This is a genomic window from Rubrimonas sp., from assembly GCF_036788415.1.
Lineage (GTDB): Bacteria > Pseudomonadota > Alphaproteobacteria > Rhodobacterales > Rhodobacteraceae > Rubrimonas.
Map to the genome: position 1 here is coordinate 1 of NZ_DAIQNN010000003.1, position 111,947 is coordinate 111,947.

The 111,947-nt window shown below is 70.2% G+C and carries 104 protein-coding genes and 2 tRNA genes; 50 read left to right on the plus strand and 56 right to left on the minus strand.

Features of this window, described 5'->3' with window-relative positions:
* The 16 genes from rpoB to V7Q31_RS01360 all read right to left on the minus strand — a co-directional run.
* A partial coding sequence (gene rpoB, locus V7Q31_RS01285; protein ID WP_333831854.1) for a DNA-directed RNA polymerase subunit beta occupies positions 1–2,839 on the minus strand: 2,839 nt, incomplete at its 3' end.
* Positions 2,840–3,087: 248 nt separating this feature from the next.
* Positions 3,088–3,474, minus strand: coding sequence for a 50S ribosomal protein L7/L12 (rplL, locus tag V7Q31_RS01290; RefSeq protein WP_333831855.1), 387 nt, complete (start codon positions 3,472–3,474; stop codon positions 3,088–3,090).
* A gap of 80 nt (positions 3,475–3,554) precedes the next feature.
* Positions 3,555–4,070, minus strand: a complete 516-nt coding sequence (rplJ, locus tag V7Q31_RS01295) for a 50S ribosomal protein L10 (RefSeq protein ID WP_333831856.1) — start codon at positions 4,068–4,070, stop codon at positions 3,555–3,557.
* Between the two features lie 275 nt (positions 4,071–4,345).
* Positions 4,346–5,062, minus strand: coding sequence for a 50S ribosomal protein L1 (gene rplA, locus V7Q31_RS01300; RefSeq protein WP_333831857.1), 717 nt, complete (start codon positions 5,060–5,062; stop codon positions 4,346–4,348).
* Positions 5,062–5,490, minus strand: coding sequence for a 50S ribosomal protein L11 (gene rplK / locus V7Q31_RS01305; protein WP_333831858.1), 429 nt, complete (start codon positions 5,488–5,490; stop codon positions 5,062–5,064). Before rplK ends, rplA begins: the two co-directional genes overlap by 1 nt.
* A gap of 102 nt (positions 5,491–5,592) precedes the next feature.
* The gene (nusG, locus tag V7Q31_RS01310) at positions 5,593–6,126 is read right to left on the minus strand and encodes a transcription termination/antitermination protein NusG (RefSeq protein WP_333831859.1); all 534 of its coding nucleotides are present in this window, start codon (positions 6,124–6,126) and stop codon (positions 5,593–5,595) included.
* Between the two features lie 162 nt (positions 6,127–6,288).
* The gene (gene secE, locus V7Q31_RS01315) at positions 6,289–6,486 is read right to left on the minus strand and encodes a preprotein translocase subunit SecE (protein WP_333831860.1); all 198 of its coding nucleotides are present in this window, start codon (positions 6,484–6,486) and stop codon (positions 6,289–6,291) included.
* Between the two features lie 31 nt (positions 6,487–6,517).
* A tRNA-Trp gene (locus V7Q31_RS01320) sits at positions 6,518–6,593 on the minus strand.
* A gap of 54 nt (positions 6,594–6,647) precedes the next feature.
* A complete protein-coding gene (locus V7Q31_RS01325; RefSeq protein WP_333831861.1) occupies positions 6,648–7,046 on the minus strand; it encodes a metallopeptidase family protein in 399 nt (132 codons plus the stop codon).
* A complete protein-coding gene (locus V7Q31_RS01330; RefSeq protein ID WP_333831862.1) occupies positions 7,046–8,302 on the minus strand; it encodes a patatin-like phospholipase family protein in 1,257 nt (418 codons plus the stop codon). Before V7Q31_RS01330 ends, V7Q31_RS01325 begins: the two co-directional genes overlap by 1 nt.
* A 57-nt stretch (positions 8,303–8,359) precedes the next feature.
* Entirely contained in the window at positions 8,360–9,703 is a 1,344-nt protein-coding gene (gene phnE, locus V7Q31_RS01335) for a phosphonate ABC transporter, permease protein PhnE (protein ID WP_333831863.1), read from the minus strand.
* Between the two features lie 3 nt (positions 9,704–9,706).
* Positions 9,707–10,582, minus strand: a complete 876-nt coding sequence (gene phnE, locus V7Q31_RS01340) for a phosphonate ABC transporter, permease protein PhnE (RefSeq protein WP_333831864.1) — start codon at positions 10,580–10,582, stop codon at positions 9,707–9,709.
* A 79-nt stretch (positions 10,583–10,661) separates the two neighbouring features.
* The gene (phnD, locus tag V7Q31_RS01345) at positions 10,662–11,558 is read right to left on the minus strand and encodes a phosphonate ABC transporter substrate-binding protein (protein WP_333831865.1); all 897 of its coding nucleotides are present in this window, start codon (positions 11,556–11,558) and stop codon (positions 10,662–10,664) included.
* Between the two features lie 65 nt (positions 11,559–11,623).
* Complete coding sequence (gene phnC, locus V7Q31_RS01350) at positions 11,624–12,430, minus strand: phosphonate ABC transporter ATP-binding protein (protein ID WP_333831956.1); 807 nt, start codon at positions 12,428–12,430, stop codon at positions 11,624–11,626.
* Positions 12,431–12,542: 112 nt separating this feature from the next.
* Positions 12,543–13,442 (minus strand): RNA polymerase sigma factor RpoH, encoded by a 900-nt coding sequence (gene rpoH, locus V7Q31_RS01355; protein ID WP_333831866.1) that lies wholly within the window; start codon positions 13,440–13,442, stop codon positions 12,543–12,545.
* A gap of 78 nt (positions 13,443–13,520) precedes the next feature.
* Entirely contained in the window at positions 13,521–14,492 is a 972-nt protein-coding gene (locus V7Q31_RS01360) for an RluA family pseudouridine synthase (protein ID WP_333831957.1), read from the minus strand.
* 79 nt (positions 14,493–14,571) lie between these two features.
* On the opposite strand from V7Q31_RS01360, the gene V7Q31_RS01365 reads away from it, so the two are divergent.
* Positions 14,572–14,955 (plus strand): DUF6476 family protein, encoded by a 384-nt coding sequence (locus V7Q31_RS01365; RefSeq protein ID WP_333831867.1) that lies wholly within the window; start codon positions 14,572–14,574, stop codon positions 14,953–14,955.
* A 160-nt stretch (positions 14,956–15,115) separates the two neighbouring features.
* Here V7Q31_RS01365 and V7Q31_RS01370 read toward each other — a convergent pair whose 3' ends face one another.
* The 7 genes from V7Q31_RS01370 to V7Q31_RS01400 all read right to left on the minus strand — a co-directional run bounded on the left by V7Q31_RS01370 (position 15,116) and on the right by V7Q31_RS01400 (position 22,393).
* The gene (locus V7Q31_RS01370) at positions 15,116–17,584 is read right to left on the minus strand and encodes an acyl-CoA synthetase (protein ID WP_333831868.1); all 2,469 of its coding nucleotides are present in this window, start codon (positions 17,582–17,584) and stop codon (positions 15,116–15,118) included.
* Positions 17,585–17,591: 7 nt separating this feature from the next.
* Entirely contained in the window at positions 17,592–18,764 is a 1,173-nt protein-coding gene (locus V7Q31_RS01375) for an acetyl-CoA acetyltransferase (RefSeq protein ID WP_333831869.1), read from the minus strand.
* Positions 18,765–18,833: 69 nt separating this feature from the next.
* Entirely contained in the window at positions 18,834–19,529 is a 696-nt protein-coding gene (dnaQ, locus tag V7Q31_RS01380) for a DNA polymerase III subunit epsilon (RefSeq protein ID WP_333831870.1), read from the minus strand.
* A complete protein-coding gene (gene coaE, locus V7Q31_RS01385; RefSeq protein ID WP_333831871.1) occupies positions 19,526–20,140 on the minus strand; it encodes a dephospho-CoA kinase in 615 nt (204 codons plus the stop codon). The genes dnaQ and coaE overlap by 4 nt, the downstream gene beginning before the upstream one ends.
* Positions 20,137–20,967 carry a shikimate dehydrogenase gene (locus V7Q31_RS01390; protein ID WP_333831872.1) on the minus strand — a complete coding sequence of 277 codons (831 nt, stop codon included), beginning with the start codon at positions 20,965–20,967 and terminating at the stop codon, positions 20,137–20,139. Before V7Q31_RS01390 ends, coaE begins: the two co-directional genes overlap by 4 nt.
* On the minus strand, positions 20,964–21,563 hold the full coding sequence (locus V7Q31_RS01395; RefSeq protein WP_333831873.1) for a Maf family protein: 600 nt from the start codon (positions 21,561–21,563) through the stop codon (positions 20,964–20,966). Before V7Q31_RS01395 ends, V7Q31_RS01390 begins: the two co-directional genes overlap by 4 nt.
* Positions 21,560–22,393 carry a pyruvate, water dikinase regulatory protein gene (locus V7Q31_RS01400; protein ID WP_333831874.1) on the minus strand — a complete coding sequence of 278 codons (834 nt, stop codon included), beginning with the start codon at positions 22,391–22,393 and terminating at the stop codon, positions 21,560–21,562. Before V7Q31_RS01400 ends, V7Q31_RS01395 begins: the two co-directional genes overlap by 4 nt.
* 316 nt (positions 22,394–22,709) lie before the next feature.
* Here V7Q31_RS01400 and hemE point away from each other — a divergent pair, with 316 nt between their 5' ends.
* From hemE to V7Q31_RS01440, 8 genes are all read left to right on the plus strand, one after another.
* The gene (gene hemE / locus V7Q31_RS01405) at positions 22,710–23,759 is read left to right on the plus strand and encodes a uroporphyrinogen decarboxylase (RefSeq protein WP_333831875.1); all 1,050 of its coding nucleotides are present in this window, start codon (positions 22,710–22,712) and stop codon (positions 23,757–23,759) included.
* Positions 23,756–24,193 (plus strand): protoporphyrinogen oxidase HemJ, encoded by a 438-nt coding sequence (hemJ, locus tag V7Q31_RS01410; protein WP_333831876.1) that lies wholly within the window; start codon positions 23,756–23,758, stop codon positions 24,191–24,193. The genes hemE and hemJ overlap by 4 nt, the downstream gene beginning before the upstream one ends.
* A 147-nt stretch (positions 24,194–24,340) precedes the next feature.
* Positions 24,341–25,612 (plus strand): transcription termination factor Rho, encoded by a 1,272-nt coding sequence (gene rho, locus V7Q31_RS01415; protein WP_333831877.1) that lies wholly within the window; start codon positions 24,341–24,343, stop codon positions 25,610–25,612.
* A 7-nt stretch (positions 25,613–25,619) separates the two neighbouring features.
* Positions 25,620–26,909 (plus strand): tRNA uridine-5-carboxymethylaminomethyl(34) synthesis GTPase MnmE, encoded by a 1,290-nt coding sequence (mnmE, locus tag V7Q31_RS01420; RefSeq protein ID WP_333831878.1) that lies wholly within the window; start codon positions 25,620–25,622, stop codon positions 26,907–26,909.
* 2 nt (positions 26,910–26,911) lie between these two features.
* On the plus strand, positions 26,912–28,825 hold the full coding sequence (gene mnmG, locus V7Q31_RS01425; RefSeq protein ID WP_333831879.1) for a tRNA uridine-5-carboxymethylaminomethyl(34) synthesis enzyme MnmG: 1,914 nt from the start codon (positions 26,912–26,914) through the stop codon (positions 28,823–28,825).
* Positions 28,806–29,453 carry a 16S rRNA (guanine(527)-N(7))-methyltransferase RsmG gene (gene rsmG, locus V7Q31_RS01430; protein ID WP_333831880.1) on the plus strand — a complete coding sequence of 216 codons (648 nt, stop codon included), beginning with the start codon at positions 28,806–28,808 and terminating at the stop codon, positions 29,451–29,453. The genes mnmG and rsmG overlap by 20 nt, the downstream gene beginning before the upstream one ends.
* Complete coding sequence (locus tag V7Q31_RS01435) at positions 29,443–30,240, plus strand: ParA family protein (protein ID WP_333831881.1); 798 nt, start codon at positions 29,443–29,445, stop codon at positions 30,238–30,240. Before rsmG ends, V7Q31_RS01435 begins: the two co-directional genes overlap by 11 nt.
* A gap of 25 nt (positions 30,241–30,265) precedes the next feature.
* Positions 30,266–31,135, plus strand: coding sequence for a ParB/RepB/Spo0J family partition protein (locus V7Q31_RS01440; protein ID WP_333831882.1), 870 nt, complete (start codon positions 30,266–30,268; stop codon positions 31,133–31,135).
* Here the strand turns inward: V7Q31_RS01440 and V7Q31_RS01445 are convergent, their stop codons facing one another.
* The 4 genes from V7Q31_RS01445 to V7Q31_RS01460 form a co-directional block, all read right to left on the minus strand.
* Entirely contained in the window at positions 31,136–32,152 is a 1,017-nt protein-coding gene (locus V7Q31_RS01445; RefSeq protein ID WP_333831883.1) for a DNA polymerase III subunit delta, read from the minus strand.
* A 7-nt stretch (positions 32,153–32,159) separates the two neighbouring features.
* Positions 32,160–32,672, minus strand: a complete 513-nt coding sequence (lptE, locus tag V7Q31_RS01450) for an LPS assembly lipoprotein LptE (RefSeq protein WP_333831884.1) — start codon at positions 32,670–32,672, stop codon at positions 32,160–32,162.
* A complete protein-coding gene (gene leuS, locus V7Q31_RS01455) occupies positions 32,669–35,284 on the minus strand; it encodes a leucine--tRNA ligase (RefSeq protein ID WP_333831885.1) in 2,616 nt (871 codons plus the stop codon). The genes lptE and leuS overlap by 4 nt, the downstream gene beginning before the upstream one ends.
* A 77-nt stretch (positions 35,285–35,361) precedes the next feature.
* Complete coding sequence (locus V7Q31_RS01460) at positions 35,362–35,904, minus strand: DUF3576 domain-containing protein (protein ID WP_333831886.1); 543 nt, start codon at positions 35,902–35,904, stop codon at positions 35,362–35,364.
* A gap of 84 nt (positions 35,905–35,988) precedes the next feature.
* Between V7Q31_RS01460 and V7Q31_RS01465 the strand changes: the two genes are divergently transcribed.
* The 3 genes from V7Q31_RS01465 (at position 35,989) to V7Q31_RS01475 (ending at position 39,014) form a co-directional block, all read left to right on the plus strand.
* Positions 35,989–37,113, plus strand: coding sequence for a porin (locus V7Q31_RS01465; RefSeq protein ID WP_333831887.1), 1,125 nt, complete (start codon positions 35,989–35,991; stop codon positions 37,111–37,113).
* A 118-nt stretch (positions 37,114–37,231) separates the two neighbouring features.
* Positions 37,232–38,260, plus strand: a complete 1,029-nt coding sequence (locus tag V7Q31_RS01470; protein ID WP_333831888.1) for a porin — start codon at positions 37,232–37,234, stop codon at positions 38,258–38,260.
* Between the two features lie 85 nt (positions 38,261–38,345).
* Positions 38,346–39,014: a YggS family pyridoxal phosphate-dependent enzyme gene (locus V7Q31_RS01475; RefSeq protein ID WP_333831889.1), complete on the plus strand. Its 669-nt coding sequence runs from the start codon at positions 38,346–38,348 to the stop codon at positions 39,012–39,014.
* Here V7Q31_RS01475 and V7Q31_RS01480 read toward each other — a convergent pair.
* From V7Q31_RS01480 to V7Q31_RS01520, 9 genes are all read right to left on the minus strand, one after another.
* The gene (locus tag V7Q31_RS01480; RefSeq protein WP_333831890.1) at positions 38,999–39,700 is read right to left on the minus strand and encodes an ABC transporter ATP-binding protein; all 702 of its coding nucleotides are present in this window, start codon (positions 39,698–39,700) and stop codon (positions 38,999–39,001) included. The genes V7Q31_RS01475 and V7Q31_RS01480 overlap by 16 nt on opposite strands.
* Positions 39,693–40,463 carry an ABC transporter ATP-binding protein gene (locus tag V7Q31_RS01485; RefSeq protein WP_333831891.1) on the minus strand — a complete coding sequence of 257 codons (771 nt, stop codon included), beginning with the start codon at positions 40,461–40,463 and terminating at the stop codon, positions 39,693–39,695. Before V7Q31_RS01485 ends, V7Q31_RS01480 begins: the two co-directional genes overlap by 8 nt.
* Entirely contained in the window at positions 40,460–42,307 is a 1,848-nt protein-coding gene (locus V7Q31_RS01490; RefSeq protein WP_333831892.1) for an ABC transporter permease, read from the minus strand. The genes V7Q31_RS01485 and V7Q31_RS01490 overlap by 4 nt, the downstream gene beginning before the upstream one ends.
* A gap of 190 nt (positions 42,308–42,497) precedes the next feature.
* Positions 42,498–43,697 carry an ABC transporter substrate-binding protein gene (locus V7Q31_RS01495; protein WP_333831893.1) on the minus strand — a complete coding sequence of 400 codons (1,200 nt, stop codon included), beginning with the start codon at positions 43,695–43,697 and terminating at the stop codon, positions 42,498–42,500.
* A gap of 64 nt (positions 43,698–43,761) precedes the next feature.
* Positions 43,762–44,346, minus strand: coding sequence for an amino acid synthesis family protein (locus tag V7Q31_RS01500; protein ID WP_333831894.1), 585 nt, complete (start codon positions 44,344–44,346; stop codon positions 43,762–43,764).
* On the minus strand, positions 44,339–45,181 hold the full coding sequence (locus tag V7Q31_RS01505) for a UPF0280 family protein (RefSeq protein ID WP_333831895.1): 843 nt from the start codon (positions 45,179–45,181) through the stop codon (positions 44,339–44,341). The genes V7Q31_RS01500 and V7Q31_RS01505 overlap by 8 nt, the downstream gene beginning before the upstream one ends.
* A complete protein-coding gene (locus V7Q31_RS01510) occupies positions 45,178–46,665 on the minus strand; it encodes a 6-hydroxynicotinate reductase (RefSeq protein ID WP_333831896.1) in 1,488 nt (495 codons plus the stop codon). Before V7Q31_RS01510 ends, V7Q31_RS01505 begins: the two co-directional genes overlap by 4 nt.
* A 2-nt stretch (positions 46,666–46,667) precedes the next feature.
* Positions 46,668–49,418 (minus strand): molybdopterin-dependent oxidoreductase, encoded by a 2,751-nt coding sequence (locus tag V7Q31_RS01515; RefSeq protein WP_333831897.1) that lies wholly within the window; start codon positions 49,416–49,418, stop codon positions 46,668–46,670.
* Positions 49,415–50,302: an FAD binding domain-containing protein gene (locus V7Q31_RS01520; protein ID WP_333831898.1), complete on the minus strand. Its 888-nt coding sequence runs from the start codon at positions 50,300–50,302 to the stop codon at positions 49,415–49,417. Before V7Q31_RS01520 ends, V7Q31_RS01515 begins: the two co-directional genes overlap by 4 nt.
* Positions 50,303–50,494: 192 nt before the next feature.
* Here V7Q31_RS01520 and V7Q31_RS01525 point away from each other — a divergent pair, with 192 nt between their 5' ends.
* Positions 50,495–50,926, plus strand: a complete 432-nt coding sequence (locus V7Q31_RS01525; RefSeq protein WP_333831899.1) for a MarR family winged helix-turn-helix transcriptional regulator — start codon at positions 50,495–50,497, stop codon at positions 50,924–50,926.
* On the opposite strand, the gene V7Q31_RS01530 is transcribed toward V7Q31_RS01525, so the two are convergent.
* The gene (locus V7Q31_RS01530) at positions 50,897–52,654 is read right to left on the minus strand and encodes a hydantoinase B/oxoprolinase family protein (protein ID WP_333831900.1); all 1,758 of its coding nucleotides are present in this window, start codon (positions 52,652–52,654) and stop codon (positions 50,897–50,899) included. The two genes, V7Q31_RS01525 and V7Q31_RS01530, sit on opposite strands and share 30 nt — an antisense overlap.
* On the minus strand, positions 52,651–54,705 hold the full coding sequence (locus V7Q31_RS01535) for a hydantoinase/oxoprolinase family protein (RefSeq protein ID WP_333831901.1): 2,055 nt from the start codon (positions 54,703–54,705) through the stop codon (positions 52,651–52,653). The genes V7Q31_RS01530 and V7Q31_RS01535 overlap by 4 nt, the downstream gene beginning before the upstream one ends.
* A 165-nt stretch (positions 54,706–54,870) precedes the next feature.
* Here V7Q31_RS01535 and V7Q31_RS01540 point away from each other — a divergent pair, with 165 nt between their 5' ends.
* From V7Q31_RS01540 to V7Q31_RS01595, 12 genes are all read left to right on the plus strand, one after another.
* Positions 54,871–55,773, plus strand: a complete 903-nt coding sequence (locus V7Q31_RS01540) for a DMT family transporter (protein ID WP_333831902.1) — start codon at positions 54,871–54,873, stop codon at positions 55,771–55,773.
* 83 nt (positions 55,774–55,856) lie between these two features.
* Entirely contained in the window at positions 55,857–56,666 is an 810-nt protein-coding gene (locus V7Q31_RS01545) for a transglutaminase-like domain-containing protein (protein WP_333831903.1), read from the plus strand.
* Between the two features lie 103 nt (positions 56,667–56,769).
* Positions 56,770–58,359 carry an ABC transporter substrate-binding protein gene (locus V7Q31_RS01550; protein WP_333831904.1) on the plus strand — a complete coding sequence of 530 codons (1,590 nt, stop codon included), beginning with the start codon at positions 56,770–56,772 and terminating at the stop codon, positions 58,357–58,359.
* 46 nt (positions 58,360–58,405) lie between these two features.
* Positions 58,406–59,473 (plus strand): ABC transporter permease, encoded by a 1,068-nt coding sequence (locus V7Q31_RS01555; protein WP_333831905.1) that lies wholly within the window; start codon positions 58,406–58,408, stop codon positions 59,471–59,473.
* Entirely contained in the window at positions 59,470–60,375 is a 906-nt protein-coding gene (gene nikC, locus V7Q31_RS01560) for a nickel transporter permease (RefSeq protein WP_333831906.1), read from the plus strand. Before V7Q31_RS01555 ends, nikC begins: the two co-directional genes overlap by 4 nt.
* Positions 60,372–61,205 carry an ABC transporter ATP-binding protein gene (locus V7Q31_RS01565; RefSeq protein ID WP_333831907.1) on the plus strand — a complete coding sequence of 278 codons (834 nt, stop codon included), beginning with the start codon at positions 60,372–60,374 and terminating at the stop codon, positions 61,203–61,205. Before nikC ends, V7Q31_RS01565 begins: the two co-directional genes overlap by 4 nt.
* A 4-nt stretch (positions 61,206–61,209) precedes the next feature.
* The gene (locus tag V7Q31_RS01570; protein WP_333831908.1) at positions 61,210–61,989 is read left to right on the plus strand and encodes an ABC transporter ATP-binding protein; all 780 of its coding nucleotides are present in this window, start codon (positions 61,210–61,212) and stop codon (positions 61,987–61,989) included.
* Between the two features lie 72 nt (positions 61,990–62,061).
* Entirely contained in the window at positions 62,062–63,561 is a 1,500-nt protein-coding gene (gene hisS / locus V7Q31_RS01575) for a histidine--tRNA ligase (RefSeq protein ID WP_333831909.1), read from the plus strand.
* A gap of 4 nt (positions 63,562–63,565) precedes the next feature.
* On the plus strand, positions 63,566–64,726 hold the full coding sequence (locus V7Q31_RS01580) for an ATP phosphoribosyltransferase regulatory subunit (RefSeq protein ID WP_333831910.1): 1,161 nt from the start codon (positions 63,566–63,568) through the stop codon (positions 64,724–64,726).
* On the plus strand, positions 64,720–65,430 hold the full coding sequence (hisG, locus tag V7Q31_RS01585) for an ATP phosphoribosyltransferase (protein ID WP_333831911.1): 711 nt from the start codon (positions 64,720–64,722) through the stop codon (positions 65,428–65,430). The genes V7Q31_RS01580 and hisG overlap by 7 nt, the downstream gene beginning before the upstream one ends.
* A gap of 9 nt (positions 65,431–65,439) precedes the next feature.
* Entirely contained in the window at positions 65,440–66,357 is a 918-nt protein-coding gene (locus tag V7Q31_RS01590) for a DMT family transporter (protein ID WP_333831912.1), read from the plus strand.
* 38 nt (positions 66,358–66,395) lie between these two features.
* A complete protein-coding gene (locus tag V7Q31_RS01595) occupies positions 66,396–66,974 on the plus strand; it encodes a septation protein A (protein WP_333831913.1) in 579 nt (192 codons plus the stop codon).
* A 6-nt stretch (positions 66,975–66,980) separates the two neighbouring features.
* Here the strand turns inward: V7Q31_RS01595 and msrA are convergent, their stop codons facing one another.
* The gene (gene msrA, locus V7Q31_RS01600) at positions 66,981–67,628 is read right to left on the minus strand and encodes a peptide-methionine (S)-S-oxide reductase MsrA (protein ID WP_333831914.1); all 648 of its coding nucleotides are present in this window, start codon (positions 67,626–67,628) and stop codon (positions 66,981–66,983) included.
* Between the two features lie 116 nt (positions 67,629–67,744).
* On the opposite strand from msrA, the gene V7Q31_RS01605 reads away from it, so the two are divergent.
* Positions 67,745–70,099 carry an ATP-dependent helicase gene (locus V7Q31_RS01605; protein WP_333831915.1) on the plus strand — a complete coding sequence of 785 codons (2,355 nt, stop codon included), beginning with the start codon at positions 67,745–67,747 and terminating at the stop codon, positions 70,097–70,099.
* Complete coding sequence (locus tag V7Q31_RS01610) at positions 70,099–70,587, plus strand: hypothetical protein (protein WP_333831916.1); 489 nt, start codon at positions 70,099–70,101, stop codon at positions 70,585–70,587. The genes V7Q31_RS01605 and V7Q31_RS01610 overlap by 1 nt, the downstream gene beginning before the upstream one ends.
* A 22-nt stretch (positions 70,588–70,609) precedes the next feature.
* On the opposite strand, the gene V7Q31_RS01615 is transcribed toward V7Q31_RS01610, so the two are convergent.
* The 5 genes from V7Q31_RS01615 to V7Q31_RS01635 all read right to left on the minus strand — a co-directional run bounded on the left by V7Q31_RS01615 (position 70,610) and on the right by V7Q31_RS01635 (position 74,453).
* A complete protein-coding gene (locus V7Q31_RS01615; protein ID WP_333831917.1) occupies positions 70,610–70,828 on the minus strand; it encodes a DUF1127 domain-containing protein in 219 nt (72 codons plus the stop codon).
* 220 nt (positions 70,829–71,048) lie between these two features.
* A complete protein-coding gene (locus V7Q31_RS01620) occupies positions 71,049–72,170 on the minus strand; it encodes a pyridoxal phosphate-dependent aminotransferase (protein ID WP_333831918.1) in 1,122 nt (373 codons plus the stop codon).
* A 68-nt stretch (positions 72,171–72,238) separates the two neighbouring features.
* Positions 72,239–73,348 (minus strand): PQQ-dependent sugar dehydrogenase, encoded by a 1,110-nt coding sequence (locus V7Q31_RS01625; RefSeq protein WP_333831919.1) that lies wholly within the window; start codon positions 73,346–73,348, stop codon positions 72,239–72,241.
* Between the two features lie 68 nt (positions 73,349–73,416).
* Positions 73,417–73,836 carry an acyl-CoA thioesterase gene (locus V7Q31_RS01630; RefSeq protein WP_333831920.1) on the minus strand — a complete coding sequence of 140 codons (420 nt, stop codon included), beginning with the start codon at positions 73,834–73,836 and terminating at the stop codon, positions 73,417–73,419.
* Positions 73,837–73,907: 71 nt separating this feature from the next.
* Positions 73,908–74,453: a YceD family protein gene (locus V7Q31_RS01635; RefSeq protein ID WP_333831921.1), complete on the minus strand. Its 546-nt coding sequence runs from the start codon at positions 74,451–74,453 to the stop codon at positions 73,908–73,910.
* A gap of 141 nt (positions 74,454–74,594) precedes the next feature.
* Between V7Q31_RS01635 and V7Q31_RS01640 the strand changes: the two genes are divergently transcribed.
* Positions 74,595–75,047 (plus strand): outer membrane protein assembly factor BamE, encoded by a 453-nt coding sequence (locus V7Q31_RS01640; protein WP_333831922.1) that lies wholly within the window; start codon positions 74,595–74,597, stop codon positions 75,045–75,047.
* Between the two features lie 5 nt (positions 75,048–75,052).
* On the opposite strand, the gene V7Q31_RS01645 is transcribed toward V7Q31_RS01640, so the two are convergent.
* The gene (locus V7Q31_RS01645; protein WP_333831923.1) at positions 75,053–76,279 is read right to left on the minus strand and encodes an MFS transporter; all 1,227 of its coding nucleotides are present in this window, start codon (positions 76,277–76,279) and stop codon (positions 75,053–75,055) included.
* Between the two features lie 124 nt (positions 76,280–76,403).
* Positions 76,404–76,769, minus strand: a complete 366-nt coding sequence (locus V7Q31_RS01650) for a hypothetical protein (protein WP_333831924.1) — start codon at positions 76,767–76,769, stop codon at positions 76,404–76,406.
* Positions 76,770–76,860: 91 nt separating this feature from the next.
* Between V7Q31_RS01650 and V7Q31_RS01655 the strand changes: the two genes are divergently transcribed.
* From V7Q31_RS01655 to V7Q31_RS01710, 12 genes are all read left to right on the plus strand, one after another.
* Positions 76,861–77,595, plus strand: a complete 735-nt coding sequence (locus V7Q31_RS01655; protein ID WP_333831925.1) for a cytochrome c biogenesis CcdA family protein — start codon at positions 76,861–76,863, stop codon at positions 77,593–77,595.
* Positions 77,596–77,633: 38 nt separating this feature from the next.
* Positions 77,634–78,215 carry a SoxW family protein gene (locus V7Q31_RS01660; RefSeq protein ID WP_333831926.1) on the plus strand — a complete coding sequence of 194 codons (582 nt, stop codon included), beginning with the start codon at positions 77,634–77,636 and terminating at the stop codon, positions 78,213–78,215.
* Positions 78,216–78,323: 108 nt separating this feature from the next.
* Positions 78,324–78,782 carry a sulfur oxidation c-type cytochrome SoxX gene (soxX, locus tag V7Q31_RS01665; RefSeq protein ID WP_333831927.1) on the plus strand — a complete coding sequence of 153 codons (459 nt, stop codon included), beginning with the start codon at positions 78,324–78,326 and terminating at the stop codon, positions 78,780–78,782.
* A 62-nt stretch (positions 78,783–78,844) separates the two neighbouring features.
* Positions 78,845–79,276: a thiosulfate oxidation carrier protein SoxY gene (gene soxY / locus V7Q31_RS01670; protein WP_333831928.1), complete on the plus strand. Its 432-nt coding sequence runs from the start codon at positions 78,845–78,847 to the stop codon at positions 79,274–79,276.
* Between the two features lie 30 nt (positions 79,277–79,306).
* Positions 79,307–79,636 carry a thiosulfate oxidation carrier complex protein SoxZ gene (gene soxZ, locus V7Q31_RS01675; RefSeq protein ID WP_333831929.1) on the plus strand — a complete coding sequence of 110 codons (330 nt, stop codon included), beginning with the start codon at positions 79,307–79,309 and terminating at the stop codon, positions 79,634–79,636.
* A gap of 44 nt (positions 79,637–79,680) precedes the next feature.
* The gene (soxA, locus tag V7Q31_RS01680; protein ID WP_333831930.1) at positions 79,681–80,535 is read left to right on the plus strand and encodes a sulfur oxidation c-type cytochrome SoxA; all 855 of its coding nucleotides are present in this window, start codon (positions 79,681–79,683) and stop codon (positions 80,533–80,535) included.
* Positions 80,536–80,719: 184 nt separating this feature from the next.
* Positions 80,720–82,402: a thiosulfohydrolase SoxB gene (gene soxB / locus V7Q31_RS01685; RefSeq protein WP_333831931.1), complete on the plus strand. Its 1,683-nt coding sequence runs from the start codon at positions 80,720–80,722 to the stop codon at positions 82,400–82,402.
* Between the two features lie 42 nt (positions 82,403–82,444).
* Entirely contained in the window at positions 82,445–83,752 is a 1,308-nt protein-coding gene (gene soxC, locus V7Q31_RS01690; protein WP_333831932.1) for a sulfite dehydrogenase, read from the plus strand.
* Positions 83,736–84,380: a c-type cytochrome gene (locus tag V7Q31_RS01695; RefSeq protein ID WP_333831933.1), complete on the plus strand. Its 645-nt coding sequence runs from the start codon at positions 83,736–83,738 to the stop codon at positions 84,378–84,380. Before soxC ends, V7Q31_RS01695 begins: the two co-directional genes overlap by 17 nt.
* A 78-nt stretch (positions 84,381–84,458) precedes the next feature.
* A complete protein-coding gene (locus tag V7Q31_RS01700; protein WP_333831934.1) occupies positions 84,459–85,154 on the plus strand; it encodes a c-type cytochrome in 696 nt (231 codons plus the stop codon).
* Between the two features lie 40 nt (positions 85,155–85,194).
* On the plus strand, positions 85,195–86,460 hold the full coding sequence (locus tag V7Q31_RS01705; protein WP_333831935.1) for an NAD(P)/FAD-dependent oxidoreductase: 1,266 nt from the start codon (positions 85,195–85,197) through the stop codon (positions 86,458–86,460).
* Positions 86,457–86,912, plus strand: a complete 456-nt coding sequence (locus V7Q31_RS01710) for a DUF302 domain-containing protein (protein WP_333831936.1) — start codon at positions 86,457–86,459, stop codon at positions 86,910–86,912. Before V7Q31_RS01705 ends, V7Q31_RS01710 begins: the two co-directional genes overlap by 4 nt.
* 40 nt (positions 86,913–86,952) lie before the next feature.
* Here the strand turns inward: V7Q31_RS01710 and V7Q31_RS01715 are convergent, their stop codons facing one another.
* Positions 86,953–88,014 (minus strand): YeeE/YedE family protein, encoded by a 1,062-nt coding sequence (locus V7Q31_RS01715; protein ID WP_333831937.1) that lies wholly within the window; start codon positions 88,012–88,014, stop codon positions 86,953–86,955.
* 130 nt (positions 88,015–88,144) lie between these two features.
* Positions 88,145–88,230: transfer RNA gene (locus V7Q31_RS01720), tRNA-Tyr, on the minus strand.
* A gap of 134 nt (positions 88,231–88,364) precedes the next feature.
* On the opposite strand from V7Q31_RS01720, the gene rlmB reads away from it, so the two are divergent.
* The 3 genes from rlmB to V7Q31_RS01735 all read left to right on the plus strand — a co-directional run bounded on the left by rlmB (position 88,365) and on the right by V7Q31_RS01735 (position 91,450).
* Positions 88,365–89,186: a 23S rRNA (guanosine(2251)-2'-O)-methyltransferase RlmB gene (rlmB, locus tag V7Q31_RS01725; RefSeq protein ID WP_333831938.1), complete on the plus strand. Its 822-nt coding sequence runs from the start codon at positions 88,365–88,367 to the stop codon at positions 89,184–89,186.
* Positions 89,187–89,566: 380 nt separating this feature from the next.
* The gene (locus V7Q31_RS01730; RefSeq protein ID WP_333831939.1) at positions 89,567–90,061 is read left to right on the plus strand and encodes a CoA-binding protein; all 495 of its coding nucleotides are present in this window, start codon (positions 89,567–89,569) and stop codon (positions 90,059–90,061) included.
* Between the two features lie 84 nt (positions 90,062–90,145).
* On the plus strand, positions 90,146–91,450 hold the full coding sequence (locus tag V7Q31_RS01735) for an O-acetylhomoserine aminocarboxypropyltransferase (RefSeq protein WP_333831940.1): 1,305 nt from the start codon (positions 90,146–90,148) through the stop codon (positions 91,448–91,450).
* A gap of 4 nt (positions 91,451–91,454) precedes the next feature.
* Here V7Q31_RS01735 and V7Q31_RS01740 read toward each other — a convergent pair whose 3' ends face one another.
* A complete protein-coding gene (locus V7Q31_RS01740) occupies positions 91,455–92,168 on the minus strand; it encodes an SIMPL domain-containing protein (RefSeq protein ID WP_333831941.1) in 714 nt (237 codons plus the stop codon).
* Between the two features lie 125 nt (positions 92,169–92,293).
* Between V7Q31_RS01740 and V7Q31_RS01745 the strand changes: the two genes are divergently transcribed.
* Entirely contained in the window at positions 92,294–93,937 is a 1,644-nt protein-coding gene (locus V7Q31_RS01745; protein ID WP_333831942.1) for a hypothetical protein, read from the plus strand.
* On the opposite strand, the gene V7Q31_RS01750 is transcribed toward V7Q31_RS01745, so the two are convergent.
* The 3 genes from V7Q31_RS01750 to V7Q31_RS01760 all read right to left on the minus strand — a co-directional run bounded on the left by V7Q31_RS01750 (position 93,918) and on the right by V7Q31_RS01760 (position 98,767).
* Positions 93,918–95,561 carry a molybdopterin-binding/glycosyltransferase family 2 protein gene (locus tag V7Q31_RS01750; RefSeq protein ID WP_333831943.1) on the minus strand — a complete coding sequence of 548 codons (1,644 nt, stop codon included), beginning with the start codon at positions 95,559–95,561 and terminating at the stop codon, positions 93,918–93,920. The two genes, V7Q31_RS01745 and V7Q31_RS01750, sit on opposite strands and share 20 nt — an antisense overlap.
* Before the next feature lie 21 nt (positions 95,562–95,582).
* A complete protein-coding gene (locus tag V7Q31_RS01755) occupies positions 95,583–96,644 on the minus strand; it encodes an XdhC family protein (protein ID WP_333831944.1) in 1,062 nt (353 codons plus the stop codon).
* A gap of 95 nt (positions 96,645–96,739) precedes the next feature.
* Positions 96,740–98,767 carry a mechanosensitive ion channel family protein gene (locus V7Q31_RS01760; RefSeq protein ID WP_333831945.1) on the minus strand — a complete coding sequence of 676 codons (2,028 nt, stop codon included), beginning with the start codon at positions 98,765–98,767 and terminating at the stop codon, positions 96,740–96,742.
* Positions 98,768–98,905: 138 nt separating this feature from the next.
* Between V7Q31_RS01760 and V7Q31_RS01765 the strand changes: the two genes are divergently transcribed.
* Together V7Q31_RS01765 and V7Q31_RS01770 are read left to right on the plus strand one after the other, a co-directional pair.
* The gene (locus V7Q31_RS01765; RefSeq protein ID WP_333831946.1) at positions 98,906–99,859 is read left to right on the plus strand and encodes an ABC transporter ATP-binding protein; all 954 of its coding nucleotides are present in this window, start codon (positions 98,906–98,908) and stop codon (positions 99,857–99,859) included.
* A gap of 73 nt (positions 99,860–99,932) precedes the next feature.
* Positions 99,933–100,316: a histidine triad nucleotide-binding protein gene (locus V7Q31_RS01770; RefSeq protein ID WP_333831947.1), complete on the plus strand. Its 384-nt coding sequence runs from the start codon at positions 99,933–99,935 to the stop codon at positions 100,314–100,316.
* 133 nt (positions 100,317–100,449) lie between these two features.
* Here V7Q31_RS01770 and V7Q31_RS01775 read toward each other — a convergent pair whose 3' ends face one another.
* Entirely contained in the window at positions 100,450–101,949 is a 1,500-nt protein-coding gene (locus V7Q31_RS01775; RefSeq protein ID WP_333831948.1) for a peroxidase family protein, read from the minus strand.
* Between the two features lie 177 nt (positions 101,950–102,126).
* Between V7Q31_RS01775 and V7Q31_RS01780 the strand changes: the two genes are divergently transcribed.
* Complete coding sequence (locus V7Q31_RS01780) at positions 102,127–102,756, plus strand: class I SAM-dependent methyltransferase (RefSeq protein ID WP_333831949.1); 630 nt, start codon at positions 102,127–102,129, stop codon at positions 102,754–102,756.
* A 16-nt stretch (positions 102,757–102,772) separates the two neighbouring features.
* Here V7Q31_RS01780 and V7Q31_RS01785 read toward each other — a convergent pair whose 3' ends face one another.
* A complete protein-coding gene (locus V7Q31_RS01785; RefSeq protein WP_333831950.1) occupies positions 102,773–103,105 on the minus strand; it encodes a hypothetical protein in 333 nt (110 codons plus the stop codon).
* Between the two features lie 123 nt (positions 103,106–103,228).
* Here V7Q31_RS01785 and V7Q31_RS01790 point away from each other — a divergent pair, with 123 nt between their 5' ends.
* On the plus strand, positions 103,229–105,091 hold the full coding sequence (locus V7Q31_RS01790; RefSeq protein ID WP_333831951.1) for a PHA/PHB synthase family protein: 1,863 nt from the start codon (positions 103,229–103,231) through the stop codon (positions 105,089–105,091).
* A 150-nt stretch (positions 105,092–105,241) separates the two neighbouring features.
* Positions 105,242–106,672, plus strand: a complete 1,431-nt coding sequence (locus V7Q31_RS01795; RefSeq protein WP_333831952.1) for an MATE family efflux transporter — start codon at positions 105,242–105,244, stop codon at positions 106,670–106,672.
* Positions 106,673–106,678: 6 nt separating this feature from the next.
* Here V7Q31_RS01795 and V7Q31_RS01800 read toward each other — a convergent pair whose 3' ends face one another.
* Positions 106,679–108,427 (minus strand): monovalent cation:proton antiporter-2 (CPA2) family protein, encoded by a 1,749-nt coding sequence (locus V7Q31_RS01800; protein ID WP_333831953.1) that lies wholly within the window; start codon positions 108,425–108,427, stop codon positions 106,679–106,681.
* An 82-nt stretch (positions 108,428–108,509) separates the two neighbouring features.
* Positions 108,510–109,043 carry an NUDIX hydrolase gene (locus tag V7Q31_RS01805; RefSeq protein WP_333831954.1) on the minus strand — a complete coding sequence of 178 codons (534 nt, stop codon included), beginning with the start codon at positions 109,041–109,043 and terminating at the stop codon, positions 108,510–108,512.
* 116 nt (positions 109,044–109,159) lie between these two features.
* Here V7Q31_RS01805 and carB point away from each other — a divergent pair.
* The coding region (carB, locus tag V7Q31_RS01810) for a carbamoyl-phosphate synthase large subunit (protein ID WP_333831955.1) at positions 109,160–111,947 on the plus strand (2,788 nt) is incomplete at its 3' end.

A 111,947-nucleotide genomic window follows, 5' to 3' on the forward strand; every position in this document is an offset into this window, starting at 1 on the left:
CGACGCCGTGGCGGTTGAAGACGCGCACTTCCACGACCGTGCCGAAATCGCCGGGCGCCATGCGCAGCGAGGTGTCGCGCACGTCCGAGGCCTTCTCGCCGAAGATGGCGCGGAGCAGCTTCTCCTCCGGCGTCATCGGGCTTTCGCCCTTTGGCGTGATCTTGCCGACGAGAATGTCGCCGGGCCCCACTTCGGCCCCGATATAGACGATGCCCGCCTCGTCGAGGTTGCGCAGCGCTTCCTCGCCGACATTGGGGATGTCGCGGGTGATCTCCTCCGGCCCGAGCTTGGTGTCGCGGGCCATGATCTCGTATTCCTCGATGTGGATCGAGGTGAACACGTCGTCCTTGACGATGCGCTCGGAGATCAGGATCGAGTCCTCGTAGTTGTAGCCGTTCCACGGCATGAACGCGACCAGCACGTTCTTGCCCAGAGCCAGTTCGCCCAGATCGGTGCTGGGGCCGTCGGCCAGAACGTCGCCCTTGTTCACCAGATCGTTCACCTTCACCAGCGGGCGCTGGTTGATGCAGGTGTTCTGGTTGGAGCGCTGGAACTTGCGCAGCCGGTAGATGTCCACCCCCGGATCGCCCGGCGCCAGATCGTCGGTGACGCGCACGACGATGCGCATGGCGTCGACCTGATCGACCACGCCGCCGCGGCGCGCGGCGATCGCCGCGCCGCTGTCGCGGGCCACGATCTCCTCGATGCCCGTGCCGACGAAGGGGGCTTCGGCCTTGACCAGCGGCACCGCCTGACGCTGCATGTTCGAGCCCATCAGCGCGCGGTTCGCGTCGTCGTTCTCGAGGAACGGGATCAGCGACGCCGCGACCGAGACGAGCTGCTTGGGGCTGACGTCGATGAAGTCGATCTGCTCGCGCGGGTTCATCATGAACTCGCCGCCCTTGCGGGTGCTGACGAGATCGTTGACGAAGCGCGCCTCGGCGTCGAGCTCGGCGTTGGCCTGGGCGATGACGTAGCGCATCTCCTCGGTCGCCGAGAGATAGATCACCTCGTCGGTCACGCGGCCCTCGACGACCTTGCGATAGGGCGTCTCGATGAAGCCGTACTTGTTGACCCGCGCGAATGACGCCAGCGAGTTGATCAGGCCGATGTTCGGGCCTTCCGGCGTCTCGATCGGGCACATGCGGCCGTAATGGGTCGGGTGCACGTCGCGCACCTCGAAGCCCGCCCGCTCGCGCGTCAGGCCGCCCGGCCCGAGCGCGGAGAGACGGCGCTTGTGCGTGACCTCCGACAGCGGGTTGGTCTGGTCCATGAACTGGCTGAGCTGGCTCGACCCGAAGAACTCGCGCACCGCCGCCGCCGCGGGCTTGGCGTTGATCAGGTCCTGCGGCATCACCGTGTCGATCTCGACCGACGACATGCGCTCCTTGATCGCGCGCTCCATGCGCAGCAGGCCGACGCGGTACTGGTTCTCCATCAGCTCGCCGACCGAGCGGACGCGGCGGTTGCCGAGATGGTCGATGTCGTCCACCTCGCCGCGGCCGTCGCGCAGATCGACCAGCGCCTTGACGACGGCGATGATGTCCTCCTTGCGCAGCGTGCGTTCGGTGTCGAGGGCGTCGAGTTCGAGGCGCATGTTCATCTTGACGCGGCCGACCGCCGAGAGGTCGTAGCGCTCCGGGTCGAAGAACAGCTCGCGGAAGAGCACGTCCGCCGCCTCCAGCGTCGGCGGCTCGCCGGGGCGCATCACGCGGTAGATCTCAAGCAGCGCGTCCTCGCGGGTGCGCGCCTTGTCGGCGGCCATGGTGGTGCGGACATAGGGGCCGACCGTCACATGGTCGATGTCGAGCGTCGGGATCTCGGTCACGCCCTTGTCGAGCAAGAGCTGTACCGACTTCTCGTCGAGCTCGTCGCCCGCCTCGATCCAGATCGAGCCGGTGGTCTCGTCGATCATGTCGACGGCGCAGAAGCGGCCGTAGATCGCCTCGAAGGGCTCGAGCGTCGCCGTCACCCCGTCATCGGCGAGCTTCTTGAGCTTGCGCGGCGTAAGCTTGTCGCCGGCCTTGGCGATGACTTCGCCGGTCGCCGCGTCCACGAGGTCGAAGGCGGGTTTCTGGCCCTTGAGACGTTCAGGGTCGAAGGGCGCGGCCCAGCCCTCGCCATGGCGCGCATAGGTCACGCGATTGAAGAACGTGTCGCAGATCGCCTCCTGGTCGAGGCCGAGCGCGTAGAGCAGCGTCGTGACCGGCAGCTTGCGGCGGCGGTCGATGCGCGCATAGACGATGTCCTTGGCGTCGAACTCGAAATCGAGCCAGGAGCCGCGATAGGGGATGATCCGGCAGGCGAAGAGCAGCTTGCCCGAGCTGTGCGTCTTGCCCTTGTCATGGTCGAAGAACACGCCGGGCGAGCGGTGCATCTGGCTGACGATCACGCGCTCGGTGCCGTTGACGACGAAGGTGCCGTAGCCGGTCATGAGCGGGATGTCGCCCATGTAGACGTCCTGCTCCTTGATGTCCTTGACCGAGCGGGCGCCGGTTTCCTCGTCGACCTCGAAAACGATCAGGCGCAGCGTCACCTTCAGCGGCGCGGCGTAGGTCATGTCGCGCTGCTGGCATTCCTCGATGTCGTATTTCGGCGGCTCGAGCTCGTAGCGCACGAACTCCAGCGTCGCCGTCTGGTTGAAGTCGCTGATCGGAAACACCGACTGGAAGACGCCCTGGATGCCTTCGCCCTTCGTCGGCTCCGGGGCGTCGCCGCTGTTGAGGAACAGGTCGTAGCTCGATTTCTGCACCTCGATGAGGTTCGGCATCTCCGCGACTTCGCGGATCTTGCCGAAGAACTTGCGAATGCGTTTGCTGCCGGAATGCGTCTGCGCCATGCTCTTCCTCGAAGCCTGCCGTCCTCGGCGCGCCGGGGCCTGCGCGCCTTGGACCCTGTCGGACGGTCGCCACCCAATGCCGAAGCATGGCGCGCCCTTTCGCCATGCGTCCCGGATGCTCGCGTCCACCGGGGGTCTCCGCGCCGGAGACCCCGAGACGACGCGAGCCGGCCCTGCGATCAACCCTTGGTTAACCGCAGAACCGGCTGCAAATCGTTAACGCGCCGTTAACGCGACGGCGCATCCGCTCACTTCAGCTCGACCTTGGCGCCGGCCTCTTCGAGCTTCTTCTTGATCTCCTCGGCCTCGGCCTTCGGAGCCTGCTCCTTCACGGCCTTGCCGCCGGCCTCGACGAGGTCCTTGGCTTCCTTGAGGCCGAGACCCGTGATCACGCGCACTTCCTTGATCACGTTGATCTTCTTTTCGCCGGCGTCGACGAGGATCACGTCGAATTCGGTCTTCTCCTCCTCGGCCTCGGCTGCGGCCGCGCCGCCGCCGACCGGACCGGCCATCATCACCGCGCCGCCGGCGGCGGGCTCGATGCCGTAGTCGTCCTTGAGGATCTTCTTCAGTTCGGCGGCCTCGAGCAGCGTGAGGTTCACGATCTCTTCGGCGAGTTTCTTCAGATCAGCCATTTTTTCGGTTCCGTCTCAGATAAGGGGTGATGGGTCCGGCGCGTGGCGAAGCCTTGCGCGGCCCACGGATCGCTGCGGCCTCAGGCGGCCTCCCGTTCCTCCAGCGTGGTGAGAATGCTGGCGATGTCGGAGGCGGGCGCCCCGATCGCGCTCGCAAGGTTGGACGCGGGCGCGCCGATGCAGGCCACGACGGAAGCGATGAGCTCCTCGCGCGACGGCATCGACGCCACCGCCTTCACGCCTTCCGGGTCGAGCACGGTGCTCCCCATGGCGCCGCCGAGAACGACGAACTTGCCGTTCACCTTCGCGTAGGCCTCGACGACCTTCGCGGCGGCGACAGGGTCCTCGGAATAGGCGAGAACGGTCTGTCCCTTGAGAAGGGGGGCCATGCCTGCGCAGGGCTTCCCTTCGAGAGCGATCTTGGCGAGCCTGTTCTTGGCGACGCGCACCTTGCCACCGACGTCACGCATCCGGTTGCGAAGGTCCGTCATCTCAGCGACCGTGATGCCCGCGTAGCCCGCGACCACGATGACGCCAGAGTCCTGAAAGACTTGGCCGAGTTCCTCGACCACAAGTTCCTTTTGGGCTCTGTCCACAGTCCTGCTCCAGTCAAAGGCGGGGGAACGCCCCCCGCCGGCTCGTCATGCCGCAGCCGGCGCACCGGCGGCGGCGCCTCGGGTCCCGTCCGGGTTCCCGACCAAGACCGCCCGAGGGCGCGCGCGCCCCTTGGCTGATCCAGCTCGATCCCCGTCTATGGCGGGGGATTAAGGCCGTCGGATGACGACCGCCCGCCGTCTCGGACAGGACGGCGACGGCCCGGAGGCCGCCGCCGCGTCCCGCGCCCCCCGGAGACCGGCGGGCGCGGGGAAACTCATTCGGCGGCCTGCGCGGCGTGCGGCGCCGTGGCGGTGGCCACGTCGACCTCGACGCCCGGACCCATGGTCGAGCTGAGCGAGATCTTCTTGAGATAGGTGCCCTTGGCCCCGGTCGGCTTCGCCTTCGCCACCGCGTCGACGATCGAGCGGATGTTCTCGGCGAGTTTGTCGGCGGGGAAGCTGGCCTTGCCGACGCCGGCGTGGATGATGCCCGCCTTCTCGACGCGGAACGTCACCTGGCCGCCCTTGGCCGCCTCGACGGCGCCTTTGACGTCCATCGTCACCGTGCCGATCTTGGGGTTCGGCATCAGCCCGCGCGGACCGAGGATCTTGCCCAGACGACCGACGATCGGCATCATGTCGGGCGTTGCGATGCAGCGGTCGAACTCGATCTTGCCACCCTGCACGATCTCCATCAGATCCTCGGCGCCGACGACGTCCGCGCCCGCCGAGCGCGCCTCGTCGGCCTTCGGGCCGCGGGCGAACACGCCGACGCGCACGGTCTTGCCGGTGCCGTTGGGCAGCGTGACCGAGCCGCGGACCATCTGGTCGGCGTGGCGCGGATCGACGCCGAGATTGAGCGACACCTCGACGGTCTCGTCGAACTTGGCCGAGGCCTTCTCCTGAACGAAGGCGATCGCCTTCTCCAGCGGGAGGGCGGCTTCGGGGCGGGCCTGACGCGCGGCCCGGATGCGCTTGCCTGGCCTGCTCATCAGCCCTTCACCTCGATCCCCATCGACCGGGCCGAGCCCAGGATGATCTGCATGGCCGCCTCGACGCTGTTGGCGTTGAGGTCCTTCATCTTCGCTTCGGCGATCTCGCGCACCTGCGCCTTGGTAACCGTGCCGGCGGTCCCCTTGCCTGGCGTCTTGGATCCCGATTTCAGCTTCGCCGCCTTCTTGAGGAAATACGACGCCGGCGGCGTCTTCATCTCGAAGGTGAAAGACTTGTCGGCGTAATAGGTGATGACGACCGGCGTCGGCGCGCCCGGCTCCATCTCCTGCGTCTTGGCGTTGAACTCCTTGCAGAAGCCCATGATGTTGATGCCGCGCTGACCCAGCGCCGGCCCGATGGGCGGCGAGGGGTTCGCCTTGCCCGCGGGCACCTGCAGCTTCAGCTGCCCGACGACCTTCTTGGCCATTCGTCACTCTCCATGCCAGCCCGCGGCGCGCGTCGCCCGGGCGTTCCAGTGGCCGTGGTCCGGGCTCGGCGGCGCGCCGCCTCCCCCTCCCACGCGATGCGCTCAGGAGGCCTTGGCGACCTGCGCGTACTCCAGTTCGACCGGCGTCGCGCGCCCGAAGATCGACACGGCGACCTTGACGCGGGCGTGCTCCTCGTCGACGTCCTCGACCTGGCCCGAGAAGCTCTCGAAGGGCCCGTCGATGACCTTGACGGTCTCGCCGATCTCGAAGGTGATCTGCGGGCGCGGTCGCTCCGCGCCTTCCTGCACCTGCCCGATGATGCGCTCGACTTCCGAATCGCGCAGCGGGATCGGCTTGCCCTGCGGCCCGAGGAACCCGGTGACGCGGTTGGTGCTGTTGATCAGGTGATAGACCTCGTCGGTGAGGTCGCATTTGATCAGGACGTAGCCGGGCATGAAGCGGCGCTCGGTGTTGATCTTCTGGCCGCGGCGGATCTCGACGACTTCCTCGGTCGGCACGAGGATGTCCTCGATCAGCGGTTCGAGATTGTTCTGGCGCGCGCCCTCGCGGATCGCCTGCGCGACCTTCTTCTCGAAGTTCGAGAGCACGCTCACCGTGTACCAGCGCATCGCCATGCCGCGTTTCGCCCCCGCCCCTCGCCTGTCCGGCGTCCCCAAAATGATCAGGCGCGCAGCCGACTCGGCACGCGCGCCCTTTTCACAACGGACAGGTTCCATAACGTCGCAGTGGGGGATGCGTCAACCCCGCGCGCGATCCGCCCGCCCGCCGCGACGGGCTCAGCCGCCGAGATTCAGGATCGCGTCGATGCCGAGGCTCAGAAGCTGATCCACGAGAAAGAAGAACGTCGCCGCAACCGCCGCCATCACGAAGACCATCACCGTGGTCAGCAGCGTCTCGCGCCGCTGCGGCCAGACGACCTTGGAGGCCTCCGCGCGCACCTGTTGGATGAACTGCGCGGGACTCACCCTCGCCATGGCCGCTTCCTTCTCTCGCCTGTCGCGGCGCTGGCAGGGGCGGAGGGACTCGAACCCCCGGCCCTCGGTTTTGGAGACCGATGCTCTACCAACTGAGCTACACCCCTAGCGCGCCACGCGTCGCATAAAATCTCTCCCCCTCGCGGTCAAGGGGCGCCGCCTCAGGCGGTCCAGTCGTCGATCGCGCGGATGTCGTCGTCGCTCAGGCCGAAATGGTGCCCGATCTCATGCGCGAGCACATGCGCCACCAGCGCGCCGAGCGCGACGTCGCCGCGCTCGGCCCATTCGTCGAGAATGGCGCGCCGGTAGAGCGTGACGACGTTCGGCGCGGGCGCGACGTCGTCGACGGAGCGCTCGGTGAGCGCGACGCCGTCGAACAGCCCTGTCAGCTCGAACGGGTCGTCGATGTCGAGTTCGTCGAGCGTGTCGTCGTCGGCCAGTTCCTCGACGCGGATCACGAGGTCGGGGCAGCGAGCGCGGAACGCCTCGGGCATGTCGGCGAACGCCATCCGCGCCAGCGCGTCGATGTCGGCGGCGGAGGGTGCTGCGAGGTCGCGCATCACTGCCCTCGAGCCGCGGCGAGGATCTCGGGCGGGGCGGCCGGCCAGTCCCGCAATTCGCGCTCGAGACGCCTGCGGCCGAGGATTTCGGGCGGCGCGGTCAGCCAGTCGATGCCGTCGAGCGCCTCCTGATAGGCGAAGTCGAACAGCGTCCGCATGTAGTCGCGGTCGAAGGTCGCGGTGTTGACCGGCTGAAAGCCCGGCGGCACGAAGATGAGCCGGAAGTCCGAGCCGACCGCCGATGTCGCGCGGTAGATCCGTTCGAGGTCTCCCTCGGTCTGGGCGCGGATCAGCGTGCTGAACGAACGTGACGCGATGGAGGCCAGCCGGGCGTCGACCGGGCGGTAGAGCGGCGCGAGCCCGTTGTTCTGGATCACATAGGTGGTGCGGCGCACCGGGAAGCCCGGGGTGCGCACGAGCACGTTCTCGATGCCGTTGGGGCCGACGAACACCGACCGCGTCACGCCGCCGTCGACATGGAACTCGGTGAAGCGCTCGCCATCCGCCTCGACCTCGATCCCCACCGGCGGGAACGCGCCGGGGATCGACGCCGAGGCGAGCATCACGTCGTGAAACAGTCCGACTTCGCCGGCGGCCGCAATGGCGCCCATGTCCCAGATCACCGGGCGAGCCGCGTCGATATTGGTCGTGGCGATCAGCAGCGACCGGCCCTTGGCGTATTCGCGGGCCACCGCATCGAGAAAGGGCTCGTCGATCAGGCGGCGGATGCTTTCGCGCAGCGGCTGGGTGTTGGCGACCCCGAGCGCGCCGCGCAGCACGCCGAAGAGCTGAAGGACCGCGACGTCCTCGCTCCCCAGTTCGGTGAAGATCATCCGCAGCGACGAGTCGTGATCGGAGCCGAGAAAGGCGAAGGGCGCGATCAGACCGCCGACGCTTACGCCGGTGACGAGGTCGAATTCCGGGCGCGTCCCCGTGCGCGACCAGCCGCTGAGCAGCCCGGCGGCGAAAGCGCCGTCGGGCCCGCCGCCGGAAAGCGCGAGAATGTTGCGTTCGAGTCCTTCGGGCGGACGGCCGGCGGCGATCCAGTCGTCGCGCAGGTCGCGCTCGACCCGCGCGCGCCCCGCCTCGACAGCGGTCGCATCGAGTTCGTCGCCCCACTCGCGCACATCGGGAAGCCCCGGAACGACGGCCCGGGCATAGACTTCGGCGGTCGGCGCGACCCGCATCGGCGCGAGGCTTTCGCAGGCGGACACGGCCAGGGCCGCGCAGAGGCAAAGGATGCGAAAGGGTGTCATGCGGTCTCCGGGGCAGTTCGCCGCACTCATGCCCGCCGCCGCGCCGAGGTCAAGCGCTCAGGCGGCCCCGCCCCGGATCAGCCGGTCGCGCAGCCAGCCCGACAGGCTGTCCATCACGATCACCAGCACGACGATCAGCAGAATGATGTAGAGCGTGTTCTCCCAGTCGCGCGCCGTGCGCATCGTCTCGACCAGCATCAGCCCGATGCCGCCGGCGCCCAGCGCCCCGATCACCGTAGCCGAGCGGACGTTCGATTCGAGGTAGTAGAGCGACTGCGACAGGAACACGGGCAGGATCTGCGGGATCACCCCGAAGCGGTAGATCTGCGCGCGGTTGGCGCCGGTGCTGTCCACCCCTTCGATCTGCCTGCCGTCGACATTCTCCAGCGCTTCGGAGAACAGCTTGCCGAGGCTGCCCGTGTCGGTGAAGGCGATGGCGAGCGAGCCGGTCAGCGGTCCCAGCCCGAAGGCGCGGATGAAGATCAGCGACCAGATCAGCGAATCGACCCCGCGCAGGAAGTCGAACACCCGCCGCACGAAGAACCGCAGCGCGCCGAAGGGCGTGAAGTTCGAGGCGGCGAGAAAGGCCAGCGGCAGCGCGACGAAAGCCGCCGTGATCGTGCCGAGCACCGCCATCAGGAACGTCTCGAACAGCGCGACCAGAATTTCGCCATGCTGCCAGTCGGGATTCGCCAGCCAGCCGTCCCAGGCATAACGCAGGTTCGAGCGCGCCGGGTCGAGCCGCGGTTCGGCGGTGACGAAGGACCACATCTCCCCGGCGCTGCGGCCGTGCAGCGGATGGTCGAAGGCGAACCAGAAATTCTCCCAGCCCCAGAAATAGCGGTGCACCTCGATCTTGGAGCGCGACACCTGCAGGCGGCGGTCGGTGGTGGGGCGGGCGTCGAACTTGATCTCGTTGCCGCTCACCCAGTCGGGGACGGGGCCGGGATAGTCGGCCTCGACGCCGTCCGCCGTCACGCGGATGTCGATCACGCCGTAATCGGGAATGGCGAAGCGCGCGGTCGGCCCTTCGATCTCCACGCGGTAGCCGTCGCCCAGATCGACGTCGAGCCGGTCGCCCTCGCGCCTCACCCAGTCGGGGAAAGCGCCTTCGGCGTAAGTCGCGGTGCGCTCGCCCTCGATGGAGACGCGCAGATCGCCGCGGCGCAGGTTCTCCTCGACATGGACCTTGTGGGCGATGCTGTCGAGCGCGAGCAGCCCCGCGCGCTCCGGCTGGGCGCGGGCGATCAGGCCCGAGACGTCGAAGGCGACCCACGTGTAGGCGAGATAGGCCAGCACCAGCAGCGGCGCGGCGATGGCGAGCCACATGCGCCGGCGGACCGCCGCCTGAACGGCGTCGGCGTGACGTGCGACGGACATGGGCAGCGCTGCGTCGGCCATGGCTCAGACCCTCGCTGCGGCGAGGCGCAGGCCCTCGCCAGTGGTCAGCCGCGCCCGCGCCCAGGAGGAGAACTGGTCGATGGCGACGATCGAGCCGAACAGCAGCAGAAACAGCGCCGCCGTCTCGTCGCCCGCCCCCTTGCCCCAGCCGATGGTGCGCGCCAGCTCCGACCCGATGCCGCCGGCGCCGACGAAGCCGAGAATGGCCGAGGCGCGGACGTTGATCTCGAGCCGCAGCAGGAAATAGCTCAGATAGTTGGGCGCCACCTGCGGCAGCACGCCGAAGCGCACGCGCTGCAGCCAGCTCGCGCCCACGGCCTTGAGGCCCTCGACCGGCTTCATGTCGATGTTCTCGTTGACTTCCGAGAACAACTTGCCGAGCGCGCCCGAGGTGTGGAACGCGACCGCGATCATCGCGGGCACCGGGCTCGCGCCGAGAATGAAGATCAGGAACAGCGCGATGATCAGCTCGGGAAATGCGCGCATCACGTCCATGACACGCCGCACGACCGGGATCAGCGGCGGCCAGACGTCGAGATTTCGCGTGCTCGACAGCGACAGGACCATCGCCAGCAGACCGCCCAGAATGGTCGCGACGAAGGCGATGTTGAGCGTCTCGATCAGCGCCGGAAGGTATCGCCACATGAGGGCGGCCATGCCGGACAGGCCGGCCTCCCATGCCTCCTGCACGATCTGCGAGGGATAATCGAAGAACAGCGCCAGCCCGCGCAGGAAGCCGCCGGAATTCAGGCTGTTGGCCTCGGAGTAGCCGGAAACGAGGATCGCGACGACGATCGCCAGCGTGGCGGCGGTGTAAAGCTGGCGGCGCCGCCGGTCGGCGAGGAGCTGTTCGCGCATGTCGAATACGGCGGCGGTCATGGCGCGATCATCCGGGGCGGCCTTTCATGGGAACGGCCCCGCCGCAGGGGCGGGGCCGCAAGATGGCGTGCGTCGCGGCTCAGTTGCCGGCGGCGCGGCGCACTTCGATGATGTTCTCGTAGGCGGCGTGGTTGATCGGCTTGAGGCCCTTCACTTCGCCCGCCATGAAGGTGTAGGCGCATTCGGGGTCCATGAAGCCAAGCGAGGCGAGATGGCCCGTCACGTCGATCTTGACGCGCTCGGGCAGCGACTTGCGCAGCACGATCGGGCCTTCGACGATCACCGGCGACTTCCAGATCTCGACGAGCTGGGTCATGTCGACGAGACCGGCGTCGGCGGCCTTGCGCAGGGCGCCCGAGTTGTAGCCGTCTTCCCACTCGCCGAGGCCGTCGGCCCAGGTCACGCTCGCCGGGAAGTCGCCGTTGTAGACGCCGACGATCGACTGCTCATGCCCGCCCGAGGACACCACGTCGGAGAAGTATTCGCCCGGTTTCGTCGAATAGCCGGCCTTGTTCAGCTCGTAAGCCGGGATCAGGTAGCCGGAAGTGGAGTTGGGGTCGCCGAGGGCGAACACCTTGCCCTTCATGTCCTCGAAGGAGGTGATGCCGCTGTCGGCGCGCGCGAAGGCGATGGCGTGATAGCCGAAGGAGCCGTCGACATTCACCTTGACCAGAACCGGCTCGGCCGCTTCGGGGTCGGTGAGATAGACCTTGGCGTAAGCCGACGGCCCAAGCCATGCCATGTCGATGTTGCCGCCGAGGATGCCCTCGATCACGCCGTTGTAGTCCGCCGGGGCGAACACCTTGGTCGGCACGCCGAGAAGCTCTTCGAGCTGCACGCGGATGCACTCGTTGGAGCGGAGGCGGTCGGAGGCGTTCTCGCCGCCGAGAATGCCGACGCGGAATTCGGTGATCTCCTGCGCGGAGGCGGCGCCGGCGATTGCCGCGACGGCGGCGGCGATCAGGGTGAGCTTCATGCGGGTCTCTCCTCGGGTTCCTCCGGACGCGGCGCGCCGGAGCGGGGCTGTCGGGAAACGGGGCGTCAGGTCGCGGCGGCGGCGACCAGCGGCGCTACGGGGCGCAGGCTGGTCGAGGTCGCGGCTTCGTTGAACTCGTCGCCGGCGCCGTAGATGTCGCGCGCGGCGGCGGGGGTCAGTTCGGCGGCGGTTCCGTCGAAGACGATCTCGCCGGCGCGCATGCCTATCACGCGGTCGCAATACTCCCGCGCGGTGTCGAGAGTGTGCAGGTTGCAGATCACCATGCGGCGGTCGCGCTCGTGGATCTCGCGCAGCGCGTCCATCACCAGCTTGGCGTTGAGCGGGTCGAGCGAGGCGATCGGCTCGTCGGCGAGGATCACCTTGGGGTCCTGCATCAGCGCCCGCGCGATCGCGACGCGCTGCTGCTGGCCCCCCGAAAGCGCTTCGGCGCGCTTGGCGGCCTGCTCGACGATCCCCAGACGGTCGAGGGCGGCGAGCCCGTCGGTCACGTCCTGCGGCGGAAAGACGTTGAACATGGTGGCGAGCGTCGAGCGGCCGTTGAGCCGACCGAGCATCACATTGGTGATGACGTCGAGGCGCGGCACGAGGTTGAACTGCTGGAAGATCATCGCGCAGTCGCGTCGCCAGCGCCGCAGCGCGGCCCCGCGCAGGGACAGCACGTCCGCGCCGTCCACAAGCAGCTGGCCGCCGCTGGCGTCCGTCAGACGGTTGACCATGCGCAGCAGCGTGGACTTGCCGGCGCCGGAGCGGCCGATCACGCCGACCATCTGCGGGCGGTCGAATCGCGCGCTGAAGCCGCGCACCGCAACGGAGTTTCCGAAGCGCTTCTCAAGCCCGTTGAACTGCATCAGCACGGATGGGGTCCCCCTTCGCCGCGGGAACACTATTCCGACGCGTTGACAGTTTTGCGACAGTTCCGTTTCGGTTTGCGCAAGTTCGGGAAGCGGCGAGCGCGCCCGACGGTCAGGCGACTTCGCGCACCATGCCCTGCTCGATGGCGAGCTCGCGCATCCGGCGCTGAAGCTTCTCGAAGGCGCGGGCCTCGATCTGGCGGATGCGCTCGCGGCTGACGCCATAGACTTCGGAGAGCTGCTCCAGCGTCACCGGCTCGTCCTTCAGCTTGCGCTCGGTCAGAATGTGGCGCTCGCGCTCGTTCAGCCCCGCCATCGCCTCGATCAGCATCTCGCGGCGCTGCGAGAGCTCTTGCTGTTCGGCGTAGTCGGCGGCGTGGTCGGCGTCGTCGTCGGTCAGCCAGTCCTGCCACTCCGCCGCGCCCTCGCCGTCCGCCGAGAGCGGCGCGTTGAGCGAGGCGTCGCCGCCGCCGCCCATCCGGCGGTTCATCGACACGACTTCCTCGGGCGCGACGCCCAGATCGCGGGCGATGCGTTCGAGATTCTCGGGGCGCAGATCGCCCTCCTCCAGCGCGCCGATGCGGTTCTTGGCCTTGCGCAGGTTGAAGAAGAGCTTCTTCTGCGCCGCCGTTGTGCCCATCTTCACGAGGCTCCAAGAGCGCAGGATATATTCCTGGATCGAGGCGCGGATCCACCACATCGCATAGGTGGCGAGCCGGAATCCCTTTTCGGGGTCGAAGCGCTTGACCGCCTGCATCAGCCCGACATTGGCCTCGGAGATCACCTCGGCGACCGGCAGCCCGTAGCCGCGATAGCCCATCGCGATCTTCGCCGCGAGGCGCAGATGCGAGGTCACCATGCGGTGCGCGGCGTCGGTGTCGCCATGATCTGCCCAGGCCTTGGCGAGCATGTACTCCTCGTCCGGCTCCAGCATCGGGAACTTGCGGATCTCGGAGAGATAGCGGCTGAGGCCCTGCTCCGGCGAGGGCGCCGGCAGATTGGCGTAGGTCATCGGCGATGTCCCCCGTTGCGCGCCTTCCGGCGACAGTTGCGAGTTTATCACCAAAAAATGCGACCGGAACAGGGCGGTTCAAAGGGCGCGCAGACAGGCGAGCAGCGCCGCCATGTCGTCGGGAACCGGGCTCTCGCAGCGGACCGGCGCGCCGGTGGCGGGGTGGACGAACCCGAGCGTGGCCGCGTGCAGCGCCTGCCGGGGGAAGTCGCGCGCGCAGGCCGGCGCGGGGCGCGGGCGGCCATAGACCGGATCGCCCACGAGAGGGTGGCCCAGCGCCGTCAGATGCACGCGGATCTGGTGCGTGCGCCCGGTCTCCAGCCGGCAGCGGATCAGCGACGCGACCGGGCGCTCCGCCGGGCCGAAGCGCTCCTCCACCCGCAGCCGGGTGACGGCGCGCCTCCCGCCCGCGACCACAGCCATGCGCTTCCGGTCGGCGCGGTGGCGCGCGATCGCGGCCTCGACGCGGATCCAGCCTTCCGGCTCGAAGCTGACCCCTTTCAGCCCGGCCAGTCGCGGCTCGGCGCGGTCGGGCGCGCCCCACACGACGGCGAGATAGCTGCGTTCGAGGTCGTGGGCGGCGAATTGCACGGCGAGGCCGGCATGGGCCGCGTCGGTTTTCGCGACGACGAGCAGCCCCGACGTGTCCTTGTCGATGCGGTGCACGATTCCCGGGCGCGCGACGCCCCCAACCCCCGACAGCGAGGCGCCGCAATGGTGCAGCAGCGCAGCGACCAGCGTGCCGCGCGTCGCGCCCGGCGCGGGGTGGACGACCATCCCCGCCGGCTTGTCCACGACGATCAGATGCGCGTCCTCGTGCGCGACCGACAGCGCGATCGCCTCGGGCGCGGGGGCCGCCGGGACAGGGGCCGGGGGGCGCAGCGTGAAACTCGCCCCCGGCTTGACTTTAAGAGCCGGATTCGTGACGAGATTTTCACTTTCGTCGGTTAACGCCCCTGCGAGGATCAACGCCGCGAGGCGCGAGCGGCTGATCCCTTCGGGACTGAGCGCGGCGTCGAGCCGGCCCGCGCGCAGGGCGACGAGGCGCATCGGCGCCGGGGCGGGGAACCCGGCTCCGGCTCCCGCGTCGCCGTCGTCGTCATCGTCCTCCGGCTCGGGAGCGTCGGCCATGCAGCCTCACCACGGAATGTTCGACGACGAGGACGATGACGCCAAGAAGGTCGAAGCGCCCGAGCCGATGCGGCTGAAGGCGCTGCGGATCATGGTGATGGCGCTGACCGGCGTGCTCATCGTCGGGGTCCTAGCGGTCGCGACGGTGCTTGTCATCCGCCTCGCCTCCCCGCCGCCCGCCCCGGCCCCCGCCGCCTTCTATCCCGCCGCTCTTCAGGCGGCGCGGCTGGGGCTGCCGCGCGACGAGACGATCACCGCGCTCGGCGCGTCGGGCGGCGCGCTGATGATCGCCACCATGGACGCGAAGGGCCGCGAGCGGCTGCGCGTGTTCGACGCGGTGAGCGGAGCGCAGCTGCGCGCCGTGCGCATCGAGCGGGAGTGAGCCGTCTGGCGGACACGGTTCATCGCATGGCGGCGCGGACAGGACCCTCAGCGCGCCATCATCGCCGCATGACCAACGCCAAACGCAGACATCGCCAAAAAAATTTTTCGAACGTTTCCGTCAGCTCGACTCGCGCTCCGAGCGCGGCCCGGTTTCCGCGTCAAGCTGGGGCCAGCACGGCTTCGAGCGTCATCAGGATGGGGTTCTCCCCGCGCAGCAACCGCCCGGAGGCGATGGCGCCTTCCAGATCGACCAGCGCGCCCTCGACATGGCTTTCGCCGCGCGGGTCGATCTCGGCGCGAGTGAGCAGGAGTTCGGTTGCGAAGGCGTCGGTGTCGCCCCGCCCGCCGGCGAAGCGTGCGCCGATCACGCTGCCGACGCCGCCATGCAGGCGCGCGCGCGCCCAGCCCTGCGCGGCGCACAGCGCCTCGAGCGCGCCGATCAGGTCCTGATTGGGGCGCAGACGCAGTGCGAGCGCGTCGGTCCGCTCGGGCGGCGCGCTCGGGACGGGCGTGAAAAGGGCGAAGCCGGTTTCGGGGTCGGGGCGCGCCTCGAAGCGCGCGCCGCGGAACCCGACGCCTTCGAGCGTCGTCGGCGCAGCGAGGCGGGTCTCTTCGGGCAAAATATGGCCGCAGGCGCGACGACCCTCGGCGTCTGTCCACAAGGCGTGCGCATGGAAGAAAGGAGCGCCCGCCTTCCACCCCGCCGTCAGCGCGCCGGCGAGGAGGCGGGCCGGCGTCTCGGGGCGCAGGGTCGGGCTGTAGAAGGCGGCGTGCACGGCTTCCGGCGACAGGGCGGGGGTCACATAGGCGAAAGGACCCAGCGCGCCGGCTGCGAAGCGCAGCGCGGCGCCCTCGAACCCCCGCGCCGCCAGCGCCTCGGCCAGTGCGTCGCAGAGCGAAGCGCCGGCGGGAAACGTCAACCGCAGCGGCGCCGTCGCGACCGCACAGGCCGCGACGCGCTCGGCGGGCGCGGGGCCGGGCTGGCGGACGCTGCGCATCGCCCAGGCGTCGGGGAGCAGGCCGCGCGCCGCCATCTCGTCGCGGATCATGCGCTTGGGCATCTTGCCGTAGCCAGATTTCGGCAGCGCCTCCCAGAAATGGACGCGGGCGGGGATCTTGTAGCGGGCGATCCGGCCGTCGAGCCAGGCGCGCAGGGCGTCCTCGGTCACGACCGCGCCGGGGCGGGCCACGCAGACGGCCACGCCGATCTCGCCCCATTTGGGGTCGGGGACGCCGAGCACGGCGGCTTCGACGATGTCGGGATGGGCGAGGATGCGCTCCTCGATCTCAAGCGGATAGATGTTGGAGCCGCCGGAGATGAACATGTCCGAAGCGCGGCCGGTGATGTGCAGGAAGCCCGCGGCGTCCATGTGGCCGAGATCGCCGGTGCGGAACCAGCCGTCGCGGAAGGACTTGGCGTTGGCCTCGGGGTTGTCGTGGTAGCCGGCGAACACGGCGGGGCCGATCACGCAGATCTCGCCGGTCTCGTCGGGCCCGAGCGCGCGCCCGTCCTCGGACTGGATCGAGATCTCGACGCCGGTGCGAGGGATGCCGCAACTGCCGACATGGGCGGCCGGGCCGTCCTCGGGGTCGTGCAGGCGCGGCGGCAGCACGGTGATGCAGCCGGTGACTTCGCCGAGGCCGAAATACTGCACGATCACGCGCCCGAGCCGGCGCAGGATGCGCTGCTGGTCGGCGCGATACATCGGCGCGCCGGCGTAGATCACATGGCGCAGCGAGGAGGCGTCGGCGGTCTCGGCGGCGGTCTCGGCGGCTGGGTCCTCGACCAGCATCTTCAGGATGGTTGGCACGGTGAACATGTTGGAGACGCGCCATTCGGCGATCAGCCGCCAGATCTCGGCGACGTCGAAGCGCTCGGAGATCGGCAGGACCGAGACGGCGCCGCGCGCGACCTGGGAGAGCATGTGCACGCCCGCGCCATGGCTGAGAGGCGCGATGACGAGCGAGGCGTCGGCCTCGGTCAGACCCGGCATCAGGTCGGCGAGGTGGTTGGTCACGATGAAGGCCATCTGGCCGTGCGTGAGGGTCGCGGCCTTGCTGCGCCCGGTGGTGCCGGAGGTGAAGAAGAACCAGCAGGGGTCGTCATAGGAAACTGGGGCGGGCGGCGCGGGCTCGCCGCGATGGCGGGCGATGAGGACGTCGAGCCCGTCCTCGCCTGCAGAGCCGATGCGAAGGACATTCGCGAGGCCCGGCGCATCAGCGCGCACGGCTTCGGCATGGGCGGGGAAGTCTGCGTGACAGAGGAAGATCCGCGCATCCGACATCTGCGCGAGATAGACGACCTCGCCGGGCGTCAGGCGGAAATTGGTCGGCGCGTAAACCCCGCCGGCGCGAAAGGTCGCGAACATGGCGACGGCCATCTCCGCGCAGTTCTTCGAATGCACCAGCACCCGCTCGCCGGGCTTCAGGCCGAGCGCGCGCAGACCGGCGGCCAGGGAGACGACCTGCGCCTCCAGTTCGGCCCAGCTCATCCGCAGCTCGCCATGGACGAGGGCGAGGTCGTCAGGCAGGCGGCGGGCGGTCTGAGTCAGCAGGCCGGAGAGGTTCATCACGCGCCAACTCGGGCGCGCTACGGCGCCGGGGCCGGCGAAAGCGGCGGCGGTCATCGGGCGGTCATTTCACGCGTTCGAGGATCGAGACGTAATTGGCGACGGCGACGCCGCCCATGTTGAACACGCCTGCGAGCCGCGCGGCGGGGATCTGCATCCCCTCGGCCTCGCCCATCAGCTGCATCGCCGCCATCACATGCATGGAGACGCCCGTCGCGCCGATGGGGTGGCCCTTGGCCTTGAGGCCGCCCGAAGGGTTGACCGGCAGGCGGCCGCCCTTCTCGGTCCAGCCCTCGCGCACGGCCCGCCAGCCTTCGCCGGGAGCGGTGAGGCCCATCGCCTCGTATTCGATCATCTCGGCGATGGTGAAGCAGTCGTGGCTCTCCACGAGGTCGAGATCGTCGAGGCCGATTCCGGCGCCGTCGAGCGCGCGGGCCCAGGCCTGCCGGGCGCCCTCGAAAGCGAGCGGGTCGCGACGCGACATCGGCATCGCGTCGTTGCGCTGGACGCGGGCCCGGAAGGCGACGGCGCGCGACAGGCGCTGCGCCGTCTCGGCGTCCGCCAGCACGATGGCGGCGGCGCCGTCGGAGATCATCGAGCAGTCGGTGCGGCGCAGGGGGCCGGCCACCAGCGGGTTCTTCTCGGACACCGCGTTGCAGAAGGCGAAGCCGAGGTCGCGGCGGACATGGGCGAGCGGGTTGGCGGCGCCGTTGGCGTGGTTCTTGGCCGCGATGCGGGCGAGTTCGGCGCTGCGGTCGCCGTGACGCTGGAAATAGCTGGCGGCCAGCTTCCCGAAGATGCCGGCGAAGCCGCCCTCCACCGCGTCCTCCTCGCGGCGGTAGCTGGCGGAGAGCAGGATGTCGCCGACTTCAGCAGTGGGCGTGGCGGTCATCTTCTCGGCGCCGATCGCGAGGGCGGTGCGGGCGCGGCCGCTCTCGATGGCGTCGAGGGCTGCGTGGAGCGCGGCGGAGCCGGTGGCGCAGGCGTTCTCGACATGCATGGCCGGCGCATGGGCCAGCGCCGGCAGGGCGACGGAGAGCAGCCCCGCCTCGAAGCCCTGCTTGGAGAAGCCGTTGTTGAGCACGCCGACGGTCGCATAGTCGATGTCGTTAGGGCAGAGGCCCGCATGGTCGAGCGCCTCCTGCGCGACCATGCCGATCAGCGCTTCGACATCGGGCGCGTCGAGCTTTCCAAAGGGCGTGTGGGCCCAGCCCACGATCGCGGCGCCATGCGGCATCACATGTGTCCTCCATGTCGCGGTCTGCGCCGCGTCCGCCGCCACAGAACCGCGCGGCGGGGCGGGGCGTCAACTGTCGCGGCGCAGCCAAAGGGCGTCGGAGCCGAGAGAGGCGACGAAGGCGGCATGCGCTTCGGCTTCCGTGTCGGTGAGCAGCGGCGCCAGCGGACGCGGGCGCGGCGGCGGGACATAAGCGCCGGACGCAGCGGACGCGCTGTCTCCGGTCGCGACGGACAGGCCGAAATCGGGCTGACGGCCGCCGATCAGCTCAAGATATACCTCCGCGAGCAGTTCGGCGTCGAGCAGCGCGCCGTGCTTCTCGCGAGCGGAGTTGTCGACGCCGAAACGACGGCAGAGCGCATCGAGGCTGGCGGGGGAGCCCGGAAACTTCCTCCGGGCGAGCGCCACCGTGTCGAAGGCGCGGCTCATCGGCCAGACCGGCTGGCCGAGGCGCGCGCGCTCGGCGTTGAGGAACTTCATGTCGAAGGCGGCGTTGTGGATCACCAACCGGGCCTCGGCGACGAAAGCCTCGAATTCGGCGGCGATCTCGGCGAAGAGGGGCTTGTCCGAGAGGAAGGCGGCGCTGAGGCCATGCACTGCCTCGGCCTCGGGCGGCATGTCGCGCTCGGGGTTGAGGTAGACATGGAATACGCGCCGCGTGGGCACGTGGTTGACCAGCTCGACTGCGCCGATCTCGACGATGCGGTGGCCGTCGGCCGGGTCGAGGCCGGTGGTTTCGGTGTCGAGGGCGATCTCGCGGGTCATCCGGCCTCCGTGCTGCGCTTCCAGCCGCCGCGCAGCTCCGCGACCACGTCGCGGACCTGCGCGCGCGCCGTCTCGAACCCTGCGCCGGTGTCGATGACGAAATCGGCGCGGGCGCGTTTCTCGGCGTCGGGCGTCTGGCGCGCGAGAATTGCCGCGAACGCCGCCGGCGTCATCCCCTCGCGCGCCAGCACGCGGGCGCGCTGGACTTCTGGCGGCGCGCTCGCGACGACGACGGCGTCGAAGGCGGTCTGGGCGCCGGTCTCGAACAGCAGAGGGATGTCGCAGAGCGCCATCTCCGCCTCGTCGGCGCGGGCGGCGACGAGAAAGGCCGAGCGGTCCTGCTCGACCAGCGGGTGGACCGCGGCTTCGATGCGGGGCAGCAGCGCAGGGTCGGCGAGGATGGCCGCGCGGAGGGCGTCGCGGTCCACGGCGCCGTCGCGGATCGCGCCGGGGGCGAGCGCGGAGACGGCGGGGACGGCGGGGCCGCCGCGCGCATAGAGCCGGCGCACGGCTTCGTCGGCGTCCCAGACGCGCGCGCCCTCCGCGGCGAACATCCGCGCAGTGGTCGACTTGCCCATGCCGATTGAGCCCGTGAGGCCGAGCGCGATCATGCCGACAGCACCGCCTGGCGCAGCGCCGCATCGACTTCCGGGGCGCGGCCGAACCACGCTTCGAAGCCGGGGCGGGCCTGATGGAGCAGCATCCCCAGCCCGTCCACAGTGCGAAGCCCGCATGCGGCGGCTTCGGCGAGGAAGGGCGTGACGAGCGGCGCGTAGACGATGTCGGTCGCGAGCGCGTGGGGAGCTGCGGCGGCGAGCGACAGCTCAAGCGGCGGCTGGCCCTGCATGCCGAGACTTGTGGTGTTGACGAGAAGCGCCGCGCCGTCGACCGCCGCCGCCGCCTGCGCCCAGTCCAGCGTCTCGACCGGACCGCCGAGCGCATCGGCGAGCGCATCGGCGCGGGCGCGCGTGCGGTTGACGAGGCGGACCGAAGGCGCGCCGGCGTCGATCAGCGCCGCGACGACGGCGCGCGCGGCGCCGCCCGCGCCGAGCACGAGCGCTGGGCCGGCGTCGGCGCGCCAGCCGGAGGCGCCGGCGCGGAGGTTCTCCAGAAAGCCGAAGCCGTCGGTGTTGTCGGCCTCCAGCGCGCCGTCGCGCAGGACGAGCGTGTTGGCCGCTCCGATGCGGCGGGCGCGGGGCGTCGCGACATCGGCGAGCGCCAGCGCCTCCTCCTTATGGGGCAGAGTGACGTTCGCGCCGCTGAACCCCAGAGCGCGCAGCCCGGCAAGCGCTTGCGGCAGAGCGCCGGGCGCGACGGCGAGCGGAACGTACCAGCCCGGCAGCCCGTAACGGCGCAGCCAGTGGCCATGCAGCGCGGGCGAGCGGGAATGGCCGATCGGCCAGCCGATCACGCCGGCGACGGGCGGCGGCGCGCTCATCGCGCGAGAACCCCCTGGGCGCGCAGACACTCCAGAACTTCGAGGAGCGGCAAGCCGAGAATGGTGAAATGGTCGCCCTCGACGCGGGCGAAGAGCTGCGCGCCGAGGCCTTCGATGCGGTAGCCGCCGACAGTGGACAGCACGTCGTCGCCGATCGCGTCGAGATAGGCGTCGAGACAGGCGTCGGAGAAGGGGCGCATGGTCAGCCGCGCGAGCCCGACGGCGCGCCAGAGCGGCGCGCCGTCGCGCGCGATCACCGCGGCGCTGACCAGCGTGTGGGTCGCGCCGCGCAGACGCGCGAGCTGGGCGCGCGCCTCGGAGCGGTCGCGCGGCTTGTCGAAGCGGACGCCGTCGAGATCGAGCACCTGGTCGGCGCCGAGGACGAGCGCGCCCGGCGCGCGGGCGCTGACGCGCAGCGCCTTCATCTCCGCCAGCGCGTCGGCGATGTCGCGCGAGGCGGCGCCTTCGGCGGCCATGGCGTCGCGAAGGCTCGCCTCGTCGACCCGGGCGGGGCGGGCCTCGATCGTCACGCCGGCGGCCGCCAGCATGCCGGCGCGGGCGGGAGAGGCCGAGGCGAGGATCAGCGTCGCCGTCACTCGGCGCTCCGTCCGCGCGACGCGGCGCGCAGGATCGCCATGACAGCCGCCGCGGTCTCCTCGATGGAGCGGCGGGTGACGTCGACCACTGGCGCGGCGCAGCGCGCGAAGAAAAGCCGCGCCTCCGCAATCTCGGCGCGCACCGCGTCGAGATCGGCGTAATCGGCGCGGGCGGGCCCGCCGATGCTCTGCAGACGCTCGGCGCGGATCTGGACGAGGCGGCTGGGGCTGATCGTCAACCCGATCAGCGGAACGCCGCGCCTGCGCGCCGCCTCGAAGGCGGGCGGCGGTTCGAGCCCCGGCACGAGCGGCAGATTGGCGGCCTTTACGCCGCGACAGGCGAGATAGATGCATGTGGGCGTCTTGGACGTGCGACTGACGCCGGCGAGGATCACGTCGGCTGCGGAGAAGCGCTCGCCGGCGGCCCCGTCGTCGTTGCGCATGGCGAAGTCGATGGCGGCGATCCGGCGCAGATAGGCTTCGCCCGTATCGTATTGCGCGCCCGGAACGTCGATCTGCGAGCGCCCGAAGCAGCGGCGCAGCGCCTGGGTCAGCGGATCGAGCAGATTGACCGCCTCCAGCCCGCGCGCTTCGGCGAACGCGCTCAAGCGCGCGGCGATGGCGGGATCGACGACCGTGAAGATGATCGGCCCCGGCGCGCGGTCGATGTCGTCGAGAACGGCGTCGAGATCGGCGAGTTTGCGGACGAACACATGGAGGCGCCGCTCCGGCTCCAGCGCGTCGAAGCGCGCGAGCGCGGCGGTCGCGGCGGCGCTGACCGTGTCGCCGGTGGCGTCGGAGACGAGATGGAGGATTTCGCGATGGGCCACGGGGCGGCTCCGGCGCCGAAACTCGAGCGGACGTCGTCTGCGGCTGTGGATAGCGGGGACGCCGGGGAAAGACCAGCGGGTTCGACGCAGGCCGGTTGACGACAGGGGGATCTGCGCTTCTGGGGGCGGGAACCGCCGCTCGGATGGGGATTGCGGGGATGGAACGTCAGGCGCGCGGGCCGACCGCCGCGCCGCAGGGTCGCAAGGCTGTGCGCAACTCTGTGAACCGCCGGCGCGCCGTGCTAATCCCCGCTTCCCACAGGCCTACTGGTCTAAATCATCCTTAAGAGACTCTTTACCTGTCTGGAAACGCCCCATGCCGAGCCATCCCACCCTGCTGAGAGCCCTGCGCGGCGAAACCTTGCCGCGCCCGCCGATCTGGCTGATGCGGCAGGCGGGGCGCTACCTTCCCGAATACCGCGCGACCCGCGCCGAAGCGGGGTCTTTCCTCGACCTGTGCTATTCGCCCGCATTGGCCACGGAAGTGACGCTGCAGCCGATCCGGCGCTACGGCTTCGATGCGGCGATCCTGTTCGCCGACATCCTGCTCGTTCCGCATGGGCTGGGGCGCAAGCTGTGGTTCGCCGAAGGCGAAGGCCCACGGCTGGAGCCATTGACCACGGCCGCCGATGTCGCCGCGCTGGCGGACGACGCGGCGATGCACGCCCATCTGGCGCCCGTCTATGAGACCGTGCGCCGTCTACGGGCCGCGTTGCCTGAGGAGACTGCGTTGATCGGCTTCGCCGGCGCGCCCTGGACCGTGGCGACCTACATGATCGCCGGGCGCGGCAAGGATGAGCAGGCCGGCGCGAAAGCGCTGATGCGCGAAGCTCCCGACGTCTTCGCGGCGCTGATGGGACGGTTGATCGACGCCACGACCGCCTATCTCGAAGCGCAGATCGACGCCGGCGCGCAGGTGGTCAAGCTGTTCGACAGCTGGGCCGGGGCGCTCGTCGACGACGCGGCGGCGTTCGAGGCCTGGATTCAGGAGCCGGCGCGCGAGATCCGGTCGCGGCTCGCGCGGACGCGGCCCGGCGTTCCGATCATCGCCTTTCCGCGGGGCGCCGGGGCGCGCTACGAGGCTTTCGCGAAGGCGGTGATGGCGGAGGGCGTCGCCATCGACTCCGAGACGCCTGCAGCCTGGGCGCGGGACCATTTGCAGCCGCATGTGGCCGTGCAGGGAAATCTCGATCCGGCGCTTCTGGTGCGCGGGGGGGAGGAGCTCGACGCGGCGGCTGAGGCGGTGCTCGACGCGCTCGGAGCCGGGCCGTTCATCTTCAATCTCGGCCATGGGATCACGCCGGACGCCGACCCGGACAACGTCGCGCGGCTTGTCCAGGTGGTGCGGGGCGAGGCGGGGCGATGAGCTATGAGTGGGCGATCGCCGTTCATCTGATGGCCTGGGCGAGCTGGATGGCGGGGCTGTTCTATCTTCCCCGGCTTTTCGTCTATCACGCCGAACGCGCGGCGCCGGGCTCGGAGATGTCGGAAACCTTCAAGATCATGGAGCGCAAGCTGTTGCGTTTCATCATGGCGCCTGCGGCGATCGCGACATGGGCCACGGGGCTTTACCTCGCGTTCTGGCTCGGCGTCGTTGACTGGGCGAGCGACGGCTGGATGCATGTGAAGCTGCTGCTTCTGGTGTTGATGACCGGCGCGCATCTGGCCATGGAGCGCTGGGCGGCGGAGTTCGCCCGCGACGGCAATCGACGCCGCGGGCGCTTCTATCGCTGGGCCAACGAGGCCCCGACGCTGCTCTTTATCGGCGTGATCATCATGGTCGTCGTCAAACCGTTCTGACGGCGAGACTGCTTTACGGTTTGACAAACCCGTGGCGCCAAGCGTAAGTGCGTCGCTAAGGTGCGGAATGCCTTCCGAACGCCTCTCCTCCCGTCATCCGCTGCGCCGACATTTCCTCGCCGCGCGGATTTTCCTTCGGAAATGTTCATGGACATCACCCAGCTGAAGCTCTCCGAGCTCAAGGCGAAGTCACCCACTGATCTTCTGATGTTTGCAGAAGAACTTGAGGTGGAGAACGCCAGCTCGATGCGGAAGCAGGATATGCTTTTCGCTATATTGAAAGAATTGGCGGAAAGAAATGTCGAGATCCAAGGCGGGGGGGTCTTGGAAGTATTGCAGGATGGATTCGGATTTCTGCGGTCTCCGGAAGCAAATTATCTTCCTGGACCTGATGATATCTACGTCTCTCCGTCGCAGATCAGACGGTTTGCGCTTCGGACTGGCGATACGGTCGATGGGCTGATCCGGGCGCCGAAGGATGGCGAACGCTATTTCGCCCTGGTCAAGGTGAGCGCGATCAACTTCGAGAATCCGGAGGCCGCCCGCCACAAGGTGCATTTCGACAACCTGACGCCGCTCTATCCAGATGAGCGTTTCACCATGGAGGTGGACGATCCGGCGCTGAAAGATCGGTCGTCTCGAATCATCGATCTGGTGGCGCCTTTCGGCAAGGGGCAGCGGGCGCTGATCGTGGCGCCGCCGCGCACGGGCAAGACGGTCCTGCTGCAGAACATCGCACACTCGATCGAGCGCAATCATCCCGAGTGCTACCTGATCGTGCTGCTGATCGACGAGCGGCCGGAGGAAGTCACCGACATGCAGCGGTCGGTGAAAGGCGAGGTGGTGTCCTCGACCTTCGACGAGCCCGCGACGCGGCATGTCGCCGTCTCGGAGATGGTGATCGAGAAGGCGAAGCGGTTGGTCGAACATGGCCGCGACGTCGTGATCCTGCTCGACTCGATCACCCGACTCGGACGCGCCTACAACACTGTCGTGCCCTCTTCGGGCAAAGTGCTGACGGGCGGCGTCGACGCCAACGCGCTGCAGCGGCCAAAGCGCTTCTTCGGCGCGGCGCGCAACATCGAGGAAGGCGGTTCGCTGACCATCATCGCCACTGCGCTGATCGACACGGGCAGCCGGATGGACGAGGTGATCTTCGAAGAGTTCAAGGGCACGGGCAATTCCGAACTGGTGCTCGACCGCAAGATCGCGGACAAGCGCGTCTTCCCCGCCATCGACATCCTGAAGTCCGGGACGCGCAAGGAAGAGTTGCTTGTCACCAAGGCGGACCTCACGAAGATGTTCGTGCTGCGGCGCATCCTGAATCCGATGGGCACGACCGATGCGATCGAGTTCCTTCTCGGAAAACTCAAGCAGACCAAGTCCAATCGCGAATTCTTCGATTCGATGAATACCTGAGTCCCGCATGGCGTCGACGATCTATGCGCTCTCCACGGCGCCTGGTCGGGCCGCTATCGCAGTGGTCAGGTTGTCGGGACCGGAGGCGCATCGCGCAGTCGCCGCTTTGATAGGGCGACCGGTCGTCGCCGACCGGCGGATGCGCAGAGCGACATTGCGCCACCCCCACACTGGCGAGACGCTCGACGATGCGCTCGTCGTCGCTTTCGCCGAAGGCGCGAGTTTTACGTCGGAGGCGATGGCGGAGCTGCACCTACACGGTGGGCGGGCCATCGCGAACAGCGTACTGGAAGCTCTGGCCGCTTACGACGGTCTGTCGGTCGCGGAGCCGGGGGCGTTTACGCGTCGGGCATTCGAGGCGGGGCGGCTCGATCTGTCTCAAGCGGAGGGTCTCGCCGACCTCATCGACGCCGAGACCGCAGCGCAGCATCGACAGGCGGTGCGGATGCTCGACGGCGCCTTGTCGCGCAAGGTGGCCGAATGGCGCGAGGCGATCCTGTCGGCGCTAGCATTGACCGAAGCCGTGATCGACTTCTCGGATGAGGAACTTCCCGGCGATCTGTATGACACTGCGTCATCGTCTATCGAGCGGCTCGCCGCCTCGCTCGACGAAGACCTTCGCGGCGCCTTCTCCGCACAGCGCGTGCGCGAAGGATTCGAGGTGGCGCTGGTCGGCCCTCCCAATGTCGGGAAATCGTCTCTCATGAATGCGATTGCGGGGCGGGAAGTTGCGTTGACATCCGAAGTTGCGGGGACGACGCGCGACGTCATCGAAGTACGTTGCGATCTGGGCGGAATCGCAGTGACGTTTCTCGACATGGCGGGCCTGCGGGAATCGGGCGACCCCGTCGAGCGTGCGGGGGTCGCTCGGGCGCGGGAGCGGGCGGCGCAGGCCGATCTGAGGATATTCGTCTCCGATCCCGACGTGGAGGCCGACGTGGCCTCGGCGCAGCCAGGAGATATCTTCGTCGTCAACAAGAGCGATCTCGGCGACAGGGGCTCGGCGCGCTTGCAGGTTTCCGCAAAGACGGGAGCGGGCGTCGCCGCGCTTCTCGGTCGGGTTCAAGTCGCGCTCGCGGCGCGCAGCCAAGGGGCCGGCGCCCTCACGCGCGCGCGGCATGTCGAGGCGGTGACGCGCGCCCGCGCGGCGCTGGCGCGCGCCGAGAGCAACGCAGACGACGCGATCCGCGCCGAGGAGTTGCGGCTTGCGGCGCGTCACCTTGGTCGGATCGTGGGCGCGGTTGACGTCGAGGACGTTCTCGGGGAGATCTTCTCCCGCTTCTGCCTCGGGAAATGAGAGTGTTTCACGTGAAACAGCGGGACGAGTTCGACATCATCGTCGTCGGCGGTGGGCATGCCGGCGCCGAGGCCGCCCATGCGGCTGCCCGACTCGGCGCGTCCTTCGGCGTGCGCGTCGGCCTGGTGACGCATCGTCGCGACCGGATTGGCGAGATGTCGTGCAATCCGGCGATCGGCGGCCTCGGCAAGGGGCATCTGGTGCGCGAAATCGATGCGCTCGACGGTCTCATGGGGCGGGCCGCGGATCGCGCTGGAATCCAGTTCCGCCTCCTCAACCGCAGCAAGGGACCCGCCGTGCAAGGTCCCCGCGCCCAGTGCGATCGCGGGCTCTACCGAGCCGCGATGCAGGAGTCCGTGGCGGCGACTGCGGGGCTTGCGGTGATCGAGGGCGCGGTCTCCGATCTGGTTCTCGAGGGTCCAGTCATCCGCGGCGTCGAGCTGACGGATGGCGCCCGCATTCCGTGCCGCGTTGTGGTGTTGACGACGGGGACTTTTCTCGGCGGCGTGATCCATATCGGCGCCGAGAAAATGGCGGGCGGCCGCTTCGGCGATCCGTCGGAGACAGCTTTGGGAGGGCGGTTGCGCGCGCTGGGTCTGCCGATCGGCAGGCTGAAGACGGGGACGCCGCCGCGCATCGACGGGCGTACGATCGATTGGGATCGCGTCGAACGGCAACCGGGCGACAGCGCGCCCGCGATGTTCTCGTTTCTCAGCGAGCGACCGCTCGCAGCGCAGATATGTTGCGGGCTGACGCAGACGACGGAACGCACGCATGACGTGATCAGGCGGAACCTGTCTCAGTCGGCGATGTATGCGGGCAGGATCGAGGGCGTCGGGCCCCGATACTGCCCCTCCGTCGAGGACAAGGTGAGCCGCTTCGCGGAAAAACCGTCGCACCAGGTTTTCCTCGAGCCGGAGGGCCTCGACGACCCCACAGTCTATCCGAATGGCCTGTCCACCTCGTTGCCCCGGAGCGTTCAGGAGGAGTATGTCGCCACCATCCCGGGCTTGGAGCGCGCAAGGATCACGCGCCATGGCTACGCGATTGAGTATGACTACGTCGACCCCCGCGTCCTGAGGCCCGATCTGTCGCTCGACGGTATCGAGGGCCTCTTCCTCGCAGGACAGATCAACGGGACCACGGGTTACGAAGAAGCCGCGGCGCAGGGGATCATGGCGGGGCTCAATGCAGCGCATCGCTGTCTGGGCCGCGCGCCAGTCACCTTCGGTCGGCAGGAGAGCTATATCGGCGTCATGATCGACGACCTCACCCTGCGGGGCGTCTGCGAGCCCTACCGGATGTTCACCTCGCGGGCCGAATACCGTCTCGCGCTCCGGGCCGATAATGCCGACCAGCGTCTGACCCCGCACGGGATCGCCCTGGGATGCGTTTCGAAGGAACGCGAGCGTGTTTTCGAAGCCAAGCTTGCCGCACTTGCGCGAGGCCGGGAGATGCTGTCCGCCCTCGTGGTCACCCCGACGGAAGCCGTGCGGGCGGGCCTCTCGATCACCGCAGATGGGGTGCGGCGCAGTGGTCTCGAGCTTCTGGAACGCGCGGATGTGCCGTTCGAGGCCCTGCTCGCGTTCGCCCCGGAGCTGGCTACGTTGCCGTCGCAGATCGCCGCGCAATTGAAGACCGATGCGCGCTATCGGGTCTACCTCGACCGGCAGGCGGAGGATGTCGAGGTCCTGCGGCGCGACAGCGCGATCGAGCTGCCCGCTGCGCTCGACTACCGTCGCATTCCGGGTCTCTCTCGCGAACTCAGCGAGAAACTGAGCGCGGCGCGCCCCGCGACACTCGCACAGGCGGCCCGAATCGACGGGATGACGCCGGCTGCTCTTCTCCTGTTGCGCAGTCACGCGGCGCGGGCGCATAGCGAGAGCTCGCCGAGACATGCGCGCGGTCATGGGTGACGCGACGCGTGAGGGCAGCGCGTGGGGACTCGCCGATGTTTCACGTGAAACACTGGAGCGTCTTGAGGCGTTCGAGGCGCTTGTCCGGAAATGGACGGCCGCCATCAATCTGATCGCCCCGGGTACGGTCGACGACATCAGGCGGCGGCATACCCTCGACAGCGCTCAACTCTTCGCTCTCGCCCCGGACCATGCCGGGTCGTGGGTCGATCTGGGGGCTGGCGGCGGCTTCCCCGGCATGGTGATCGCCATCCTTGCGGAGGGATCGGGTCGTCAGCTCGACTTCCGTCTCGTCGAGAGCGATGCGCGAAAATGCGCTTTTCTCGAAGCCGCGACTCGCGAATTGGGCGTGCGGGCGAGGGTGCTGAGGCGTCGCGTCGAGGGCAGCCCCTTCAGTCCCGCCGACGTTGTTTCGGCTCGCGCGCTGGCCCCGCTCGGGAAGCTTCTGACATTGGCGGCGCCGTGGCGCAATTCGGGCGGCGTTTTCCTCTTTCCCAAGGGGGCGCGAGTCGATGCCGAATTGACCGAGGCGCGCAGATGTTGGCATATGGACGTTGATCGGATCGCAAGTGCGACGGATCCGCAGGCGTGCGTTCTGCGCATCAGGGAGTGTCTTCGTGTCGGATGACAACGCCGCCCCGCGCGTGATCGCCCTCGCCAATCAAAAGGGCGGCGTCGGAAAGACCACGACGGCGATCAATCTCGGGACTGCGCTCGCGGCCGTCGGCAAACGCACCTTGGTGGTCGATCTGGACCCGCAAGGCAACGCGTCGACCGGTCTCGGCGTCGGGCCGCGTTCGCGGGAGCGATCGACCTACGATCTGATCACCGGGTCTGCATCGGCGTCGGATGTGATCCGCGCGACGGAGATTCCGAATCTCTGGATCGCCCCCGCCTCGCCGGACCTGTCCGGCGCCGATATCGATCTGATCGATGCGCGGGACCGCAATCTCCGCTTGCGCGCGGCCATCGATCCCGTCGGGTCGGAGTTCGAGTTCATCCTGATCGATTGTCCGCCGGCCCTCAATCTGTTGACTGTCAATGCGATGGTCGCGGCCGGTTCCGTTCTCGTCCCCCTCCAATGCGAGTTCTTCGCGCTGGAGGGGCTGTCGCAGCTGCTGCGCACCATTGAGATGATAAAAAAGTCTTTAAATCAAAAGCTTACGATTCAGGGCATCGTCCTGACAATGTACGACAAGCGCAACAATCTGTCTGCGCAGGTGGCCGAAGACGTGCGCGGCACGCTCGGGGACCTCGTCTATCAGACGGTCATCCCGCGCAACGTCCGACTGTCGGAAGCGCCGTCGCACGCGGTTCCGGCGCTCGTATACGATCAGAACTGCGCGGGCAGCCAAGCCTATATCCGTCTCGCCGGCGAGATGCTGCGCCGGGAAGGCGTCGCGCTGGCGGCATGAGGCGCACGCATCAGAGGACCATGAGATGAGCGAAACGCAGCGCCGGAAGGGACTCGGCCGAGGTCTCGCGGCCTTGATGGACGACGTGCGTGCGGATCCCGATCCGGGCTCAGCCGCGCCCGCCGCGACGGCCCCGATCGAACGCATCCGGCCAAACCCCAACCAACCCCGCAAACGTTTCGATGAAGAGGATCTCGACTCGCTCGCCGCGTCGATTCGCGCGCGCGGCGTTGTCCAGCCGCTGATCGTTCGTCCCGATCCAGCCGACCCGTCCTGCTTCCAGATCGTCGCTGGCGAACGCCGGTGGCGCGCCGCCCAGCGCGCCCAGTTGCACGAGCTTCCGGTCATCGTGCGCGAGATGACCGACTCCGATGTCCTGGAAGTCGCAATCGTCGAGAACATCCAACGCGCAGATCTCAATCCGATTGAGGAAGCCGCCGGCTTCGCGCAGCTCGTCGAGCGGTTCGGACACACTCAGGAGCAGCTCGGCGAAGCGCTTGGCAAGAGTCGGAGCTACATCGCCAACGCATTGAGATTGTTGACTCTTCCGGATGAGGTCATCGCCATGACCCGCGACGGTCGGCTCAGCGCCGGGCATGCCCGGGCGCTGATAACAGCCCCGGATCCCGTCGCGCTGGCCCGGGTCGTCGTCGCACGCGGCCTTTCCGTTCGCGAGACGGAGCGCCTCGCCAAGACGGCCGCGGCGCCCCGTCCGGCGCGGGCGGAGGCGACGGGGCGGCAGGACGCCGACACGCGCGCGCTCGAAGCGGATCTCACAGCGGCGACCGGATTGCGCGTCGCGATCCGGCATGGCGGGTCGGGCGGGGGAGAAGTGCGCATCGCCTATCGCGATCTCGACCAGCTCGACGGCATCTGCCAGTTGCTTAGCCGCTGATCAACGCTCGGGCGACAGCGCGATCTTGAGAAGCGTCCGCTCCATCAACGCGCGACGCGGGGCGCGGTCGCCGCTTCGCAATGCGGCGTCGAGCTCATGCAACGCGACGATCGCCGCTTCGATCTGCGCTGCCGACCAATGCCGCGCCGCGCGCGCGATGGCGTCGCGCCGGGGCCCGAAGACCGGCGGTCGGACGCGGTTGAGGACGCCGGCGTCCCCGCCCTCCACGGCGATCGCGTGCAGCAAGCGGAAGCGGCGCATCGTGGCGCCGACGATCTGCGCAGCGTCGACGCCGTGCGCTGCGAGACGCGCCGTCGCAGCGCGCAGCGCCTCGGGCCGGCGATCCGCGACGGCCGCCGCCGCCATCTCGGCGTCTTCAGCCGCGCGAGGCGGAGCGCAGGCCGCGACGTCGTCAGCCGAGAGCGGATCGAGGTCGTTCAGCTTGTAGAGCGCCAGACTCTCGACAAGCTGCGCCAAAGCGCCCGCGTCGAGTGTTCGCGCGACGTCCTCAAGCGCCGCGAGCCCTTCGGGCGACGCCGTGCATCCAGCCTTGCGCAGCGCCACGTCGAGCCCGGCGCGGTCGGGCGGATCGCCATGGCAGGCGAGGGCGGCCATGTCGCGCGACCCCTCGAACAGCCCCCGCAAGCGCCCTTTGGCGGCGAGCGCCGACGCCGTCACGATCAACCAGGCGTCCTCTGGCGAGGCCGCATCCGCAGCCCGCCCGACGGCCTCGGCGAGCGCATCGGTCGCATCGGCGATCCAGACGACGCGGCGGCCCGGAAAGAACCCGGTCGCGCGCAGCGCATCGTCCGCTATCGCGGGATCTGCGCGCACCGCCATCGCGTCGAGCGCGGTCACCCGCAGTTCCGCCTCCGCGTCTGGGCCGGCGAGCGCTTGGATCAGCGCCCGGCGTCGCTGCGCCACTTCCGCAGCGTCCGGGCCATGGATCAGAGCCGCCTTGATCCCCGCCGGGGGCCGCGCGCAGAACGCCGCCATCGCTCCGGCGCTCAGCTTCACCGCGCCCTCATTTCACCGAACTGCGCGAGAGTTGCGCTGCGATCTGCGCATAGACGCGTTCGGCGAGGTCTTCCGCGACTCTCCGCTCCGCGTCTCGGGCGGCTATCCGCGTCGCGTAAGGCGTCGCAAGCGCGCTGTAGGCCGACAATGCCCGCGCGACGCCCTCCGCGACGAGACTTCCGTCCGTCGTCTGTCGGAGCGCGAAAGCCGCCTCCCCCGACACATCGAACCGCGTCACCGCGTCGTCGCGCGTGATCGCCAGACCGCGCCGCTCGAAGTTCAACCGCGCTTCGAGCAGATAGGCCGGGTTCGGCGCCGCCGTCCCGAAGCGGCGTTCGAGCGTGCGCCGGAACGCGTAGCCCTCGCGCCCGTCTACGCCGGAGATCGCAACGGTCCCACGCAGATCGCCTAGGGCGCCGCCCGGTCGGTGCAGCGGTTCGAAGGCGCAAGCACTGATCGCAAGCGCGCCCGAGGCGGCGAGGAAGACGCACAGCGCCCCTCGGCGAGTCGGGGCGCTCACAGCACCACGTTGACGATCCGGCCGGGCACGACCACGACCTTGCGCGGCGTCGCGCCGCCGACGATCCGCGCCACGTCCGGCGCCGCCAGCGCCATCGCTTCGAGTGCGTCCGGCCCCGCATCGACCGGGGCTGTGATTTCGGCCCGACGCTTGCCGTTGACCTGTACGGCGATCACGATCTCGTCGCGCGCCAGAAGCCCGGGATCGGCGACGGGCCAGGGGGAGGCCACGACAGGGATCTCGCGCCCGAGCGCCGCCCACATTTCTTCAGAGAGATGGGGCGTCATCGGAGCGCTCAGCAGCGCCAGCGCCTCGAACGCCTCGCGCAGCGCCTCCGCCATATCGGGTTCGGTGCGCGCGTCGCCCTGCGCCGCCTTCGCGATCGCATTGACGAATTCGTAGAGGCGCGCGACTGCCTTGTTGAAGGCGAAGCCTTCGATGTCTTCGGTGACGCCCGCGATGGTGCGATGCGTCGCCTGTCGCAGCGCCGTCGCCGCTCCGCTCGCCGGTCCTGTCGCCGCCGCGCCCGTCGGCGCCATCGCCGGGAGCGCCGTCTGCAGCAGCCTCCAGACGCGCTGCACATGCCGCGCCGCGCCCTCGACGCCCGCCGCCGTCCACTCCACGTCGCGCTCGGGCGGGCTGTCGGACAGCATGAACCACCGCGCCACATCCGCCCCGTAGGTGGCGATGATCGCTTCGGGATCGACGACGTTCTTCTTGGATTTCGACATCTTGATCGACGGCCCGACGGTCACGGCCGCGCCGGTCGCCCGCTCGACGATCCGCCCATCGCGCAGCTCGACCTCATCGGGCGTCAGCCAGCCGCCGGACGCGCTCGCATAGGTCTCGTGGCAGACCATGCCTTGCGTGAACAGCGCGTCGAAGGGCTCGATCGCGCTTTGCGGCAGATGTCCCGTCCGCCGCATCGCCCGACACCAGAACCGCGCGTAGAGCAGATGCAGGATCGCGTGCTCCACCCCGCCGATATATTGATCGACATTCATCCAGTAGGCGATGTCCGGCGCGCTGGTCGGCGCGCCGGCGTGAGGCGCGGTGAACCGCGCGAAATACCAAGACGAGTCGGCGAACGTGTCCATCGTGTCCGTCTCGCGCCGCGCGGCGCCGCCGCAGCGCGGGCAGGAGGTCTTCGCCCATGTCGGATGATGCTCCAGCGCGTTGCCCTGCTTCTCGAAGCGCGCGTCCTCGGGCAGACGCACGGGCAACTCCGCCTTCGGCACGGGAACGACGCCGCAAGTCGGGCAGTGCGCCACCGGGATCGGGCAGCCCCAGAAGCGCTGGCGCGAGACGCCCCAGTCGCGCAGCCGGAAATTCACCCGCGCCTCGCCGCGTCCGTCCGCGCGCATGCGCCGGATCACCTCGGTCTTCGCCTCCTCGACCGTCATCCCGTCGAGGAACTGCGAGTTGATCAGCCGTCCCGGCCCCGTATAGGCCTCCGCCCCGCCGTCGTAGCCGCCGCTCTCCCCTGCCACCACCGGCGTCACCTCGAGCCCATAGCGCCGCGCGAAATCGAGGTCGCGCTGGTCATGCGCCGGGCAGCCGAAGATCGCCCCGGTGCCGTACTCCATCAGGATGAAGTTCGCGACGTAGACGGGCAGCGTTCGCCCCGGCTGGAAGGGATGACGCACCAGCAGCCCGGTGTCGTAGCCGACCTTTTCGGCCGCCTCGATCTCCGCCTCCGACGTGCCGAGGCTACGGCTCTGCGCGCAGAACGCCGCCAACGCCGGGTCGCGCGCTTCGAGCGCGCGCGCCAGCGGATGATCGACGGCCACAGCGCAGAAGCTCGCCCCGAACAGCGTGTCGGGCCGCGTCGTGTAGACTTCGACATGCTGCGGCAGATCGCCGGGTTCGACAATGTCGAAGCGGAACTGCAACCCTTCCGACCGACCGATCCAGTTGCGCTGCATGGCGCGCACCTTCTCCGGCCACTTCTCCAACCCGTCGATCGCCGAGAGCAGCTCCTCGGCGAAGTCGGAGATGCGGAAGAACCATTGCGTGAGCTCTCGCCGCTCCACCGGCGCGCCCGACCTCCACCCCTTGCCGTCGATCACCTGCTCGTTGGCGAGAACCGTATGATCGACCGGGTCCCAGTTGACAGTCGAAGCCTTGCGATAGACGAGCCCGGCTTCGAGCATGTCGAGAAACAGCGCCTGCTGCTGGCCGTAATACTCCGGCTCGCAGGTGGCGATTTCGCGCGACCAGTCGAGCGACAGCCCCATCATCTTCAACTGGGCGCGCATCGCCGCGATGTTCTCGCGCGTCCACTGCGCCGGATCGACGCCGCGCTCGATCGCGGCGTTCTCCGCGGGCAGGCCGAAGGCGTCCCAGCCCATCGGATGCAGGACGTTGAAGCCGCGCGCCCGCTTGTAGCGCGCGATCACGTCGCCCATCGCGTAGTTGCGGACATGTCCCATATGGATGCGCCCCGATGGATAAGGGAACATCTCAAGAACATAGTATTTCGGACGGCTTTCATCTCGCACCGCCCGGAACGCGCCCTGCGCCTCCCAGGCCGCGCGCCATTTCGGCTCGACTGCGCTGGCGTCGTAGCGACTCTGCGCAGTCGGTTGCGACGCGGATACGGTGCGCGACATCGGCGGGCTCCCTCGGACGACCGCCTCGCGTCATACGCAGCCGCGCCGCCGCATGCAACGTCGCCGGGGCCGCTCCTTCAGCCGCCCGCGCTCTCTTCTTCAAGGCGGAGCTGGCGCGCCCGCGTCAGGATCGCGTCCTCGACCTGCTCGGCGGTTTGCGCCGCGACCGGCGCCTGGACCCAAGCCCCCTGCGCATCGCGCGCCTGCCTGAAGACCGCGACGCGGAGCGAAGCCGGCGAGAGCTCGACATCGGTGACGAAAGCGGTGACTTTCACGCGCTCTTCCGCATTCCCCTCGACCACGCCCCAATCCGTCGCGATCACGCCCGAATACGGATCGGTCGAGGCGATCGGCAGAAAGGCCAGCGTGTCGATCGCCGCGCGCCAGATGTGACGATTGACCGGCGCGCCGATCAGCGCCTCGCCGCCGCCCGTCCCGAGGCGGACGTTCGAGTTGCGCACCTGTCCGCCCCCGAGCACTTCGGCGAGCGAGCCCTGCCTTTCGCCTTCAATGCGCGAGGCGCGCTCGTTCGGGCGTTCGGGAACCGGGCCGATTGCGGGGCCGCCATTGCAAGCGGCGAGAAGACCTGCGGCCGCGCCGGCGAGGGCGAACCGCCCCAACGAGCGACTGCGCCGCGCCCCTGCCGTCACTGTGTCGCTCGAACCACAATCCCTGCTCACACGCGTCTCCCCGGATGCGTTTGCTTGACCCGCAACAGGGCCGGTAATACGCCAGTTTCAGAAGCGCGGCAAACGGACCGGGCTTTCTGGACAGATCGTATCTGCGAGGGACGCAAAATGAAAAAACTTCTGCTGGGTTCGGCCGCGGCCGTCGCCCTCACCGCCACCGGCGCAGCTGCGCAGGAATGGTCCGCGAGCGTTGGCGGCTTCTTCACCGGCGCCGTCGCCTACATCGACGCCGACCAGGACGGCAACGATTTCGCGCTGAAGCGCGACTCGGAAATCATCTTCAACTTCCGCCTCGTCGCTGACAACGGCCTCACCTTCGGTTCCAAGTTCGAACTGGAAGTCGGCGACACCTCCTCGGACGGCTCGGCCGATTTCGACGAAGCGTCGGCCTGGGTTCAGGGCTCCTTCGGTCGCGTCGAAGTCGGCGAGTTCGACGGCGCCGCCGATGGCCCGATGGGGTCGGGCAACGTGGGCGCCGACTTCGTGCGCGCCGCCGACAACACCGGTCTGCTGTTCGACGATTACGAAGGCGAGGGCGGCACCAGCATCCGCTCGAACGGGGCCGACACCGGCGACTCGCTCAAGGTCGCTTACTTCACTCCGAGCTTCGCCGGCTTCACGGCCGCCATCTCGTGGTCGCCGAGCATCTCGCCGACCGGTAACGCCGCCGGCAACGGCATTGCGACCTCGCTCGACGCGGCGGACGAGCAGAACGCCATCGAGATCGGCGCCCAGTACAAGGGCGAGTTCTCGGGAATTGGCGTGCAGGTCGGCGGCGGCTGGGTGTCCGACACGGTCGCTGGCGCTGACGACGACACGTCCTTCGCCGGCGGGGCCAAGCTGAGCGCGTTCGGCTTCGACTTCGGCGTCAACTACGGCTACATCGAAGTTGACGAGTCCGATCATCTCGGCGTCGGCCTCGCCTACTCGACCGGCCCGTGGAAGATCGGCGCCGACTACGGCACCGTGCTCGACAGCGACAACGCGAACCGCGACGGCGACCAGGGCGTGGCGGCCGGCGTGAGCTACTCGCTCGCCCCCGGCGTTGTGACCGGCGGCACGATCGAGTGGGCCGATGACGGCGCGCCCGGCGGCGACGACTCCTACTCGGTCGGCCTCTGGCTCTCGCTGGCCTACTGATCGTCCAAGCGGACTTCAAATGTAGGGAGCGGCGAAAGCCGCTCCCTTTTTCGTTTTCGGTCTTCGAACTGTCGCGCAACCGCGGTATGAAAGCGCGTTTTTTAAACGGAGCTTTCGGATGGCCCACCTTCGCGCGCTCGCCCTCGGCCTCGCAGCGGTCGCCATCTGTCAGCCCGCCGTCGCCCAGGAGTGGAGCGCGCGGGTCGGCGGTTATTTCAAGGGGGGCGTCGGCTACATCGACGCCGACCAGAGCGGAAACGATCTCGGTCTCGTGCGCGAGGCCGAAATCCATTTCCGGTTCCAGTCCGCCGCAGACAATGGCCTGACATTCGGAACCTATTTCGAGCTCGACGTCGCGGATGCCAGCAGCGACGGCTCCAGCTCTTTCGACGAGGCGAACCTGTTCGTCTCCGGCGATTTCGGTCGCATCGAGATCGGCGAGCAGGACGGCGCTGGCGACCAGCTCACGCTGACGCCAGCCGGCTGCAGCGTGTCCTGCTCGGCGGAAGTCGACGGCTTCCTCTTCGACTGGTACTCGGACGATACGAACCTCAACCTGATCAACGATGGCGCCGACTCGAGCGACGACCTCAAGGTGACCTACCTGACCCCGACGCTCGGCGCAGGCGCCTTCACCGCCCGCGCGGGCATCTCCTGGGCGCCGACGACGGAGGACAATGGGGTCGCCACTTCGCTCGACGCGTCCAAGGAGGAGAACTTCATCGAACTCGGACTGCGCGGCGGCGTCGATCTCTCGGGTATCATCGGCCATGAGGCCGATCTCGGCTTCTCGGGCGCCTTCTTCGACGGCGACAGCTTCGACGACCCCAGCTATGTCTTCGCGTCCAACCTCTCGGCCCGTGGGGTCGGACTCGGCGCGCGCTATTCCTACCGCAACCCCAATGGCGAGGAGGAAGATTCGCTCTCGGTCGGCGCGCAGTACGAAGGCGGACCCTGGGGCTTCTTCGCCAATTACACGACGATTCTCGACAGCACGGTGCGCACCGAAGACGACTGGGGCGTGAACTTCGAAGTCGATTACCGCCTGGCGCCGGGCGTGACGGCGGCCGGCATCGTGGAATTCGGCGACGCGACCGGCGCAGGAGAGAGCGCGGCTGTCGGCGGCGTTCTCTATCTCAACTTCTGACGCTGGCGCTTTTCCTCGCGGCGCGCCCGGATTAGGTCTGGCGCACCGGGCGGTCGACCCGGCATGGCCAGTGGAGAGCCCCGCGATGTCCCTCGACGACGTGCGCGCCCGCATCGCGCAGGCCGAACGCGACGCCGGTCGCGCGCCGGGCTCGGTCACGCTGATCGCGGTGTCGAAAGTCCAGCCCGACGCGCGGGTCGACGCGGCGCTCGCCGCGGGCCATCGCGTGTTCGGCGAGAACCGCGTGCAGGAGGCGCTGGGCCGCTGGACGGCCCGGCGCGAGGCCCACCCCGATCTGCGCCTGCATCTGATCGGCCCGCTCCAGACCAACAAAGCGCGGGCCGCGGTGGAGTTCTTCGACGCGATCCATGTGCTCGACCGCCCGAAGCTCGCCGCGAAGCTCGCCGACGCCATCGCCGCAACGGGTCGCGCGCCGGAGCTGTTCGTCGAGGTCAACACCGGCGAGGAGCCGCAGAAGGCCGGCGTCCTCCCAGCCGAGGCCGACGCCTTCATCGAAGCGTGCCGGCGCGATTGCGGGCTGCCGCTCGCCGGCCTCATGGCGATCCCCCCCGCCGACGAACCGCCCTCGCCGCATTTCGCGTTGCTGGCGAAGATCGCGGCGCGCAACGGCCTGTCGGGCCTGTCGATGGGCATGAGCGCGGATTTCGAGGCCGCGATCATGCTCGGCGCGACGCATGTGCGGATCGGCTCGGCGGTGTTCGGCGAGCGCGTCGCGCCTCACACGGCCAGATAGCGCGCGCCGATCTCAGGGTCGGCTTCGAGATCGGCGAAGGCGCCCTCGAACTTCACCTCGCCCTTCTCCAGCACGCAGGCGCGGTCGGCCACCAGCCGGGCGAAATGCAGGTTCTGCTCGGACAGGAGCACGGTGAGCCCTTCGCCCTTCAGTTGCAGAATCACCCGCGCCATCTGCTCCACGATCACCGGCGCGATGCCCTCGGAGGGTTCGTCGAGCAGCACGAGGCTCGGATTGCCCATCAGCGTGCGCGCGATGGTCAGCATCTGCTGCTCGCCGCCAGAGAGCGCGCCGCCGGGATTGCGCCGCCGCTCGGCGAGGTTGGGGAACAGCGCGAAGAGCCGCTCGACAGTCCAGAACGGCGCGCCGTCGCGCGCCGGGCGCTCACCGACAGTCAGATTTTCCTGCACCGTCAATGTCTTGAAGATGCGCCTCTCCTCCGGCACATAGCCGAGCCCCGCCCGGCAGACGAGGTGCGGCGGCTGGCCCGTGATGTCGCGCCCGTCATAACGCACCGTCCCCGCGCGCGGGCGGACGAGCCCCATGATCGACTTCATCGTGGTGGTCTTGCCCGCCCCGTTGCGCCCCAGCAACGCCACCACCTCTCCCGCCCGCGCGCTGAGCGAGACGCCGCGCAGGATCTTCGCCGCGCCGTAGAAGCTGTCGATCCCGCGCACTTCAAGCATCGCGCGCCTCCGCGAAGACCGCCCCGCCCCCGAGATAGACTTCGCGCACCAGCGGGTCGGCCCTGATCTCGTCGGCGCGGCCTTCGGCGATCAGCCGGCCCCGGTTCAGCACCAGGATGCGGTGGGCGTGGGCGAACACCACGTCCATGTCGTGCTCGGTGAACAGGATCGACACGCCTTGCTCGGCGACGATCCCCGCCGCGAGCGCCATCAGCTCGATGCGCTCGCGCGGCGCCATGCCGGCGGTCGGCTCGTCCATCAGCAGCAGGCGCGGGCGATGGGCGAGCGCAATGGCGAGTTCCAGCCGCTTGAGGTCGCCATAGGCGAGCTCGCCGCAGGTCCGCTCGGCCTGGTCGAGCATCGCGACCCGGTCGAGCAGCGCCTCGGCTTCCGCGCGGTGGCGGCGGGTGGCGCGGCGGAACAGGTCGAACGTCTCGCGGCCTGCGCTGATCAGCGCCATCTGCACGTTCTCGACCACGGTCATCGAGGTGAAGGTGGCGGTGATCTGGAACGTCCGCCCGACCCCCATCCGCCAGATCTCGCGCGGGCGCCTGCCGAGAAGCTCCGCGCCGTCCAGCCGGACCGAGCCGCTGTCGGCCCTGATCTGGCCGTTGAGCATGTTGAAGCAGGTGGTCTTGCCGGCCCCGTTCGGCCCGATCAGCGCGAGCAGCTCGCCGCGGCCGAGCGCGAAGGAGACGTCCTCGACGGCGTGCACCCCGCCATAAGCCTTGCTGAGGCGGGAGATTTCCAGCAGCGCGCTCATCCCCGCCTCCGCGCGAACGCCCAGCGTTCGAGCCGACGCAGGCCGCCCGCCACCCCGTCGGGCGCCAGGATCACGATGCCGAGGATCGTCAGCCCGAAGATGAACCGCCAGTAGTCGAGCCGAAAGATCGCGTCCTCAAGCAGGATGAACACGGTCGCGCCGATGATCGGCCCCATCAGCGCCTGCACGCCGCCGAGCAGCACCATCAACAGCGCGTCGAAGGAGCGCGGGATCGCGAGTTCGTCGGGAAACACGCTGCCCTTTGAGAAGGCGTAGATCGCGCCCGCCAGCCCGCCGAGCGCCGCGGCGATCACGAAAGCGAGCCATTGGTGGCGCTTGAGGTCGATGCCGATGGCCTCGGCCCGCAGCGCGCTGTCGCGCCCGCCGCGCAGAACATAGCCGAAGGACGCGTGCGCCATCCGCCGCAGCGCCCAGACGCCGCCGAGGCACAGGACCAGCGCCATCAGGTAGAAATTGGTCCGGCCCGAGGCCCAGTCGGCGGGCCAGACGCCGAGAATGCCGTCATCGCCGCCAGTCACCTCATACCATTGATAGGCGACCGACCAGACGATCTGCGCCGCCGCGAGCGTCAGCATGGCGAAATAGACGCCCGAGCGCTTCACGCAGAACCAGCCCACAATCACCGCCGCCGCCGCCGCGGTCAGCGGCCCGAGGACGAGCGCGGGAACCATGCCGAGCCCGAGCAGCTTCACCCCCAGCGCGGCGGCGTAGGCCGACAGGCCGAACCACGCCGCATGGCCGAAGGAGGCCATGCCGCCGATCCCCATGATGAAGTGCAGGCTCGCGGCGAAGAGCGCGAAGATCAGCACGTCCTTGATGAGCAGCAGCCCGAAATCGCCCGCGACGAGCGGCGCGAGCGCGAGCGCCGCCACCGCGCCCCAGATCAGCGCGAGGCGCGGCCCGGTGGCGAGCTTCAGCGGCTCCTCGTTGAGCATCGGCGGGTGGTCGCCGGTCTCGGGGCGGCCCATCAGCCCGTAGGGGCGCAGGATCAGCACGACGCCCATCACGATGAAGGGCAGCACCAGCGTGATCTGCGGCAGGATCAGCAGCGCGAAGGCGTTGAGTTCGGAGATCAGCATCGCCGCCAGAAACGCGCCGGCCACACTGCCGAGCCCGCCGACCACCACCACCACGAACACGTCGGCGATGATCGTCAGGTCCATGTGCAGCGTCACCGCCTCGCGCGGGACTTGCAGCGCGCCGCCGAGGCCCGCGAGGAAGGCGCCGAGGAAGAACACGGAGCTGAACAGAAGCCGCTGGTTGACGCCGAGGGCGGCCACCATCTCGCGGTCCTCGGTGGCGGCGCGCACGAGCACGCCCCAGCGGGTGCGGTGGAAAAGCAGCCAGAGCAGGCCCATGATCGCGGGGCCGACGACGATCAGGAACAGGTCGTATTCGGGGATCGGCTCGCCCATGATCCGAACGGCGCCTGTCAGCCCCGGCGCGCGGGGCCCGAGCAGATCCTCGCCGCCCCAGATGTAGAGGGCGGCGTCCTGCACGATCAGCACCACGCCGAAAGTCGCCACCAGCTGGAACAGCTCCGGCGCCTGGTAGATGCGGCGCAGCACCAGCATCTCCATCGCGACGCCCAGCAGGCCGACGATGGTCGCCGCGCCCAGCACCGAGGCCCAGAAGCTGAGGCCCGAGAGCGGCGCGGAATTGACCAGCGAATAGGCCAGATAGGCGCCGAGCATGTAGAAGGAGCCATGCGCGAAGTTCACGATCCGCGTGACGCCGAAGATGATCGACAGGCCCGAGGCGACGAGGAACAGCGACGAGGCGGAGGCGAGGCCGGTCAGGAACTGGCCGAGATAGAAGCCCAAATGGCGGTCTCCTTGTCGGGCGGGGAGGCGGGGCGGGCGCGGGGAGGTCGGCCCCGCCGCGCCCGGGAGTCGGCTCGGGTCCGAACTCGTTGCCGTTGTTTTTATTGGCCTTTTCTTGGCAAAGATTCCGTGAATCGGTCAATGCCGGCAGGCGGGCCGCCCGCGCGGGGGCGGCCCGGCCTGGCTCGCCTCACTCGGCGGGGCGCAGCTTCGCCGCGTCCTCGTCGGAGGGCAGGTAGTCGGCGCCGTCGGCGTAGCGCCAGTCGACCATCACGCCCTTGCCGTCCTTCACCGCGAGCCGGCCGACCCAGGCGCCCATCGTCGCCTGATGGTCCGACGCGCGGAAGCGCACCGGCCCGACCGGCGTGTCGATGGTCAGGTCCTCCATCGCGGCGAGCAGGTCGTCGGTCTCGAGCGAGGCCGCCTTCTCGAGCACGGCGGCGACCGCCAGCAGGCTGTTGTAGCCGACGATCGAGCCGACTTTCGGCTCTTCGCCCCAGCGCGCCTTGTAGGCCTCGCGGAAGGGGTTGTGCTCGGGCGTGTCGATCTGCTCGGGCGGATAGCCGGTCACGAGCCAGCCTTCGGGCGCTTCCGCGCCCAGCGGGTCGAGATATTCCGGCTCGCCCGACAGGATGCTGACGACCTCGCGCCCCTCGAACAGCCCGCGCACAGTTCCTTCGCGGACGAACTTGGCGAGGTCGCCGCCGAAGGTGACGTTGTAGATCGCGTCGGGCTCCATGGCCTCGAGCGCGCGCACCACGGGGCCGGCGTCGATCTTGAACAGCACCGGCCACTGCTCGCCGACCCATTCCACATCGGGCTGGCGGGCGCCCAGCTCGCGCTTGAACGCCTCCACCGCCTCCTGCCCGTAGGCGTAGTTCGGCGCGACCGTCGCCCAGCGCTTGGCGCCGAGCTTGGCGGCTTCCTCGGCCAGCATCGCGGCCTGCATCGTCGTGTTGGGTCGCAGACGGTAGGTGTAGCGGTTGCCGCTCGACCAGGTGACCGCGTCGGCCAGCGGCTCGGCGGCGATGAACAGCACCTGCCGCTGCTTGGCGACGTCCGACACGGCGAGGCCGATGTTGGAGAGGAACGTGCCGAAGAGCAGCGTCACGTTTTCGCGCGAGATCAACTCTTCGGCGATCTTCACGGCGTCGCCGGGGCTCGCCGCGTCGTCGCGCCAGAGCACTTCGATGGGGCGCCCGTCGCGCACGCCGCCGGCGGCGTTGACCTGCTCGAGCGCCAGCTCCCACCCCTTCTTGTAAGGGTCGGTGAAGGCGGTCATGCGGGTGTAGCTGTTGATCTCGCCGACCCGGATCGGATCGGCCGCCAGAGCCGGGGAGCAGACCGCAAGGGCTGCCGCAAGGGCCAGGGTCGCGCGTCTCGTGAACATCGGTCTCACCTCTCTGTTGTCATGGTCGCAAGCCCCGCGCTCTGCCGGCGCGGTGGATGGTTGGTCAGCGCAGCCCGTCCTCGCCTGTCACCTGATCGACGGTCAGCCCGCCGACCCGCGCATGGGGCCGCCCGCCCATGGTCATCGCCAGAGCATAGACGATCTCGCGCGGGCGCGGCGCGTCGGGAATGCGGATCTCGATGGCGTCGAAATGGCTGCGCACATAGGCCGCCTCGCGGTGGCCTAGCGGCAGGTCGAGGCTGGCGCCGACGCCGCCGAGCTTCATCGCCGACGGCACGATGGCCTTCGCGCCGCCGAGCAGTTCGCGCATCGCGTAGCCGCCGGGGACATGCCAGAGCGCGCCGTGCTCGCTCTCGCCCTCGGCGCCGACGATGGCGCCCTTGCCGTAGCTCTCCACCGCCGAAGGCTCGCCGCCGAGCAGCGCGAGGAGGCGCTGCGACAGCTCCAGCCCGAGCGGTTTCAGATCGTCCATGAAGCCCGCGATGTCGGGCTCGAAGCGCCCGGCGAAGGGATTGGCGATCACCGCCGCCGCCCAGGCGCGCAGGATCGGGCGCGCGAGAGGGGCGCCGCCCTCGTGGCGGATTTCCTCGAGATGCGTCGCGATCTTGCGGATCGCCGGCTCAGGCATGGGCCACCTCTCTCACGCGCGCAGCGCCCACCAGCCGCGCCGCCCCCCGCAGACGCAACGCCGCGCCGAGGATCAGGCCGACGCGCAGCATCGCCTCGGCCCGCGCGGCGCCGCGCGCCAGCGCCGCCTCGGTCTCAGCCTGCGCGAGCGGCCCGACTGACGCAACCGCCAGCCGCGCGCCGAGGTCGCTGTCGTCGCGCAGGATGTTGGCGGGGATGCGGCGGATCGCGGGATGGCCCGGCAGATCGACCGCGTTGGCGATCAGCGTCGCCGCGGCGTCCGCCGCCGCCGCCGATCCCGCGAGCACCGTGACGGCGTCGGCGATCCCGAGCGACAGGCTGCGCCCGCCCTGTCCGCTGGTGGCGACGCCGCCAGCGCCGCTTTCCGCGTCGAGGGTCAGCGCGCCGTCAACCCGCCCGTCCTCCTGCGCCAGCGCGACGGTGAAGCGGGCGTCGCCGCTCAGATGCAGGGCGATGTCGCCGCCATTGTTGACATAGGCGCGCCGGAGGGGCCCAGTGGCGCGCATCGTCGCCAGAACTTCATCCGCCACGGCGCCGGCGACGGCGGCCATCGGCGTGACGAACTCGGCCGCGGCGTGCGGGGCGACCGCCGCGACCATGCGCCGGGCCACCGCGCCGGAGGGCGCGGGACCGTCTGGCGAGCGCAGGCGCGGAAGTTCGGCGACAAGCTCGCTCAGGATCGTCGCGAAGCGCGCCCGAGCGGCGTGGAGCGCAGTCTCGGCGGCGGGGCCCTCCGCCGCCACGATCAGGTCGATGGGGCCGTGCTGCAGGTGCAGCCGTCCATCCGCCAGACGCGCCGCCGTGGGTCCGCTCATCGCGGCGTCCCCCAGCCGTAATGGCGCGAATCGGTCGGCCAGGGCAGGTCGCGGTCGGGCGCCACGCTCCGCTCGGCCTCCGCGAGCACGTCCTCAAGGCTGCGCACGGCGCTCATGTGCCCGCCGAGCGCCGCGTAGTCCGACAGCCTCATGGTGAACTCGATGGGCGCGACGAGCGCGGGGGTGGGCACATAGCCGAAGGAGTTGGTGGGCATCCGCGTCACATCCACCATGAAGGTGATGCCGCCGCCCGGCCAGACATAGGCCGGCGCGCCGCCGCAGGAGACGTAAGTCAGCGTCTCGCGCACCGAGCGCGTCAGCCGCACCGGGTTCTCGGTGACGCCCGCGCGCAGCGACCCCCCGGCGCCGCCCATGAACAGGACCGAACAGAGCGCCGGCTCGCAATTCTCCTCGACCCGCTCGACCGAGGCGCGCACTGCCGCCGGCGTCTCGGCGGGGCGGGGGATGAGCGCGTCGTCCAGCGTGAAATAGCCGTGCTGCTCGCCGGTGGTGGAGACCATCAGCAGCCGCAGCCCCGGCCAGGCCTTCTTGGGGTCGAAGGGCTTGAGGATCGTCAGCGGGTCCTCGACATCCGTCCCGCCCCAGCCGGCGCCCGGATTGGCGACCTGGAAATAGCGCCCGGGCGTCGAGCGGCGGCCCTTGATGCGCAGACCGGTCGGGCGCATCCCCAGCAGCTTGCCGGCCTGATGCTCGGACAGCACGCCGGTGATGTGGTCGTCCACCACCACGACGTCGTCGAGATGGTCGGCCCATTGCCGCGCGAACATGCCGATGGCGGCTGAGCCGCAGCCCACCCGCATCCGCTCCTCGGCGTGGCCGTCGATGACGGGGGGGGTCCCCGCTTGCGCGATCAGCGTCGCGCCGCCGTCGATGGTCATCTCGACGGCCTCGCGGTTGCACAGCCGCATCAGCGCGTCGCAGGCGACGCGGCCCTCCTTCTTCGAGCCGCCGGTGAGGTGATGCACGCCGCCGAGCGCGAGCATCCGGCTGCCGTATTCGCCGGTGGTCACATGGCCGACCGCCTCGCCCTCGACGCGCACGGTCGCCTGTTCGGGGCCGAGGAAGCGGTCGGTGTCGATCTTCAGCTTGACGCCGCAATAGGAGTAGATGCCCTCGGTGACGACCGTCACCATGTCCACCCCGCGCACGTTCTGGCTGACGATGAAGGGGGCGGGCTTGTAGTCGGGATAGGTGGTGCCTGCGCCGACGGCGGTGACGAAGGGCCGGCGGCTCTCGACCAGATCGCCGTCCCAGTCGGGCCCGCCGGCGAAGGGGACGACGGCGGCGCCTTCGGCCTTGGCGTGTTCCAGCACCGTGAAGGGATCGACGCGGACGAGCTGGCCGCCCTCGTTGGCGTAGCGGTCGCAGGCGCCGGCGCGACCGTCGGAGATGTAGCACATCACCGGGCAGGCGTCGCAGCGGATCTTGCCGCCATCGGTCGCGACGGGAGCGGTGCGGACCATGCTCAGCCTCCCGCGGCTCGGATCGCCGCGAGCACGCGCTCGGGCGTCGCGGGGAGGCGGCGGAGTTCGGCGCCGGTCGCGTGGCGGATCGCGCAGAGCGCGGCGGGGGCGGTCGGGATCAGCGCGTGCTCGCCGAGCCCCTTGGCGCCGTAGGGGCCATGCGGGTCCGGCACTTCGACGATCAGCGTCTCGATGGGCGGCGCGTCGCCGAAAGTCGGGATGAGGTAGTCGTGCAGATTGTCGGTGCGGCCGGGGACGAACTCCTCCATCAGCGCCATGCCGAGGCCCTGCATGACGCCGCCCTGAATCTGGCCCTCCACGAGCACCGGGTTGATCGCGCGCCCCACGTCGTGGGCCGCCGTCACCTTGACCGGGTGGACGCGCCCGAGCGCGAGGTCCACGTCGAGTTCGACGATCTGGGCTGCGTAGCCGAACTGGGCGTAGGGGCGGCCCTGACCGTCCGCGTCGAGCGGGCCGGTCGGCGGGTCGTAGGTCTCGGCGACTTGCAGCAGATAGCCGTCCTGGTCCACGGGCAGCGCGGCGAGGTCGAGCTGGCGCAGCGCTCCGCCCTCCACCAGCCGGACTGCGCCGCCCTCCAGCACGATTTCCGCCGCGTCGGAGACGTTGCCGAGCCGCAGCAGCGCCGCCCGCAGCGCCGCGCCCGCCCGCCGCGCCGCCTCGCCCGTGACGAAGGTCTGGCGCGAGGCGGAGGTCTTGCCGGCATCGGGCGTCAGATCGGTGTCGGCGCCGATCAGATCGACGGCGGACAGCGGCGCGCCAAGGGCCTGCGCGAAGATCTGGGCGATCACGGTGTTGGCGCCCTGCCCGATGTCCACCGCCCCCTGATGCAGCGCCACCCGCCCGTCGCCCTTCAGGCCCGCGCGGATGGTCGAGGGGTTGGGGATCGAGGTGTTCCCGCAGCCATACCAGCCCGACGCGACGCCCACGCCGCGCCGCAAGGGCGCGCCGGTCGCCCCGCGCCCGGCGTTCAGCACTTCGGCCTCGGCCAGCGCGCGCGTCCAGTGCGGGGCCAGCGCGTCGAGACAGGCGGCGGCGCCGACGCCGCTCTCGAACACCTGCCCGGTGACAGTGGGCAGGCCGTCGCGCAGCGCGTTGAGCTGGCGGAAGGCGAGGCGGTCCATGCCCAGCCGCTCGGCCAGCGCGTCGAGCGCAGGCTCGAGCGCTGCGGCGGCCTGCGGCACGCCGAAGCCGCGGAAGGCGCCCGAGGGCGGGCAGTGACTGTGCACCGCTTCGGTGTCGGCGCGATAGTTCGGGACGACGTAGGGGCCGCTCGCATGGACCGGCACGCGGTTGGCGACGGTCGGCCCCCATGAGGCGTAGGCGCCGGTGTTGAACTCCGCATCGAAGGCGAGGCCGGTCAGCCGGCCTTCGGCGTCGGCGCCGACGCGCAAGGCGATGCGCGCGGGGTGGCGTTTGGTGCTGACGCGCATCGATTCGGGGCGCGTGAAGGTCATGCGGACCGGGCGGCGCAGCGCCCACGCCGCCAGCGCGACCAGCGGCTGCGCCGTGAGGTCGAGTTTGGAGCCGAAGCCGCCGCCGACTGCGGTGGGGATCACCCGCACGCTGTCGGGCGGCAGACCCAGGATCGCGGCGAGGCCGTCGCGGTTCATCATGGGGGCTTGCGTGCAGCAGGTCACCTCGACCCGGCCGCCGACGCGGCGCGCCCAGGCCGCTTCGGGCTCGATATAGGCGTGCTCGACGAAGCCCGTCTCGATCCTGCCCTCCACGACGACCGAAGCGGCGGCGAGCGCGGCTTCGGCGTCGCCGCGCGCGACATGGCCGCGGCACATCGCGTTGCCTGGGCGCTCGGGGTGGAGGGGCGGAGCGGCGCGCGCGGCGTCGATGTCGGTCGCGGCGGAGAGGGGCGTCCAGGCCACGGGGAAGCCGCCGAGGTCGAGCGCCGCCATCGACGCGGCCTCGCCCACGACCGCCGCCACCGCCTCGCCCTCGAAGCGCGCCTCGCCCTCCGCCAGAACCGGCTGGTCGATGAAGCCGGGGATCACGCCGAAGCGGTTGAGGCCGGGCACGTCCGCCGCCGTCAGCACGGCGACCACGCCCGGATGCGCGGCGCGCCAACCCTCCAGATCGCCGAAGGCGAAGCTTGCGTGTGGGTGCGGGCTGCGCACGGCGCGCAGGACGAGCGCGTCCCCCGGCGCGGCGTCGTCGCCGAAGATCTCGGCGCCGGTCACCTTGGCGCGACCGTCGAGCCGGGCGACCGACGCGCCGACGCCGCCCTCGAACACCGCCGCGCCGGGCTGGGCGTCCATCACCGCCTCGACGATCTTGCGGTAGCCGGTGCAGCGGCAGAGCACGCCGCCGAGCGCGTCCGACACCTCGCGCTCCGAGGGCCGGGGCGTCTCGCGCAGGAGCGCGACGGCGGAAACCATCGCGCCGGGGGTGCAGATGCCGCATTGCGCCGCCCCGTGGCGCAGGAAGGCGTCGGCGAGCGCCTGCGCCTGCGGGTCGCGCGCCGTGAGCCCGGCGACCGTCTCGATCTCGGCGCCTTCGCAGCGGCCGAGCGCGGTGGTGCAGGCGCAGACGGGCGCGCCGTCGAGCAGCACGGTGCAGGCGCCGCAATCGCCGGCGTTGCAGCCGACTTTCACGTCGCGCGCGCCGGCCAGCTCGCGCAGCGCCTCGGACAGCCGCATCTGGGGCGCGGCGCGCAGCGCAATCGCCTCGCCGTTGAGCGTGAAGGCGACAGTCGCGCCCGGATCGTCGAAGTCGAGGCTCATGCCGCCGCCGCCTCTCCCGCCGCCATCCCAAGCGCGCGCCGGACCAGTTCGAGCGCCGCGGCGCGCCGATAGGCGGCGCTCGCGCGGATGTCGTCGATGGGCGACAGCGGCGCGAGATGGGCGGGGTCGGGGATCGCCGCGAGCGCGCGCCCATCCCACGGCGCGCCGACGAGCGCCGCTTCGAGCGCGGGCAGGCGCTGCGCGACCGCCGAGCAGGCGCCGACAGCGACGCGCGCGGCGCCCACCCGCCCCTGCGCGTCGGGCGCGAGCAGCGCCGCCACCATCCCGATCGAGATCACCAGATGCACCCGGGCGCCGAGCTTGACGAAGGCGCTGCGCGCGGCCTCGGGCTGCGGCGGGATCAGCACGGCGGTCATCAGCTCGTCGGGCGCGCGCGCGGTCCGGCGCGGGCCGAGCAGAAAGTCGCCCAAGGGCAGCCGCCGCACTCCCCGCAGCGAGGCGAGCTCGACTTGCGCGTCGAGCGCGAGCAGGGGCGGAACCCCGTCCGCCGCGGGCGAAGCGTTGCAGAGATTGCCGCCGATGGTGCCCGCATTCTGGATTTGCGCGCCGCCCACCTCGCGCGCCGCCGCCCGGAGCGCGTCGAAGGCCGGGGGAAGGGCTCCTCGGGCGATCATGGTCCAGGTGGTCGCTGCGCCGATCCGCCAGCCCTCCGCCGTTTCCGATGCGCCCCGCAGCGCGTCGAGCCCGCTGACGTCGAGCGCCGCGAACGCCGCCGGGCCGTCGCGCAGGGAGGGGTAGACGTCAGTGCCGCCGGCGAGGATGCGCGGCGCGTCCCCGCTCGCGCCCCGATGCGCTTCTGCGGCGAGCAGCGCCAGCGCCGCGTCGAGGGCGCGGGGGCGGTGGAAGCGCGGCGTCGCGGTCATGGCCTGCGGCCTCTTCCTCTGGCGCTGATCGTTCCTGTGCAAACGATGCTTCGGTCCACGGCCCGGCTTGTCAAGCGGTTTCCGGCGATGGCGCGCGGCGCTTGCCGCCCCGCCCCGCATGTGCTTGATCGACGTGCGGGCTGCGCCGCGTTTTCGGGCAGCCGCGCGCATCGCCGCGAAGGGAGCCTCGATTTGGCGGGCGACGAGCCGGACCCCTACATCCTCGACGCGCAGGTGGGCTATGTGCTGCGCCGCGCGCATCAGCGCCACACCGCGCTGTTCGCCGCGCGGATGGAAGGAGGGCTGACGCCGACCCAGTTCGCGGCGCTGTCGCGCCTCGCGGAAGTCGGGCCGTGCTCGCAGAACCATCTCGGGCGGCTGACGGCGATGGACGTCGCCACCATCAAGGGCGTGGTGGACCGGCTGCGCGCGCGCGGCCTGGTGGCGTCCGAGCCCGACGCCGAGGACCGCCGCCGCAGCGTCATCGCGCTGACCGAGGAGGGGCGCGCGCTGATCGGCCCGGCGCAGGCGGCGGGGCGGGAGATCACCGAGGCGACCCTTGCGCCGCTGACCGCGCGCGAGCGCGCGACGCTGCTACGCCTGCTGCGGTGCATCGCCGACTGAGCCGCGGAGCGCCGCCGTCGCCGCCGCATCGACCGCGCCGTCGCGCAGCGCCACGCCGAACAGCGCCCGCGCCTGCTCCGGCGTGTAATAGCCGAGCCGCACGTCCTCGCGCACGGCGTCGGGGTCTCGCCGGAACGGGTCGCCATGCCCGCCGCCGCCCGGCGTGCCGACGCGCACCCGGTCGCCGGGGCCGAGCGGGATGTCCTGCGCCTTGGACAGATGCGGCGGCGTGAAGGCCCGCCCCCCCTGCACGATCTCCACCGTGTTCACCGCCCCGTCGCGCCCGCCGAGCGCGCCTTGCGGGCCGACGCGCCCGTGATCCATCACGAAGGAGGCGCGCGCCGAGCCGCGCCGCAGCTCGATCTCGTACTCCACCCCGAAGCCGCCGCGCCGCGCGCCCGCCCCGCCCGAGCCCTCGCGCAGCGCGTAGCGGCGATAGAGCACGGGGAATTGCTGTTCCATGATCTCGATGGGCGGCGCCTTGGAGATGCCGATGGTCGAGCAGCCATTGGTCAGCCCGTCCTCGCGCGCATTGCCGCCATAGCCGCCGCCGCTCAGCTGATACATCACGAAGCCGCGCCCGCGCTCGGGGTCGTGGCCGCCCAGCCCGAAATTGCCCGAAGTGCCGGCGGGCGCCGCCGTGACGATCTCGGGGAGGGCCGGGGCCAGCGCCGCGAACACGGCTTCGGCGATGCGCTGCGACACCTCCGCCGCGCAGCCCGAGACGGGGCGGGGGTAGCGCGCGTCGAGGAAGGTGTCCTCGATCCCCGTCACCTCCAGCGGTTCGAAGGCGCCCGCGCTGATCGGCACATGCGGGAAGATGTGGCGCATCGCCAGATAGACCGAGGAGAGCGTCGTCGCCCGCACCGAGTTCATCGGGCCGGCGCAGGGCGGGCTGGAGCCGGCGAAGTCGAAGACGAGCCCCTCGGCGGATTTCGAGACGGCGAGGCGGATCTCCAGCGGCGCGTCCACCACCCCGTCGCTGTCCACGATCGCGACGCCGCGCCAGACGCCCTCGGGGATGCCGTCGATCGCCGCGCGCATCTGCGCCGCCGCCCGCGCGCGCAGGGCGGCGACCGCCTCCTCCACCACGTCGTCGCCGTAACGGTCGAACAGCGCGTCGAGCCGCTGCGCGCCGATCTCCAGCGCCGCCGCCTGCGCCTTCACGTCGCCGATGCGCTGCTCGGCGACGCGGATGTTGGCGCAGATGATGGAATAGATCTCCGCATCCATCGCGCCGCGCTTGAACAGCTTGACGGGGGGCAGGCGCAGCCCCTCCTGCTCGACCGCCGTGGCGGAGGCCGAGAAGCCGCCGGGCACCGCGCCCCCGATGTCCGGCCAGTGGCCGGTGTTGGACAGCCAGCACCAGAGCTTTCCGCCGCGCCAGTAGGGCCGGGCGAAGCGCACGTCCATCAGATGCGTGCCGCCGAGATAGGGGTCGTTGACGATGTAGATGTCGCCGGGCTCGGGGGGCGCGGTGACGCCGGAGGCGATGCGCTCGATCAGCGTGCGCGTCGAGAACTGCATCACGCCGACGAACACCGGCAGCCCGCCCGCGCCCTGCGCGATGAGCGACCCGTCCTCGGCGGAATAGATGCCGTCGGAGCGGTCGTTGGCCTCGGCGATCACGGGCGAGAAGGCGGCGCGCGAGAAGGCGAGGTCCATCTCGTCGCAGATCTGCTGGAGCCTGGCCTCGATGACAGTCAGGGTGATGGGGTCGAGCGTCACGCCGCGCCTCCCAAAGTCAGGATCAGATTGCCGTCGCGGTCCTGCGCGGCGCGGTCGCCGGGCTCGACGACGGTGGTGGCGTCCATCTGCTCGACGATGGCGGGGCCGTCGAAGGCGGCGGCGAGCGGCAGGCGCTCGCGCGCATAGACCGGCGTCTCGCGCCAGCCGCTCTCGAACCAGACCCGGCGCGTCCCGGTCTGCGCCTCGGCGAGCGTCGCGGCGCGCCCGGCGGGGTCGATCAGCGTGGAGAGGTCGGCTTCGGGCCGCGCGCCGATCACCGAGGTCGCGAGGTTGACGAGGTTCACGGGGGCGTCGAGCGACAGGCCGAAGCGGCGCAGATAGGCGGCGTCGAACAGCGATTTCAGCGTCTCGCGGTCGGGGGCCGGGCTCTCCAGCGCGACGCGCAGCAGATGGGTCTGGCCGACGAACTGCATGTCGGCGCTGCGGATCACGCGGATCTCGGCCAGCGCGACCCGCTCCTGCGCGATCAGCCGCCGGCCCTCGGCCTCCTGCCCGGCGAGCACGTCGCGGACATGGCCCATGTCGAGCGCGTCGAGCGGGCGGTTGAGCGTGCTGACGAAATCGTGCCGCAGATCGGCGACTGCGCAGCCGAGCGCGTTGGTCAGGCCGGGGCGCGCGGGAACCAGCACGCGCGGCGCGCCCAGTTCCCGCGCGAGCGCCACGGCGTGCAGCGGGCCGGCGCCGCCGAAGGCGAAGAGCGCGAAGTCGCGCGGGTCCTCGCCGAGCGAGACCGAGACCATGCGGATCGCCCCCGCCATCACCGTGTTCGCGACGCGGATCACCGCCGCGGCCGCGCCTTCGGCGTCGAGCCCGAGCGGCTTTCCGAGCGTCTTGAGAAAGATCGCGCGCAAGCTCTCGAGCGAGACGGGCGCGTCCACCGCCAGCAGCCGGGCGGGGTTCATCCGGCCGAGCAGGAGATTCGCGTCGGAGATGGTGGGGAGCCTCCCGCCGCGGCCGTAGCAGATCGGGCCGGGATCGGCGCCCGCGCTGTCGGGGCCGACGCGCAGAAGCCCGGAGGCGTCGACCCGCGCGATCGAGCCGCCGCCCGCGCCCACTGTCCGCACGTCCACCATCGGGACATGGATCGGCATGGCGTATTCGATCTCGATCTCGTTGGAGACGGCGGGGGTCGCGTCGCGGATCAGGGCGACGTCGGTCGAGGTGCCGCCCATGTCGTAGGTGACGAGGTTGCGCAGCCCGGCGCGCCGCCCGGTCGCCGCCGCCGCCATGACCCCCGATGCAGGCCCGGACATCACGGTCTTGGCCGCCTCGCGCGCGACGAAGCGCGCGGAGACCATGCCGCCATTGCCGGTCATCACCTGCAGGTCGCGCCCGTAGCCGCGTGCGGCGAGCGCCGCGTTCAGCCGCGCGACATAGCGCTCCAGCAGGGGCTGCACCGAGGCGTTGACCGCCGCCGTCACGCCGCGCTCGAACTCGCGGCTTTCCGACAGAAGCTGATGGCCGAGCGTCACATGGCCGTTCGGCCAGAGCTCCGCCGCGATCTCGCCGGCGCGCAGCTCATGGGCGGGGTTGGCGTAGGCGTGAAGGAAATGGATGACGAGCGACTCGCAGCCCGCCGCGATCAGCTCGGCGATGCGGTCGCGCAAGCGTTCCTCGTCGAGCGGTGTCAGCACGCGGCCCTGCGCGTCCATCCGCTCGGGAACTTCGAGGCGAAGGTCGCGCGGGATCACCGGGCGGAACGTTCCCGTCATGCCGTATGGCCGGGGGCGCGTGCGGCGGCCCAGCTCCAGCACGTCGCGGAAGCCCTCGGTCGCGATCAGCCCGGTGCGCGCGAGGCGGCGCTCCAGCACGGCGTTGGTGGTGACGGTCGTGCCATGGGCCAGCAGGTCGAGCGCGGCGAGGTCGACTTGCGCCGCATCGAGCGCGGCGAGCACGCCTTCGGCCTGATTGGCCGGGGTGGTCGGGGTCTTGGCGAGGCGGACAGTCCCGGTCGCCGCATCCAGCAGCACCAGATCGGTGAAGGTGCCGCCGACGTCGACGCCCGCGACCAGCCCTGCGCTCTCCGCCATGCCGACCGCCCTCCACCTCGCCTCTCTCGTTAGCATACGAACGCCGGCGCAGCGATCAACCGGAATGCGCGCGCGCCGCCGGACACCCGAGATTGACAGACTCTGCGCGCCGCCGCATGAGCGGCTCAAGGCGCGCCGCCGTCGCGCCGCCGGGGAGGCCCTATCGTGGCGCTGAGCGACAATGCGCGCGGCGCGCTCTATATGAGCGTGAGCATGGGGGGCTTCGCGCTCAACGACGCGCTGATGAAGCTCGTCTCGTCCGAACTTCCGCTGATGCAGGCGATCCTTCTGCGCGGAATCGCGGCGTCGGCGCTGATCCTGCTGCTCGCCTGGCGCGCCGGGGCGCTCGCCTTCCGGCCCCGCCGCGCCGACGCGATCCCGCTCGCGATGCGGACCTTCGCCGAGATCGGCTCGACGCTGTGCTTTCTCACCGCGCTGTTCAACATGCCGCTCGCCAATGCGACGGCGATCCTGCAGGCCTCGCCGCTGGCCGTGGCGCTCGCGGCGGCGTGGCTGCTGGGCGAGCCGGTCGGGTGGCGGCGCTATCTGGCGATCAGCATCGGCTTTCTCGGCGTGCTCATCATCGTGCGCCCCGGCGCCGAGGGCTTCACGGCCTATTCTCTGCTCGCGCTGGCGGCGGTGGGCTTCATCGTGATCCGCGATCTGGCGACGCGCCGGCTGACGGCGGCGACGCCCAACCTTTACGCGACCGCCCTGACCTCGGTCGCCATCATGGCGGCGGGCGGCGTGGGCGCCGCCGCGCAGGACTGGGCCCCGCTGTCGCTGCGGGCGTCGGCCATCCTCGGGGCGGCTTCGGTCTTCCTGCTGATCGGCTACAATTTCGGCGTCAAGACCATGCGGGTCGGGGACGTGGCCGTGGTCACGCCATTCCGCTACTCGATCCTGCTCTGGGCGATGCTGCTCGGGTTTGTCCTGTTCGGCGACGTCCCCGACGCGCTCACGCTGCTCGGGGCCGCCATCGTGGCGGGGGCCGGCGCCTTCACGCTCTGGCGCGAACAGCGGGCGCGGCGACTGGCGCAGGCGCTTGCGCGCGCCGGACGCGATTGACCTGCTGGACATCGCCGTCGCGCAACCGCCACAATGGAGCCGCCGCCGGGGCTTCGCCCGGCCCGCCCGAAAGGCGCCGAGACATGCGGATCGCCATCGGTTGCGAACTCTCCTACGCGCTGCCCGCCGACACGCCGTTGATCGCGATGTTGACCGTGCATCACTCGCGCGCGCCGCAGCTGGAGCGGCCCGATTGGGTCGTCACGACGCCCGCCGTCCCGATCGAAAGCTATCGCGACGTGTTCGGCAACTGGTGCTGCCGTCTCGTCGCGCCCGCCGGCGCGTTCACTTTGGGCACCGACAGCGTGATCCGCGACCACGGCGCGCCAGACCCTGTGGACTGGAGCGCGGGACAGCACGAGGTCGCCGATCTCCCCGCCGAGACGCTGCAATTCCTGCTCGGCAGCCGCTATTGCGAGACCGACCGCCTGTCGGAGGAGGCGTGGCGGCTCTTCGCGGGAACGCCGCCCGGATGGGCGCGCGTGCAGGCGATCTGCGATTTCGTCCATAACCATGTGACCTTCGGCTACGAACACTCGCGCGCCACCCGCACCGCCGCCGAGACCTATGCGGAGGGGCGCGGCGTCTGCCGCGACTTCACCCATCTGGCCGTGACCTTCTGTCGCTGCATGAACATCCCGGCCCGCTACTGCACCGGCTATGTCAGCGACATCGGCCAACCCCCGCCCTACGGCCCGATGGATTTCGCCGCATGGATGGAGGTCTGGCTCGGCGGGCGCTGGCGCGTGTTCGATCCGCGCAACAACAGCCCGAGGATCGGGCGCATCCTCATCGCGCAGGGGCGCGACGCGGCGGACGTGCCGCTGACCCACACTTTCGGACCCAATGCGCTGACGGGTTTCCGCGTCTGGACGGACCAGATCCCGGACTGAGAACCCCCCGCTGGACAGCGCCGCCGCGCTGCTGTCAAAGTCATGCGCATCGAGGCGCGTCGGCGCCCATCCGCTCTGCATCGACAGACAGGGAGACCAGCAGATGACCAAATCCTTCGGCGCGCTCGCCGCGGCGTCGCTTCTCGCGATGGCCGCCGTCCACCCCGCAGCCTTCGCCGAGACCCCTCCCGACACGCTCGTGATCGCCGACAAGATCGACGACATCGTCTCCATCGACCCCGCCGAGGCGTTCGAGTTCTCGGGCACCGACATGCTCAACAACGTCTACGACACGCTGGTCGAGCTCGACCCGACGCAGCCCGGCGTGCTCGTCCCCGGCCTCGCCGAAAGCTGGTCGGTCGCGGAGGACGGCGTCACCTACACCTTCAGGATGCGCCCCGGCGTCACCTTCTCCTCGGGCAACCCGGTCCGCGCCGAGGACGCCGCCTTCTCGCTGCAGCGCGTGATCAAGCTCAACAAGACGCCGGCCTTCATCCTCACCCAGTTCGGCTTCACGCCCGAGAACGTCGAGGAGCGCATCCGCGCCGAGGGCGACACGGTGGTGATCGTCACCGGCGAGCCCTTCGCGCCGACATTCGTTTACAACTGCCTCACCGCCATCGTCGCCTCGATCGTCGACAAGGAGGTGGTGATGGCCAATGAGGTGAACGGCGATCTCGGCTACGAATATCTCAAGGGCGCGTCGGCCGGCACGGGCGCTTATGTGCTGCGCAGCTACAAGCCCGCCGACAGCTATGTGCTCGACGCCCGCGAAGGCCACTGGCGCGGCGACGCCAAGCTCAAGCGCGTGTTCCTGCGTCATGTGCCCGAGCCCTCCACCCAGCGCCTGCTGATCGAGAAGGGCGACATCGACATCGCGCGCACGCTGACGCCCATCGACGTGGACGGCCTCGCCGGCAACCCGGACGTCACCGTGACCTCCGACGTTGGCGGCTACATCCACTACATCGCGCTCAACCAGAAGCGCGAGCCGCTGAATAATCCCCTCGTGATCGACGCGATGCGCTGGCTGATCGACTATGAGGGGATGGCGAACAGCTTCCTGAAGGGCCAGCAGATGGTCCATCAGGCGTTCCTGCCGCGCGGCTATCTCGGCTCGATCGACGAGACGCCCTACAGCCTGAATGTCGAGAAGGCGAAGGCGCTGCTGGCGGAAGCCGGCGTCGGGCCGTTCACCACCTCGATCTCCGTGCGCAACAGCCAGGACCGCATGGAGATGGCGCAGTCGATCCAGAACACCTTCGCGCAGGCCGGCATCACGGTCGAGCTGAAAGTGGGCACCGGCGCCGAAGTGCTGGGCGACTACCGCGCGCGCAACCACGACATCACGCTGCAGGCCTGGGGGCCGGACTATCCCGACCCGCACACCAACGCGTCGACCTTCGCGGTCAACCCCGACAACAGCGACGAGGCGAAGCTGACCGGACAGCTGGCGTGGCGCACGGCCTACGAGCCGGGCGAGGTGATGGAGATGGCGCTCGCCGCCGTGGTCGAGCGCGACGCCGACAAGCGCGCGGCGATGTATCAGGAGATCCAGCGCCGCCACCGCGACGACTCGCCCTTCATCGCGATGTTCCAGTCGATCGACCAGACGGCGCTGCGGTCCAATGTCGAGGGCTTCTTCACCGGCGGCTCGACCGATCAGGCCACCTACTGGCTGGTCACGAAGTGAGCCATCGCGCGCCCGGAGACCGCTCCGGGCGCGCGACCTTCTCCCGATGAGCGACATCGCCGCTGCTCCCGCGCGCCGCCCGTCGCGTCTGCTGTCCCGCCTGCGCGGGCTGGCGGGCGTGATGCTGGCGCTCGCCGCCACATTCCTCGGCCTGCTGCTGGTGACCTTCGTCATCGGCCGGGTCGTGCCCATCGACCCGGTGCTCGCCATGATCGGCGAGCGCGCCACCACCGCGCAATATGAAGCCGCCCGCCTCGCGCTCGGCCTCGACGAGCCGATCTGGAGGCAGTTCCTGATCTATGTCGGCGACGCGCTGCGCGGCGATTTCGGAACGTCGCTGCTGACGCGCCAGCCGGTCGCGCAGGACATTCTGCGGGTGTTCCCCGCGACGCTGGAGCTCGCCACCATCGCCACGATCTTCGGCGTTCTGATCGGGGTGCCGGCGGGTGTTTTCGCCGCCTCCAGGCCCGGCGGGCTGGTCGATCAGGCGGTGCGGCTGATCGGGCTGATGGGCTATTCGATGCCTGTGTTCTGGCTGGGGCTGATGGGGCTCCTGCTGTTTTACGGCATTCTCGGCTGGGTGGGCGGGCCGGGCCGGCTCGACAGCGGCTTCGAGATGATGTTCGAGTTCGACGTCGAGCGCGTGACGGGGATGATCCTCCTCGACACCGCGCTCGCGGGGCGGTGGGACATCTTCCGGAACGCGCTCAGCCACATCGTGCTGCCGGCGGGCGTGCTCGGCTACTACTCGATGGCCTATATCAGCCGGATGACGCGCAGCTTCATGATCGCGGAGCTGAGTCAGGAATACGTCACCACCGCCCGCGTGAAGGGGATGCCGGAATGGCGGGTCGTGTGGGTCCATGCGCTGCGCAACGTGATGGTGCCGCTGATCACGGTCGTGGCGCTCTCCTACGCCAATCTGCTGGAGGGCTCGGTGCTGACCGAGACGGTCTTCGCCTGGCCCGGCCTCGGCCTCTACATCACCAACGCGCTGTTCTCCGCCGACATGGCCGCCGTGATGGGCGGCACCATCGTCGTCGGCGCGGTGTTCGTCTGCCTCAACATGCTGTCGGACGTGCTCTACCGCCTCGTCGATCCGAGGGCGCGATGAGCGATCTGACTGCATGGCTGCTCGACCCCGCCCCCGCCTCGCGGACGCAGGCGCGGCTGGGGCAGGCGTGGCTCGGCTGGCTGCGGCTGCGGCGCAACCCGCTGGCGATGCTCGGGCTCGCCATCGTGGTCGCGCTGCTGGCGATGGCGGCGATGGCCCCGTGGATCGCCACGCACGACCCGTTGGCGCAGGACCTGTCGCAGCGGCTGCTGCCGCCGGGCTCGGCGGGCCACTGGCTCGGCACCGACGAGTTCGGCCGCGACATCTGGAGCCGGATCGTGTTCGGCGCCCGCGTGACCTTGTATATCGTTGCGCTGGTGGTGGCGACTGCGCCCTTGTTCGGGCTGCTCGTCGGCGCGGTGTCGGGCTATTTCGGCGGCTGGGTCGATCAGGTGCTGATGCGCATCACCGACATCTTCCTCGCCTTTCCGCGCCTGATCCTCGCGCTGGCGCTGGTGGCGGCGCTGGGCCCCGGCATCGAGAACGCGGTGCTCGCCATCGCGCTCACCGCCTGGCCGCCCTACGCCCGCGTCGCCCGCGCCGAGACGCTGACGGTGCGCAGCGCGGACTACATCGCCGCCGTGCGGTTGCAGGGAGCGGGGTCGGGGCGGATCATCTGGGGGCATGTCATGCCGATGTGCCTGCCCTCGGTCATCATCCGCGTCACACTCGACATGGCGGGAGTGATCCTGACGGCGGCGGGGCTCGGGTTCCTCGGTTTGGGCGTGCAGCCGCCGCTGCCGGAATGGGGGCTGATGATCTCGTCGGGGCGGAAATTCCTGTTCGACCAGTGGTGGGTGGCGACGATGCCGGGCCTTGCGATCTTCATCGTCTCGCTCGGCTTCAACCTGCTCGGCGACGGCCTGCGCGACGTGCTCGACCCGCGGAACTCCGGCAAATGAGCGCGCTTCTGGAGGTGGAGGACCTCCGCGTCACCTTCGACACCGAAGCTGGGCCAGTCGAGGCGGTGCGGGGCGTCTCCTTCACGCTGGGGCGCGAGCGGCTGGCGATCGTGGGCGAGTCGGGCAGCGGCAAGACGATCACCGGCCGCTCGATCCTGCGGCTGGTGCGCCCGCCGGGGCGGGTGAGCGCCAAGCGCATGGCGCTCGACGGGGTCGAGTTGCTGGAGCTGTCGGAGCGGCGGATGCGCGCGCTGCGGGGCCAGCGCATCGCCATGGTCATGCAGGACCCGAAATTCTCGCTCAACCCGGTGATGAAGACCGGCGCGCAGCTGACCGAGGGGCTGCGCCTGCGCGACCGCATGGGCGCGCGCGACGCCCGCCGCCGCGCGCTCGAGATGCTGGAGGCGGTGCAGATCCGCGACCCCGAGCGCGTGATGGAGGCTTATCCGCACGAGCTGTCGGGGGGCATGGGCCAGCGCGTGATGATCGCGATGATGCTGATCCCCAATCCCGACCTGCTGATCGCCGACGAGCCGACATCGGCGCTCGACGTCACGGTGCAGACCGAAGTGCTGAACATCCTCGACAAACTGGTGCGCGAGCGCGGCATGGGGCTGATCTTCATCAGCCACGACTTGCCGCTGGTGGCGCAGTTCTGCGACCGGGTGCTGGTGATGTACAAGGGCCGCGTGGTGGAGGAGATCGCCGCCGACCGGCTGTCGGAGGCGCGGCACCCCTACACGCGCGGGCTGCTCGGCTGCCTGCCGCGCATCGGCGGCGCGCGCGGGCCGCTGCCCGTGCTCAAGCGCGATCCGGCATGGGAGATGTGAGCGCGTGCCCCTGATCGAGATCGACCGCCTCAGCGTCACTTTCCACCAGCAGGGCCGCGACGTGCGCGCGGTGCGCGACGTGTCGTTCGACGTCGAGGCGCGCGAGAGTTTCGGCCTCGTGGGCGAATCCGGCTCGGGCAAATCCACCATCCTGCGCGCGATCTGCGGGCTCGCGCCGATCTCGGAGGGCGCGATCCGCATCGGCGGCGTCCCCGTCAAATCGCCGCGCGATCGCGCCTTCGCGCGCCGGGTGCAGATGGTGTTTCAGGACCCCTACGCCTCGCTGCACCCCCGCCGCACGGTGGACGCCACTCTGCGCGAGCCGCTGGAGATCCACCGCATCGGCGAGCGCGACCGCCGCGTGACCGAGGCGCTGCGCGATGTGGGCCTCGATGCGAGCTTCCGCTTCCGCTTCCCGCACCAGCTGTCGGGCGGCCAGCGCCAGCGCGTCGCCATCGCCCGCGCGCTGATGCTGGAGCCCGAAATCCTGCTGCTCGACGAGCCGACCTCCGCGCTCGACGCCTCGGTGCAGGCCGAGGCGCTGAACCTGCTGGCGCGGCTGCGCGCGGAGCGGGGGCTGACTTTCCTGATGGTCAGCCATGATCTGGCGGTGATCGACCACATGTGCGACCGGCTGGCGGTGATGAAGGACGGCGCGGTGGTCGAGCGGCTCGACCGCGCGGCGCTGGCCTCGGGCGGGGCCGTCGAGCCCTACACCCGCGCGCTGTTCGCGGCCTCGGCCTACGCAGCCCGCGACGCGCTCCCGGAGCCGCAGCCCGCCTGACCTCCCCGCCGCCTTGCCCGCTTCCCCCCGATCCGCTATCGCCTGCGCGCATCGACAAGGGGCGCGCCGATCATGGCCAAGGACGACAGAAAGCCGCGCCGGCCGCGCGCCGAGACGCCGAGGGGGTTCCGCGACTGGTTCGGGCCGGACGTGCTGGCGCGCGACGCCATGCTCGGCGCGATCACCGAAGTCTATCGCCGCTACGGCTTCGACCCGCTGGAGAGCTCCGCCATCGAGACGGTCGAGGCGCTCGGCAAGTTCCTGCCCGACGTGGACCGCCCCAATGAGGGCGTCTTCGCCTTTCAGGACGACGACGAGACCTGGCTCGCACTGCGCTACGACCTGACCGCGCCGCTCGCCCGCGTCTACGCCCAGCACCAGCGCGACTTGCCGACCCCCTATCGCCGCTACGCCGTGGGCCCGGTCTGGCGCAACGAGAAGCCGGGGCCGGGGCGGTTCCGCCAGTTCACCCAATGCGACGCCGACACGGTGGGGGCCGCCAGCGTCGCCGCCGACGCGGAAATCTGCGCCATGTTGGCGGATGCGCTCGAGGCGGCGGGGATCGCGCGGGGCGACTATCTGATCCGCGTGAACAACCGCAAGGTGCTCAACGGCGTGCTGGAGGCCATCGGCCTCGGCGACCCGGAGGCCGACGCCCATGCGCGCGGCGTGGTCAGCCGTTCGGTGGACAAGCTCGACAAGCTGGGGCCGGAGGGCGTGCGGCTGCTGCTCGGCGAAGGCCGCAAGGACGAGAGCGGCGATTTCACGAAGGGCGCTGGGCTCGCTCCTGACCGGATCGAGCTGATCATGGGCTTTCTCGACGCCCGCCGCGACGACGCCGCCGCCACCTGCGCCGCGCTGCGCGACCTTGTCGGCCACACCGGCGTCGGCGCCGAGGGCGTCGCGGAGCTGGAGGAGATCGCCGCGCTGCTCGACGCGCAGAGCTACGGCCCCGAGCGCGTCGTGATCGACCCCTCGGTGGTGCGCGGCCTGGGCTATTACACCGGCCCGGTCTACGAGGCCGAGCTGACCTTCGAGATCCTCGACGACAAGGGCCGCAAGCGCCAGTTCGGCTCGGTGGCGGGCGGCGGGCGCTATGACGACCTCGTCAAGCGCTTCACCGGGCAGAGCACGCCCGCGACCGGCGTCTCGATCGGCGTGGATCGGCTCCTCGCAGCGCTGCGCGAGAAGGGCCGGCTGGCCGAGGCCGCGCAGGGGCCGGTGGTCGTCTGCGTGATGGACCGCGCCCGCATGGCGCAGGCGCAGACGATCTGCGCCGAACTGCGCCGCGAGGGAATTCGCGCGGAGGTGTTCCTCGGCGGCGGGAACATGGGCAGGCAGCTCAAATACGCCGACAAGCGCCAGAGCCCCGTCGCCGTGATCGAGGGCGAGGACGAGACGGCGCGGGGTGTGCTCCAGCTCAAGGACCTCCGCCTCGGCGCGCTGCTCGCCCAGAGCATCGAGAGCAACGAGGCGTGGAAGGCCCAGCCGGCGCAGCTCGAAATCCCCCGCGCCGAACTGGTGGCGCAGGTGCGCGCGATGCTCGCCCGCCGCTACGACGGCGCGGCCTGAGCCGATGGCCGCCGACCGCGCCTACATCGCCGGGGGCCGCGTCGGCGCGCCGCGCGCGGCGCTGGCGGGCCTGTGCGCGCGGATCATGGCGCTGTTCGAGGCGGCGGGCTGCATGCGGGTCGAGCCCGCGGCCCTTCACTCCGCCGACGCGCTGCTCGACGTCTATGGCGAGGATGTCCGCGCCCGCGCCTTCACGGTGGACGAGCCGGGCGGCGGCGCGCTGTTCCTGCGCCCCGACTTCACCGTGCCGGTCCTGCAACTCCACCTCTCCGCCCGCGCCGAGCCCGCCCGCTACAGCTATCTCGGCCCGGTCTGGCGGCGTCAGGCGCCGGGGTCCGCGCGCCCGACCGAATACCTTCAGGCGGGGCTGGAGATTTTCGGGGAGGAGGCCGCCGAGGCCGACGCGGAGATCTTCGCGCTGATCGCGCGCGCGCTGGCTGAGGGCGGCGTGGAGGCGCCCGAAATCGTGACCGGCGATCTGGGCGTCGCGGCGGCGATGCTGGATGCGGCGCCGATCCCCGACGCCCGCCGCGCCGCGCTCAAGCGCCACTTCTGGCGCCCGCACCGCTTCGCCGCGCTCCTGCGCCGCTTCTCTGCTCCCGCTCCCCCGCCGTCGCCCCGCCGCGCCGCGCTGCTGGCCGCCGCCGACGACCCCGCCGAGATCGCGGCCCTCGCCCATGCCGAGGGCGCGCTGGTCGGCGCGCGCGGGCTCGACGAGATCGCCGCGCGGGTCGAGGCGCTGGCCGAAGATTCGCGCGAGGCGCCGCTGCCGGCCGACCTCGCCCGCGCGCTCGACGCCGCCTTCGCGGTCGACGCCCCCGCCGCCGACGCCCATGCCCGACTTTCCGACCTCGCGCGCGGGGCGGGGCTCGACATCGGCCCGGCGCTCGACCGGTTCGCGCGCCGCCTCGACGCGCTGGCCGCGCGCGGCTTCGACGCGCACGCACTGCCCTTCCGCGCCTCCACGGCCCGGACGCTGGAATATTACGACGGCTTCGTCTTCGAGATGGCGGCGCCGGGCCGCCCAGACTTGCCGCCGCTCGCCGGCGGCGGGCGTTACGACGGCATCGCCGCCGCCCTCGGCGCCGATCATGCGGCGCCGGCGGTGGGCGGGATCGTGCGGCCCGAGGCGCTGATGGCGGCGGGAGGGGGGCGGCCATGCTGAAGCTCGGCCTGCCCTCCAAGGGCCGCCTGCAGGAGCAGAGCATCGAGGCCTTCGCCGAATTCGGCCTCGCCATCGAGCGGCAAGGCGCGGAGCGGGAATATTCCGGCCGCCTGAATGGCGCGCCCGACGTCGCCCTCACCCTGATGAGCGCGGGCGAGATCCCGGCGGCGCTGGCGGCGGGCGAGATCCATCTCGGCGTGACCGGCCTCGACCTGATCGCCGAGCGCATCCCCGACGCCGGCCTCCGGGCGCCGGTGCTGGCGAAGCTCGGCTTCGGTCACGCCGACCTGATCGTGGCCGTGCCGGCCTGCTGGGCCGATGTCGAGACCATGCACGACCTCGACGAGGTCGCGGCGCAGTTCCGCGCGCGCCACGGCCGCCCGATCCGCGTCGCGACCAAATACCACCAGCTCGCCCGGCGCTTCTTCGCGCAGAGCGGGGTGGCCGATTACCGCCTCGTGGACAGCCAGGGCGCGACCGAGGCGGGGCCGCGCAACCTGACCTGCGAGGCCATCGTCGACATCACCTCCTCCGGCGAGACCTTGCGCGCCAACCATCTGCGCATCCTCGAGGACGGTCTGATCCTGCGGTCCGAGGCGGTTCTGGCGCTGGCGCGCGGGGCCGGCTGGGACGAACGCAGCCGCCGCGCGCTGGGAGAATTGGGGCGGCGCATCGGCTTCGACGCCGAGACCTTCGGGCTCTGAGGGCGGCGCATGGGCGAGCTGATCGTCGGGCTCGCGGGCACGCAGGCGGGCGAGGCGCTTGCGCTGGCGCTCGCGCTGCTCTCCGCGCTCGCCCATGCGATCTTCGGCGCGATCAACAAGGGCTCGCGCGATCCGTATCTGACGCGCGGCGCGATCAACATCTGCTACGCGCTCGGCGCGCTTCCCTTCGCGCTGTTCGTGCTGCCCTGGCCGACGCCCGCGCTCTGGGGCGCGCTGGCGGGGGTCTATCTCATCCACATCGTCTATGAATGGCTTCAGGCGCGCTCCTACGAGATCGGCGGCTTCACGGTCGTCTATCCCATCGCGCGCGGCACCGGCCCGCTGATGACGACGTTGGCCGCATTGGTCGTGTTCGGCGAGCATTTCAGCGCCGGGCAATGGTCGGGGCTGCTGCTGCTCACCGGCGCGATCTACGGCCTCGCCTTCGCCAATGTCCGCGCGCTGGGGATCGAGGATCTGGCGGCGGCGCGCCGTCTGAAATCGGCCATCGGCACGGCGCTGCTGACGGGCTGCATGATCGCGCTCTACACGATCTGGGACGCCTGGGGCATACGGCTCGCCGAGAACCCCTTCACCTTCCTCGCCTGGTTCTTCGTGCTGGGCGGCGCGGGGTTCCCGCTGATCGCGGCGGCGCGCTGGCGCCGCCTCGCCCCCGCCGACCGGCCCGAACTGTCGGAGCTTGCGACGCGCGGCGTGTTCGGCGCGCTGATCGCCTATCTCAGCTTCGGCTCGGTGATGCTGGCAACGCGATTGGGGCATGTCGGCGAGGCGGCGGCGATCCGCGAGACGTCCATCGTCTTCGCGACCGCCATCGGCGTGCTGATCTTCCGCGAGCGCATCGACGCGGCGCGCCTCGGCCTGATCGGGTTGATCGCGCTGGGCGCCGTGCTGGTGAAGATCGGCTGAAGCGGCTATATCCCCGGCGTCGCCGCGAAAGGATGCTCATGAACCCGTTTGTGAAACTGGCGCTCGAGATCGGCCCGCTCGTCGTGTTCTTCGGCGCGTTCCAGCTGTTCAAGGGCGCGCCCGTGGAAGTCGGCGGCGTGTCCTATGACGCGGTCGTGGTGGCGACTGCGCTGTTCGTGCCCGCGATCCTCGCCTCGCTCGCCGCCTCCTGGGCGATGACGCGCAGCCTGCCCAAGATGGCGGTGTTGACGGCTGTCGTCGTTGTGATCTTCGGCGGGCTGACCATCGCGCTCAACGACGAGACCTTCATCAAGATGAAGCCGACGATCGTGAATGGCTTGTTCGCGCTGGCGCTGGGCGTCGGCCTGCTGCAGGGTCGCAGTTACCTGAAATATCTGATGGGCGAGGCGCTGCCGCTGAACGACGCCGGCTGGATGATCTTCACGAAACGCTGGGCGCTGTTCTTCGTGTTCCTCGCCGTGTTGAACGAGGCGATCTGGCGCACGCAGAGCACCGATTTCTGGGTCGCGTTCAAGACCTTCGGAAATCTGCCGCTGACACTTGCGTTCATGGCGAGCCAGTGGCCTATGCTGAAGCGGCACGGGTTGGGCGGTTGAACGCGCTCAGACCGCCGCGCCGACCGGGCAGGTGACGCCCGTCCCGCCGATGCCGCAATAGCCGCCGGGGTTCTTGGCGAGATATTGCTGGTGGTAGTCCTCGGCGTAGTAGAATTCAGGCGCGTCGAGGATTTCCGTCGTGATGGCGCCGTAGCCCGCCGCGCGCAGCCGGCTCTGGAACGCGTCGCGCGAGGCTTCGGCGGCGGCCTTCTGGACTGCGTCGCAGCAGTAGAGCCCCGAGCGATATTGCGTGCCCACGTCGTTTCCCTGCCGCATGCCCTGCGTGGGGTCGTGGCCCTCCCAGAACACCTTGAGCAGCGCGTCATAGGAAATCTGCGCCGGGACGAACACGATCAGCGCCACTTCGTTGTGGCCGGTCATGCCCGAGCACACTTCGCGATAGGTCGGGTTCGGCGTGTGACCGCCCGCATAGCCGACTGCGGTCACCCAGACGCCCGGCAGGCTCCAGAACATCCGCTCCACGCCCCAGAAGCAGCCCATCCCCACCATCGCCCGCGCATGGCCTTCGGGGAACGGACCCTTGAGCAGGCGGCCGTTGACGAAATGCGTCTGCGCCGTCGGGATCGGGTCGGGCCGGCCCTTCAGCGCCTTTTCGGGCGCGGGGATCTCGGCGGGCTTGCGGGTGAAGAACATCGGCGCCTCCTGACTGTCCAGCCACATATGCGGCGGCGGTCCCCCTGCGGCAAGGGCGGGAACTTTACGCGAACTTCCGCTTTCCCCGCACCGCCGCCCGCGCTATCCTGCGGCGCATGACGCATGGCTTCGAAGAGGCGGACGCCTTCGCGGCGTATGAAGGGCGCAAGCTGTCGGAGCTTGCTGCCCCGCGCCCGCGCGCGCCCTATCTGGATGGCCTCAACCCCGAGCAGCGCGCCGCCGTCGAGACCACCGAAGGCCCGGTGCTGGTGCTCGCCGGCGCCGGCACTGGCAAGACCCGCGCGCTGACCGCCCGCATCGCGCATCTGCTGGCGACGGGGCGCGCGCAGCCGAACGAGATCCTCGCCGTCACCTTCACCAACAAGGCCGCCCGCGAGATGCGCGCCCGCATCGGCGCGATGATCGGCGGCGCAGTGGAGGGGATGCCCTGGCTCGGCACGTTCCATGCGCTGTGCGTGAAGATGCTGCGCCGCCACGCCGAACTCGCCGGCCTCAAGCCCAGCTTCACCATCCTCGACACGGACGACCAGCTGCGCCTGCTGCGCCAGCTGATCCAGGCCGCCAATCTCGACGAAAAGCGCTGGCCGCCGCGCCTGCTCGCGAGCCTGATCGACCGCTGGAAGAACCGCGCCTGGACGCCCGACAGCCTGCCGCCCGAGGAAGGCGCGCAGTTCGGCGGCCATGGCGGCGCGCTCTATTCCGAATATCAGGCGCGGCTGCGCGTGCTGAACGCCGCCGATTTCGGCGACCTGCTGCTGCATTGCGTGCGCATCCTCCAGCGCGAGCCCGAGCTTCTCGCCCGCTACCGGCGCTGGTTCCGCCACATCCTCGTGGACGAGTATCAGGACACGAACGTCGCGCAGTATCTGTGGCTGCGGCTGCTCGCGGGCGAGCGCGGCAATGTCTGCTGCGTCGGCGACGACGATCAGTCGATCTATGGCTGGCGCGGCGCGGAGGTCGAGAACATCCTGCGCTTCGAGAAGGATTTTCCGGGCGCCGCCGTCATCCGGCTCGAACGCAACTACCGCTCGACCGGCCACATCCTCGCCGCCGCCTCCGGCGTGATCGCCGCCAACAAGGACCGGCTCGGCAAGACGCTCTGGACCGAGGACGAGATGGGCGAGCCGGTGCGCCTGATCGGCCATTGGGACGGCGACGAGGAAGCCCGCTGGATCGGCGAGGAGATCGAGCGCCAGCAGGCCGGCACGCGGGGCCTCGCGCCCCTCTCCCTCAACGACATGGCGATCCTCGTGCGCGCCTCGCACCAGATGCGCGCGCTGGAGGACCGCTTCCTGACCATCGGCCTGCCCTATCGCGTGATCGGCGGCCCGCGCTTCTTCGAGCGCGCCGAGATCCGCGACGCGATGGCCTATTTCCGCGTCGTCTGCTCGCCGGACGACGGGCTGGCCTTCGAGCGCATCGTCAACACCCCCAAGCGGGGCCTCGGAGACAAGGCGCTGCTCAAGCTGAACGCCCGCGCCCGGGCAGACGGGGTGGGGCTGCTGGAAGCCGCGCGCCGCGAGGTGGCCGATGGCGGCTTCACCGGCAAGACCCGCGCGGCGCTGGCGGAGCTGGTCGCGGGCTTCGATCGCTGGTCGGCGGAGAATGCGGCGGAGGGCTGCGACCATGTCGAGCTCGCCCAGACCATCCTCGACGAAAGCGGCTATACGGCGATGTGGCAGGCGGACAAGTCGGCCGACGCGCCGGGGCGGCTCGACAACCTCAAGGAGCTGGTGCGCGCGCTCGACGAGTTCGAGAATCTGCAGGGGTTCCTGGAGCACGTCTCGCTGGTGATGGACAACGCGCAGGACGACGCCGCCGAGAAAGTGTCGATCATGACGCTGCACGCGGCCAAGGGACTGGAGTTTCCGTCGGTGTTCCTGCCGGGCTGGGAGGACGGGCTGTTCCCCTCGCAGCGCGCGATGGACGAGAGCGGGCTCAAGGGGCTCGAGGAGGAGCGCCGCCTCGCCTATGTCGGCATGACGCGGGCGCGCGAGCGGCTGACGATCAGCTTCGCCGGCAACCGCCGCATCTACCATCAATGGCAGTCGCAGCTGCCCTCGCGCTTCATCGACGAACTGCCGCGCGCCCATGTCGAAGTTCTCACGCCGCCCGGCCTCGCCGGCGCCGGCCACGCGCCTGAACCCTTCGCCTCGACGCTGGAGAGCCGCGCGGCGCAGAGCTCGGTCTATTCCTCGCCCGGCTGGCGACGGATGCAGACGCAGGGCGCGGGCCGCACGCTGGCGAGCCCCGCCGAAGTCCGCCGCTCGGCTGTGGACGCCCACGCCGTCCCCGCGCATGAGGTCGGCGCGCGGGTGTTCCATCAGAAATTCGGATATGGGGTGGTCGAGGAGGTGGAGGGCGACAAGCTGACCGTCGTCTTCGAGAAGGCGGGAGAGAAGAAGGTCGTCGCCTCCTATGTGGCCGACGCCGACGAGGTCCCGTTCTGATGCGGGCTGCTGTCGCCCTGTGCGCGCTGCTGGTGGCGGGCGCCGCCGCCGCCCAGGCGCCCCTGCCGAGTTCCTCGGTCGCGCCGGAGGACCGCGAGCGCTTCCGCGTCTGCCGCGCCGCGATTTTCTACCAGCTCGGCGCGCCCCCGGGGGAAAACAATGTTCCGCACGCCGCCGCGCAGGCGCTGCTGGAGCAGATGAACCTGATCATGTTCGAGACCGTGCGCACCGCTCCGGCGGCGACGGTGGACGACGGCCGCAAGGCGCTGGAATTCGTCGAACAGTTCTTCCTGAGCTTCTCGCGCACGATCTCGGAGACGCGCGAGCGACTCGCCAACCCGGTGCGGCGCGAGGAGATCCTGCTCGATTGCATGCCGTGGATCTGGGGGATCGTGAAGGAGCGGATCGACTATCTGATCCTGTGGCGCGAACGCGTCATCGACGCGCCCCCCTACCCCAACCGTCTGGGCGAACAGCTCAAACGGTGAGGCGGGGCGCGTCGGTCGGCCGTCAGCGGCCGTAGACGCTCTGGCGCGCGATCTGGTCGATGTCCCAGCGCGAAAGGCCGAGATCGTCGAGTTCGCGGTCCGTCAGACCCGACAGCTCGCTGCGGGTGCGATGATAGGCGGCGCGGCGCGCAAGCGCGTCGCTCCACTCGCGGAACAGCGCCACGACGCCGTCGGCGAAGGTCGAAACCGACCGCGCGCGGGTCTGGGCGATGGTGGTCATTTGAAGCACTCCTGAACGCTGGCGCGGCGGGCCGGATCGCCCGTTGCGCTGTGTTGCGAAGATGCGCCTTCGGATGCGGCCCGACAACCACAGGCGGCGCAGACCGGCCATGCGCCGTTTGCAGGGCTTGTCGTAATTTTGTTAACGCGATTTCAGGGAGTTGGCTCTAACCCCCAGAGCGTTGCCGGTTTCTTTGCGTGCGTCGACTGCAGTCATGCGGTCAGGGTGCGTTGCGTCCCCGCCCCGCTTTCGCCGCCGCCAGCGCCTGCGGCAAGACGTCCGCGAACAGGTCGAGATCGGCCTCGGTCCCCACGCTGACCCGGATGCAACGATCCAGCGGCGCCACGCCCGGCATCCGGATGAACACGTCGCGCGCCACCACCTCGCGCAGCACCGCGCGCGCGAATTCGCCGTCGCCGCCGCAATCGATCGCGGCGAAATTCGTCGCGGAGGGGATCGCGGCCAGCCCGTTCTCCTCCGCGATCAGCGCCAGCCGCGACCGCCCGCGCGCAACCTGCGCGACCACCTCCGCGAGCCAGTCCTGAGCGCCGAGCGCCGCCAGAGCCCCGGCCTGCGCCACGCGCCCGACGCCGAAATGATTGCGCAGCTTGTCGAAGCCGCGCGCGATCTCTGGCGCCGAGAGCGCATAGCCCACGCGCAACCCTGCCAGCCCGTAGGCCTTGGAGAAAGTGCGGAAGCGGATCACGCCGGGGTCGTCGGCGGGAAATTCCGGCGCCGTCCCCTCGGGCGCGAAGTCCAGATACGCCTCGTCGAGAAAGAGCATGCAGTCTTCGGGCAAGGCCGCGCGCAGGTCGCATATGGCCTGCGCCGGCCAGACCGTGCCCATAGGGTTGTCGGGATTTGCGATGTAGACGATGCGCGCGCGCTCGGCCCGCGCGGCCGCCGCCAGCCCTTCCCAGTCCTCGCGGTCGTCGCGATAGGGGACCGAGACGCGCCGCGCGCCGAGCCCGTCCACATGGTAGCTGAAGGTCGGATAGCCGCCGAGCGACGTGACGACCGCGTCGCCATGCCCTGCGAACAGCCGCGCCGCGACGCCGAGCAGTCCGTCGATCCCCGATCCGACCGTGATCCGCTCCGGCGCCGCGCCCGTCAGCGCAGACAGCGCGTTTCGCAGCTCGAACGCCTCCGGGTCGCCATAGGCCCAGGCCTCATCCGCCGCGCGCGCCACCGCCGCGCGCACCGCCGGCGCCGGGCCGAACACGCTTTCGTTCGCCCCGAGCCGCGCAAGGAACGACCGCCCCCGCGCGCGTTCCTGCGTCTCGGGTCCGACGAAGGGGACAGTGGCGGGCAGGGCGGCGACGATGGGATTGAAAGGCGGCATGAGGGCGGCTCCGGCGGCTTCGCCTCCGGCTTGTCACGCCGCGCGCGCCCGATCAAGCCGAGGGGCCGTCAGTCGGCCGGGGCGACGCGGAAGATCGCGCCGTCGGCCTCGTCGGTCAGGAACCACAGCGCGCCGTCCGGGCCTGTGCGCACGTCGCGGATGCGGCCGAACTCCCCCTCGAACAGCCGCTCCTCGCGTCCGGTCGGGCCGTCCGGTCCCATCTCGACGCGGGCGAGCAGCTCCGCCCGCAGCCCGCCGGTGAACAGGTCGCCCCGCCAGTCGGGGAACAGCTCGCCGGCGTAGACAGTCAGCCCGGAGGGGGCGATGGAGGGGTCCCAGACGAAGAGCGGCTGCGCCATGCCCTCCTTCGCGGTCCCCTCGCCGATCTTCGCGCCGGAATAGTGTCGCCCGTAGCTGATGACCGGCCAGCCATGGTTCACGCCCGGCAGCGTCCGGTTGATCTCGTCGCCGCCGCGCGCGCCGTGCTCGACGCTCCAGAGCGTCCCATCTTCGTCGAGCGCCGCGCCCTGCGGGTTGCGGTGCCCCCAGGACCAGATTTCGGGCGGAGCCTCGCCGCCTTGCACAAACGGGTTGCCCTGCGGGATCGACCCGTCGGGGCGGATTCGGATCACCTTGCCGAGCCCGCTGCGCAGGTCTTGCGCGCCGGCGTCCCGGCCGCGATCGCCGAGGGTGACGAACAGCGCGCCGTCCGCCGCGACGACGATGCGCGAGCCGAAATGCCGCCCGCTCTGCAGGGTGGGGGTCTGCCGATAGATGACGGCGAGGTCCTCGAGCCCGTCGCCTTCCAGCCGCGCGCGCGCCACCGCCGTCCGCGCGCCGCCCTCGGCGGGTTCGGAATAGCTGAGAAACAGCGTCCCCGTCTGCGCGAAATCGCGCGCCAGCGCCACGTCGAGCAGGCCGCCCTGACCGGATTCCCAGACCTCGGGGGCGCCGGCGAGCGGGGCCGAGACGCGCCCGCCCTCGACGATCCTCAGCCGCCCGGGCCGTTCGGTCACGAGCAGCCGGCCATCGGGCAGGAAAGCCATCGCCCATGGGTGCTCCAGCCCCTCGGAGATCCTCTCGACCCGTACGGGGCCAGCGGAGCTGGGGAAGACCTGAGCCGTCGCCTGCTGCGCGACGGCTGTGAAAAGGCTAAGGGCTAGGGCTGCCCGTTGCATCGCGAACCTCCTGAAGAACGACGACGCCCTCGAGGTAGCCCCTACGGGGCCGGTCGCCAGGGGGGCCCTCAGTCCTCCGCGCCGACAGGGCGGGGGCGGCCTTCGTCGTCGATGGCGACGAAGGTGAAGACCGCGCCGGTCACCTGGTCGCGATGCTCGCTCTGGCGCTCGCGGCGAAAGGCCTGGACGTTCATGCGGATCGAGGTCCGCCCGATCTTGACGAGTTCGGCGTAGACCGTCACCTCGTCGCCGACCTTGACCGGGCGGTGAAAGGTCATCGCGTCCACGGCGACCGTGGCGACGCGCCCGCGGGCGATGCGCGCGGCGAGGTTGCCCGCGGCCATGTCCATCTGGCTCATCAGCCAGCCGCCGAAGATGTCGCCATTGGCGTTGGTGTCGGCGGGCATGGCGATCGTGCGGATGGCGGGCCGGCGGTCGGTCGCCATCTCGATGGCGCGCAGCTCGGGGTGTTCCTCGTCCTCGGCCATGCTCTCCCCCTCGCTGAGGCGCCGACGATGCGTCGCGACCGGCGGCGGCGCAATCCCCGGCGGCGGTCGCGTCAGTCGCGCTGCGGACGGGGGCGAAGCGCGGCCAGCCGGGCGAAGGGGCGTGCGGCCTCGTCGTCGAGCGGCTCGGTTCCGGCGGGGCCGTGGCGGCGGCCCTCGAACACCGCGCCGGGTTTGCGCGGATAGGGGTCGATGGCGAGCGCCGCCGTCTCCGCCGCCGCCTCGCCGACGTCGATGGCCTCGCCGAGCGGCTCGGTGACGTCGTCGGCCTCGTCCTCGTCGAGTTCGGCGATCCGGGCCTCCGGCAGATAGCGCCGCTCGAAGGGCTCCGACAGCGACGTCTCGATGCTCTCCAGCGTGATCACGCAAATCTGGCGCAGGGTCGCGGCGACCGTCCCGCGCAGCCGCCAGCCGCCCGGCGCCATCGGCTCGACCGTGGCCTCGACGCCGAGCGTCAGCAGGGCGGGCACGTTGAAGCGGCGGGCCAGCGCCGCGCATTCCTCGGCGCTCGCCTGCTCCGAGAGCGACGCCCCGCCGTCGGCGCGCAGACGCTCGACGGGGATGGGACGGGAGAATTCGGGCGGCGGCGGCGTGAACATCGGACATGCTCCCAGAACCGGCTCCAAGCGCCGGCGCGCGCGGCTCGCCGGAGCCGGCCGCCGTCGCTTGAACTTACATCACGCAACGCGTAGACGGGCAAGCGAGCGCAAACGTTCCTCAAGCCCGGAGACGCCCCGACGATGCGCCCGACAGCCCGTCTCGCCGTTCTGGCGCTGACCGCCCTGCTCGCCGCAGGCTGCGCGCCGACCTATTCAAGCCACGGCGTCGCGCCGCAGGCCGACCAGCTCGCCACCGTCGAGCCGGGGGTGGACACGCGCGGCTCGGTGCTGCGAAAGCTCGGCCGGCCCTCGACGATCGGGACTTTCGAGGACGACATCTGGATCTACGTCGCCAGCCGCGCCGAGCGGGTGGCGTTCTACGCGCCCGAAACCGTCGAGCGCAATGTGCTCGTGGTGCGCTTCGACGAGACGGGGCTCGTCGCGGAAGTCGGGCGCTACGGGCTGGAGGAGGGCGAGGAGGTCGCGCTCGCCACGCCGACCACGCCGACCTTCGGACGCGAGCTGACCTTCGTCCAGCAGGTCTTCTCCAATCTCGGGAATGTCGACGCGACCCAGATCGTCCGCGACCGCTGAGGCGATCAGCCGGCGCGCCGGCGGTCGAGCGCGAGCCAGATCAGCGCAGCGCCCGCCAGCGTCAGGAACGGCGCCATGGCGAGGTTGACGGCCTCCCAGCCGATCCCGTCCATCAGCGCACCCGAACTGAAGCTCGCGACGGCGACCAGCCCGAAGACAAGGAAGTCGTTGGCGCCCTGCACCTTGGAACGCTCCTCGGGCGCATGCGCGGCGGTGAGCATCGCCGTCGCCCCGATGAAACCGAAATTCCAGCCGATCCCGAGCAGGATCAGGGCGGCGTAGAACTGCGCGAGCTCCACGCCGGTCAGCGCGACTGCGGCGCAGCCGGCCAGCAGCGCGAGGCCCACGGCGATGATCCGCTCCGCGCCGAAGCGCGCGATCAGATGGCCGGTGAAGAAGGACGGCGCGAACATCGCCAGCACATGCGCCTGCACCACGCTCGCCGCGTCGTCGGGGTCGAAACCGCAGGCGACGATGGCGAGCGGCGTCGAGGTCATCACCATGTTCATCAGCGCGTAGGAGACCATGGCGCAGATGATGGCGACGGCGACGCGGGGCTGGCGCAGGATCTCGCCGAGCGGCCGTCCGGACCCGCCGTCGCGCCCGCGCGGCGGCGGCGGCGCGTCGAAGAACAGGAAGGCGAGCGCGCCGATGAGGTTGAGCGCCACGACCGCGGCGTAGGCGCCGGCGAAGGGCGCCGGCGCCAGCAGGTCGCGGGTCCATTTGGCGATCTCGGGTCCGAGGATCGCCGCGACCAGCCCGCCCGCCATCACGAAGGAGATCGCCTTGGCGCGGAACGCCGGCGCCGCGACGTCGGCCGCCGCGAAACGCAGCAACCCCTGCGTGCCCATATAGACCCCTGTCAGCGCGCCGCCGGCCACCAGCATCGCGAAGGAGCCCTGCGTCAGCGCATAAGCGCCGAGCGCCCCGCCCATCGCCCCGAACAGCGCGCCGATCAGGAAGCCGACGCGGCGTCCATGCCGGCCCATGATCGCCGAAATCATCGGCGCGGCGAACATCGAGACCAGCACGGTCACCGAAATCGGCAGCGTCGCCAGAGACTTGTCGTCGGCCAGCACCTGCCCCGACAGGCCGCCGAGGATGAACATCACGGGCATCTGCGCGCCGAGGATCGCCTGCGCCCAGATCAGCACGGCCACGTTGCGCCGCGCGATCCGGTGGGCGGCGGCGGGCGGCGGCGAAAGGTCGGCGGCGAGGGGCGCGTCGGTCATGCGCAGCGCATACGCCCCAGCGCCGGATGGCGCAATCGAGCCAGCGCCGGATGGCGCAATCGAGCCAGCGCCGGATGGCGCAATCGAGCCCGCGCCGGATGGCGGATGCGGGGGCGCGTCGGGGCTATCTGGCGGCGGCCTCGTCGGCCTCGCGCAACATCCGCCCGAGCAGGCCCCAGAAGAAATCCGCCCCCGGATAGCCCTCGATTCGCCCGATCTCGCGCCCGTCCGCGACGAGGATGAATGTCGGCGTGTAATGCGCGCGCCGGGCCATCTCGACCCCGGGCACCGGCTGGTCGCGGATGTCGAGCCGGCGCAGCGGCGCGCGGAGCCCTTCCTCCGATTCGGCGTAAACGCCGCCGACATCGGCGTTCCAGCGCGCGCACCACGGGCAGCCATGCTCCTCGAACATCAGCAATTCCATGGCGTTGACGGAAAAGCTGCAGCCGAGTGCGACAATTCCCCCTAGCAGCGCGCGGCGGAGATTCATTGACGACCTCTCAGTTTGCACATAGCGCAGACGTAATAAGCGCCTTGATCGAGCGCAATCGCGAAGGCGAATTCTAGGGGGAAACGGCCGGATGTTCGACGTCAGCGTATGGGGTGCGGCGTTTGCGGGCCTGCTGTCCTTTCTGTCGCCGTGCATCCTGCCGATCGTTCCGCCCTATCTGGCCTTTCTCGCGGGGCTCTCGCTCGACGACCTGACCGGCGAGGGGGTCGATCAGGCCGGCCGGCGCCGGGTCGTGCTGACCGCCTTCGCTTTCGCGCTTGGGCTGATCACGGTCTTCGTGGCGCTCGGCGCGAGCGCGACCTGGATCGGCGGCATGGTCCAGACCTACGCCGCGCAGCTGCGCTGGGTCGCGGGCGGGATCATCCTGCTGCTGGGGCTTCACTTCCTCGGCGTCGTCCGCATCCCGATCCTTTACCGGCAGGCGCGAATCGAGGTCGAGGCGCGGCCGTCCTCGCTGATCGGGGCCTATGTGGTCGGCATGGCCTTCGCCTTCGGCTGGACGCCCTGCGTCGGCCCGATCCTCGCGGCGATCCTGTTCACCGCCAGTCAGGAGGACTCGGTGCGCCAGGGCATGGGGCTGCTGCTCGCCTATGGCGTCGGCATGGCCGCGCCCTTCGTCGCCGCCGCCTGGTTCATCGACCCGTTCATCCGGCTGATGAAGAAGTTCCGCAAGCACATGGGCAAGGTCGAGAAGACCATGGGCGCATTCCTCGTGCTGACGGGGATCATCTTCATCACCGGGCAGATCAACGTGATCTCGGAATGGATGCTGAACATCGCGCCGGACATCGGCACACTTCAATGAGCGCCGCAGCCAGCGGGCGAATCGCAGGGAGGACGACCATGTTCGCAAGGTTCAGAGCCGGTTTCGCCGCCGCCGCAGTCGCGCTCGCCGCGCTCGCAGCGCCCGCCTCCGCCTTCGAGATCGGCGAGGACGGGCTGCACAAGGAGGCGTGGTTCGCGATCACCTTCAAGGACCTCGCCGAGGACGTCGCCGACGCCGCCGCGCAGGGCAAGCGCGTGGCGCTGGTGTTCGAGCAGCGGGGCTGCATCTACTGCGCCAAGCTGCACGAACAGGTGCTGTCGGACCCCGAAGTGGCCGACTACATCAAGGCCAACTTCATGGTCATCCAGATGAACCTGTTCGGCGACGAGCCCGTGACCGACTTCGACGGCGAGGAGCTGCCGGAGAAGGAGATGGCCCGCAAATGGCGCGTCGTCTTCACGCCGACGATCATGTTCCTGCCCGAGGAAGCGCCCGAGGGCGTCAGCGCGGTGGACGCGGCGGTGGCCAACATGCCCGGCGCCTTCGGCAAATGGACCACGCTGCACATGTTCGAATGGGTCGCCGGGAAGGGCTACGAATCGGACGAGCACTTCCAGAAATTCCATGCGCGCCGGCTTCAGGAGCGCGGGGCGCTATGACGCAGATCAAGGCGCGCGATCTGTCGCACGGCGCGCGCTTGTGAAACTTTCGCAATGCCTATAGCGTTTCACACCAGAGAAATGCAAAAAGTCGCAGGGGGAAATGGAATGAAGTTTCTTGCGTTGGCCGGCGGGGCGATTCTGGCGGCGTCGGCGGCCCTCGCGGCGCAGGAGATCGCGCCCGGAGACGTGCGGATCGACGACGGCGCCTACGCGCAGTCGCTGACCGGGGTCCCCGGCGATCCGGTCGCCGGGCGCGCGGCGGCGGCGGATCGCGGCAAGGGCAACTGCATGACCTGTCACCCGATCACCGACATGTCGGACCTGCCCTTCCATGGCGATCTGGCGCCGACGCTCGACGGGGTCGCGGACCGCTACAACGAAGCCGAACTGCGCGCGATCGTGATCAATTCGAAGGAAGTGTTCGGCGAGCAGACCTTCATGCCGGCGATGTACCGGATCGAGGGTCTCAATATCGTCGGCAAGAAATACGAAGGTCAGCCCATCCTGACTGCGCAGGAAGTCGAGGATGTGGTCGCCTATCTTCTGACGCTGAAGGAAGAGTGAGGCGCGCCTGTCGCGCGCCGCGCCGCAACGAAGCCCCTCGCAACGACGCAAGGAGACAGCACATGGACATGACTCGACGCGAATTCGGCGCCGTCGCCGCGGGGGCCGCGGCCTTCGCCGCCTTGGGCGCGCCCGCCTTCGCCGCCACGCAGGAGGCCATCATGGCCTTCACCGGCGGCGCCGAGCCCACTGTGGGCAAGGTCAAGCTCAACACCCCCGAGATCGCCGAGAACGGCAACACCGTCCCGGTCGAGTTCTCCGTCGACGCCGCGCCCGGCGCGGAAGTCGTGTCGGTGATGATCCTCGCCGCCGGCAACCCGGCGCCGGAAGTGGCCGCCTTCACCTTCACCGCGCTGAGCGGCAAGGCGCAGGCCTCCACGCGCATCCGCCTCGCCAAGACGATGGACGTCATCGCGGTCGCCAAGATGGCCGACGGCTCGTCCTTCATGGACAAGCGCGAAGTCAAGGTCACCATCGGCGGCTGCGGCGGCTGATCCCCTCATTCCCATTCGGAGACAGACAAGATGTCCAAGATTCGCCCGCGCGTGAAAGTCGCCAAAACGGCCAAGGCCGGCGAGATCGTCACGATCAAGTCGCTGATCAGCCATCCGATGGAATCGGGTCAGCGCAAGGACAGCAAGACCGGCGAGCTGATCCCGCGCCAGATCATCCACACCTTCGAGGCGTTCTACAACGGCGCCCCCGTCTTCACCGCCAACCTGCACGGCGCGGTGTCGGCCAACCCGTTCATCGAGTTCAGCGCGCTGATCAACGAGAGCGGGAGCTTCACCTTCAAGTGGCATGACGACGACGGCTCCGTCTATGAGGACACCGCCGAAGTCACGGTGGCCTGAGACGCGAGAAGCCAGGCGCCGCAAGCGTCGAGCGGGGAGGAAAGATGAAAACGACGATCAAGATCCTTGGTGCGGGCTGTGCGGCGCTCGCTCTGGTCGCCGGCGGCGCGTTCGCCGGCCCTGACGACGACGTCCTGTCCATCGACGGCGAGGTCATCGCCACGAAGGTCAAGGCGAAGGAAGGCAACCCGATCGGCGACACGCTGATTTCGGGCTGGCACTATCGCAACGACGAGACGCAAGCGTTGCAGATGGACGATTTCGACAACCCCGCCTTCGTGTATGTGCAGCTCGGCGAAGAGCTGTGGAACACGGCGGAGGGGGAGTCGGGCCAGTCCTGCGCCGATTGCCACGGCGACGCGACCGAGTCGATGAAGGGCCTGCGCGCCCGGATGCCGACCTGGAGCGAAGTCGGCCAGAAGCCCTGGGGCCTCGAGCAGTGGATCAACTGGTCCCGCATCGAGCACCAGAAGGCGTCCGAGCTGAAATGGGACAGCCAGGAGATGCTGGCGCTCAACGCCTACATCTCGGTGCAGTCCCGCGGGATGCCGGTCGAAGTCGACATTTCGGGCCCGCTCGAGGCGTGGTGGAAGAAGGGCGAGGAACTCTACTACACCCGCACCGGCCAGCTCGATTTCGCCTGCGCCAGCTGCCACGAAGACTATAACGGGATGTATCTCCGCTCGGACCATCTCAGCCAGGGTCACACCAACGGCTTCCCGCTCTACCGCCTGAAATGGCAGGGCCTCGGCTCGCTGCACCGCCGCCTGACCGGTTGCGTGCAGGACACCCGCGCCGAACCCTATCCGGTCGCCTCCGACGAGCTCACCGCGATCGAGCTCTATGTGGCGTGGCGCGGGCAGGGGCTGTCCGTCGAAGCGCCGGCGGTTCGCCAGTAGGACCGAAGGGTCCTGTGGCCGGCGCGCGCCGACACGGTGCCGCGCCGGTGAACATGAAAGTCGCCTGAGCCCTGCCGCGCGCGGCATGGGCGCTCATCCGCTGCTACGGCGCGGAGCGAATTCCTGCGCCCTGCGCGCGAAACGACACGGAAGCGCGCCCGGCGCGCGGGGGGAGACGAGACCGATGATTTCACGCCGCCACTTCATGCAAGCCACCGCCGCGGCGTCGGCGATCTTCGGCGCGGGCGCGCTGCCGCGGCTGGCGTCTGCGCAGGCGCTGACCGAGGATGCGCTGACCGCCTTCGAGACGTTCGGCAACGTTTCGCTGATCCACATCACCGACATCCACGGCCAGCTCAAGCCGATCTTCTTCCGCGAGCCCTCGATCAATCTCGGCGTGGGCGACGCCTTCGGCCGGCCGCCGCATCTGACGGGGACCGACTTTCTCGAGAAGTTCGGCATCGCGCCCGGCAGCGCCGACGCCTATGCGCTGAGTTCGGTCGATTTCGTCGAACTGGCGAAGCAATACGGCCGGATGGGCGGGCTCGACCGCGTCGCCACAGTCGTCAAGCGCATCCGCGCCGACCGCCCCGACGCGCTGCTGCTCGACGGCGGCGACACCTGGCATGGCAGCCTCACCTGCCTGCGCACCAACGGGCAGGACATGGTGGACGCCATGAACCTGCTGCGCCCCGATGCGATGACCTCGCACTGGGAGTTCACGCTGGGCGGCGAGCGGGTGAAGGAGATCGTCGAGAGCCTGCCTTTCCCCTTCCTCGGCGCCAACGTCTTCGACGCGGAATGGGACGAGCCCGCCTTCGAGCCGACCGCCTTCTTCGAGCGCGGCGGCGTGAAGGTCGCGGTGATCGGGCAGGCCTTCCCCTACATGCCGATCGCCAATCCCGGCTGGATGTTCCCCGAATTCTCCTTCGGCATCCGCGAGGAGCGCATGGCGCAGGTCGTCGAGGAGGCGCGCGCCGAAGGGGCGGAGCTGGTCGTGCTGCTGTCGCATAACGGCTTCGACACCGACTACATGATGGCGAGCCGCGTGCCGGGCATCGACGTGATCCTGACGGGCCACACCCATGACGCGCTGCCCGAGCCGATGATGGTCGGCAAGACGCTGGTGATCGCCTCGGGCTCGAACGGCAAGTTCGTCACCCGGCTCGACCTCGACGTGTCGGGCGGCGAGGTGAAGGGCTTCCGGCACAAGCTGATCCCGATCTTCTCCGACGTGATCGCGCCCGACCCCGAGATGGCGGCCAAGATCGACGAGATCCGCGCGCCCTACGAGGCGGAGCTGTCGGAGGTGATCGGCCGCACCGACTCGCTGCTCTACCGCCGCGGCAATTTCAACGGCACCTTCGACGACATGCTCTGCCAGGCGATGATCGAGGAGCGCGAGGCCGACATCGCGCTCTCGCCCGGCTTCCGCTGGGGGCCGTCGCTGCTGCCGGGTCAGGAGATCACCCGCGAGGACATCTACAACGGCACGGCGATGACCTATCCGGCGGTCTATCGCTCGACCATGTCGGGCGAGATGCTCAAGATCATCCTCGAGGACGTGGCGGACAACCTGTTCAACGTCGACCCCTACTACCAGCAGGGCGGCGACATGGTGCGCGTCGGCGGCATGGGCTACGCGATCGACGTCGCCAAGCCGATGGGCTCGCGCATCTCCGACATGACGCTGCTCAAGACGGGCGAGGCCATCGAGCCCGGCAAGGACTACGTGGTCGCCGGCTGGGCCTCGGTCAACGAAGGGACCGAAGGCCCGGCGATCTGGGATCTGACCGAAAGCTGGCTGAAGCGCGTCGGCACGGTGAGCCTCGAGCCCAACCAGTCCGTCAAGGTGACGGGCGCCTGATCCATGAAGCAAGACGATTTCACCTCTGGACGGAGGAGCATGATGACCGATCCGAACCGCCTCAGGGTTCCCGCCGCCCCGCGCAGCGCCGACCCCGCCGCCTCGCGCCGCGCCTTCCTGACCGGCTCGCTCGCCGCGGGCGGCGCGCTCGTCGCCGCCGCAGCCGCGCGCGCCAGCACGGGCGCCGGCGACCCCGCGATCCTCGAGATCCCGGACTGGACCCGCTACAACGGGTTCGGGGTGGACGAGTATCCCTACGGCGTGCCCTCGCCCTATGAGGCGCATGTGGTCCGGCGCAACGTGCCCTGGCTGACGGCGGAGTCGGTCTCCTCGATCAACTTCACGCCGATCCACGAGCTCGACGGCATCATCACGCCGAACGGCCTGTGCTTCGAGCGCCACCATGGCGGCGCCGCCGAGATCGACCCGGCGCAGCACCGGCTGATGATCAACGGGCTGGTGGACAAGCCGCTCGTCTTCACGATGGACGACCTCAAGCGCTTCCCGCGCGAGAACCACGTCTACTTCCTCGAATGCGCCGCCAACACCGGCATGGAGTGGCGCGGCGCCCAGCTCAACGGCGCGCAGTACACGCACGGCATGATCCACAACGTCATGTACACCGGCGTGAAGCTCAAGCATCTGCTCGACGAGGCCGGGGTCAAGACCAACGGCAAGTGGGTGATGCCCGAGGGCGCCGACAGCGCGGCCATGACCCGCTCGATCCCGATCGAGAAGGCGATGGACGACTGCCTCGTCGCCTTCAAGATGAACGGCGAGGCGCTGCGCACCGAGCAGGGCTATCCGGTCCGTCTCGTCGTGCCGGGCTGGGAAGGCAACATGTGGGTGAAGTGGCTGCGCCGCCTCGAAGTGGGCGACGAGCCGTGGCACCACCGCGAGGAAACCTCGAAATACACCGACATGCTGGCCGACGGCCGCTCGCGCCGCTTCACCTGGGAGATGGACGCGAAATCGGTCATCACCTCGCCGAGCCCGCAGGCCCCGATCCTGCACGGCAAGGGACCGCTGGTGATCACCGGGCTGGCCTGGTCGGGCCGTGGGACGATCCCGCGCGTCGACGTGACCATCGACGGCGGCAAGAACTGGACCGAGGCGCGCATGTCCGGGCCGAGCCTCGACAAGTCGATGCACCGCTTCTATCTCGACATCGTCTGGGACGGCTCGCCGCTTCTGCTTCAGTCGCGCGCGCATTGTTCGACCGGCTACGTGCAGCCGACCAAGAGCGAGCTGCGCGCGGTGCGCGGCGAGAATTCGATCTACCACAACAACGGCATCCAGACCTGGTATGTGAACGAGCAGGGAGTCGCGGAAAATGTCGAAATCTCTTGAGTTCGGCGCAGCGCTCGCCCTGATCGCTTCGACGGCCTTCGCCGGCCCGTTCGATCTCGGCCGCGAGGCGACGCCCGACGAGATCGCCGCGTGGGACATCGACGTGCGCCCCGACGGCCTCGGCCTGCCCGCGGGATCGGGGTCGGTCGAGGACGGCGAGGAGCTGTTCGCCGACTATTGCGCCTCCTGCCATGGCGATTTCGGCGAGGGCGTGGACCGCTGGCCGGTTCTGGCGGGCGGCGACGGCACGCTGACCAGCGACCGCCCGGTCAAGACCATCGGTTCGTTCTGGCCCTACGCCTCGACGATTTTCGACTACGTCAACCGCGCCATGCCCTTCGGCAACGCGCAGTCGCTGACGCCCGACGAGGTCTATGCGATCACGGCCTATCTGCTGAACCTGAACTACGTGGTCGAGGACGATTTCGTCCTCAGCAACGAGAACTTCGCCGAAGTCCGGTTGCCTAATGAAGAGAACTTCTTCATGGACGACCGGATCGAGACCGAGCATGCGCCGCGCAGCATCTGCATGCAGAACTGCAAGGACAGCGTCGAGATCACCGCCCGCGCGCTGGTGCTCGACGTGACGCCCGAGGGCGACGGCGAAGGACTCGCCGGGGTCGACTGAGCCTTGGGCGCCATTGCGGGCCAGGGCGGCGACAGACCGCCCGGCCCGATCCTCGAGACCGCGTTCAGGGAGGACGTTATGGGCTCGACGACCACAGTGCGCGCCGCCGCGCTGGCCGCTGCGGGCCTGCTCGCCGGCGCGGCGTCCGCTCAGCAGGGCGATGCCAAGCGCGGCGAATGGCTGTTCGGCTTCTGCGCCACCTGTCACGAGATCGGCGAGGATGCGCAGCCGCGCATCGGCCCGCCGCTGACGGGCGTTGTGAACCGCCCTGCCGCCGCGGTTGAAGACTTTCCCTATTCCGGCGACATGCGCCGCGCCGCCGCGCAGGGGCTCGTCTGGACCGACGACAAGCTCGACGCCTACATCGCCAATCCGCATGTTCTGGTCTCGCGCACGCCGATGACCTTTCCCGGTTTCCCCGAACCGCAGGACCGCGCCGACATCATCGCCTATCTCCACACGCACTCGCCCGACGCCCCGGAACTGGCGGCGCTGACCGGTTTCGAGAGCACCCCGCGCGACCTGCTGGAGCTCTCCGGCGACCCCGCCTATGGCGAGTACCTCGCCGCCGAATGCGTGACCTGCCATCAGGCGGACGGGGCCGACCGCGGCATTCCGGGCATCTTCGGCTGGTATGAAGAGGATTTCAAAGCGGCGCTGCACGCCTATCGTGTGAAGCTGCGCGAGAACGCCACGATGCAGACCATCGCGGGCGGGCTCGGCGACGAGGAGATCGCAGCGCTCGCCGCATGGTTCGGCAAGGGCGCGCCCTGAGCGGCCGACAAGAGCCGCCAACCCCCGGAGGAACTCATCAATGCGCGTGCTTGACAGAAGAGCCTTCCTCACCGCCTCCACCGCCCTCGCGGCGACCCTCGCCGCGCCCGCAGTGCTGGGCCAGGCGAAACCGAAGCTGGTCGTGATCGGCGGCGGCGCCGGCGGCGGCACCATCGCCCGCTATGTCGCCAAGGACAGCGGCGGCGCCGTGGACGTCACGCTGGTGGAGCCGAACCCCGTCTATCACACCTGCTTCTTCTCCAATCTCTATGTCGGCGGCTTCTTCGACTACGACGCCCTCGGCCACGGCTACGACGCCATGCAGGCCGCCGGCGTGGCGCTGGCGCAGGACTTCGCCGAAGCCGTGGACCGCGACGCGAAGACCGTCCGCCTGCGCTCGGGCGCCGTGCTCCCCTATGACCGGCTCGCCGTCGCCCCCGGCATCGACTTCAAATGGGACAGCGTGCCCGGCTACGGCCCCGACGCCGTCGAACGCATGCCGCATGGCTGGAAGGGCGGCGAGCAGGTGCGGCTGCTGAAGGCGCAAGTCGAGGCGATGCGGCAGGGCGGGCTGTTCGTGATGGTCGCGCCGCCCAACCCCTATCGCTGCCCGCCGGGGCCCTATGAGCGGATCTCGATGGTCGCGCATCTGCTGAAGCAGACCAACCCGACTGCGAAGATCGTCGTGCTCGACCCGAAGGAGAACTTCTCCAAGCAGGCGCTGTTCATGGAGGGCTGGGAGCGCCACTACCCCGGCATGATCGAATGGCTGCCCGCCTCGATCACCGAAGGCGTCAAGCGCGTCGATCCGGCCTCGATGCTGATCGAGACGGGGTTCGAGAACTACACGGCGGATGTCTGCACGGTCGTCCCCGCCCAGAAGGCCGGCGCCATCGCCGAGGCCGCCGGGCTGACCGATGAGAGCGGCTTCTGCCCGATCGACCCGGCCACCATGGCCAGCCGCATCGACCCGAACATCCATGTGGTCGGCGACGCCTGCATCGCCGGCGACATGCCGAAATCGGCCTTCTCGGCCAACAGCCAGGCGAAATCCGCGGCGATGGCGATCCGCGCCGCGCTGACCGGCGCGCGCGCCTTCCCGGCGCGCTACGCCAACACCTGCTGGTCGCTGATCGCGACCGAGGACGGCGTGAAAGTCGGCGCGCGCTACGAGCCGACGCCCGAAAAGATCGCCAGCGTGGACAACTTCATCAGTCAGACAGGGGAGGACGCAGCTTTGCGCAGGAACACCTATGAGGAAAGCCTCGGCTGGTACGCCGGGATCACGGCGGACATCTTCGGATGAGCGCGCGTCTTCTGATCGCGGGCGCTTTCGCGCTCGGGGCCTCGGCGGCGCTCGCCGATGACGGCCCCATCGTCACGTACCCGGTCGAGGGCGCGGCCTTCGAGGACGTGGCATTTCTCGTCGAGAACGCCATCGTCAATCGCGGGCTGGTCATCGACAGCGTCAGCCATGTCGGCGACATGCTCAACCGCACGGCCGCCGATGTCGGCGCGTCGGTCGAGCTCTACAAGGCGGCGAACGTCTATCTCTTCTGCTCGGCGACGCTGTCGCGCGAGATGATGGAGGCCGACATCCGCAACATCGGCCATTGCCCCTACGGCGTGATGGTGTTCGAGACCGCCGCCGAGCCCGGCGTCGTGCAGGTCGGCTACCGGAAATATCCCGATGGCGCGATGCAGAAGGTGCAGGGGCTGCTGGACGAGATCGCCCGCGAAGCCGCCGAAGTGGATTGACCTTGAGCTCGGCGCCGCCCCGATGGGGCGGCGCCGGCTTTCAGGCCGTCTGCGCCGCGGCGCGCGGGCGGTCGAGCACGGTGTCGGCGACCGCCGCGCCGACCCACATGCAGAACAGCGCGATCCAGTGCGTCATCGACAGGGCCGACGTGCCCGTCACGCCCGCGCCGATGGCGCAGCCGCCCGCCAGCATCGCGCCGAAGCCCATCAGCACGCCGCCGGTGAGGTGCCGCCGCATCGCCGGCGCCCCGTCGAAGCCTTCGAACTTGGCCTCCCCGCTGAGCAGCGCTGAGGCGAAGGCGCCGAGGAACACGCCCGCGATCAGCCCGACGCCGAAATCCGCCGCGCCGTCGCGCATCAGCAGCGCCATCAGCGTGTCGGCGGAGGGGCCCGAGAAGGTGAGGCTTTCGATGGGGGTCGGCTCGAAAGCCTGCATCGCGAGCTGGCTGGTCAGCAGCCAGCCCATGCCGACGGCGAAGCCAACGCCCGAGCCGAAGGTCAGCACGCGCAGCGACACCCGGTTGCGCCAGGCGATGAACAGCGCCAGCGCCGAGAAGGCCGCGCCGAGCGTCAGGCCGAAATAGGGGCCGCCGCCGACCAGCGCGGAGATCTCGACATTGGGGCCTCCGGTGGTCCAGACCGCCGCCAGCGTCTCGCGCAGCGGCGAGAGCACGCCGTGAAACGCCATCTGCGCGGTGACGGCGAAAACGAGCCCGGTCAGCAGCGCGCGCAGATTGCCGCCGGCGGCGAGCACGAGTTGCCGCCCCGAGCAGCCGCGCGCCATGATCATCCCAACGCCGAACATCAGTCCGCCGATCACCGCCCCGGACAGCGAGCCGACGCCGCTGACGACGCGCGACTGGTCGACCGTCGCAAGGCCCGTGAGCTGAAAGAGCTGCGTCCAGAACAGCGCGGTGGAGAAGCACAGCAGCCAGATCGCGACTTTCTCGCCCATCGCGCCGCGGGTGAACTCGACCGCCGCCGCGCGCAGGCAGAACTTGCTGCGCTGCGCCGAGACCCCGAACAGCACGCCCACGGTCACGCCGATGACCGCCGCCGCGCCCACTTCGCCGAACTGCTCAAGCGCCCATTCCAGATTCATCGCGCAGCCCCCCTAAGGACCGCGTCGAACGCGGCCGCATTATCCACATCCGCGAAACGCTAAACATGTCGCCGCGGCGCCGCTTTGATCTCGATCATGGCGCATGAAGCTAGGGTCGGGCCGGGAGCGGTGGTGGAGGGGGCAGGATTCGAACCTGCGTAGGGTTTCCCCGACGGATTTACAGTCCGTTGCATTTGACCGCTCTGCCACCCCTCCACGGGCCCGACCGAGCGCAGCGCGGTTTAGGGCCCGGGCAAGGCGGCGTCAACCCGCATGACGAGCCGCCCTCGGGCTCTGGCTTTTCCGCATTGGCGGAGCGATAGAGGGGAACGCCGCTCCTTGAGGCCCGCATGCGCGCTCCGACCCCCGCTCGCCCTGCATCCCGACCGCAGCGCTCTGGCGGGCGCCCTGCCGCGCCCTGGCGCGGCGAGGGGGCGGAGGAGGGCGGGCCGGTCTGGCTGTTCGGCATCCACGCCGTGCGCGACGCGCTCCTCAACCCCGCGCGCCGTCGCCGCCGTCTGATCGCGACGCGCAACGCGGCGGACCGCCTCGCCGAAGCGATCGCCGCCGCCGGGATCGCTCCGGAGATCGCCGATGCGCGCCGCTTTCCCGCGCCGCTCGACCCGGGTTCGGTGCATCAGGGCGCGGCGCTCGAGGCCGAACCGCTCGACTGGGGCGGTCTGGAGGCCCGCTGCGCCCCGGGCCCCGCGGATCCCGCGCCGCTCGTCCTGCTGCTCGACCGGGTGACCGATCCGCACAATGTAGGCGCCGTGCTGCGGTCGGCGGAGGTTTTCGGCGCGCGCGCCGTGATCGCGCCGCGCCGGCATGCGGCCCCGGAGACCGGCGCGCTCGCCAAGGCCGCCTCGGGGGCGCTCGAGCGGCAACCCTATCTGCGCGTCGCGAATCTGGCGCGGGCGATGGAGGCGCTGCGCGAGCTAGGCTATCTGGTGGTCGGGCTCGACGGAGCGGCGTCGCTGGAGATCGCGGACGCGGTCGCTGGCGCGCGGGGGCGCCCGCTCGCTTTGGCGCTCGGGGCCGAGGGGGCGGGGCTGCGGCAACTCACGCGCGAGACCTGCGACCATCTGGCGCGAATCGCCGCAGCCTCCGATTTCGCCTCGCTCAACGTTTCGAACGCGGCGGCGGTGGCGCTCTACGCCGCAGCCCGGCGCTGAAACCGCTTTCGCACGCTGCGCGTGCAATCGGCGCACGATGCGCGCGCGATCCGAGGCCCAGCGTGCAAACCCTTCGGATTGGCTCGCATTTTCAGCGGCTTGAATGGGGAGGGGCGGTCACCGGCGCCTCGGAGCCCATTCGAGGACGGGTTTTCGGCCCGATTTGTGGCGCGTCCCGTCGCACGCCGGCGCCGCCTTCGCGCAACATGCTAGAGACTTCTTTGGATTTCTGGCCTATCATCTCTACATGTGATTGGGGCGGGTTGCGCCTTCGCAGGCCGTCCACACCACTCACTGTCCCTCGTTCCGACTTCGCGCCCGCTTCCAGCGGGCGCCTTTTTTTGTCATCTGTGCCCCGACGCCGTCGAGGGGAGCGCGCGATGCGGCAGCCGAGCTATTCGCAGGCCCATATCAAGGCGGCGCTCCAGCGCACGCGGCGCATCGCCGCAGTGGGGGTCTCGGCGAATCCGGTTCGTCCGTCGCATTACGTCGCCCGTTACCTCGTGGCGAAGGGCTTTTCCGTGATCCCGGTCAATCCCGCCTATGTCGGACAGACGTTGTTCGGCGCTCCGGTGCGCGCGCGCCTCGCCGACATCCCCGAGTCGGACGGGCCGGTCGACATGGTCGACGTCTTCCGCCGCTCCGAGGAGGCCGGCGCCGTGGTCGACGAGGCGCTGAAGGTCCTGCTCCCGCGCGGGCTGCGGACGATCTGGATGCAGATCGGCGTGATCGACTGGGACGCCTGCGCGCGCGCCGAGGCCCAGGGCGTCACCGTGATCATGAACCACTGCCCCAAGATCGAGTATCAGCGCCTGTTCGAAGAATTGCGGATCGGCGGCTTCAACACCGGCAAGATCTCCTCGCGGCTGGACTGACCGCGGCCTCCGCGCCGCGCAGGATGACGGCTGTAAATCCCCTCCCCGTGCGATAAGGGGATGTGAAACAGGAGGAGGCTCGACATGACCGACCGCAGCTACGGCTTCGACACGCTCCAGATCCACGCCGGCGCCCGCCCCGACCCCGCGACCGGCGCGCGCCAGACCCCGATCTATCAGAACACCGCCTATGTGTTCCGCGACGCCGAGCACGCCGCCGCGCTCTTCAACCTTCAGGAACTGGGCTACATCTATTCGCGGCTGCTCAACCCCACGGTCGCTGTGCTGTCGGAGCGGGTCGCGACGCTCGAGGGCGGGGTCGGCGCGGTCGCCTGCGCCTCCGGTCACGCCGCTCAGGTGATGGCGCTGTTCCCGCTGATGGCGCCGGGCTGCAACTTCGTCGCCTCGACGCGGCTCTATGGCGGCTCGATCAACCAGTTCAATCACAGCTTCAAGCATTTCGGCTGGGAGGTGCGGTTCGTCGATTTCGAGAATCTCGCCGCGCTGGAAACGGCGATCGACGACAAGACGCGCGCGGTGTTCTGCGAGTCGATCGCCAATCCGGGCGGCTACGTCACCGATCTCGCCGCCGTCTCCGCCATTGCGAAGAAGGCCGGCCTGCCGCTGATCGTCGACAACACCTCGGCGACGCCGTATCTGTGCCGGCCCTTCGAGCATGGCGCCGACCTCGTGGTGCATTCCACGACCAAGTATCTGTGCGGCAACGCGACCTCCATGGGCGGGATGGTGGTGGACAAGGGGACGTTCGACTGGTCGGCCTCGGGCAAGTTCCCGGCGCTGTCCGAACCCAACGCCTCCTATCACGGCCTGAAGTTCCACGAGACCTTCGGCCATCTCGCCTTCACCTTCTTCGGCATCGCGGTCACGCTGCGCGATCTGGGGATGTGTCAGGCGCCGATGAACGCGTTCCAGACGCTGCTCGGCATCGAGACGCTTTCGCTGCGCATGGAGAAGCACTGCGCCAACGCGCTGAAGGTGGCGCAGTTTCTCGAAGCGCACCCGGCGGTGGCGTTCGTCACCTATGCGGGTCTGCCCTCCTCGCCCTACCACGCGCGCGTGAAGACCTACTGCCCCAAGGGCGCATCGGCGATCTTCACCTTCGGGCTGAAGGGCGGCTATGCGGCGGGGGTGAAGCTGGTGGACAGCGTCGAACTGTTCAGCCACCTCGCCAATCTCGGCGATTCGCGCTCGCTGATCATCCATTCGGCCTCGACCACCCATCGCCAGCTCACCCCCGAGCAGCAGCGCGCGGCGGGGGCGGGGCCTGAGGTGGTGCGGCTGTCCATCGGCATCGAGGACGCCGACGACCTGATCGCCGATCTCGACCGGGCGCTCGCCGCCACGGCGGGCGCGGTGGCAGCGGAATAGGGGCTCACTCCAGGGCGAAGACCGCCTCGACGGTCGCGCTCAGGCTCAGCGTGCCGGGCGCCACGGGCGTCCCCGCCGCGTCGGCGGAGGCGCGGTAAGCGACGGGCCGCGGTTCCGCGTAGTCGTGACCGAGACTGAGGGAGAGCATCGGCCCCAGCGTCTCGCCGGCGGCTTCGGCCATCAGCCTCGCGGTTGCGACCGCATCCGCGACGGCGGCGCGGCGGGCGGCGTCGCGCAGGGCCGCGCTGTCGGCGACGTCGAAGCGGATGGCGTCGACATCGGTCGCGCCGGCGGCCAGCGCCGCGTCGATCGCCGGCGCGAGGCCCGACAGCTCGCGCGCGGTGACCGACAGGCGGTGACGGGCGACATAGCCGACGAGCCGCGGCGCGCCCTCGCCCTTGTCGCGGGCATGCACCGGCGACAGGCTGATCTCGACGGTCCGCAGGTCGGCGTCGGGCAGACCGAGCGCGCGCAGCGCTGCGAGGATGTCGCGCATCCGCCGCGCCGCCTCGGCTGCGGCCTCTTCGGCGGTCGGCGCCTCGACCGTCGCTCCGAACACGGCCTGCGCGATGTCGGGCGCCGCGCGCGAAATTCCCTCTCCGGCGACGCGGAGCGTGCGGGGCGCCGCGTCGGCGCGCGCTTGCCCAGCGCTGGCGGCGAGCATCGCCGCGAGCCCGAGGGCGAGGGCTGCGGCGCGAGGACGGGGGGGAACGGGCATCGGGCGTCTCCACTTCAGGACGACGCGAGAAAGACCACGACATTGCGGCGGCGGCGCGGCGCTGGCGTCGAGGTGGCGCAACGGTTACTATACGGAGGATTTCCGGCTGCGGCGGGACGAGGCTCTTGACGCAAGTAGCGCCCAAGAACGAGGCGATCGCGCTCGGTTTCGGCGCGGACGATGTCTCCGTGCACGCGCGCAAGGGCGCTGGGCCATGGCGCTGCGTGGGCCGGGCGCGCTGGGACGGCGAGGGGTTCGACGCGCATGTCACGCGGCTTCGGGCGGCCGCGCTGCGGGCCTGCGGCGTCCCGGTCGCCGAGGCCGATGCGATGCCGCGCGCGGCGGTGTGGCTGCCCCGGGAGTTGGTTTTCTTCGACAGCATCCGCGTCGGCGCCGCGCAGGGGGCCGCCGCTGCGGCGCAGGCGGCGTTGCGGGCGCGTTTCGGGGCCGATCTCGCGGGGCTCGTCTGGGTCGTCGGCGCGACGGACGGCGCTGGTCTCGCGGGGCTCGCCGCCGTCGAGAAGCGCACCATCGCAGAGGCCCGGGCGCATGCGCGCCGCCTGGGTTTCGCTCCCGGCGCCGTGACGCTGCGCCCGGGAGGCCCCGAAGACCTCGCGGGCTTCGCGACGCCGCCGGTCTTCGCCGAGGGCAAGCCCGCCGTCGCGATGTCGGCGGCGGCGCTGTCGCGGCGGGGTCTCGCGGCGGTCGGCCTCGGGGCGGGCGCGCTGGCGCTCGCCGCGTTCGCTCTCTGGGCTGGGCTCGGCGCGACAGCTCCCTCCGCGCCGGATGGGGCGACGCAGACGGTGGACGAGGTGCGCGCAGCGCCCGGACCGGCTGCGCCCGCCGCGCCGTTCGTCGGGTCGCCGCCATCGGCGCCGGACGCGTCTGCGAGCGCGTCCATCTTGTCCGCGGCCCACGCTGCCGCGTCCCCTCCGGCGCTGGCGGAGGCCGCCGACGGAGCGACGGCGACCTCTCCGGGTCCAGCTTCGGCCCCGCCGGCGATCAAGGTCGCGCTGGCGCCTCTCGCCGTCGAGCCCGCGCCGCGCGACGACGCCCCGCCGATCGCGTCGGCGGCCCTGTCGGCGGCGCCGTACGCTCCCGCAGAGCCGTCGCCTTCGCTGCGAGCGCCGGACCCCGCTCCGCCCGACGCGCCGCCGCAGGCCGAGGCCCGAGGCGGGACGAACGAGGCGCCGTCGGCGATCGAACTCGCGCAACTCGGCGGCCCGCCCGGCCCGAACGCCCCCGCTGTCGCGCCGCGACCTGCCCTGCGCACCCAAGCTGCGGGCTCCCCCGCGGCCGCCGAGCCGGAACCCGCCGGCGATGCTGCGGTTGTGGCGGCGCTCCCCGAGCCGTCCGCCGAAGCGGCGCCCGCGCCGCCGCGTCCGCGCCCCGCCGCCATCGCCGAGCGGCCCCGAGTCGGGGTCGCGCTCGCCGACGCGCCGAAGCCGAAGCCGCGCCCGACGCCGCGCCTCGATGCGAAGACCGTGACGCGCGCCGCCGTCACCGTCGGCTCGCAGGGCCGCGCCAGCGGGTCGGCGGCGCGTCAGGCCACCTTGCGCAATGCGCTGCGCTTCGACGAGACGGCGCTGATCGGCGTGTTCGGCGGGCCTGAGGGGCGCGCCGCGCTGGTGCGACTCGCCACGGGCGAGATGCGAAAGGTCGCGATGGGCTCGCGCATCGACGGCTGGACGGTCTCGGAGATCGGCGACAACACCTTGCGGCTTCGCAAGGGCGCCGAAAGCCGCCGGCTCAGCCTGCCGTCGAACTGAGCGCGCGCGTCGCCGCCCGCCACGCCTCCCACGCCTCGGGCGTGTCGAGGTCGACCGCCGCGCCGCGCCCCGGCGTGGGCACGTTCTCGACGAGATCGGCGTGCGCCCGCAACAACTCGCGCGCGCCCTGATCGCCATCAATCCGCGCCAGCGTCTCGAAAAAGCGCCGCCCGAACAGCACCGGATGGCCGGGCGCGCCGTCCTCGGTGATGGCGCGGCAGATCGCGCGTCCGTCTTCCGGCGAGAAGGCGGCGATCAGCGCGTCGACATGGGCCGGCCCGACTTCGGGCATGTCGCCGAGCGCCACGACCAGCGCGTCCGCCTCGGCCGGGGCCGCCGCCAGCGCCGCGCGCAGCGACGAGGCCATGCCTTCGGCGGCCTGCGGATTCTCGACGATCGCCACGTCGAGACCGGCGAGCGCCGCCCGCCGCGCCGCGTCGTCGGGCCCGAGCACGACCAGCGTGGCGTCGGCGCGGCTCTCCAGCAGCGCCTGCGCGGCGCGGCGCAGGATCGGCGCGCCGTCGACCTCCTCGAGCAGCTTGTCGCGCCCGCGCATCCGCCGCGACGCCCCCGCCGCCAGCAGCGCCGCGACCACGAACGGTTTGCGCGAAGCGGGGGCCTCGCCGGCCCGCGGCGCGGGGCGCGAGGGGATCTCCTTGAGAAGCCCGCCGACCCCCATCGCAGCGATCTCGGCGTCGCCGACCGTCAGCCCCGCCGCCAGCCGCTCCAGCACCCAGTCCGCACCGTTCAACGCCGGAGAGCGGGCGCAGCCGGGAAGACCGATCACCGGACGCCCGCCGAGTTCGCCCAGAAACAGCAGATTCCCGGGATCGACCGGCATGCCGAAGCGGATCAGCCGTCCGCCCGCCGCCGCCACCGCCGCCGGCCCGACATCGGCCCGGTCCGACGTCGCCGAGCCGGTCAGGATCAACAGCGCGTCGGCCTGCGCCGGGGCGTCGCGCAGCGCCTGCGCCAGCGCGCCGGTCTCGTGCGCGACGCGGGCCTCGGCGACGTCGCGCAGGCCGAGCCCGCCGAGCCGCGCCCGCACCGCCGCCGCCCCCTTGTCGAGCAGCGCGGGCTTCATGCCCGGCGTGGCCGTGAGCGTCAGATGCGCCGCCCGCCAGCCAAACCGCGCGAGGCGCAGAGCCTCGACCCCCGCGAGCGCCGCCTCGGCCTGCGCCACGGCTTCGGCGGGGGCGGCGTAGGGGATGATCTTGACCGTGGCGAGCATCTGGCGCGGCGCGACGCGGGCGAGATCGGGCAGGGTCGCCAGCGTCACCGCCTCGTGCAGCGCGTTCACAGCGGCGATGCGCCCCGCGTCGAGGCGCAGCAGACCCGCCGCGCTTGCGAACAGATTGGCGCGCCCCGTGAAAGGGGCCGACAGCTCCACCCATTCCGCATCGCCCGCCAGAGCGGCGGCGATCCGCGCCGCCGCTTCGTCCTCGCCGATCTCGTGCGGCTCGGCGCGGGCCACGACCACCTCGCGCAGCCCCGCCGCGTCGAGCGCCGCGACGTCCTGCGCCGTCAGCCTGCGGCCTTTCTTGAGCGCGACGGACGGCAGCCGCAGCCCGTGCGCGAGGATCGCGCCCTGCGCCTGCGCCAGCGGGACGGGGCCGAATTTCACCGGGATCTCACCGAGCGCGCGTCAGGCGGCGGCGTCGCGGGCCCCGGCGGTCCCCGAGGACGAACCCGGTCGGGTCTCGGGCCGGCGCAGCCGCTCTGTGATCTGGCCGAGCGCCGAGAGCGCGATCTCGGCGGGCGATTTCGCGCCGATGTCGAGGCCGAGCGGCGCGTGGATGCGCGCGATCTCCGCATCCGCGAAGCCCGCCGCGCGGAGGCGCTCGACGCGGGCGGCGTGCGTCTTCCGGCTTCCCAGACACCCCAGATAGAAGGCGTCCGAGCGCAGCGCGCGCATGATGGCGGGGTCGTCGAGCTTGGGGTCGTGGGTCAGCGTCACGACGGCCGTGCGCGCGTCGAGCCCTGCCTCGTCGAGCCCGGCGTCGGGCCAGGCATGCGACAGGCGCGCGCCGGGAAAGCGCGCCTCGGCGGCGAAGGCGTCGCGCGGGTCGACGATGGTCACATCGTAGCCCAGCGCCTCGGCCATGACGCGCAAAGGCTGCGCGATGTGCACGGCGCCCACGATGACGAGCCGCAGCGGCGGGTTGTGGACGCCGACGAACCAGCGACCGTCCTCCAGCGCCGCGAAGCCCGACGCGTCGGCGTCCATCGCGCGGCGCACCTCATCGCCGAGCGGGCAGCCGGCGGCGCGGTCGACCAGAAGGCGGCTCCAGTCGTCGAGGCAGACGACATAGGCGATCTGGCGGCGCTTCGCGCGCGCCGCGGCGAGGTCGCGGATCGTCTGCTCCAGCGGCCCGTCGCCGACGCCGATCGGCTCGACGAGCACATGGATGGCGCCGCCGCAGGCGAGCCCCACCGCGAAGGCGTCCGCGTCGGCGACGCCGAACTCCAGCAGCCGGGGCCGCCCATCCTGCAGCGCCTCCAGCGCTTCGGCGGCGACCGCGCCCTCGACGCAGCCGCCCGAGACCGAGCCGGCGAGCTCCGCCTCGGACGAGATGGCGAGCTGGGCGCCCACGGGCCTCGGCGCCGAGCCCCAGGTCCGCACCACGGTCGCCAGCGCCGCGCGCTTGCCCGCGTCGATCCAGGCGAGGGCGGCTTCGGGGATTCGGTCGTGCTCGGCGGCGGTCATGGCGCGTCCTCCCGCAGCATATCAGGCAGATGACTATAAAAGCACCGCGCGCCGGCGCAACGGGGGCGCATGTCAGGCCAGTCGAGCGACGCGTCTCAGCTCCGCGCCGCCCCCGCCATCGCCTTGGCGATGTCCGTGGGATCGCCGCTGGCGGCGGCGGTCTCGAAGGTGATGCGCGGCGTCATCAGCTCGATCCCGTTCTCGGCGAAGGCCTTCTGCAGCGCCGCCATCGCCTTGCGCCGGACCATGAACTGCTGGCCCGGCTTGGTCGAGAACTTCACCCCGATCTCGAAGGAATGGCCCGAGATCGCGATCGCGCCCTGGCTCTTCATCGGCTCGAGGATCCGGTCGGCGATCTCGGGATCGGTGGCGAGGACTTCGCCCGCCTTCTTGACCAGCTTGCGGACCTTTTCGAGGTCGGTCTCCTGCGGCACGAGGAAGGTGAACTTCACCTTCACCCAGTCGCGGCTGTGGTTCTGGATCGTGCCCATCGAGGAGAACGGCACGGTGAAGACCGGCCCGCGCGGATGGCGCAGCCGCACCGAACGCAGCGAGATCGACTCGACCACGCCCTTGCTGCCGGAGGCCTCGATGTATTCGCCGATCCGGAAGGCGTCCTCGTAGAGGTAGAACACGCCGTTGATCACGTCGGCGACCAGCTTCTGCGCGCCGAAGCCGATGGCCAGCCCCAGAACCCCGGCGCCGGCGAGCAGCGGCGCGATGTTCACGCCGAGCGCGGACAAGGCGAAGATGCCCGTGAACGTCACGATGGCGGCCAAAGCCGCGCCGCGCAGGATCGGCGCGACGGTGTTCAGCCGCGAACCGGTGCTCCCGCCCTCTTCCTCGGGCGGCGCCGAGGGGTCGTGCGGGGTCTTCTCCGGCGCCCAGACGCCGATCAGGTCCGAGATCGCGTTCCAGAGCGCGAAGCCCAACAGCAGCGCGAAGGTCGCCTTCACCACGCCCGCCACGATCCCGCCGCCCCCGGACGCGAAGGGGTCGAGCCCCCAACTCTGGAGGATCAGGATCGCCGCGCCCAGCGCCAGCGCGCCCTTGCCGAGCGCGACGCCGCCGCGCAGCAGCGTGTGCGGCTTGTCGGGTTCGCGGGCGAGGATTTCGTCGCGCCATGCGCCGACTCCGGCGATGGCGAAGGGCGTCAGCGCTGCGATCACCAGCGAGTTGTTGATCGAGCCCGAGACGTCCGCGCCGCCGCGCAACCCCAGCGCCGTGCTCGCCGCGGCCAGCGCGTTGACGGCGGCGAGACCGACATAGCCGACATGCCACCATTGGGCGAGGAACGCCGAAATCGCGCCGGGCTTGCCCGCGAAGGCTTTGTCGATCAGCGCGGCGACGGGTCGGCGGACGGCGAGAAAGAACGTGGCCGTCATCGCCCCGCTCAGCAAAGCGAGCGTCGCGGCGGCGAGCGATCCCTGCCAGACGGCGCCGGACAGGTCGATCATGCCGCGCAGGAACAGGAAGACGCTGCCGATCACGAACAGGATCAGCGCCCAGCGCATCACGTGGCGGGCCTGCGCCTCGTCGAAGCCGGGCAGGCGGCGATGCGGCGCGCCCGGCGCCGCGAGCGCCTGCACGATGGCGAAGACGATCCGCTGGCGCATCGCGACCGCCAGCATCAGCGCGCCGATCGGGGCGGCGTGATAGGGCAGTAGCGCGTTGGTCGCCGCCGTGGCCACGAACCAGAAGATCGCGAGCGAGATCGCCCGCCCGACGCCCCACCGCGCCGTCAGCAGGAGCCGGCGCGAGAACGGCCCCGGCGTCTCGTTCGCCGGCGCGAAGGCGGCGCCGAGCCTGCGCAGCGCGTATTCGACCGCATAGGCCCCGGCCAGCGCCGCCGCGGCGAGGAGGATCGCCGTGAGAGGGTCCATGCCCGCCGCGTCCATCCGGTCCGCATAGGCGGCCAATGCGTCGGGGAACTGGTCGGCGCGGTCCACCGCGACGCCGAACGCCTCGCCGAACGCTTCGGGGTCGGGAACCATCTCCTCGGCGGGGGTCTCGGGCGCGACCACGACGGCGATCCCGGCGTCCGGAAGCGCCTCGAGGACTTGCGCGCGGACCGCCGGATCGAGGTCCGCCGGCAAGGTGATCGTGATCGCCCCGTCGCTCATCTTTCCCCCCTAACCCTGCGCCGGGCTCTGGAATTTCGGTAGCATGCGGCGCGGCTGCGCGCCACTCCGCCCGCGCGCGCCTTGACGTCGCCGTTGCGCGCGGTCAGCTTCCGCCGGCCTTGCGAGGGAGCGGCGAGCATGGAGCCCGGAAGCGGCGGCAACGCCATCGAGACGCGCGGCCTGCGCAAGCGCTACGGGCGCGACGGGACGGGCGGCGAGGCGCTCAAGGGCGTCGATCTCGACGTTCCGGCGGGGTCGATCTTCGGGCTGCTCGGTCCGAACGGGGCGGGAAAGTCGACCTTCATCAACATCCTCGCGGGCCTCGTCGTGAAGAGCGCGGGAACCGTGCGCATCTGGGGTTTCGATCAGGACGTGAACCCGCGCAACGCCCGCGCCGCCATCGGCGTCGTGCCGCAGGAGCTCAACATCGACCCGTTCTTCACGCCCCGCGAGGCGATGGAGTGGCAGGCGGGCCTTTACGGCGTGCCGAAATCGCGTCGCCGCACCATGGACATCCTCGGCCGCGTCGGCCTCGCCGACAAGGCCGACGCCTACGCCCGCACGCTCTCGGGCGGCATGAAGCGGCGGCTGCTCGTGGCCAAGGCGCTGGCGCACCGCCCGCCGGTGCTGGTGCTCGACGAGCCGACGGCGGGGGTGGACATCGAGCTGCGGCAGATGCTGTGGGCCTATGTGCGCGATCTGAACGCGCAGGGCGTCACGGTGATCCTGACCACGCATTACCTCGAAGAGGCGCAGGCGATGTGCGACCGCATCGCGATCCTGCATCGCGGCGCGCTGGTGGCCTGCGACGACACCTCGGCGCTGGTCGGTCGGCTCGACGCCAAGACGCTGGTGATCCGCCCGCGCGCGCCGCTTTCGGCGCCGCCGCCGGAGCTCGCCGACCTCGCGCCGTCGCTGCGGCCCGACGGCGCGCTCGCCATCGGCTACCGGCGCGGGCGGGCCGATCCGCTGACCCTGCTCGACCGGGTGCGCGCCGCCGGCGTCGCGGTAGAGGACGTGGCGACCGAGGAGCCCGACCTCGAAGACGTGTTCCTCGCGCTGACCCGCGGCGCGGAGGCGGCGGCGGGATGAGGCTTGGAAGCGGCCCCGCCCCGCGCTAAACCCGCAGCGCCGCAGGCCACAGCCGCGACGAGGGAGAGCGCGCATGAGCTACGCCTATGATCCGCAGAACATTTTCGCGAAAATCCTGCGCGGGGAGATCCCCTGCTCGAAAGTCCACGAGACGCCGCACAGCCTCGCCTTCCACGACATCAACCCGCAGGCCCCGACGCATGTGCTGGTGATCCCGAAAGGGCCTTACGTCAATTTCGACCATTTCGCAGCCGAGGCGAGCGAAGTCGAGATCGCCGATTTCACCCGCGCCGTGGCCGAAGTCGCCCGCCGCGTCGGCCATGCCGAGAGCGCCGGCGGCGCAGGCTACCGCATCCTGTCCAACGCCGGCCCCGACGCGCATCAGGAAGTGCCGCATCTGCACATCCACGTCTTCGGCGGCAAGTTCCTCGGGCGGATGATCAAGGTTCCAGAGTGAGCCTCCCGCCAGCGGCCCCGGAGCCCGCGCTCCGGGGCCGCCTGACGCAACGCCGGCGACACTCCCTCGACATTCGGGCCATTCGCAACGCCGGCCCGCACAGCCTCAACGCCTCACGCGACCGGTTATTCCCTCAGCCCCCCGCTGCGAAGCGCGCCAGATCGGCGAGTTCGAGCGGGTAATAGTCCGGGTTCCCGATCAGCGCCGACTTGTCGAAGCCCTCGCGATAGGTCTCGGCCCACCAGCCGTATTTCTCCTTCGAGACGCAGGGGTCGGGTTGCCAGCCGGGCTCCGCGGTGACGAAGCTCGTCCCGCAGAGCTTCAGCATCCCTCCGAACACCTCCATCAGCATCGCCGAGCCGACCGGCCCCAGCCGCTGGCCGCAGCTCTTCAGCTCGCTCTCGCGCAGCATGTAGTAGAAGAGGGGCGTCTCCTCGCGCAGCGACTTGCCGGTGCGGTGGGCGGCGTCGAGCCGCTTCCAGCCGGGGACGTCGTCGAGCTTCAGATCGCAGACCTCCAGCGGATAGCCCTTGGCCTTGAGCGCCGCCGCCACCGCCTGCCCCGACGGCACGCTGAGCGCGTTGGCGCGCATCAGGTTGCGGAAGGCGAGCGCGCGGTTGGCGGGGTTGCGGCTGGGGACCACCGGCAGGTCCTGCAGCTCGTCGGTCAGCAGCGGGTCGATCGCCTTGGCCATGCGCGGGCGGTGATGTTGGTCGAGCGGGAGCATGTGCTTCCAGTCGACTTCGAGCCCCTCGGGCAGAGCCGCGAAGCCGGTCGAGCCGAAGCGTTCGTCGAACAGTTCGACCTCACGATGCGCGTCGTTCACCGAGAAGACCGAGCGCACCATGGTGTGGCCGACGCGATAGGCCGCGACCGAGAACTCCACGGGCATCGGCAGCGCGCCATGCTTGTCGGGGCCGTAGCAGAGCGGGAACTTCGCCTTGGGGTCGCAGATGCGGGTCGCGGCGAACCGCCAGATGTCGACGTCGCAGAGCCGCTTCAGGAAGTCGAACAGCACGATCCACTGGTAGTGGAAGCGCAGCTCGCGCTGGGCGGCGGCGAAGCGCGAGAAGCGCTCCTTGGGGGCGCGCTGATGCACGCGCTCGTCGAAGAAGCGGTTGTGGGCGCGGTGGAACATCAGCTGCATCTGCGAGATGAACAGATTCTCGTCGTTGCGCGGATCGCCGATCAGCGCGGCGCCCCCCGGCGCGCGGGCGAGGTCGCGACCGTCCGGGCTCACGGCGATGTGCTCGCCGTCGTAGATGTGCGGGCTCGCCTCGGGGCCGAAGCCGTAGACGCAGTCGAGATCGAGGCTCGCGGAGCGGATGTTGGGCAGCTTCGCGATGGAAGCGGCGTCGAGCGGCGCGCCGCGCAGGTCCGAAGTGGTGTCGAGCGTCACGTCGTGATCGACGAACTGCGCGAAGAAGATGTAGCCGGCGGGGATCGCGCTGTCGGGCGAGGCGTCGTCGAAATCATGCATCAGCCCGCCGGGGCCGCCGAGGATCGCGGCCTCCTCCTCGCTCAGCGCGAGGCCGGGCAGATCGGGGAAAAGCTTGGAGAAATGGCCGACGGCGACGTGTTCGCAGCCCTTGGCCTTGGTCATTCCGTGGTGACAGGCGTGTCTGGCGGTCATGCGGAAGATCCTCCCTGCGGCGTCTTTCCGGACCCGATGTCCGGAGGCGCGGGGCGACTGTGCGCCGGCGCCGTCAAAGCGTCGTGAGAGTTGGGTCAACCGGTGGCGACGGCGCGTGACCTGCGCCTTGCTTCCGTGGCATGACGCCCCGGGCCCTGAACGCGGGAGACGGCGCGGATGGCGGACGGATCGAAATTCTGGGACCGGATCGCCGACCGCTACGCCGCGCGCGCGATCCGCGACGCGGGCGCCTACGACGCCGCCATCGCGCGGACGCGGGCGCATCTCAAGCCCTGCGACCACGTTCTCGAGCTGGGCTGCGGCACGGGAACGACCGCTCTGCGACTCGCCGATGCGGCGGCGCGCATCGACGCGACGGATTTCTCGACCCGGATGATCGAGATCGCGACCGGGAAGGCGCGCGCCGCCGGCGTTGCGTCGGTCGCCTTTTCGCGCGCCGATCTGACCGACCCCGCTGCGGCGCCCGGCCCCTATGACGCGGTGCTGGCCTTCAACCTGCTCCAGCTCATGCCCGACCTCCCGGCGGCCCTGGCGCTGATCGCGGCGCGGGTGAAGCCCGGGGGCGTGTTCGTGTCGAAGAGCGTCTGCCTCGGCGAGCCGGGGTGGCGGCGTGCGCGGATCGTCGTCGGGGCCTTGCGCGCTGTCGGGATCGCGCCGCCGCTGCGCTTCCTGCGGATCACGGCGCTCGACGCGGCGATCGAGCGCGCGGGGTTCGAGATCGTCGAGCGCGGCATGTTCCCCGAGCGGCCGCCCGGGCGCTTCCTCGTCGCAAGGCGGGTCGCCTAGCCGCTATGGTGGACGCTCACTCGCCGCGACGGACCGCGTCGGCGTCGCGGCGCAGCGCGGCGACGTCGAAGACCGGCGCCGACAGCCGCTCGGCCTCCGCCGCGGACACCGCCGCCTCGACGCCGAGCGCTTCGATCAGCCGAGGGCCCTCCGCCGGATCGGGGGCGCTCTCGCGCAGGCTGAGCGCGGACGGCGCGTCGGCGAGCTCCGGCCATGGCGCGTCGGCGACGCCTTCGGATTCGGGCACGTCGATGCGGGTGAAGATCGCGCCGATCCCGCAACCCGGCAGGCTCAGCGCCGCGCCGAGGACGAGCGCGCGCGCCAGCCCGGGCCCGGCCGTCGCCGTCAAGGGCGACGGTTTGCCCGTCTTTGAATCGCGACCCGAGTCTGGCATAGCGGTGTCTTAACCGCGCCGACGCCGAAGCGCCACCTCAGAGCGCCGGACGGCTGCGTTGCTCTGGGGGAAGACGCCATGACCGCGCCCGTGAATGCGCCCGTGAACGCGACTGCGCCGCTCGACGCCGCGCCAAAGCCCTTCGCCGATCCCGAAGAGGTGGCGGGCATGCTGAAGGACAGCGCCGCCTTCGTGCAGAACATGGGGCTGATCGCCGAGCGCACGCAGGAGATCTGGCGCCGCTTCGCCGAGACCAACCTCGCCGACACCCACCCCATGCACGCCGACCCGCTCAACGCCGCGCCCGCCTTCGCCGAACTCGGCCAGAGCATGATGAACCATCCGCGCGAGATGGCCGACGCCATGATGCGGCTTTGGCTCCAGCAGACCGAACTCTGGCGACGCGCGACGCTGAAGCTGTGGGGCCTCTCGGAAGACCCGCTCGTCGAACCCGATCGCGGGGACAAGCGCTTCAAGGACGAGGAATGGTCGAAGAACGCGATCTTCGACTATGTGAAGCAGTCCTACCTGCTCACGTCGAAATGGATCATGGAGACGATCCACGACGTCGGCGAGATCGACGAACGCGACCGCCGCAAGGTCGAGTTCTATACCCGCAACTTCATTCAGGCGATGTCGCCGGCCAACTTCGCCGCCACAAATCCCGAAGTGCTGCGCGCCACCCTGAAGGAGCGCGGCGAGAATCTCGCGCGCGGGCTGCAGCACATGCTCGAGGACCTTGAGCGCGGCAAGGGCAACCTGCTGATCCGCCAGACCGACCTCGACGCCTTCGAAGTCGGGCGCAACATGGCGACCACTCCCGGGAAGGTGATCTGGCAGAACGAGCTGTTCCAGCTCATCCAGTACGCGCCGACGACAGAACAGGTCCACGAGATCCCGCTGCTGATCTGCGCGCCCTGGATCAACAAGTACTACATCCTCGACCTGAACGAGAACAAGTCGATGGTTCGCTGGCTGGTCGACGAAGGCTGGACGGTGTTCGTCATCTCCTGGGTCAATCCCGACATCCGCCAGAAGGACGAGACCTGGGAGAGCTACATGAAAAAGGGGGTGCTCACCGCCCTCGAAAAAGTGATCGAGGAGACCGGCGCGAAGAAGGCGCATCTGACAGGCTATTGCATCGGCGGCACCATGCTGGGCACGACGCTCGCGCATATGGCTGCGACCGGCGACCCCCGGGCCGCCACCGCCACCTTCTTCACCACCCAGCTCGACTTCACCGACGCCGGCGAACTGCAGGTCTTCGTCGATGAGAAGACCCTGAAAGTCCTCGACGAGAAGATGGATCAGGGCTACCTGCCCGCCGAAAGCATGGCGACCGCCTTCAACATGCTGCGCGCCAGCGATCTGATCTGGGGTTTCGTCGTCCAGAACTATCTGCTCGGCAAGGAGCCGTTTCCGTTCGACCTGCTCTACTGGAACGCCGACAGCACCTGCATGCCGGCGCGGGTGCATCACTTCTATCTCGACAATTTCTACAACGCCAACCGGCTGGCGCAGGGGGAGATGCGGCTCGGCGGCGAGAAGCTCGACCTGTCGCGGATCAAGACGCCAGTCTATCACGTCGCGACCAAGGAGGATCACATCGCCCCGCCGCAATCGGCCTTCCGCGGCGCCAGGCTGCTGGGGTCGCGCGACGCGACGTTCATCCTCGCCGGATCGGGGCACATCGCCGGGGTCGTGAATCCGCCTTCGTCCGGCAAGTACCAGTACTGGACGAAGAAGGGGATGGCGGGCGAGGGGCTCGAAGTCTGGATGAAGGACGCGCAGGAGACCCCGGGCTCCTGGTGGCCGCACTGGAGCGCGTGGCTCGCCGCGCATGGCGGCGGGATGGTCCCCGCGCGTGCGCCGGGGGCGACGCTCGGCATTGTCGAGGATGCGCCCGGCGCCTATGTGAAGCGCCGCTTCGACGCGCGCTGACGGGTCCGCCCGGCCCGGGCCGTCGCGCTGGACAAGCGCGCCCCGGTGGAGCAAGAAGCCGCGACATACTGGCGGGGCTTTCAGCACAGCTGAGATTTTCATGAAATCCACGCGGATGCGGGCGGCGTCGCGCGCGGGCGATCGGGCGCAATGCAGCGGATAGTCGGCGGACCTCTCGACCTGAACGCGCCCGGCGAGCCCGGCGGCGCGCGCGCGCGGCAGCGCGCCGCCTGGGTCGCCGAGGTCGGCGCGACCCTCAGTCTCGCCTGGCCGCTGATCGTCGCGCAACTCGCCACCATCGGGCTCAACACGACCGATGTGGTGATGATGGGCTGGCTCGGTCCGGAGTTTCTGGCCAGCGGCTCGCTCGCCGTGTCGATGCTTTATCCGCTGCTGATGCTGGGCACGGGCGTCGCGATGGCGGCGGCGCCGATGGCGGCGCAGGCGCTCGGCGCGCGCCGGCGGCGTTCGGCGCGGCGCACGGTGCGGCAGGGGCTGTGGCTGTCCGCGATCCTCGCCTTCCTGCTCGCGATCCCGCTTCTCATGGCGGGGCCGATCCTCGTGGCGTTGGGACAATCGCCGCGCATCGCCGATCTGGCGCAGGAATATTTGCGGTACGGCGCGCTGATGCTGCCGTCGGCGCTGATGTTCACCGTGCTGCGCGGCTATCTCTCGGCGCATGGCCGCACGCAGGTGGTGCTTTGGATCACCCTGGCGGGCATCGGGCTGAACGCCTTTCTCGACTATGCGCTGATGTTCGGCCATTTCGGCTTTCCGCGGCTCGAACTCGCGGGCGCCGGGATCGCGACCGCGGTCGTCTATGCGGCGATGTTCGGCCTGCTGCTCGTTCATGTGCTGCGGGTGCGCCGGCGCGACGCGCTGCTCGCGCGGTTCTGGCGGGCGGACTGGCCGAGATTCTTCGCGATGCTCAGGCTCGGCCTGCCGATCGGGCTGACCATGATGGCCGAATCGGGGCTCTTCGCCTGCGCCGCCCTGCTGATGGGCCTCTTGGGGCCGGACGCGCTCGCCGGCCACGCGATCGCCCTGCAACTCGCCGCCATCGCCTTCATGGCGCCGCTGGGGCTGAGCCATGCGACGACCGTGCGCGTGGGCCGCGCCTTCGGGGCGGGCGATGCGGCGGGGGCCAAGCGCGCGGGCTATGTGTCGATCGGGCTGGCGGTCGTCTTCATGTCGATGACGGCGCTGCTGTTCTGGCTGGCGCCGCAAACGCTTGTGGGGCTGTTTCTGCGCCCCGGCGACGCGGCGGCGGCGGATGCGGCGGCGCTGGCGGCGAGCTTCCTCGCCATCGCCGCGCTGTTCCAGATCGTGGACGGCGTGCAGGTGACGGCCTCCGCCGGGCTGCGGGGCCTCAGCGACACCGCCGCGCCGATGGTGATCGCGCTGTGCGGCTACTGGCTGGTGGGATTGCCCACGGCCTGGCTCATCGGATTTCCGCTCGGGATGGACGGCGTGGGGGTCTGGCTCGGCCTCGCGGCGGGCCTCGCCTTCGCCGCGCTGGTGCTCGCGACCCGGTTCGTCCTCAGCGACGCCAAGCCCGATCCGCGTCGGGCGCGCGGCTGAGGGGCGTCAGTTCGCTTTCGCGATGGCGTATTTCTCGCGCATCTTGCGGATGCCCTCCTGCATTCCGTGTTCGATCTGCAGGCGCAGCATCTCCTCGTCGCGGCGGCGGAACTCAACGACCAGCGCGTCGAGGTCCTCGTTGTCGCCCATCAGATGCAGCCCCTGCCGCGCCAGCGCCACGGCGCTCTCGAAGACTTCGCGGATCACCACGTCGGCGCCGGCCTCGCGCATCGCGATGTCGGAGAAGCGGTCATAGGTCATGGCGAGGATCAGCTGGTCGGGAAAGCGCTCGCGCAGCCGCCCGACGGCCTTCTTGGCGCCTTCGCGGTCGTTGATGCACAGAAAGATCGCCCGCGCGTCCTTCGCGCCGGCCATCGTCAGCACGTCGAGCCGCGAGCCGTCGCCGAAGAAGACCTTGTCGCCGATGCTCTCGGCGATGCGGATGCGCTGGGGCGAATTGTCGATCAGCGTCAACTCGTAGCCGCGCATCTGCAGCATCCGGGCGATGATCTGGCCGGTGCGCCCGAAGCCCGCCACGATGACCGGCGCGGGCTTGGCCTTCGAGACGTCGTCGAGCCCGCGCGCCTCGTCGGCCTTGCCGCGCCGGGCGAGAAAGCGGTCCACCACGGCGAGCGCCGCCGGGGTCAGCGCCATCGACACGCCGACTGTCGCCGTCAGCAACCCCGCCGTCTCGCGGTCGATCAGCGTCGAGGCGGCGGCGATGCCAAGCAGGACGAACGCGAACTCGCCCGCCTGGCCGAGCGTCGCCGCCACGCGCATCGCATCCGCCTGGCTCGAACCCCTCAGCCGCGCGACGCGGTAAAGGATCGCTGCCTTGAGCGCGTAGAGCGCGACTGCGCCGCCGAGCACGAGCGGCGCGTTCTCGACCGCGAGGCCCCAGTCGACGCTCATCCCCACCGCCACGAAGAAGAGCCCCAGAAACAGCGAGCGGAACGGCTCGATGTCGGTCTCGAGCTGGTGGCGGAACTCGGTCTCCGACAGCAGCACGCCGGCGAGGAACGCCCCCAGCGCCATGGACAGGCCCGCCGCGTCCATCAGCAGCGCCGACGCGGCGACGACCAGCAGCGCGGCCGCCGTGAACACTTCGTCGGCCTTGGCGAGCGCGATCGCGCGGAACATGCGCGGCAGCAGGAACCGCCCGCCGATCAGCAGCCCGCCGATGGCGAGCACGCCCATGACGATCTGCCGGTCGATCGACTCGCCGCCCCCGAGCGGCGAGAGGAACGCCGTCAGCGCCAGCAGCGGGACGACGGCGATGTCCTGAAACAGCAATATCCAGAAGGCGCGCCGGCCATGCGGGGCCGCGAACTCGCCGCGCTCGCGCAGCAGTTGCACGCCGAACGCCGTCGAGGACAGCGCGAGCGCGAGTCCCGCGACCAGCGCGCCGGCGAGGCTCAGCCCGAGCCCCCACAGCGCAGCCGCCAGAACCACCCCCGTCGCCCCGACCTGGGCGCCGCCGAGCCCGAAGATTTCGCCGCGCATCCGCCAGAGCCGCTGCGGCTGCAATTCGAGCCCGATGACGAAGAGCAGCAGCACCACGCCGAATTCGGCGATGTGCAGCACGTCGCCGCCGCCTTCGATCAGCCCGAGCACGGAGGGGCCGATCACCGCGCCGGCGGCGAGATAGCCGAGCACCGAGCCCAGCCCGATGCGCCGGAACAGGGCCACGGCGCCGACGGTCGCGCCGAGATAGACGGCGACGTCCACCAGCATCGGATCGGCGCCTGCGGCCATGCTCAAATCTCCTTTGGCGCGAGTCTCGCGCCCCGCGCGGCGCGACGCAACACGGCAGAGACGCGCAGCGCGCGATTTTCCGTCAGATCAGACCCTTGAGCCGCAGCAGCCCCAGGCTCGCCAGCGTCGCGCCATCGCGGATGCGCCCGTCGCAGGCGCGGGCGAGAACCTCCTCGACCGGCAGCGCCATGGCGACGAGGTCCTGCTCGGTGTCCTCGAGCGCCTGTTCGCCCTCGGTAAGCCCGGTGGCGAGAAACAGCGCCCCGGTCTGGGCGATCAGCGCCGGCGCCGGCGCGATCTCGCCGACGTAATCGAGGCGCTGCGCCGTCACGCCCGTCTCCTCGCGCAATTCGATGGCGGCGGCCTCTTCGATGGGGATGGCGTCGCCGCCCGGCGCCACGCCCATCGGCAGCTCGAGGCTGCGCGCGCGCAGCGGATGGCGGTATTGCTCGACCATCCAGATCCGCCCGTCCTGCACCGCGGCGACGACGGCGTAGCGCGGGCGCTCGATATAGGCGTAGACGCCCTCGGCGCCGTCGGGATAGCGGATCGCGTCCTCGCGCAGCCGCACCCAATGGTTCTCGAAGGCCGTGTGCGAGCCGAGGATGTCGAACATGGGGCGCTCTCCGGTCGGCTTGCGCAAGGCGGCGCAGCGTCTATAAGGCCGGAACTCTTCCAACGCCAATGGTCCGACCGGCTCTCAGCCGGGACCCATCGACGCGAGCGCGCACCATGCCCAGGCGGACCGACATCTCCTCGATCATGATCATCGGCGCGGGGCCCATCGTGATCGGGCAGGCCTGCGAGTTCGACTATTCCGGCGCGCAGGCCTGCAAGGCGCTGAAGGAGGAGGGCTATCGGGTCGTCCTCGTCAACTCCAACCCCGCCACGATCATGACCGACCCGGCGCTCGCGGACGCGACCTACATCGAGCCGATCACGCCCGAGATCGTGGCGAAGATCATCGAGAAGGAGCGCCCGGACGCCCTGCTGCCGACCATGGGCGGCCAGACCGGGCTCAACACCGCCATCGCCCTCGACGACATGGGCGTGCTCGCGAAATTCGGCGTGCAGCTGATCGGCGCCAACCGCAAGGCCATCGAGATGGCCGAGGACCGCAAGCTGTTCCGCGAGGCGATGGACCGGATCGGGCTCGAGAACCCGCGCGCCACCATCGTCGGCGCGCCGAAGGTCGGCAAGAAATTCGACATCGCCGCCGGCATGGCCGAGGCGATGGCGGCGCTCGACCATGTCGGCCTGCCCGCGATCATCCGCCCCGCCTTCACGCTGGGCGGCACCGGCGGCGGCGTCGCCTACAACCGCGAGGATTACGAGCGCATCTGCCGCACCGGGCTGGAGGCCTCGCCCGCGGGCCAGATCCTCATCGACGAGTCGCTCTTGGGCTGGAAGGAATTCGAGATGGAGGTGGTCCGCGACCGCGCGGACAACTGCATCATCGTCTGCTCCATCGAGAACGTCGACCCGATGGGCGTGCACACCGGCGACAGCATCACCGTGGCGCCGGCGTTGACGCTCACCGACCGCGAATACCAGATGCTGCGCAACGCCTCGATCGCCGTGCTGCGCGAGATCGGCGTCGAGACCGGCGGCTCGAACGTGCAGTTCGCGATCTGCCCGAAAACGGGTCGGATCGTGGTGATCGAGATGAACCCGCGCGTCAGCCGCTCCTCCGCTCTGGCGTCGAAGGCCACCGGCTTTCCCATCGCCAAGATCGCGGCGAAGCTCGCCGTGGGCTACACGCTCGACGAACTCGACAACGACATCACCGGGGTGACGCCGGCGAGCTTCGAGCCGACCATCGACTACGTCGTCACCAAGATCCCCCGCTTCGCCTTCGAGAAGTTCCCCGGCGCCAAGCCGGAACTCACCACCGCGATGAAGTCGGTGGGCGAGGCGATGGCGATCGGACGGAACTTCCACGAAAGCGTGCAGAAGGCGCTGTGCTCGCTGGAGACGGGGCTGACCGGCTTCGACGAAATCGCCATCGAGGGTCTGGACGAGGCCGCCTCGCCCGAGGAGCGTCGGCAGGCCGTGGTCGCCGCGCTCTCGCGCCCTACCCCCGACCGAATCCGGGTGATCGCGCAGGCGATCCGAGAGGGGTTGAGCGCGGCGGAGATCGCGCAGGCCACCGCCTACGACCCGTGGTTCCTCGAGCGCATCGCCGAGATCGTCGATGTCGAGGCGGAGGTGCGCCGCGACGGCCTGCCGACTGACGCGGCGGGGATGCGTCGGCTGAAGATGATGGGCTTCTCCGATGCGCGGCTCGGCGCGCTCGCGGGGCTCGACGCGCGCGGGGTGCGCAGTCGCCGCCGCGGGCTTGGCGTCGAGGCCGTGTTCAAGCGCATCGACACCTGCGCCGCGGAATTCGAGGCCCAGACGCCCTACATGTATTCGACCTACGAATCCGACCTGTTCGGCGAGGTCGAGTGCGAGGCGCGGCCCTCGGACCGCGACAAGATCGTGATCCTCGGCGGCGGGCCGAACCGGATCGGGCAGGGCATCGAGTTCGACTATTGCTGCTGCCACGCCTGCTACGCGCTCGAAGAGGCCGGCTTCGAGACGATCATGATCAACTGCAATCCCGAGACGGTCAGCACCGATTACGACACCTCCGACCGGCTCTATTTCGAGCCGCTGACCGAGGAGCACGTGCTCGAAATCCTGCGCGCCGAGCAGCGCCGGGGCCGTCTCAAGGGCGTGATCGTGCAGTTCGGCGGCCAGACGCCGCTCAAGCTCGCCGACGCGCTGGAGCAGGCCGACATCCCGATCCTCGGCACCTCGCCCGACGCCATCGACCTCGCCGAGGACCGCGAGCGCTTCCAGAAGCTGATCCACGCGCTGGGGCTGAAGCAGCCCCGCAACGGCGTCGCCCGCTCGCGCGAACAGGCGCTGGCCGTGGCCGCCGACATCGGCTTTCCGCTGGTCATCCGCCCCTCCTACGTGCTGGGCGGGCGGGCCATGGAGATCGTGCGCGACGAGGCGCATCTGGAGCGCTACATCCGCGACGCGGTGGTGGTGTCGGGCGACAGCCCGGTGCTGCTCGACAGCTATCTGTCCGGCGCGGTCGAGGTCGATGTGGACGCGCTCTGCGACGGCGCGCGCGTGCATGTCGCCGGCGTGATGGAGCATATCGAGGAGGCCGGCGTGCATTCCGGCGACAGCGCCTGCGTGCTGCCGCCGCACACGCTGGACGCCGACACGGTCGCCGAGCTCAAGCGCCAGACCGCGGCGATGGCGCTGCGGCTGGGCGTGGTCGGGCTGATGAACGTCCAGTTCGCCATCCAGAACGGCGACATCTACGTGCTGGAGGTCAACCCGCGCGCCTCGCGCACCGTGCCCTTCGTGGCCAAGGCGGTGGGCGCGCCGATCGCGGGGATCGCGGCGCGGGTGATGGCGGGCGAGAAGCTCTCGGCCTTCACGCTGCCTGCGCCCGAGACGCCGCACGTCGCGGTGAAGGAGGCGGTGCTGCCCTTCGCGCGCTTCCCCGGCGTCGACACGC

Bases quoted from the DNA above. Each gene is read 5' to 3' on its own strand.
- rplL (WP_333831855.1), bottom strand. From the start codon at position 3,474: ATGGCTGATCTGAAGAAACTCGCCGAAGAGATCGTGAACCTCACGCTG.
- rplA (WP_333831857.1), bottom strand. From the start codon at position 5,062: ATGAGCAGGCCAGGCAAGCGCATCCGGGCCGCGCGTCAGGCCCGCCCC.
- rplK (WP_333831858.1), bottom strand. From the start codon at position 5,490: ATGGCCAAGAAGGTCGTCGGGCAGCTGAAGCTGCAGGTGCCCGCGGGC.
- nusG (WP_333831859.1), bottom strand. From the start codon at position 6,126: ATGGCGATGCGCTGGTACACGGTGAGCGTGCTCTCGAACTTCGAGAAG.
- secE (WP_333831860.1), bottom strand. From the start codon at position 6,486: ATGGCGAGGGTGAGTCCCGCGCAGTTCATCCAACAGGTGCGCGCGGAG.
- V7Q31_RS01325 (WP_333831861.1), bottom strand. From the start codon at position 7,046: ATGCGCGACCTCGCAGCACCCTCCGCCGCCGACATCGACGCGCTGGCG.
- V7Q31_RS01330 (WP_333831862.1), bottom strand. From the start codon at position 8,302: ATGACACCCTTTCGCATCCTTTGCCTCTGCGCGGCCCTGGCCGTGTCC.
- phnE (WP_333831863.1), bottom strand. From the start codon at position 9,703: ATGGCCGACGCAGCGCTGCCCATGTCCGTCGCACGTCACGCCGACGCC.
- phnE (WP_333831864.1), bottom strand. From the start codon at position 10,582: ATGACCGCCGCCGTATTCGACATGCGCGAACAGCTCCTCGCCGACCGG.
- phnD (WP_333831865.1), bottom strand. From the start codon at position 11,558: ATGAAGCTCACCCTGATCGCCGCCGCCGTCGCGGCAATCGCCGGCGCC.
- rpoH (WP_333831866.1), bottom strand. From the start codon at position 13,442: ATGACCTACGCCAATCTGCCGGCGCCCTCGCCGGAGCAGGGCCTCAGC.
- V7Q31_RS01360 (WP_333831957.1), bottom strand. From the start codon at position 14,492: ATGCGCCTCGTCGCCCTGCGCGCGGGCCGGCTCGACGCCGCGCTCAGT.
- V7Q31_RS01365 (WP_333831867.1), top strand. From the start codon at position 14,572: ATGCAGCCTCACCACGGAATGTTCGACGACGAGGACGATGACGCCAAG.
- V7Q31_RS01370 (WP_333831868.1), bottom strand. From the start codon at position 17,584: ATGACCGCCGCCGCTTTCGCCGGCCCCGGCGCCGTAGCGCGCCCGAGT.
- V7Q31_RS01375 (WP_333831869.1), bottom strand. From the start codon at position 18,764: ATGCCGCATGGCGCCGCGATCGTGGGCTGGGCCCACACGCCCTTTGGA.
- dnaQ (WP_333831870.1), bottom strand. From the start codon at position 19,529: ATGACCCGCGAGATCGCCCTCGACACCGAAACCACCGGCCTCGACCCG.
- coaE (WP_333831871.1), bottom strand. From the start codon at position 20,140: ATGATCGCGCTCGGCCTCACGGGCTCAATCGGCATGGGCAAGTCGACC.
- V7Q31_RS01390 (WP_333831872.1), bottom strand. From the start codon at position 20,967: ATGAGCGCGCCGCCGCCCGTCGCCGGCGTGATCGGCTGGCCGATCGGC.
- hemE (WP_333831875.1), top strand. From the start codon at position 22,710: ATGCCGAGCCATCCCACCCTGCTGAGAGCCCTGCGCGGCGAAACCTTG.
- hemJ (WP_333831876.1), top strand. From the start codon at position 23,756: ATGAGCTATGAGTGGGCGATCGCCGTTCATCTGATGGCCTGGGCGAGC.
- rho (WP_333831877.1), top strand. From the start codon at position 24,341: ATGGACATCACCCAGCTGAAGCTCTCCGAGCTCAAGGCGAAGTCACCC.
- mnmE (WP_333831878.1), top strand. From the start codon at position 25,620: ATGGCGTCGACGATCTATGCGCTCTCCACGGCGCCTGGTCGGGCCGCT.
- rsmG (WP_333831880.1), top strand. From the start codon at position 28,806: ATGCGCGCGGTCATGGGTGACGCGACGCGTGAGGGCAGCGCGTGGGGA.
- V7Q31_RS01440 (WP_333831882.1), top strand. From the start codon at position 30,266: ATGAGCGAAACGCAGCGCCGGAAGGGACTCGGCCGAGGTCTCGCGGCC.
- leuS (WP_333831885.1), bottom strand. From the start codon at position 35,284: ATGTCGCGCACCGTATCCGCGTCGCAACCGACTGCGCAGAGTCGCTAC.
- V7Q31_RS01470 (WP_333831888.1), top strand. From the start codon at position 37,232: ATGGCCCACCTTCGCGCGCTCGCCCTCGGCCTCGCAGCGGTCGCCATC.
- V7Q31_RS01475 (WP_333831889.1), top strand. From the start codon at position 38,346: ATGTCCCTCGACGACGTGCGCGCCCGCATCGCGCAGGCCGAACGCGAC.
- V7Q31_RS01480 (WP_333831890.1), bottom strand. From the start codon at position 39,700: ATGCTTGAAGTGCGCGGGATCGACAGCTTCTACGGCGCGGCGAAGATC.
- V7Q31_RS01485 (WP_333831891.1), bottom strand. From the start codon at position 40,463: ATGAGCGCGCTGCTGGAAATCTCCCGCCTCAGCAAGGCTTATGGCGGG.
- V7Q31_RS01495 (WP_333831893.1), bottom strand. From the start codon at position 43,697: ATGTTCACGAGACGCGCGACCCTGGCCCTTGCGGCAGCCCTTGCGGTC.
- V7Q31_RS01500 (WP_333831894.1), bottom strand. From the start codon at position 44,346: ATGCCTGAGCCGGCGATCCGCAAGATCGCGACGCATCTCGAGGAAATC.
- V7Q31_RS01505 (WP_333831895.1), bottom strand. From the start codon at position 45,181: ATGAGCGGACCCACGGCGGCGCGTCTGGCGGATGGACGGCTGCACCTG.
- V7Q31_RS01510 (WP_333831896.1), bottom strand. From the start codon at position 46,665: ATGGTCCGCACCGCTCCCGTCGCGACCGATGGCGGCAAGATCCGCTGC.
- V7Q31_RS01515 (WP_333831897.1), bottom strand. From the start codon at position 49,418: ATGAGCCTCGACTTCGACGATCCGGGCGCGACTGTCGCCTTCACGCTC.
- V7Q31_RS01520 (WP_333831898.1), bottom strand. From the start codon at position 50,302: ATGACCGCGACGCCGCGCTTCCACCGCCCCCGCGCCCTCGACGCGGCG.
- V7Q31_RS01535 (WP_333831901.1), bottom strand. From the start codon at position 54,705: ATGGCGGAGAGCGCAGGGCTGGTCGCGGGCGTCGACGTCGGCGGCACC.
- V7Q31_RS01545 (WP_333831903.1), top strand. From the start codon at position 55,857: ATGCGGATCGCCATCGGTTGCGAACTCTCCTACGCGCTGCCCGCCGAC.
- V7Q31_RS01550 (WP_333831904.1), top strand. From the start codon at position 56,770: ATGACCAAATCCTTCGGCGCGCTCGCCGCGGCGTCGCTTCTCGCGATG.
- V7Q31_RS01555 (WP_333831905.1), top strand. From the start codon at position 58,406: ATGAGCGACATCGCCGCTGCTCCCGCGCGCCGCCCGTCGCGTCTGCTG.
- nikC (WP_333831906.1), top strand. From the start codon at position 59,470: ATGAGCGATCTGACTGCATGGCTGCTCGACCCCGCCCCCGCCTCGCGG.
- V7Q31_RS01565 (WP_333831907.1), top strand. From the start codon at position 60,372: ATGAGCGCGCTTCTGGAGGTGGAGGACCTCCGCGTCACCTTCGACACC.
- hisS (WP_333831909.1), top strand. From the start codon at position 62,062: ATGGCCAAGGACGACAGAAAGCCGCGCCGGCCGCGCGCCGAGACGCCG.
- V7Q31_RS01580 (WP_333831910.1), top strand. From the start codon at position 63,566: ATGGCCGCCGACCGCGCCTACATCGCCGGGGGCCGCGTCGGCGCGCCG.
- hisG (WP_333831911.1), top strand. From the start codon at position 64,720: ATGCTGAAGCTCGGCCTGCCCTCCAAGGGCCGCCTGCAGGAGCAGAGC.
- V7Q31_RS01590 (WP_333831912.1), top strand. From the start codon at position 65,440: ATGGGCGAGCTGATCGTCGGGCTCGCGGGCACGCAGGCGGGCGAGGCG.
- V7Q31_RS01595 (WP_333831913.1), top strand. From the start codon at position 66,396: ATGAACCCGTTTGTGAAACTGGCGCTCGAGATCGGCCCGCTCGTCGTG.
- msrA (WP_333831914.1), bottom strand. From the start codon at position 67,628: ATGTTCTTCACCCGCAAGCCCGCCGAGATCCCCGCGCCCGAAAAGGCG.
- V7Q31_RS01605 (WP_333831915.1), top strand. From the start codon at position 67,745: ATGACGCATGGCTTCGAAGAGGCGGACGCCTTCGCGGCGTATGAAGGG.
- V7Q31_RS01610 (WP_333831916.1), top strand. From the start codon at position 70,099: ATGCGGGCTGCTGTCGCCCTGTGCGCGCTGCTGGTGGCGGGCGCCGCC.
- V7Q31_RS01615 (WP_333831917.1), bottom strand. From the start codon at position 70,828: ATGACCACCATCGCCCAGACCCGCGCGCGGTCGGTTTCGACCTTCGCC.
- V7Q31_RS01620 (WP_333831918.1), bottom strand. From the start codon at position 72,170: ATGCCGCCTTTCAATCCCATCGTCGCCGCCCTGCCCGCCACTGTCCCC.
- V7Q31_RS01625 (WP_333831919.1), bottom strand. From the start codon at position 73,348: ATGCAACGGGCAGCCCTAGCCCTTAGCCTTTTCACAGCCGTCGCGCAG.
- V7Q31_RS01630 (WP_333831920.1), bottom strand. From the start codon at position 73,836: ATGGCCGAGGACGAGGAACACCCCGAGCTGCGCGCCATCGAGATGGCG.
- V7Q31_RS01635 (WP_333831921.1), bottom strand. From the start codon at position 74,453: ATGTTCACGCCGCCGCCGCCCGAATTCTCCCGTCCCATCCCCGTCGAG.
- V7Q31_RS01640 (WP_333831922.1), top strand. From the start codon at position 74,595: ATGCGCCCGACAGCCCGTCTCGCCGTTCTGGCGCTGACCGCCCTGCTC.
- V7Q31_RS01645 (WP_333831923.1), bottom strand. From the start codon at position 76,279: ATGACCGACGCGCCCCTCGCCGCCGACCTTTCGCCGCCGCCCGCCGCC.
- V7Q31_RS01650 (WP_333831924.1), bottom strand. From the start codon at position 76,769: ATGAATCTCCGCCGCGCGCTGCTAGGGGGAATTGTCGCACTCGGCTGC.
- V7Q31_RS01655 (WP_333831925.1), top strand. From the start codon at position 76,861: ATGTTCGACGTCAGCGTATGGGGTGCGGCGTTTGCGGGCCTGCTGTCC.
- V7Q31_RS01660 (WP_333831926.1), top strand. From the start codon at position 77,634: ATGTTCGCAAGGTTCAGAGCCGGTTTCGCCGCCGCCGCAGTCGCGCTC.
- soxX (WP_333831927.1), top strand. From the start codon at position 78,324: ATGAAGTTTCTTGCGTTGGCCGGCGGGGCGATTCTGGCGGCGTCGGCG.
- soxY (WP_333831928.1), top strand. From the start codon at position 78,845: ATGGACATGACTCGACGCGAATTCGGCGCCGTCGCCGCGGGGGCCGCG.
- soxZ (WP_333831929.1), top strand. From the start codon at position 79,307: ATGTCCAAGATTCGCCCGCGCGTGAAAGTCGCCAAAACGGCCAAGGCC.
- soxA (WP_333831930.1), top strand. From the start codon at position 79,681: ATGAAAACGACGATCAAGATCCTTGGTGCGGGCTGTGCGGCGCTCGCT.
- soxB (WP_333831931.1), top strand. From the start codon at position 80,720: ATGATTTCACGCCGCCACTTCATGCAAGCCACCGCCGCGGCGTCGGCG.
- soxC (WP_333831932.1), top strand. From the start codon at position 82,445: ATGACCGATCCGAACCGCCTCAGGGTTCCCGCCGCCCCGCGCAGCGCC.
- V7Q31_RS01695 (WP_333831933.1), top strand. From the start codon at position 83,736: ATGTCGAAATCTCTTGAGTTCGGCGCAGCGCTCGCCCTGATCGCTTCG.
- V7Q31_RS01700 (WP_333831934.1), top strand. From the start codon at position 84,459: ATGGGCTCGACGACCACAGTGCGCGCCGCCGCGCTGGCCGCTGCGGGC.
- V7Q31_RS01705 (WP_333831935.1), top strand. From the start codon at position 85,195: ATGCGCGTGCTTGACAGAAGAGCCTTCCTCACCGCCTCCACCGCCCTC.
- V7Q31_RS01710 (WP_333831936.1), top strand. From the start codon at position 86,457: ATGAGCGCGCGTCTTCTGATCGCGGGCGCTTTCGCGCTCGGGGCCTCG.
- V7Q31_RS01715 (WP_333831937.1), bottom strand. From the start codon at position 88,014: ATGAATCTGGAATGGGCGCTTGAGCAGTTCGGCGAAGTGGGCGCGGCG.
- rlmB (WP_333831938.1), top strand. From the start codon at position 88,365: ATGCGCGCTCCGACCCCCGCTCGCCCTGCATCCCGACCGCAGCGCTCT.
- V7Q31_RS01730 (WP_333831939.1), top strand. From the start codon at position 89,567: ATGCGGCAGCCGAGCTATTCGCAGGCCCATATCAAGGCGGCGCTCCAG.
- V7Q31_RS01735 (WP_333831940.1), top strand. From the start codon at position 90,146: ATGACCGACCGCAGCTACGGCTTCGACACGCTCCAGATCCACGCCGGC.
- V7Q31_RS01740 (WP_333831941.1), bottom strand. From the start codon at position 92,168: ATGCCCGTTCCCCCCCGTCCTCGCGCCGCAGCCCTCGCCCTCGGGCTC.
- V7Q31_RS01755 (WP_333831944.1), bottom strand. From the start codon at position 96,644: ATGACCGCCGCCGAGCACGACCGAATCCCCGAAGCCGCCCTCGCCTGG.
- V7Q31_RS01760 (WP_333831945.1), bottom strand. From the start codon at position 98,767: ATGAGCGACGGGGCGATCACGATCACCTTGCCGGCGGACCTCGATCCG.
- V7Q31_RS01765 (WP_333831946.1), top strand. From the start codon at position 98,906: ATGGAGCCCGGAAGCGGCGGCAACGCCATCGAGACGCGCGGCCTGCGC.
- V7Q31_RS01770 (WP_333831947.1), top strand. From the start codon at position 99,933: ATGAGCTACGCCTATGATCCGCAGAACATTTTCGCGAAAATCCTGCGC.
- V7Q31_RS01775 (WP_333831948.1), bottom strand. From the start codon at position 101,949: ATGACCGCCAGACACGCCTGTCACCACGGAATGACCAAGGCCAAGGGC.
- V7Q31_RS01780 (WP_333831949.1), top strand. From the start codon at position 102,127: ATGGCGGACGGATCGAAATTCTGGGACCGGATCGCCGACCGCTACGCC.
- V7Q31_RS01790 (WP_333831951.1), top strand. From the start codon at position 103,229: ATGACCGCGCCCGTGAATGCGCCCGTGAACGCGACTGCGCCGCTCGAC.
- V7Q31_RS01795 (WP_333831952.1), top strand. From the start codon at position 105,242: ATGCAGCGGATAGTCGGCGGACCTCTCGACCTGAACGCGCCCGGCGAG.
- V7Q31_RS01800 (WP_333831953.1), bottom strand. From the start codon at position 108,427: ATGGCCGCAGGCGCCGATCCGATGCTGGTGGACGTCGCCGTCTATCTC.
- V7Q31_RS01805 (WP_333831954.1), bottom strand. From the start codon at position 109,043: ATGTTCGACATCCTCGGCTCGCACACGGCCTTCGAGAACCATTGGGTG.